The sequence below is a fragment of the Streptomyces sp. GD-15H genome (genome assembly GCF_045291515.1).
Classification (GTDB): Bacteria; Actinomycetota; Actinomycetes; order Streptomycetales; family Streptomycetaceae; genus Streptomyces.
The window spans coordinates 3,885,001-4,000,343 of sequence record NZ_CP149447.1; the positions used below are offsets into that span (position 1 = coordinate 3,885,001).

The 115,343-nt window shown below is 71.4% G+C and carries 90 protein-coding genes, 1 tRNA gene, 1 rRNA gene and 18 pseudogenes (2 of these 110 only partly in view); 39 read left to right on the top strand and 71 right to left on the bottom strand.

Going from position 1 to position 115,343, the window contains the following annotated elements; translation table 11 throughout:
• A 16S ribosomal RNA gene (locus WJ438_RS18115) occupies positions 1-144 on the bottom strand; it reaches 1,386 nt to the left of the window's first position.
• A gap of 773 nt (positions 145-917) precedes the next feature.
• Here WJ438_RS18115 and trpS point away from each other — a divergent pair.
• Positions 918-1,922, top strand: coding sequence for a tryptophan--tRNA ligase (gene trpS, locus WJ438_RS18120; protein ID WP_406726178.1), 1,005 nt, complete (start codon positions 918-920; stop codon positions 1,920-1,922).
• A gap of 89 nt (positions 1,923-2,011) precedes the next feature.
• Positions 2,012-2,598: pseudogene (locus tag WJ438_RS18125) on the top strand (cysteine hydrolase family protein).
• A 19-nt stretch (positions 2,599-2,617) separates the two neighbouring features.
• Here the strand turns inward: WJ438_RS18125 and proC are convergent.
• The 6 genes from proC to WJ438_RS18155 form a co-directional block, all read right to left on the bottom strand.
• Positions 2,618-3,430, bottom strand: coding sequence for a pyrroline-5-carboxylate reductase (gene proC / locus WJ438_RS18130; protein WP_406726179.1), 813 nt, complete (start codon positions 3,428-3,430; stop codon positions 2,618-2,620).
• Between the two features lie 176 nt (positions 3,431-3,606).
• Positions 3,607-4,392, bottom strand: a complete 786-nt coding sequence (locus WJ438_RS18135; protein ID WP_406726180.1) for an ABC transporter permease — start codon at positions 4,390-4,392, stop codon at positions 3,607-3,609.
• A complete protein-coding gene (locus tag WJ438_RS18140) occupies positions 4,389-5,192 on the bottom strand; it encodes an ABC transporter ATP-binding protein (RefSeq protein WP_406726181.1) in 804 nt (267 codons plus the stop codon). The genes WJ438_RS18135 and WJ438_RS18140 overlap by 4 nt, the downstream gene beginning before the upstream one ends.
• A gap of 180 nt (positions 5,193-5,372) precedes the next feature.
• On the bottom strand, positions 5,373-5,885 hold the full coding sequence (locus WJ438_RS18145; protein WP_406726182.1) for an EamA/RhaT family transporter: 513 nt from the start codon (positions 5,883-5,885) through the stop codon (positions 5,373-5,375).
• Between the two features lie 42 nt (positions 5,886-5,927).
• Positions 5,928-6,206: an SH3 domain-containing protein gene (locus WJ438_RS18150; protein WP_406726183.1), complete on the bottom strand. Its 279-nt coding sequence runs from the start codon at positions 6,204-6,206 to the stop codon at positions 5,928-5,930.
• 90 nt (positions 6,207-6,296) lie between these two features.
• A complete protein-coding gene (locus WJ438_RS18155; RefSeq protein WP_406726184.1) occupies positions 6,297-6,629 on the bottom strand; it encodes an SH3 domain-containing protein in 333 nt (110 codons plus the stop codon).
• Between the two features lie 177 nt (positions 6,630-6,806).
• Between WJ438_RS18155 and WJ438_RS18160 the strand changes: the two genes are divergently transcribed.
• A complete protein-coding gene (locus tag WJ438_RS18160) occupies positions 6,807-8,900 on the top strand; it encodes a protein kinase domain-containing protein (protein WP_406726185.1) in 2,094 nt (697 codons plus the stop codon).
• 55 nt (positions 8,901-8,955) lie between these two features.
• On the opposite strand, the gene ilvD is transcribed toward WJ438_RS18160, so the two are convergent.
• From ilvD to WJ438_RS18180, 4 genes are all read right to left on the bottom strand, one after another.
• Positions 8,956-10,809: a dihydroxy-acid dehydratase gene (gene ilvD, locus WJ438_RS18165; protein ID WP_406726186.1), complete on the bottom strand. Its 1,854-nt coding sequence runs from the start codon at positions 10,807-10,809 to the stop codon at positions 8,956-8,958.
• Between the two features lie 150 nt (positions 10,810-10,959).
• Entirely contained in the window at positions 10,960-11,607 is a 648-nt protein-coding gene (locus WJ438_RS18170; protein ID WP_406726187.1) for a TetR family transcriptional regulator, read from the bottom strand.
• Positions 11,604-12,464, bottom strand: a complete 861-nt coding sequence (locus tag WJ438_RS18175; protein ID WP_406726188.1) for a sugar phosphate isomerase/epimerase family protein — start codon at positions 12,462-12,464, stop codon at positions 11,604-11,606. Before WJ438_RS18175 ends, WJ438_RS18170 begins: the two co-directional genes overlap by 4 nt.
• Before the next feature lie 257 nt (positions 12,465-12,721).
• Positions 12,722-13,654, bottom strand: a complete 933-nt coding sequence (locus WJ438_RS18180) for a Ppx/GppA family phosphatase (protein ID WP_406726189.1) — start codon at positions 13,652-13,654, stop codon at positions 12,722-12,724.
• A 95-nt stretch (positions 13,655-13,749) separates the two neighbouring features.
• On the opposite strand from WJ438_RS18180, the gene WJ438_RS18185 reads away from it, so the two are divergent.
• Positions 13,750-14,598 carry a hypothetical protein gene (locus WJ438_RS18185; RefSeq protein WP_406726190.1) on the top strand — a complete coding sequence of 283 codons (849 nt, stop codon included), beginning with the start codon at positions 13,750-13,752 and terminating at the stop codon, positions 14,596-14,598.
• A 106-nt stretch (positions 14,599-14,704) separates the two neighbouring features.
• On the opposite strand, the pseudogene WJ438_RS18190 reads toward WJ438_RS18185, so the two are convergent.
• Positions 14,705-16,512 (bottom strand): annotated as a pseudogene (locus tag WJ438_RS18190) (BACON domain-containing protein).
• A 220-nt stretch (positions 16,513-16,732) separates the two neighbouring features.
• Between WJ438_RS18190 and radA the strand changes: the two are divergent.
• The 3 genes and pseudogenes from radA to WJ438_RS18205 all read left to right on the top strand — a co-directional run bounded on the left by radA (position 16,733) and on the right by WJ438_RS18205 (position 20,584).
• Positions 16,733-18,142: a DNA repair protein RadA gene (gene radA / locus WJ438_RS18195; RefSeq protein ID WP_406726191.1), complete on the top strand. Its 1,410-nt coding sequence runs from the start codon at positions 16,733-16,735 to the stop codon at positions 18,140-18,142.
• Positions 18,143-18,383: 241 nt separating this feature from the next.
• Positions 18,384-19,508 (top strand): DNA integrity scanning diadenylate cyclase DisA, encoded by a 1,125-nt coding sequence (disA, locus tag WJ438_RS18200; protein ID WP_406726192.1) that lies wholly within the window; start codon positions 18,384-18,386, stop codon positions 19,506-19,508.
• Between the two features lie 73 nt (positions 19,509-19,581).
• Positions 19,582-20,584: pseudogene (locus WJ438_RS18205) on the top strand (IS5 family transposase).
• A gap of 92 nt (positions 20,585-20,676) precedes the next feature.
• On the opposite strand, the gene WJ438_RS18210 reads toward WJ438_RS18205, so the two are convergent.
• Complete coding sequence (locus WJ438_RS18210; protein WP_406726193.1) at positions 20,677-21,522, bottom strand: hypothetical protein; 846 nt, start codon at positions 21,520-21,522, stop codon at positions 20,677-20,679.
• Positions 21,523-21,855: 333 nt separating this feature from the next.
• Between WJ438_RS18210 and WJ438_RS18215 the strand changes: the two are divergent.
• From WJ438_RS18215 to cseC, 5 genes and pseudogenes are all read left to right on the top strand, one after another.
• Positions 21,856-22,805: pseudogene (locus WJ438_RS18215) on the top strand (A/G-specific adenine glycosylase).
• Positions 22,806-23,102: 297 nt separating this feature from the next.
• Positions 23,103-23,642, top strand: a complete 540-nt coding sequence (locus tag WJ438_RS18220; protein WP_406726194.1) for a SigE family RNA polymerase sigma factor — start codon at positions 23,103-23,105, stop codon at positions 23,640-23,642.
• A complete protein-coding gene (locus WJ438_RS18225; protein WP_406726195.1) occupies positions 23,630-24,298 on the top strand; it encodes a hypothetical protein in 669 nt (222 codons plus the stop codon). Before WJ438_RS18220 ends, WJ438_RS18225 begins: the two co-directional genes overlap by 13 nt.
• A gap of 11 nt (positions 24,299-24,309) precedes the next feature.
• Positions 24,310-25,009: pseudogene (cseB, locus tag WJ438_RS18230) on the top strand (two-component system response regulator CseB).
• Positions 24,898-26,362 (top strand): annotated as a pseudogene (cseC, locus tag WJ438_RS18235) (two-component system sensor histidine kinase CseC). The pseudogenes cseB and cseC overlap by 112 nt, the downstream one beginning before the upstream one ends.
• On the opposite strand, the gene WJ438_RS18240 reads toward cseC, so the two are convergent.
• Complete coding sequence (locus tag WJ438_RS18240; RefSeq protein WP_406726196.1) at positions 26,341-26,712, bottom strand: hypothetical protein; 372 nt, start codon at positions 26,710-26,712, stop codon at positions 26,341-26,343. The pseudogene cseC and the gene WJ438_RS18240 overlap by 22 nt on opposite strands.
• 17 nt (positions 26,713-26,729) lie before the next feature.
• On the opposite strand from WJ438_RS18240, the pseudogene WJ438_RS18245 reads away from it, so the two are divergent.
• Both WJ438_RS18245 and WJ438_RS18250 read left to right on the top strand, forming a co-directional pair.
• Positions 26,730-27,008: pseudogene (locus WJ438_RS18245) on the top strand (zinc ribbon domain-containing protein); the annotation flags it as partial.
• Between the two features lie 33 nt (positions 27,009-27,041).
• Positions 27,042-27,302: pseudogene (locus WJ438_RS18250) on the top strand (TetR family transcriptional regulator); the annotation flags it as partial.
• 142 nt (positions 27,303-27,444) lie between these two features.
• Here the strand turns inward: WJ438_RS18250 and WJ438_RS18255 are convergent.
• A complete protein-coding gene (locus WJ438_RS18255) occupies positions 27,445-28,134 on the bottom strand; it encodes a M23 family metallopeptidase (RefSeq protein ID WP_406726197.1) in 690 nt (229 codons plus the stop codon).
• A 440-nt stretch (positions 28,135-28,574) separates the two neighbouring features.
• On the opposite strand from WJ438_RS18255, the pseudogene WJ438_RS18260 reads away from it, so the two are divergent.
• Positions 28,575-29,257: pseudogene (locus WJ438_RS18260) on the top strand (HAD family acid phosphatase).
• Positions 29,258-29,329: 72 nt separating this feature from the next.
• Here the strand turns inward: WJ438_RS18260 and WJ438_RS18265 are convergent.
• Positions 29,330-31,854 (bottom strand): annotated as a pseudogene (locus WJ438_RS18265) (ATP-dependent Clp protease ATP-binding subunit).
• A gap of 430 nt (positions 31,855-32,284) precedes the next feature.
• Here WJ438_RS18265 and WJ438_RS18270 point away from each other — a divergent pair.
• Positions 32,285-32,980, top strand: coding sequence for an SCO3374 family protein (locus WJ438_RS18270; protein ID WP_406726198.1), 696 nt, complete (start codon positions 32,285-32,287; stop codon positions 32,978-32,980).
• Here WJ438_RS18270 and WJ438_RS18275 read toward each other — a convergent pair.
• The 10 genes from WJ438_RS18275 to WJ438_RS18320 all read right to left on the bottom strand — a co-directional run bounded on the left by WJ438_RS18275 (position 32,959) and on the right by WJ438_RS18320 (position 41,237).
• Complete coding sequence (locus WJ438_RS18275) at positions 32,959-33,294, bottom strand: Lsr2 family protein (protein ID WP_202281346.1); 336 nt, start codon at positions 33,292-33,294, stop codon at positions 32,959-32,961. The two genes, WJ438_RS18270 and WJ438_RS18275, sit on opposite strands and share 22 nt — an antisense overlap.
• Positions 33,295-33,581: 287 nt before the next feature.
• Positions 33,582-34,115, bottom strand: a complete 534-nt coding sequence (locus WJ438_RS18280) for an amino-acid N-acetyltransferase (RefSeq protein ID WP_406726199.1) — start codon at positions 34,113-34,115, stop codon at positions 33,582-33,584.
• Positions 34,116-34,124: 9 nt separating this feature from the next.
• Positions 34,125-34,634 (bottom strand): BlaI/MecI/CopY family transcriptional regulator, encoded by a 510-nt coding sequence (locus WJ438_RS18285; RefSeq protein WP_406726200.1) that lies wholly within the window; start codon positions 34,632-34,634, stop codon positions 34,125-34,127.
• Between the two features lie 146 nt (positions 34,635-34,780).
• Positions 34,781-34,960 (bottom strand): hypothetical protein, encoded by a 180-nt coding sequence (locus WJ438_RS18290; RefSeq protein WP_406726201.1) that lies wholly within the window; start codon positions 34,958-34,960, stop codon positions 34,781-34,783.
• 64 nt (positions 34,961-35,024) lie between these two features.
• Positions 35,025-35,657: a hypothetical protein gene (locus WJ438_RS18295; RefSeq protein ID WP_406729725.1), complete on the bottom strand. Its 633-nt coding sequence runs from the start codon at positions 35,655-35,657 to the stop codon at positions 35,025-35,027.
• 111 nt (positions 35,658-35,768) lie between these two features.
• Positions 35,769-36,566, bottom strand: coding sequence for a type III pantothenate kinase (locus WJ438_RS18300; protein WP_406726202.1), 798 nt, complete (start codon positions 36,564-36,566; stop codon positions 35,769-35,771).
• Between the two features lie 9 nt (positions 36,567-36,575).
• Positions 36,576-37,562 (bottom strand): carboxylating nicotinate-nucleotide diphosphorylase, encoded by a 987-nt coding sequence (nadC, locus tag WJ438_RS18305; protein WP_406726203.1) that lies wholly within the window; start codon positions 37,560-37,562, stop codon positions 36,576-36,578.
• Between the two features lie 5 nt (positions 37,563-37,567).
• Positions 37,568-39,289 (bottom strand): L-aspartate oxidase, encoded by a 1,722-nt coding sequence (locus WJ438_RS18310; RefSeq protein ID WP_406726204.1) that lies wholly within the window; start codon positions 39,287-39,289, stop codon positions 37,568-37,570.
• Positions 39,286-40,281: a pantoate--beta-alanine ligase gene (panC, locus tag WJ438_RS18315; protein WP_406726205.1), complete on the bottom strand. Its 996-nt coding sequence runs from the start codon at positions 40,279-40,281 to the stop codon at positions 39,286-39,288. Before panC ends, WJ438_RS18310 begins: the two co-directional genes overlap by 4 nt.
• Complete coding sequence (locus WJ438_RS18320; RefSeq protein ID WP_406726206.1) at positions 40,278-41,237, bottom strand: Rossmann-like and DUF2520 domain-containing protein; 960 nt, start codon at positions 41,235-41,237, stop codon at positions 40,278-40,280. The genes panC and WJ438_RS18320 overlap by 4 nt, the downstream gene beginning before the upstream one ends.
• Before the next feature lie 167 nt (positions 41,238-41,404).
• Here WJ438_RS18320 and WJ438_RS18325 point away from each other — a divergent pair, with 167 nt between their 5' ends.
• Both WJ438_RS18325 and WJ438_RS18330 read left to right on the top strand, forming a co-directional pair.
• The gene (locus tag WJ438_RS18325; protein ID WP_406726207.1) at positions 41,405-42,676 is read left to right on the top strand and encodes a threonine aldolase family protein; all 1,272 of its coding nucleotides are present in this window, start codon (positions 41,405-41,407) and stop codon (positions 42,674-42,676) included.
• Between the two features lie 4 nt (positions 42,677-42,680).
• Positions 42,681-43,829 (top strand): DUF5937 family protein, encoded by a 1,149-nt coding sequence (locus WJ438_RS18330; protein ID WP_406726208.1) that lies wholly within the window; start codon positions 42,681-42,683, stop codon positions 43,827-43,829.
• A gap of 30 nt (positions 43,830-43,859) precedes the next feature.
• Here the strand turns inward: WJ438_RS18330 and WJ438_RS18335 are convergent, their stop codons facing one another.
• The 3 genes from WJ438_RS18335 to WJ438_RS18345 all read right to left on the bottom strand — a co-directional run bounded on the left by WJ438_RS18335 (position 43,860) and on the right by WJ438_RS18345 (position 46,461).
• Positions 43,860-44,492, bottom strand: coding sequence for an AAA family ATPase (locus WJ438_RS18335; RefSeq protein WP_406726209.1), 633 nt, complete (start codon positions 44,490-44,492; stop codon positions 43,860-43,862).
• Between the two features lie 31 nt (positions 44,493-44,523).
• Positions 44,524-45,195, bottom strand: coding sequence for a response regulator (locus WJ438_RS18340; protein ID WP_406729726.1), 672 nt, complete (start codon positions 45,193-45,195; stop codon positions 44,524-44,526).
• 63 nt (positions 45,196-45,258) lie between these two features.
• A complete protein-coding gene (locus WJ438_RS18345; RefSeq protein ID WP_406726210.1) occupies positions 45,259-46,461 on the bottom strand; it encodes a sensor histidine kinase in 1,203 nt (400 codons plus the stop codon).
• A gap of 150 nt (positions 46,462-46,611) precedes the next feature.
• On the opposite strand from WJ438_RS18345, the gene WJ438_RS18350 reads away from it, so the two are divergent.
• Positions 46,612-47,670 (top strand): SAM-dependent methyltransferase, encoded by a 1,059-nt coding sequence (locus tag WJ438_RS18350; protein ID WP_406726211.1) that lies wholly within the window; start codon positions 46,612-46,614, stop codon positions 47,668-47,670.
• Positions 47,671-47,710: 40 nt separating this feature from the next.
• Here WJ438_RS18350 and WJ438_RS18355 read toward each other — a convergent pair whose 3' ends face one another.
• On the bottom strand, positions 47,711-48,862 hold the full coding sequence (locus WJ438_RS18355; protein WP_406726212.1) for an NADH-quinone oxidoreductase subunit D: 1,152 nt from the start codon (positions 48,860-48,862) through the stop codon (positions 47,711-47,713).
• 47 nt (positions 48,863-48,909) lie between these two features.
• Between WJ438_RS18355 and WJ438_RS18360 the strand changes: the two genes are divergently transcribed.
• A complete protein-coding gene (locus tag WJ438_RS18360) occupies positions 48,910-49,482 on the top strand; it encodes a PH domain-containing protein (protein ID WP_406726213.1) in 573 nt (190 codons plus the stop codon).
• Entirely contained in the window at positions 49,479-50,813 is a 1,335-nt protein-coding gene (locus WJ438_RS18365; RefSeq protein ID WP_406726214.1) for a PH domain-containing protein, read from the top strand. The genes WJ438_RS18360 and WJ438_RS18365 overlap by 4 nt, the downstream gene beginning before the upstream one ends.
• A gap of 87 nt (positions 50,814-50,900) precedes the next feature.
• On the opposite strand, the gene WJ438_RS18370 is transcribed toward WJ438_RS18365, so the two are convergent.
• A complete protein-coding gene (locus WJ438_RS18370; protein WP_406726215.1) occupies positions 50,901-52,205 on the bottom strand; it encodes a hypothetical protein in 1,305 nt (434 codons plus the stop codon).
• Positions 52,206-52,632: 427 nt separating this feature from the next.
• Here WJ438_RS18370 and folP point away from each other — a divergent pair, with 427 nt between their 5' ends.
• Complete coding sequence (gene folP, locus WJ438_RS18375) at positions 52,633-53,547, top strand: dihydropteroate synthase (RefSeq protein WP_406726216.1); 915 nt, start codon at positions 52,633-52,635, stop codon at positions 53,545-53,547.
• Entirely contained in the window at positions 53,544-54,065 is a 522-nt protein-coding gene (locus tag WJ438_RS18380; protein ID WP_406726217.1) for a nuclear transport factor 2 family protein, read from the top strand. The genes folP and WJ438_RS18380 overlap by 4 nt, the downstream gene beginning before the upstream one ends.
• A gap of 320 nt (positions 54,066-54,385) precedes the next feature.
• Here the strand turns inward: WJ438_RS18380 and WJ438_RS18385 are convergent, their stop codons facing one another.
• Together WJ438_RS18385 and WJ438_RS18390 are read right to left on the bottom strand one after the other, a co-directional pair.
• Positions 54,386-55,255 carry an MOSC domain-containing protein gene (locus tag WJ438_RS18385; RefSeq protein ID WP_406726218.1) on the bottom strand — a complete coding sequence of 290 codons (870 nt, stop codon included), beginning with the start codon at positions 55,253-55,255 and terminating at the stop codon, positions 54,386-54,388.
• A gap of 96 nt (positions 55,256-55,351) precedes the next feature.
• Positions 55,352-55,771 carry a group 1 truncated hemoglobin gene (locus WJ438_RS18390; RefSeq protein ID WP_406726219.1) on the bottom strand — a complete coding sequence of 140 codons (420 nt, stop codon included), beginning with the start codon at positions 55,769-55,771 and terminating at the stop codon, positions 55,352-55,354.
• Positions 55,772-56,137: 366 nt separating this feature from the next.
• Here WJ438_RS18390 and WJ438_RS18395 point away from each other — a divergent pair, with 366 nt between their 5' ends.
• The 4 genes and pseudogenes from WJ438_RS18395 (at position 56,138) to WJ438_RS18410 (ending at position 58,834) form a co-directional block, all read left to right on the top strand.
• Entirely contained in the window at positions 56,138-57,031 is an 894-nt protein-coding gene (locus WJ438_RS18395) for an IS982 family transposase (RefSeq protein WP_406726220.1), read from the top strand.
• A gap of 286 nt (positions 57,032-57,317) precedes the next feature.
• The gene (gene folB / locus WJ438_RS18400) at positions 57,318-57,677 is read left to right on the top strand and encodes a dihydroneopterin aldolase (protein ID WP_406726221.1); all 360 of its coding nucleotides are present in this window, start codon (positions 57,318-57,320) and stop codon (positions 57,675-57,677) included.
• A pseudogene (gene folK / locus WJ438_RS18405) lies at positions 57,674-58,284 on the top strand (2-amino-4-hydroxy-6-hydroxymethyldihydropteridine diphosphokinase). Before folB ends, folK begins: the two are co-directional and overlap by 4 nt.
• A gap of 55 nt (positions 58,285-58,339) precedes the next feature.
• Entirely contained in the window at positions 58,340-58,834 is a 495-nt protein-coding gene (locus WJ438_RS18410; RefSeq protein ID WP_406726222.1) for a DUF3180 domain-containing protein, read from the top strand.
• A gap of 75 nt (positions 58,835-58,909) precedes the next feature.
• Here the strand turns inward: WJ438_RS18410 and folE are convergent, their stop codons facing one another.
• The 6 genes from folE to dacB form a co-directional block, all read right to left on the bottom strand.
• Entirely contained in the window at positions 58,910-59,515 is a 606-nt protein-coding gene (folE, locus tag WJ438_RS18415) for a GTP cyclohydrolase I FolE (protein WP_406726223.1), read from the bottom strand.
• A gap of 138 nt (positions 59,516-59,653) precedes the next feature.
• On the bottom strand, positions 59,654-61,693 hold the full coding sequence (ftsH, locus tag WJ438_RS18420) for an ATP-dependent zinc metalloprotease FtsH (protein ID WP_406726224.1): 2,040 nt from the start codon (positions 61,691-61,693) through the stop codon (positions 59,654-59,656).
• A gap of 187 nt (positions 61,694-61,880) precedes the next feature.
• Positions 61,881-62,441: a hypoxanthine phosphoribosyltransferase gene (gene hpt, locus WJ438_RS18425; protein ID WP_406726225.1), complete on the bottom strand. Its 561-nt coding sequence runs from the start codon at positions 62,439-62,441 to the stop codon at positions 61,881-61,883.
• A gap of 61 nt (positions 62,442-62,502) precedes the next feature.
• The gene (tilS, locus tag WJ438_RS18430; protein ID WP_406726226.1) at positions 62,503-63,597 is read right to left on the bottom strand and encodes a tRNA lysidine(34) synthetase TilS; all 1,095 of its coding nucleotides are present in this window, start codon (positions 63,595-63,597) and stop codon (positions 62,503-62,505) included.
• Positions 63,598-63,817: 220 nt separating this feature from the next.
• Positions 63,818-64,966: a zinc-dependent metalloprotease gene (locus WJ438_RS18435; RefSeq protein ID WP_406726227.1), complete on the bottom strand. Its 1,149-nt coding sequence runs from the start codon at positions 64,964-64,966 to the stop codon at positions 63,818-63,820.
• Positions 64,967-65,035: 69 nt separating this feature from the next.
• On the bottom strand, positions 65,036-66,598 hold the full coding sequence (dacB, locus tag WJ438_RS18440; RefSeq protein ID WP_406726228.1) for a D-alanyl-D-alanine carboxypeptidase/D-alanyl-D-alanine-endopeptidase: 1,563 nt from the start codon (positions 66,596-66,598) through the stop codon (positions 65,036-65,038).
• A gap of 127 nt (positions 66,599-66,725) precedes the next feature.
• On the opposite strand from dacB, the gene WJ438_RS18445 reads away from it, so the two are divergent.
• Both WJ438_RS18445 and WJ438_RS18450 read left to right on the top strand, forming a co-directional pair.
• Positions 66,726-67,217 (top strand): inorganic diphosphatase, encoded by a 492-nt coding sequence (locus tag WJ438_RS18445; protein ID WP_406726229.1) that lies wholly within the window; start codon positions 66,726-66,728, stop codon positions 67,215-67,217.
• Between the two features lie 204 nt (positions 67,218-67,421).
• The gene (locus WJ438_RS18450) at positions 67,422-69,125 is read left to right on the top strand and encodes a threonine/serine exporter ThrE family protein (RefSeq protein ID WP_406729727.1); all 1,704 of its coding nucleotides are present in this window, start codon (positions 67,422-67,424) and stop codon (positions 69,123-69,125) included.
• A gap of 86 nt (positions 69,126-69,211) precedes the next feature.
• On the opposite strand, the pseudogene WJ438_RS18455 reads toward WJ438_RS18450, so the two are convergent.
• Positions 69,212-70,155, bottom strand: a pseudogene (locus tag WJ438_RS18455) (DedA family protein).
• A gap of 136 nt (positions 70,156-70,291) precedes the next feature.
• Between WJ438_RS18455 and WJ438_RS18460 the strand changes: the two are divergent.
• Positions 70,292-70,657: a YbjQ family protein gene (locus WJ438_RS18460; protein ID WP_406726230.1), complete on the top strand. Its 366-nt coding sequence runs from the start codon at positions 70,292-70,294 to the stop codon at positions 70,655-70,657.
• Positions 70,658-70,726: 69 nt separating this feature from the next.
• On the opposite strand, the gene WJ438_RS18465 is transcribed toward WJ438_RS18460, so the two are convergent.
• Entirely contained in the window at positions 70,727-71,488 is a 762-nt protein-coding gene (locus WJ438_RS18465) for a MerR family transcriptional regulator (protein ID WP_406726231.1), read from the bottom strand.
• A 130-nt stretch (positions 71,489-71,618) separates the two neighbouring features.
• On the opposite strand from WJ438_RS18465, the pseudogene WJ438_RS18470 reads away from it, so the two are divergent.
• A pseudogene (locus tag WJ438_RS18470) lies at positions 71,619-72,902 on the top strand (ion channel protein).
• Between the two features lie 130 nt (positions 72,903-73,032).
• Here WJ438_RS18470 and WJ438_RS18475 read toward each other — a convergent pair.
• The 6 genes and pseudogenes from WJ438_RS18475 to WJ438_RS18500 all read right to left on the bottom strand — a co-directional run bounded on the left by WJ438_RS18475 (position 73,033) and on the right by WJ438_RS18500 (position 78,603).
• Positions 73,033-73,794 carry an ABC transporter permease gene (locus WJ438_RS18475; protein ID WP_406726232.1) on the bottom strand — a complete coding sequence of 254 codons (762 nt, stop codon included), beginning with the start codon at positions 73,792-73,794 and terminating at the stop codon, positions 73,033-73,035.
• Positions 73,791-74,765: an ATP-binding cassette domain-containing protein gene (locus WJ438_RS18480; protein ID WP_406726233.1), complete on the bottom strand. Its 975-nt coding sequence runs from the start codon at positions 74,763-74,765 to the stop codon at positions 73,791-73,793. Before WJ438_RS18480 ends, WJ438_RS18475 begins: the two co-directional genes overlap by 4 nt.
• 96 nt (positions 74,766-74,861) lie before the next feature.
• On the bottom strand, positions 74,862-75,503 hold the full coding sequence (locus WJ438_RS18485; protein WP_406726234.1) for a PadR family transcriptional regulator: 642 nt from the start codon (positions 75,501-75,503) through the stop codon (positions 74,862-74,864).
• A 25-nt stretch (positions 75,504-75,528) separates the two neighbouring features.
• A pseudogene (locus WJ438_RS18490) lies at positions 75,529-76,076 on the bottom strand (DinB family protein).
• 150 nt (positions 76,077-76,226) lie between these two features.
• Complete coding sequence (locus WJ438_RS18495) at positions 76,227-77,687, bottom strand: aldehyde dehydrogenase family protein (protein WP_406726235.1); 1,461 nt, start codon at positions 77,685-77,687, stop codon at positions 76,227-76,229.
• A 91-nt stretch (positions 77,688-77,778) separates the two neighbouring features.
• A complete protein-coding gene (locus tag WJ438_RS18500; RefSeq protein ID WP_406729728.1) occupies positions 77,779-78,603 on the bottom strand; it encodes a helix-turn-helix domain-containing protein in 825 nt (274 codons plus the stop codon).
• Positions 78,604-78,967: 364 nt separating this feature from the next.
• On the opposite strand from WJ438_RS18500, the gene WJ438_RS18505 reads away from it, so the two are divergent.
• Positions 78,968-79,447, top strand: a complete 480-nt coding sequence (locus WJ438_RS18505) for an ATP-binding protein (RefSeq protein WP_406726236.1) — start codon at positions 78,968-78,970, stop codon at positions 79,445-79,447.
• A gap of 78 nt (positions 79,448-79,525) precedes the next feature.
• Here WJ438_RS18505 and WJ438_RS18510 read toward each other — a convergent pair whose 3' ends face one another.
• Complete coding sequence (locus WJ438_RS18510) at positions 79,526-79,810, bottom strand: DUF397 domain-containing protein (RefSeq protein ID WP_406726237.1); 285 nt, start codon at positions 79,808-79,810, stop codon at positions 79,526-79,528.
• A 412-nt stretch (positions 79,811-80,222) separates the two neighbouring features.
• On the opposite strand from WJ438_RS18510, the gene WJ438_RS18515 reads away from it, so the two are divergent.
• Together WJ438_RS18515 and WJ438_RS18520 are read left to right on the top strand one after the other, a co-directional pair.
• Positions 80,223-80,717 carry a hypothetical protein gene (locus tag WJ438_RS18515; protein WP_406726238.1) on the top strand — a complete coding sequence of 165 codons (495 nt, stop codon included), beginning with the start codon at positions 80,223-80,225 and terminating at the stop codon, positions 80,715-80,717.
• Positions 80,718-80,813: 96 nt separating this feature from the next.
• Positions 80,814-81,353 (top strand): DUF4232 domain-containing protein, encoded by a 540-nt coding sequence (locus tag WJ438_RS18520; RefSeq protein ID WP_406726239.1) that lies wholly within the window; start codon positions 80,814-80,816, stop codon positions 81,351-81,353.
• Between the two features lie 12 nt (positions 81,354-81,365).
• Here the strand turns inward: WJ438_RS18520 and WJ438_RS18525 are convergent.
• Positions 81,366-82,531, bottom strand: a pseudogene (locus WJ438_RS18525) (DUF2786 domain-containing protein).
• Positions 82,532-82,637: 106 nt separating this feature from the next.
• Between WJ438_RS18525 and WJ438_RS18530 the strand changes: the two are divergent.
• Together WJ438_RS18530 and WJ438_RS18535 are read left to right on the top strand one after the other, a co-directional pair.
• Positions 82,638-83,411, top strand: coding sequence for a Clp protease N-terminal domain-containing protein (locus WJ438_RS18530; protein WP_406726240.1), 774 nt, complete (start codon positions 82,638-82,640; stop codon positions 83,409-83,411).
• Between the two features lie 123 nt (positions 83,412-83,534).
• Complete coding sequence (locus WJ438_RS18535; RefSeq protein ID WP_406726241.1) at positions 83,535-85,235, top strand: bifunctional 3'-5' exonuclease/DNA polymerase; 1,701 nt, start codon at positions 83,535-83,537, stop codon at positions 85,233-85,235.
• Positions 85,236-85,284: 49 nt separating this feature from the next.
• Here WJ438_RS18535 and WJ438_RS18540 read toward each other — a convergent pair.
• A pseudogene (locus tag WJ438_RS18540) lies at positions 85,285-85,407 on the bottom strand (glycosyltransferase family 2 protein); the annotation flags it as partial.
• Positions 85,408-85,517: 110 nt separating this feature from the next.
• Positions 85,518-86,660 carry a site-2 protease family protein gene (locus WJ438_RS18545; protein WP_406726242.1) on the bottom strand — a complete coding sequence of 381 codons (1,143 nt, stop codon included), beginning with the start codon at positions 86,658-86,660 and terminating at the stop codon, positions 85,518-85,520.
• Between the two features lie 1,032 nt (positions 86,661-87,692).
• On the opposite strand from WJ438_RS18545, the gene WJ438_RS18550 reads away from it, so the two are divergent.
• Positions 87,693-87,875, top strand: a complete 183-nt coding sequence (locus WJ438_RS18550; RefSeq protein ID WP_406726243.1) for a hypothetical protein — start codon at positions 87,693-87,695, stop codon at positions 87,873-87,875.
• 406 nt (positions 87,876-88,281) lie between these two features.
• Here WJ438_RS18550 and WJ438_RS18555 read toward each other — a convergent pair.
• From WJ438_RS18555 to bldG, 11 genes and pseudogenes are all read right to left on the bottom strand, one after another.
• A tRNA-Thr gene (locus WJ438_RS18555) sits at positions 88,282-88,355 on the bottom strand.
• 118 nt (positions 88,356-88,473) lie between these two features.
• Positions 88,474-90,065 (bottom strand): annotated as a pseudogene (locus WJ438_RS18560) (alpha/beta hydrolase).
• 112 nt (positions 90,066-90,177) lie between these two features.
• Positions 90,178-91,384, bottom strand: a pseudogene (locus tag WJ438_RS18565) (DNA polymerase III subunit delta').
• Between the two features lie 163 nt (positions 91,385-91,547).
• Positions 91,548-94,646, bottom strand: a complete 3,099-nt coding sequence (tmk, locus tag WJ438_RS18570) for a dTMP kinase (protein ID WP_406726244.1) — start codon at positions 94,644-94,646, stop codon at positions 91,548-91,550.
• A 154-nt stretch (positions 94,647-94,800) separates the two neighbouring features.
• Positions 94,801-97,779 (bottom strand): type I DNA topoisomerase, encoded by a 2,979-nt coding sequence (gene topA / locus WJ438_RS18575; RefSeq protein ID WP_406726245.1) that lies wholly within the window; start codon positions 97,777-97,779, stop codon positions 94,801-94,803.
• Between the two features lie 257 nt (positions 97,780-98,036).
• Entirely contained in the window at positions 98,037-98,234 is a 198-nt protein-coding gene (locus WJ438_RS18580) for a hypothetical protein (protein WP_406726246.1), read from the bottom strand.
• A 268-nt stretch (positions 98,235-98,502) separates the two neighbouring features.
• The gene (locus WJ438_RS18585) at positions 98,503-100,050 is read right to left on the bottom strand and encodes a methyltransferase (protein ID WP_406726247.1); all 1,548 of its coding nucleotides are present in this window, start codon (positions 100,048-100,050) and stop codon (positions 98,503-98,505) included.
• 72 nt (positions 100,051-100,122) lie between these two features.
• Positions 100,123-100,695, bottom strand: coding sequence for a small secreted protein (locus WJ438_RS18590; protein WP_406726248.1), 573 nt, complete (start codon positions 100,693-100,695; stop codon positions 100,123-100,125).
• A 215-nt stretch (positions 100,696-100,910) separates the two neighbouring features.
• The gene (locus WJ438_RS18595; protein ID WP_406726249.1) at positions 100,911-103,316 is read right to left on the bottom strand and encodes a sodium-translocating pyrophosphatase; all 2,406 of its coding nucleotides are present in this window, start codon (positions 103,314-103,316) and stop codon (positions 100,911-100,913) included.
• A gap of 323 nt (positions 103,317-103,639) precedes the next feature.
• Entirely contained in the window at positions 103,640-104,077 is a 438-nt protein-coding gene (locus tag WJ438_RS18600) for an ATP-binding protein (protein ID WP_406726250.1), read from the bottom strand.
• 111 nt (positions 104,078-104,188) lie between these two features.
• The gene (bldG, locus tag WJ438_RS18605) at positions 104,189-104,530 is read right to left on the bottom strand and encodes an anti-sigma factor antagonist BldG (protein WP_003991900.1); all 342 of its coding nucleotides are present in this window, start codon (positions 104,528-104,530) and stop codon (positions 104,189-104,191) included.
• Positions 104,531-104,609: 79 nt separating this feature from the next.
• Here bldG and WJ438_RS18610 point away from each other — a divergent pair, with 79 nt between their 5' ends.
• Positions 104,610-107,114, top strand: coding sequence for a DEAD/DEAH box helicase (locus WJ438_RS18610; RefSeq protein ID WP_406726251.1), 2,505 nt, complete (start codon positions 104,610-104,612; stop codon positions 107,112-107,114).
• Here the strand turns inward: WJ438_RS18610 and WJ438_RS18615 are convergent.
• From WJ438_RS18615 to ssd, 7 genes are all read right to left on the bottom strand, one after another.
• Entirely contained in the window at positions 107,029-107,475 is a 447-nt protein-coding gene (locus WJ438_RS18615) for an Rv3654c family TadE-like protein (protein WP_406726252.1), read from the bottom strand. The two genes, WJ438_RS18610 and WJ438_RS18615, sit on opposite strands and share 86 nt — an antisense overlap.
• On the bottom strand, positions 107,472-107,888 hold the full coding sequence (locus tag WJ438_RS18620) for a TadE family type IV pilus minor pilin (RefSeq protein ID WP_406726253.1): 417 nt from the start codon (positions 107,886-107,888) through the stop codon (positions 107,472-107,474). Before WJ438_RS18620 ends, WJ438_RS18615 begins: the two co-directional genes overlap by 4 nt.
• Positions 107,875-108,084 (bottom strand): DUF4244 domain-containing protein, encoded by a 210-nt coding sequence (locus tag WJ438_RS18625; RefSeq protein ID WP_406726254.1) that lies wholly within the window; start codon positions 108,082-108,084, stop codon positions 107,875-107,877. Before WJ438_RS18625 ends, WJ438_RS18620 begins: the two co-directional genes overlap by 14 nt.
• Positions 108,085-108,202: 118 nt before the next feature.
• On the bottom strand, positions 108,203-109,000 hold the full coding sequence (locus WJ438_RS18630) for a type II secretion system F family protein (protein ID WP_406726255.1): 798 nt from the start codon (positions 108,998-109,000) through the stop codon (positions 108,203-108,205).
• Positions 108,997-109,854 carry a type II secretion system F family protein gene (locus tag WJ438_RS18635; protein WP_406729729.1) on the bottom strand — a complete coding sequence of 286 codons (858 nt, stop codon included), beginning with the start codon at positions 109,852-109,854 and terminating at the stop codon, positions 108,997-108,999. The genes WJ438_RS18630 and WJ438_RS18635 overlap by 4 nt, the downstream gene beginning before the upstream one ends.
• 66 nt (positions 109,855-109,920) lie before the next feature.
• Positions 109,921-111,099 (bottom strand): TadA family conjugal transfer-associated ATPase, encoded by a 1,179-nt coding sequence (locus WJ438_RS18640; RefSeq protein ID WP_406729730.1) that lies wholly within the window; start codon positions 111,097-111,099, stop codon positions 109,921-109,923.
• Between the two features lie 218 nt (positions 111,100-111,317).
• Positions 111,318-112,421 (bottom strand): septum site-determining protein Ssd, encoded by a 1,104-nt coding sequence (gene ssd, locus WJ438_RS18645; protein WP_406726256.1) that lies wholly within the window; start codon positions 112,419-112,421, stop codon positions 111,318-111,320.
• Positions 112,422-112,983: 562 nt separating this feature from the next.
• On the opposite strand from ssd, the gene WJ438_RS18650 reads away from it, so the two are divergent.
• Entirely contained in the window at positions 112,984-113,829 is an 846-nt protein-coding gene (locus WJ438_RS18650; protein WP_406726258.1) for an HAD family hydrolase, read from the top strand.
• A gap of 378 nt (positions 113,830-114,207) precedes the next feature.
• Here WJ438_RS18650 and WJ438_RS18655 read toward each other — a convergent pair whose 3' ends face one another.
• Positions 114,208-115,071 (bottom strand): oxidoreductase, encoded by an 864-nt coding sequence (locus WJ438_RS18655; protein ID WP_406726259.1) that lies wholly within the window; start codon positions 115,069-115,071, stop codon positions 114,208-114,210.
• Positions 115,072-115,165: 94 nt separating this feature from the next.
• Positions 115,166-115,343, bottom strand: partial view of a hypothetical protein gene (locus WJ438_RS18660; protein ID WP_406726260.1) — the 3' end only. Its footprint extends 1,100 nt past the window's final position; 178 of the gene's 1,278 nt are visible here — the last part of the coding sequence; its start codon lies beyond the right edge, outside the window — the gene reads right to left on this strand; it ends in the stop codon at positions 115,166-115,168.

Here is a 115,343-nt window from a genome sequence, read left to right on the forward strand (position 1 = left end):
CTTGTCCCGAAGTGCAGGGCAGATTACCCACGTGTTACTCACCCGTTCGCCACTAATCCCCACCGAGGTGGTTCATCGTTCGACTTGCATGTGTTAAGCACGCCGCCAGCGTTCGTCCTGAGCCAGGATCAAACTCTCCGTGAATGTCTTCCCGCCGGGCGGGAGGAACACCCCGAGAGCGGGACGGGCGGGCGGAATGGGCCCGGCCGTCCACGGCGTCCTCGCTGTGTGTTTCAAAGGAACCGCGACAGCCGGAACGGGGTTCCGGTGTCGGGGTATCAACATATCTGGCGTTGACTTTTGGCACGCTGTTGAGTTCTCAAGGAACGGGCGCTTTCTTCGTACTCACCCTGGCGGGCTTTCCTCCGGGCGCTTCCCTTCGGTGTCTCCGACTCTATCAGATCTTTTTCTTCGATCTGACCCCCGGTCAGCGGGGTTTGTCTTTCCGGCCGTTGGGCCGTTCCGACGAGTGAGACTCTAGCGGATTCCTGGCTTCCGAGCTAATCGGGGGCCTGCGCCCTTTCGAACGCGGATTCCTCATTCCACGAATACACATACCAACGACATGACAGCAGACAGAAGACTGCCGTCGAGCAGTGGTGGTACTTGCGGAATGGCCGTCCGGGGACCGACCGGAGTCGGTGCTCACGTCGGACAACTCGGAGAACACTACGGATCACGCCAGGGCATGTCAACTCGCGCTCCGATCCGCGCCCCTCGGCCGCCTCCGGGGCGTAGCCTGGTCCGCATGACCACGCGTACGTACAGCCAGTTCTGGTGGGCCGCCTGACAGCGGCCGTCCTGCGTACGCACTCAACGGCCGCCGCTCAGGTGGCCGTTTTCGTCTCTCCATCCAGGACTCCGGAGGGCGGCCGGCCGAGGCGGCGGGCACGACCAGGAGACGGAGACAGGAAGAGATGACACGGGTCTTCAGCGGGATCAAACCGACCGGCCATCTGACGCTGGGGAACTACCTGGGGGCCATGCGGCGGTGGGCCGCGGTCGACCAGCACCGGGCGGACGCGGTGTTCTGCGTCGTCGATCTGCACGCACTGACCGTGGACCACGATCCGGCACGGGTACGCAGACTGAGTCGGCAGGCGGCGACGCTGCTGCTGGCCACCGGGCTGGACCCGGAGTCGTGCACCGTGTTCGTGCAGAGCCATGTCGACGAACACGCCCGTCTGTCGTACCTGCTGGAGTGCGTGGCGACCGACGGCGAGATGCGGCGGATGATCCAGTACAGGGAGAAGGCCGCGCGGGAGCAGCGGCGGGGCGGGAGCGTGCGGCTTTCGCTGCTGACGTATCCCGTGCTGATGGCGGCGGACATCCTGGCGTACGGGACGGACGAGGTGCCCGTGGGTGATGACCAGACGCCGCACGTGGAGCTGGCGCGGGACCTGGCCGTGCGGTTCAACCAGCGGTACGGGCACACCTTCGTCGTGCCCCGGGCCACGCATCCCTCGGTGGCGGCACGGGTGATGAATCTGCAGGACCCGAGGTCGAAGATGGGGAAGAGCGACGATGTCGGACCGGGGATCGTCTATCTGCTGGACGAGCCGGACGTGGTGCGGAAGAAGGTCATGCGGGCGGTGACCGACAGCGGGCGCGACGTCGTGTACGACAGGGAGGCACGGCCGGGGGTGGCGAATCTGCTGGAGATCCTCGCGGCGTGTTCTGGTGGGGCCCCGGAGGCGTTGGGCGGTGCATACGAGTCGTACGGGGCTTTGAAGAAGGACACCGCGGAGGCCGTGGTCGAGGTGCTGAGGCCGGTGCAGGAGAAGCACAAGGAGTTGTGCGCGGATCCCGGCTATGTGGAGGGAGTGTTGCGGGAGGGCGCGGAGCGGGCGCGGGGCATGGCTCGGCCGACCGTGGATGCCGCCCATCGGGCGATCGGCCTGCTCCCGGCGGCCGGGATGTAGCGCGGGCCGCCTCGCTTGGCAGTAAGTCGTCGGTCGATGACGTCCGCGCCTCTGGGAGGTGGGGTGCGGGAGGCGACACGATCGGGGCCATGGACATCGCGGAGAACGCGGCACTGGTGGTCGTGGACGTGCAGAAGGGCTTCGAGGAGCTGGGCTTCTGGGGGCCGCGGAACAATCCGGGGGCCGACGAGAACATACCGCGCTCATCGACGTATGGCGGGCGTCGGGGCGGCCGGTGGTGTTCGTGCGGCACGACTCGGGTGAGCCGGGATCGCCCCTGCGTCCGGGGCAGCCGGGCAACGGCTTCAAGGAGTACGTGGAACTGCGGCGCGGGAAGGGAGGCGAGGGCGCTGAGCTGCTGGTGACGAAGAACGTGAACTCGGCGTTCTACGGCACCCCGGATCTCGGCGCCTGGCTGCGGGCCGAGGGCATCTCGCAGGTGGTGCTGGTCGGGATCCAGACCAACATGTGCGTGGAGACGACGGCCAGGATGGGCGGGAACCTCGGGTACGACGTGGTGGTCGTGTTCGACGCGACGTACACCTTCGACGTGGCGGGGCCGTTCGGCTGGCGGCGCACCGCGGACGAGGTGGCGCAGGCGTCGGTGGTGACTCTGCACGGGGGCGGTTTCGCGCGCGTGGTGACGTCGAAGGAGGTACTGGACGCGGCGGGGTGACCACAGGGGTCCCGGGTCCTCAGTCCTTGTTGCCGGAGGCCAGTTCGCGGCTGCGGTCGCGGGCCGCTTCGAGGGCGGCGATGAGGGCGGCCCGTACGCCGTGGTTCTCGAGCTCGCGGATGGCGTTGATGGTGGTGCCGGCCGGGGAGGTGACGTTCTCGCGGAGCCTCACGGGGTGCTCGCCGCTGTCGCGGAGCATGGTCGCGGCGCCGATCGCGGACTGGACGATCAGGTCGTGGGCCTTGTCGCGGGGCAGGCCGAGCAGGATGCCGGCGTCGGTCATGGCTTCGACCAGGTAGTAGAAGTACGCCGGGCCGGAGCCGGAGAGGGCGGTGCAGGCGTCCTGCTGGGACTCCGGGACGCGGAGCGTCTTGCCGACGGAACCGAAGATCTCCTCGGCGTGGGCGAGGTGTTCGGGGGTGGCGTGGCTGCCGGCGGAGATGACCGACATGGCCTCGTCGACCAGGGCGGGGGTGTTGGTCATGACGCGGACCACCGGGGTGCCGGCGGCGAGTCGCTCCTCGTAGAAGGAGGTGGGGATACCCGCGGCGCCGCTGATGACGAGACGGTCGGCGGGGACGTGCGGGACGAGTTCGACGAGGAGGGCGGCCATGTCCTGCGGTTTGACCGTGAGGATCAGGGTGTCGGCGGTCTTGGCGGCTTCGAGGTTGGAGACCGGGGTGACTCCGTGGCGGGCGCGGAGTTCGTCGGCCCGTTCCTGGCGGCGGGCGGTGACCAGGAGGTCGGCGGGGTCCCAGCCGCCGCGGATCATTCCGCTGAGCAGGGCTTCGCCGATCTTGCCGGTGCCGAGGACTGCGACTTTCTGAGCCATGGCTGGGGATGTCCTCCGGGGTGTGCGCGTCGTCCTGGTTCATCCTCGCACTCGGGTGGCCCGGGGGCGGGATGGTGTCCGGTGGGCGGACGGCCGGGCGGACGACTCCGGGATGATGCCCGACTCAGGGGACGGTGACCGGCTCAGGGGGCGGCCCGGGTGGGCGGCCCGTGGTGTCAGGCCGTCCTGCGTCGCAGGGTTGCCGCGCCGAGGACGAGTACGAGCAGGCCGCAGCCGGCGACGATCAGGACGTCGCGTACGAAGGCGGCGGTCATGTCGGTGTGCATGAGGACCTCGTTCATGCCGTCGACGGCGTAGGACATGGGGAGGACGTCGGAAATGCCCTTGAGGACGGGGTGCATGTTGTCGCGTGCGGTGAAGAGTCCGCAGAGGAGGAGCTGGGGGAAGATCACTGCCGGCATGAACTGGACCGCCTGGAATTCCGAGGCCGCGAAGGCCGAGACGAAGAGACCGAGGGCTGTGCCGAGGAGGGCGTCGAGCAGGGCCACCAGGAGGAGCAGCCACGGGCTGCCGACGACGTCGAGTCCCAGGAACCAGAGCGCCAGTCCGGTGGCCAGGGCCGACTGGACGATCGCGATCGCGCCGAAGGCCAGGGCGTAGCCGGCGATCAGGTCGCCCTTGCCGAGGGGCATGGCGAAGAGGCGTTCGAGGGTGCCGGAGGCGCGCTCGCGCAGGGTGGTGATGGAGGTGACCAGGAACATCGTGATCAACGGGAAGATCCCGAGGAGCGAGGCGCCGATGTTGTCGAAGACGCGCGGGCTGCCGTCGAACACGTAGCGGAGCAGGAGCAGCATCAGGCAGGGGACGAGCAGCATCAGCGCGATCGTGCGCGGGTCGTGGCGGAGCTGGCGCAGGACCCGGGCCGCGGTGGCGAGGGTGCGGGAGGCGTTCAGGGTGCTCGTCGGGGCGGAGGGTCGTGTCGTCGTACGGGGGGTGCTCATCGTGAGGTCTCCTTCGTGCGGCTTGCCGCGACCGCCGCGTCCACCAGGTGCAGGAAGGCGGCCTCGACGGTTTCGGAGCCGGTGCGGGTGCGGAGGGCGTCCGGCGTGTCGTCGGCGAGGATCTCGCCCGCGCGCATGAGCAGGAGGCGGTGGCAGCGCTCGGCCTCGTCCATGACGTGGGAGGAGATCAGCAGGCTCGCGCCCCGTTCGGCGGCGATGTCGTGGAAGAGCTGCCAGAGGTCGCGGCGCAGGACGGGGTCGAGGCCGACCGTGGGTTCGTCGAGGACCAGCAGTTCGGGGGTGCCGAGGAGGGCGACGGCCAGGGAGACGCGGCTCCGCTGACCGCCGGAGAGGTTCCCGGCGAGGGCGTCGGCGTGACTGGTGAGGTCGACGTCGGCGATCGCGCGGGTGACGTTCTCTTGGCGGCGGTCGGCGGATGCGCGGCCGGGGTCGAGGATCGAGGCGAAGTAGTCGAGGTTCTGCCGGACCGACAGGTCGTCGTAGATCGAGGGGGCCTGGGTGACGTAGCCGATGCGGGTGCGCAGGGCGGCGTGGCCGGCGGGGAGGCCGAGGACGTCCAGCGCGCCGGTGACCTTGGCCTGGGTGCCGACGACGGCCCGCATCAGGGTCGACTTGCCGCAGCCGGAGGGGCCGAGAAGGCCGGTGATCTGACCGCGCGGGACGGTGAAGTCGAGGCCGTGCAGGACGGTGCGGGGGCCTCGGACGACGGTGAGGTCCTGGGCGCGGACGGCAGGGGTGTCGTCGTCCGGGCGTGGGGGGCCGGAGGAGTAATTCATCATGTGATGAATAATCCTCTCGGGGGCGGGACACGTCAAGCGGTGGCGGTCGGAGGAGAGAGGCGGGACGGGCGTGGTGGGGTGGGCACGCCGAAAAGAAGCGCCGGCGCCTGACATCTGGCATGTCGAGGTCGCCGAGCGCGTCGGAACGTCGGGGGCTGCTCCCGTACGGCGGTTACGGCCCTACGGGCGGCGGCGCTTCCCGGGGTTGCCGGACCGGCGGGAGATCCGCTTCTCGTACTGCTCGCGGGCCGTCCGGTACTCCTCGCGGTGGAGCTTCTCGCCGGGGGCCTCGATGAGGGAGCGGAAGAAGTAGGCGAGGAGGTAGCCGACGAAGCCGATGCTGAGCAGGCCGCGGAGGGACCGCTGCCGGTCGGGGTCGGGGCGGCGCTTGAACGCCTCCCAGGTGTGCCCGAACGCGAGGGCGCTGCAGATCGCGAACATCCCGACCATGAGGATCGCGACGAAGCCGCCGACGTCGGCGATCCGAAGACCCTGGTAGGCGATGCGCAGGACGAGGCAGGAGGCGGCCGCGGCGGCGAGTGAACCGACGGCGACGCCAACCCGGCGGGCCGCGTAGCCGTTGTCGTGGTCGACCCAGGTCGTACCGAAGAAACGGATGGGCTCGGGGCGGGGGCCCGCCTGGGCTCCCGGGGAGCCCGCGGTGCTGTCCGGGGTGCCGTTCTCTGCGCTCACGCGTCGATTATGGCTCCGGCGGCACCGCGGGCTTCGGGGGGATCAGAGGCAGCGGGATGCCACGTATCCGTCACTGCCGGTGTACACGTACGCGTCGGAGACGAACTCGCCGTTGTCGATGTTGTCCCAGATGTTCGACGTGCCGTACGGGCCCGTCACCGTGGTGCCCGGCGTCTGGCAGAAGATCGGGACCTTCGCCCCCTCGGCCAGGACACGGACGATGGTGTAGCCGGTGCCAGGGCCACTGCGCACGTTCAGGCGGACGCCCGGGGCGACCGAGTAGTAGCGGACGGCGGCCGCCTCGGCTGTCGTGCCGAGCACCGGAACGAGAGCGCCGGTGAGACCTGCGAGCAGGATGGATCTGCGTCGTGCGGATGTCAGGGAAGCTCCCGATGCAGTGGTCGAGACGGATCAGAAGGAGCAACGCGGACGGAAGTAGCCGTCGCTGCCGGTGTACACGTACGCGTCGGAGACGAACTCGCCGTTGTCGATGTTGTCCCAGATGTTCGACGTGCCGTACGGGCCCGTCACCGTGGTGCCCGGCGTCTGGCAGAAGATCGGGACCTTCGCCCCCTCGGCCAGGACACGGACGATGGTGTAGCCGGTGCCAGGGCCACTGCGCACGTTCAGGCGGACGCCCGGGGCGACCGAGTAGTAGCGCAGAGTGGCGGTTGCGACCGCTTCGGTGGTGCCGGCCTCCGACACGTCGCCGGCCTCGTTCTCTTCGACACGGTCAACAGCCATGTGTACCTCCCCCGTTGAATCCCATGCTCGTCATGGGCTCCGTTGATTTCCCTCGAACACGCCATGCACATCTGTGCGCTCGAGGAACACGCAGGCTAGCAAGCCGCCTCTGTCCCGTACGGGTCATCGACTAGGCTCCGTGCGTCGCGCGCGCGGACGAACAGCACGGGGGGTCCCATGGCGCCACAGTGGAAGGCCGGAGCGGGCGCGGAAGCGGAACTTCCGGAATACGCCGGTCACTATCGGCTGGAGTCCCTTCTGGGCTCCGGGGGCATGGGTGTGGTGCACCTGGCCCGCAGCACCTCCGGGCTGAGGCTCGCGGTGAAGGTCGTACATGCCGAGTTCGCCCGGGATCGCGAGTTCAGGGGACGGTTCCGGCAGGAGGTGGCGGCGGCCCGCAGGGTGAGCGGCGCGTTCACCGCGCCCGTGGTCGACGCCGATCCGGAGGCCGAGCGGCCCTGGATGGCGACCCTGTTCGTTCCCGGACCGACCCTCGCGGAGCAGGTGAAGCGGAACGGCCCGATGGCACCCGCTGAAGTGCGTCGGCTGATGGCGGGGCTGGCTGAGGCGCTGCGCGACATTCACCGGGTGGGGGTCGTGCACCGGGATCTGAAACCGAGCAACATACTGCTCGCCGATGACGGGCCCAAGGTCATCGACTTCGGCATTTCCCGGCCGAAGGACAGTGAACTACGGACCGAGACGGGCAAGTTGATCGGCACACCGCCATTCATGGCGCCCGAGCAGTTCCGCCGGCCGCGAGAGGTGGGGCCTGCTGCCGACATCTTCGCGCTGGGGTCCGTGCTGGTGCACGCGGCGACCGGACGCGGGCCGTTCGACTCGGACAGTCCCTATGTGGTCGCCTACCAAGTCGTTCATGAAGAGCCCGACTTGGCCGACGTGCCGGAGGAACTTGCGCCGCTCATCGTGCGATGCCTGGCCAAGGAGCCCGAGGACCGGCCCACGCCCGACGAGTTGATGCGGGAGCTGCGCTCGGTGGCGGCCTCGTACGACACCCAGGCGTTCATACCGACGCAGCGCATGGGAGGTCCGCCCAAGCCGGAACCTCAGGTCGAGGAGACGGAAAAGCCCGAGAAGGGCAGACGACGCGAGGGCAAACGGGCCGTTCTCGGCGCCGGTGCCCTCGGAATCGCGTTCATCGCCGCGCTGGTGGCCGTTCAGCCGACCGGCGGTGACAGCACGGTGCCGAAGGACGGTGGCGCGCCACAGACCACGCCGGCCGGGTTCAGCGCGTGGGCGACGACGGGGGCCGGGAACGGCACCCCCCGGTGTTCCTACGGGGCGGGGAAACTGCTCTGCGCGCGGACCGGGCAGGTCTTCGCTCTCGATCCGTCCGACGGCCGGCTGCTGTGGCGGCACACCGTCGCCCGCTCGAAGGGAAGCGAAGCACCGACCGTGGCGGGCGGTCTCATCCCGTCATTGCCCATGCAGGGCAGGCGCCTGGAGGCGCTCGATCCCGTCTCCGGCACGACGCGCTGGCAGCGGAGCGTTTCCGCGTACAGCGGACTCGAGTCCGCCGGGGACACGCTGCTGCTGACCGGGGCCGACGGCACGGTTACCGGCGTGGACGGCGCTTCGGGTGAGACGAGGTGGAGCCGCCGTGTCCCCGGCCACCAGGTGCCGCGCCTCGTCTTCTTCGCCGGAAGCCCCCTGGCATACGCGACGAGCCCGTCCGAGGACGGGTCCGGCACGCGCGTCACCGCAGTGGATCCAGGCACCGGTGACGTGCGGTGGGACGCTCGACTCGAAGGAGAGCTGGAACCTGTCGGTACGACCGGGGAAACGGTCTTCCTGGCCTCCGCCGACAGGATCTACGGCGACACGGAAACCGTGGTCGGCTACACCCCGGGCACGAAAACCACGCGCCGAGTCACGCTCCCCGCCACCCTCGAACAGGCTCACGGCACCGCCCACGGAAACGTGGTCCACCTCATGAGCGCGGGCGGATCCCTGGTCGCCGTCGACCTGGAGGCGCAAAAACAGCTGTGGAACCTTGAAACGGGCCTGACCCGCGGCTCCGCCCCCGTCTCCGACGGACGGCATGTGTACGTCACCGCCCCCGACGGGCGGCTGCTCGCCGTGGACGCGGCGACGGGGCGGCTGCTCGGGCAGACGGCGCCACGGCTCGGAAAGGCCGACGGAGTCGCCGCCGTGCTGCCGCAGCCGGTGATCGCGAACGGGCAGGTCTACGCGTCGGCGCCGGACGGGACCGTGTTCGCCGTGGACGGGCGGGATCCCGCCGCCTGGTGACGCCGCGGGGCCGCTCCCGCGGTGCGGAAGCGGCCCCGCGGCGATCCGGTGGGTCTCAACCCAGCTTCGAGATGTCCCGCACCGCGCCCTTGTCGGCGCTCGTGGCCATGGCCGCGTACGCCTTCAGAGCCGCCGAGACCTTGCGGTCGCGGTTCTTCGGCGCGTACGTGCCGTTCAGTTCCTGCTCGCGGCGGGCCAGCTCGGCGTCGTCGACCAGAAGCTCGATCGAGCGGTTCGGGATGTCGATGCGGATGCGGTCGCCGTCCTCGACCAGGGCGATGGTGCCGCCCGACGCCGCCTCCGGGGAGGCGTGACCGAGGGAGAGGCCGGACGTGCCGCCGGAGAACCGGCCGTCGGTGATCAGGGCGCAGGCCTTTCCGAGGCCGCGGCTCTTCAGGTACGACGTCGGGTAGAGCATCTCCTGCATGCCGGGGCCGCCCTTGGGACCCTCGTAGCGGATGACGACGACGTCGCCCTCCTTGACCTGCTTGGTGAGGATCTTCTCGACGGCCTCGTCCTGCGACTCGCAGACGACCGCCGGGCCCTCGAAGGTCCAGATGGACTCGTCGACGCCGGCCGTCTTGACCACGCAGCCGTCCACGGCGAGGTTGCCCCGCAGCACGGCCAGGCCGCCGTCCTTGGAGTAGGCGTGCTCGGCGGAGCGGATGCAGCCGCCCTCGGCGTCCTCGTCGAGGACGTCCCAGCGCTCGGACTGGGAGAACGCCTCGGCGGAGCGGACGCAGCCGGGGGCCGCGTGCCACATCTCCACCGCCTCCGGGGAAGGGGAGCCGCCGCGGACGTCCCAGGTCTTCAGCCAGTCGGCCAGGGACGGGCTGTGGACGGAGTGCACGTCCTCGTTCAGCATGCCCGCGCGGTGCAGTTCGCCGAGCAGGGCCGGGATGCCACCCGCGCGGTGCACGTCCTCCATGTAGTACGTGCGGCCGTCGGCGACGTTCGGGGCGACCTTCGCCAGGCAGGGCACGCGGCGCGAGAGGGCGTCGATCTCGGTCAGGCCGAACGGGACCTCCGCCTCCTGGGCGGCGGCCAGCAAGTGCAGGATCGTGTTGGTCGAACCGCCCATGGCGATGTCCAGCGCCATCGCATTCTCGAAGGCCGCGACGGTGGCGATGCCGCGCGGCAGGACCGTCTCGTCGTCCTGCTCGTAGTAGCGGCGGGTGATGTCCATGACCGTGCGGGCGGCGTTCTCGTAGAGCGCCTTGCGGGCCGTGTGGGTGGCGAGGACCGAGCCGTTGCCGGGGAGGGACAGGCCCATGGCCTCGGTGAGGCAGTTCATCGAGTTGGCGGTGAACATGCCGGAACAGGAGCCGCAGGTCGGGCAGGCGTTCTCCTCGATGCGCAGAACGTCGGCATCGGAGATCTTGTCGTTGGCGGCGTCCACCATCGCGTCGATCAGGTCCAGCGTGCGGACCGTGCCGTCGACCAGGGTGGCCCGGCCGGCCTCCATCGGGCCGCCGGAGACGAAGACCGTCGGGATGTTCAGCCGCAGGGCGGCGTTGAGCATGCCCGGGGTGATCTTGTCGCAGTTGGAGATGCAGATCAGGGCGTCCGCGCGGTGGGCCTCGACCATGTACTCCACGCTGTCCGCGATCAGGTCGCGGGAGGGCAGGGAGTACAGCATGCCGCCGTGGCCCATCGCGATGCCGTCGTCGACGGCGATCGTGTTGAACTCGCGCGGGATGCCGCCGGCCTCGACGACCGCCTCGCTGACGATCCTGCCCACCGGCGCGAGGTGGGTGTGGCCGGGGACGAACTCCGTGAAGCTGTTGGCGACGGCGATGATCGGCTTGCGGCCGATGTCCGCGCCCGGTACACCGGAGGCCCGCATAAGGGCGCGGGCGCCCGCCATGTTGCGGCCGTGGGTGACTGTGCGGGACCTCAGCTCGGGCATCGTCGCTCGCTCCTTCAGACCTTCTCGGGGTGCCGGGGTCAGAGAGTTCTGACTCGGGTCGAGCGTACGCCGGTCATCCAGAGGGCGGGACAGGGTGTCCGGAATGCGGGATACGTATCTCAGTGCGGGAGCGCTGCGCACGCCGGTCGGTCAGTGGCCGGTCAGGTGTCCCTGCACCACCGGGGCCACCCGTCTGATGATCTGCTCGGGGTCGGCCGAGGCCAGTGGCTCCACCTTGATCACGTACCGGATCATCGCGACCCCGACCAGCTGGGCGGCGGCGAGCTCGGCGCGCAGCTCCGCGTCCGGCAGGTCGAGCTGCCCCGCGATCCGGCGCAGCAGCTGGCTGGCGACCAGGCGGCGGAAGACGCCGGCCGCGGTCTCGTTGTTGACGGCGGACCGGACGATCGCGAGCAGCGGGGTCCGGGTCACCGGGTTCTCCCACAGACCGAGGATCATCCGGGTCATCCGCTCGCCGACCTCCTCGACGGGAGCGTCGAGGACGGCGTCCCGGCCCCTGAGCGCAGGGGCGAAGGCGACCTCGACGGCCGCCTCGAAGACCTGTTCCTTGGTACCGAAGTAGTGGTGGACCAGTGCGGAGTCGACGCCGGCCGACTTGGCGATGCCCCGTACGGAGGTCTTCTCGTACCCGCGTTCGGAAAACTCCTCGCGGGCGGCGTCCAGGATGCGGTCGCGGGTGCCGGCCGACTCCGTACGCGGGGGACGGCCGCGGCGCCGGACGGTGCCGCTGTCGCCGGGGGAGGCGCCCAGGCCGCCGGGCGCGCTGACGTCGGTCATCGCCGCGGCGCCTGGATCACCGAGGACCCCGAGGGCCCTGAGGCCCCTGGGGATCCGGACGCCAGGTGCAGGCGGGTGAACGCGAGCGCCTCCGCCAGGTCGGCCTCGCGCTCCGCGCCGGACATGGCGCGTCGGGTGTTGACCTCGATGACGACATGGCCGTCGTAGCCGTTGGCCGCGAGGCGCTCGAGCACCTCGGCGCACGGCTGGTCACCGCGGCCGGGCACGAGGTGCTCGTCCTTGGCCGAGCCCCGGCCGTCGGCGAGGTGGACGTGACCGAGGCGGTCGCCCATGCGGTTGAGCATCTGCAGGGCGTCGGTGCGGGCGGTCGAGGCGTGACTGAGGTCGATCGTGAAGTGGCGGTAGTCGTCCTTGGTGACGTCCCAGTCGGGGGCGTAGGCGAGCATCTCGCGGTCGCGGTAGCGCCAGGGGTACATGTTCTCCACAGCGAACCGCACATCCGTCTCGCCCGCCATCCGCCAGATTCCGTCGACGAAGTCCCGGGCGTAGTGGCGCTGCCAACGGAAGGGCGGGTGGACGACGACCGTGGCGGCGCCGAGCCGCTCGGCGGCGGCACGGGCCCGCTGGAGCTTGGTCCAGGGGTCGGTGGACCACACGCGCTGCGTGATGAGCAGGCAGGGGGCGTGCACGGCGAGGACGGGGATGTGGTGGTAGTCGCTGAGTCTGCGCAGCGCCTCGATGTCCTGGCTGACCGGATCGGTCCACACCATGACCTCGACGCCGTCGTACCCGAGGCGCGCGGCGATCTCGAAGGCCGTCGCCGTCGACTCCGGATAGACGGAGGCCGTCGACAGAGCGACCTTCGCATCCGGGATGCGCACCGCTGGTTCTGCCACGAGGGACAGCGTACGGGGTGTGTTCGGCGGGCGGGACGTGAGCGTTGTGCTTCGGCCAGAGCCGTTCGCCCTCGCCGGAACGGCATGTCCGCAGGGCACGGGGCGCTTGTCCGGTGTCCTCGGCCGCCGGTCCGGGCGCCCGCCGTGTGATCGACCTAACCGGACCCGGGCCGCCCCGACCCGGGTCCTCACCGGGCGTCCGGTATGCGGCTGGCCCGGATCCGTCGGCCCTCGACGCCCGGTCGCGCGGAACGTCGTCACGCCGGGCCCAGGTGGTCCAGGCGGCGCAGAATGACGCCCTCGCGCAGGGCCCAGGGACAGATCTCCAGGGACTCCACGCCGAACAGGTCCATCGCGGCCTCCGCCACCAGGGCCCCGGCCACCAGTTGGCCCGCGCGGCCCTCGGAGACGCCGGGAAGCCCGGCACGCTCGGCGGTGGTCATGCCGGCCAGCCGCGACACCCAGCCCTCCAGGGACTGGCGCTTGAGTTCACGCGGGACGTACAGGCCCTCGGTGGAGCGGGGGGCGCCCGCGAGGCGGGCGAGTTGCCTGAAGGTCTTGGAGGTGGCCACCACGTGGTCGGGCGGGCCGAGGCGGCTGAACTCGCCGACCGTACGGGCGATCTCCGCGCGGACGTGTCGGCGCAGCGCGCGGACGTCGTCCGGTACCGGTGGGTCGCCGGGCAGCCGGGCGGCGGTGAGACGGCCGGCGCCCAGCGGCAGCGACACCGTGGCGTCGGGCTCCTCGTCGATGCCGAAGGCGATCTCCAGAGAGCCGCCGCCGATGTCGAGGACCAGCAGCTTTCCCGCCGACCAGCCGAACCAGCGGCGGGCGGCGAGGAAGGTGAGCCGGGCCTCCTCCGTGCCGGTGAGGACCTGGAGCTTGACGCCGGTCTCGGCACGCACGCGCGTGAGGACGTCGTCGGCGTTGCGGGCGTCGCGCACCGCCGACGTCGCGAACGGCAGCAGTTCCTCGACGCCTTTGTCCTCGGCCGCCCGGAGCGCGCCGTGGACGACCGAGACCAGCCTGTCCGCCCCCTCGGAACCGATCGCTCCGTCGGCGTCCAGCAGCTGAGCGAGACGCAGGTCAGCCTTGTGCGAGTGGGCGGGCAGCGGGCACGCCCCGGGGTGCGCGTCCACCACCAGCAGATGCACCGTGTTCGAACCCACGTCGAGGACACCGAGTCTCATGTACGGCACGCTACTGCCCGCCACGCGGCGTGAACCCCGCTCCACGGAACGCGAGCCGGTGCCGGACAGCGAGAGGGGCGACTTACCCTGGACGGGTGCCAAAGACGAAAAAGGCGAAGAACGAGAAGACGGACAAGAAGACCAAGAGGGCCAAAACGGCCGCCGGTCCTCCGCGGGTGCCGTCGGATGTTCCGCCGAACGACGAGAAGGGCCTCGACTTCGCGCGGGCGTGGGTGGAGTTCCCCGATCCGGCGGACGACGAGCAGGTGTTCCGCTGTGATCTGACATGGCTGACCTCTCGCTGGAACTGCGTTTTCGGCAGCGGCTGCCAGGGCATCCAGGCGGGCCGCGCGGACGACGGATGCTGCACCCTGGGTGCGCATTTCTCGGACGAGGACGACGAGAAGCGGGTCGCAGGGCATGTGGCGAGGCTCACGCCGGACATCTGGCAGCACCACGACGAGGGCACCCGCAACGGCTGGGTCTCCGAGGACGAGGACGGCGACCGCCAGACCCGGCCGTTCCAGGGCTCGTGCATCTTCCAGAACCGGCCGGGCTTCGTCGGTGGCATGGGCTGCTCGCTGCACATCCTCGCCATGAAGGAGGGCCGCGAGCCGCTGGAGACCAAGCCGGACGTGTGCTGGCAGCTTCCGATCCGACGGACCTACGACTGGATCGACCGGCCCGACGAGACGCGCGTGCTGCAGGTGTCCATCGGCGAGTACGACCGCCGCGGCTGGGGTTCGGGCGGCCACGACCTGCACTGGTGGTGCACATCGGCGACCTCGGCGCACGGCGCGGGCGATCCGGTGTACGTCTCCTACCGGGCGGAGCTGACCGAGCTGATGGGCAAGGCCGGCTACGACCGGCTGGCCGAGCTGTGCGAGGAACGGCTGGCCTCACAGTTGCCGCTGCTGGCACCGCATCCGGCGGACCCCGCCTGATCCTCGCCACGTCTCACGGGGTGCCGGGCTCCGGTCACGCGTCACGGTGCACGCGTCACGGAGCACGCGTCACGGAGCACGCGTCAGGACGCGGACGGACTCGACGTCACCGGCCGTCGGCGGCCGGTGACGTCGAGTCCGCCGGGGCGGCGGGGGCCGGGTCCGTCGAGTCCGGGTCACTCGGTGCCGGGTCGGTGGGCTCCGGGTCGGGCGACGGGGGAGGCTCGCTCGCGTCGGGCTCCGACGGGGCCGGTGACGTGGGTGTCGGATCCGGGGTCCGGGACGACGACGGCGGCGGTCCCCCCGGCTCGCCGGAGCTCGGCGGAGGGGCGCTCGGGGAACCGGGGTGCGTGGTCCCCGGGCTTCCGGGAGGACCTGGACGACCGGGGTGCGAGCCGCCGGGCGCGGAGGGGCCGGGGGCCGTGCCGTGGCCGTCGATGGTCACCACGGCGCCGGCGGGCGAGACCGCCACCCGCGCGTTCCAGCGGCCGGACGGCTCGCGCAACTGGTCGACGTACACCTTGATCGTCAGCGACTGGCCCGGTCGGAGCGTCCCCGACGACTGGCTCAGATACAGCCAGAGCACACCCGTCGACGCGGACCAGCGGACCGGGGCGGAGCCCCTCGCGGTCAGCGTGATCAGGGTGGTGTCACCGCTGTGACCGGCCGTGACGCCCAGTGCGGCGGCGCCCGTGTGGCCGGCCCGGGGACACCGACGACCTCCACGGACACGTCCGCCTCGCCGTTCTCGCCGTCCTTGCCGAAACGGCGGTCCGGCCGGGTGCTGGCGTTTCCGGCGTTCTCGTAGCCGCCCACTCCTTCGCCGTCGAGGTCGACGGGCGTGTCGGCCTCACGCGCGGAGGCGGAGCGGCCGTCCCCGGCCTCGCCGACCGGGGTGCCCCGGTAGGCGGCCCACAGCGCGAGCACAGGGGCCGCGACGACGGTGGCGACGACGGTCGTCGTGACGGCACGCGCGCGCAGCCGGTCCCTTCGCGCGACCCGGTCCTTGGGATCCATCGGGAAGCCGCGCCGGTCGAAGCGGGGCGCGGCGCCACGCGCGCGTGCGTGACGCGCCATCGCCGCGCGCAGGGCGGCGTCGGGAACCGCCAGGACGGGCAGCGCGTCGGGGGTGACGCTGGTGCCGGGCCAGCGGCCGGGGACGGCGCGCTCGGCGGTACGGCGGCAGCGCGGGCAGTCGTCGACGTGCCGGACGAGTTCGCGGCGCAGCGTGCTGCTGAGCACGAGCCGGTTGTCGCCGGTGAGGTGCGCCACGCCCCGGCAGGCGCCGGCCTCGACGACGGCGAGCGCCGCGCGGGTGCGCTCGACCTCGCAGGCGGCGGAGGCGACCAGGTCGCGGGCGGCGGCGGATTCCATGCCGAGCACGGCGGCGACCTCGTGGGCACCGAGGTCGTGACGGACGGCGAGTTCGAGCGCCTCGCGCTGCTCCGGTGTGGTGCCCGCGGCCTCCGGCCAGGCCAGCAGTGCCAGTTCACCGCGCCGCTGCTCCTGGACCTCCTCGGAGACGGCAGGGGCGGTGGCGGTCCGTGCCGGCCGTCTCCGGTCGCCGCGATCCGCCGCATGGGTGACCTGACGTCTCTTCCGGGCCTCGGTCAGCTTGCGCAGACACGCCCAGCGGGCCAGCGCGTACAGCCAGGCCCTGCGGTCTCCGGCCGCGTCCGGGGCGTGCCGGCCGCGGCGCTCCGCGAGCGTGAGGACCTCGGCCAGGGCGGCGGTCGCCGCGTCGTGGTCGCACAGCACGGACAGGCAGTAGGTGAACAGGCCGTCCAGGTACGGTTCGTGGCACACGGGCGGTCGGTGCGCCAGCGTGCGGGCGGCCCCCCGGTCACGCACCTCCCGGTGCGCCCGGTGTACGCCGGTCATGCGGGTCGGGATCTCCGGGCCACTGCTCGTCATTCGGCGACCGTAGGCGGCCGGGGCCGGCCCCTTCCGGAGCCCTGCGCAGTTTTAATCCGTACGGGTGAAACGATCCCTCAATCGGGGACAGGAACCTTTCGCCTCACGGCCGGCGTGGACGAAGGCGCAGAGGAATCGGTCCGCCCCGGCCCGTCCCGCCCCGGGGCCGCACGGCGGACTCCGGTTCCCGTTGTCAGTGGCGGGGACTACGGTTTCGACCATGGCTGCCCGTACCAAGACCACCAAGGACCGCCCGTCCTACCGCTGCACCGAGTGCGGCTGGCAGACGGCCAAGTGGCTCGGCCGCTGCCCCGAGTGCCAGGCCTGGGGGACGGTCGAGGAGTACGGCGTGTCCGCGGTCCGTACGACGGCCCCGGGGCGGGTCACCGCGCCCGCCCTGCCCATCGGCCAGGTCGACGGTCGCCAGGCCACGGCCCGTTCCACCGGCGTGCCCGAGCTGGACCGGGTGCTCGGCGGCGGCCTGGTCCCGGGCGCCGTGGTGCTCGTCGCGGGCGAGCCGGGCGTCGGCAAGTCCACGCTCCTCCTGGACGTCGCGGCCAAGGCGGCGAGCGATCAGCACCGCACCCTCTACGTCACCGGCGAGGAGTCGGCGAGCCAGGTCCGGCTGCGGGCCGACCGGATCCACGCCATCGACGACCACCTCTACCTCGCCGCCGAGACGGACCTGTCCGCCGTGCTCGGCCACCTGGACACGGTGAAGCCGTCCCTGCTGATCCTCGACTCGGTGCAGACGGTCGCCTCCCCGGAGCTCGACGGGGCGCCGGGCGGCATGGCCCAGGTCCGCGAGGTGGCCGGCGCGCTGATCCGGGCCTCCAAGGAGCGCGGGATGTCGACGATCCTGGTGGGCCACGTCACCAAGGACGGCTCGATCGCCGGCCCGCGGCTGCTGGAGCACCTGGTGGACGTCGTCCTGCACTTCGAGGGCGACCGGCACGCCCGCCTGCGCCTGGTCCGCGGGGTGAAGAACCGCTACGGCACCACCGACGAGGTCGGCTGCTTCGAGCTGCACGACGAGGGCATCACCGGCCTGGCCGACCCCAGCGGGCTGTTCCTCACCCGCCGTGCGGAGCCGGTCCCGGGCACCTGCCTGACCGTGACCCTGGAGGGCCGCCGTCCCCTGGTCGCCGAGGTGCAGGCGCTCACCGTCGACTCGCAGATCCCCTCCCCCCGCCGCACCACCTCGGGCCTGGAGACCTCCCGCGTCTCGATGATGCTCGCCGTCCTCGAGCAGCGCGGCCGCATCAGTGCCCTGGGCAAGCGCGACATCTACTCCGCCACGGTCGGCGGCGTGAAGCTCTCCGAGCCGGCCGCGGACCTGGCCGTCGCGCTCGCCCTGGCGTCGGCGGCGAGCGATACCCCGCTGCCCAAGAACCTGGTGGCGATCGGCGAGGTCGGCCTCGCGGGCGAGGTGAGGCGGGTCACCGGCGTGCAGCGCAGACTCTCCGAGGCACACCGTCTGGGCTTCACGCACGCGCTCGTGCCGGGCGATCCGGGCAGGATTCCGGCGGGAATGAAGGTTCTGGAAGTCGCGGACATAGGGGACGCCCTGCGCGTCCTTCCGCGCTCCCGTCACCGAGAGGCCCCACGGGACGAGGAGGACCGCCGGTAGACTTTGCCCTGGTCTCGCCCGTCCGTACGAACCGAGTGCGTGAGGGTCCCCCGTTTGGATCAGGCCGGACAGGGAGCGGGGCGGGGTGCGTGCGACTGCAAGGCGGGGAGGAAGTCATGGCGGAGCCATGGCGACCGACGACAACGCCGCAGATGTGTGCGCCCCGCCCCGCGAGCCCGGCATGATCCAAACGGGAAACCCTGAACGGGGGCGCCCCAGACATCGCGACCGGAGGAGTGCAGTGGCAGCCAACGACCGGGCAGCAGCTCCCGGAAAGTCCGGCGGGAGCACCGGCGCTGATCGCCAGATGCGCGCCTCGTTGAGTGCCGTGGCACCCGGCACCGCTCTCCGTGACGGCCTGGAGCGCGTACTCCGGGGCAACACCGGTGGCCTCATCGTGCTCGGTTCCGACAAGACCGTCGAGACGCTGTGCAGTGGCGGTTTCGTACTGGATGTCGAGTTCACCGCGACCCGGCTGCGCGAGCTGTGCAAACTGGACGGCGGCATCGTCCTGTCGTCCGACCTGTCGAAGATCCTTCGGGCCGGCGTCCAGCTGGTGCCCGACCCGACGATCCCCACCGAGGAGACCGGCACCCGGCACCGCACCGCCGACCGTGTCTCCAAGCAGGTCGGCTTCCCGGTCGTCTCGGTCTCCCAGTCGATGCGCCTGATCGCGCTGTACGTCGACGGCCACCGCCGCGTCCTGGAGGACTCGGCGGCGATCCTGTCCCGCGCCAACCAGGCGCTCGCGACGTTGGAGCGCTACAAGCTCCGCCTCGACGAGGTCGCCGGCACCCTGTCCGCGCTGGAGATCGAGGACCTGGTGACCGTGCGGGACGTCTCGGCGGTCGCGCAGCGGCTGGAGATGGTACGCCGCATCGCCACCGAAATCGCCGAATACGTGGTCGAACTGGGCACCGACGGCCGTCTCCTCTCCCTCCAGCTCGACGAATTGATCGCGGGAGTGGAACCGGAGCGCGAGCTGGTCGTGCGGGACTACGTCCCCGAGCCCACCGCCAAGCGCTCCCGCACCGTCGACCAGGCCCTGCACGAGCTGAACGCGCTCCCCCAGGCCGAGCTTCTGGAACTGTCGACGGTGGCCCGCGCCCTGGGTTACACCGGCTCCCCCGAGACGCTGGACTCGGCGGTGTCCCCGCGCGGCTTCCGGCTGCTGGCCAAGGTGCCGAGGCTGCCCGGCGCGATCATCGACCGCCTGGTGGAGCACTTCGGCGGCCTGCAGAAGCTGCTCGCCGCCAGCGTGGACGACCTCCAGACGGTGGACGGCGTCGGCGAGGCCCGCGCCCGCAGCGTCCGGGAGGGCCTGTCGAGGCTGGCGGAGAGCTCGATCCTGGAGCGTTACGTCTAGGGCCTGTGTGATGTTGTGATCAGTCTTGCCGGTCCGGATCCGCCTGGAAGGCGGATCCGGTAGGAAGACAATCGTGACGCGCAGACAACTCACCGAAGAACAGTGGAAGTTGATCGAGCCGTTCCTGCCGATAGGCGAGTACGGCCCGTACCCCGAGCGGCTGCGGGATCAGTTCGAGGGGGTGATCTGGCGGTTCAGGACGGGCGCGCAGTGGCGGGAGATGCCGGGCGAGTTCGGCCCCTGGCCGACCGTCTACGGACGCTTCCGGCTCTGGCGGAACGCCGGTGTCTTCACCGCCCTGCTGGAGGGCCTGATCGCCGAGGCCGCCTGCCGGGGCAAAACGGACCTGTCCCTGGTCAGCGTGGACTCCACGACCGTCCGCGCCCACCACGACGCCGCCGGGATGCTCGTCGGCCAGGAGGTCATGGAGGCGCTCGAGGAGGCCGCCGCCGAGCAGGAACAGGCCCGGCAAAAGGGGGCGACAAGGCGGAACAGAACGGGCGGGACGGCGGAAACGGGCCCGAGCGGGAAGAACGCCGGCGCGTCCGCCGCCGACGCAGGCTCCGCCTGAAGGAAGCCCTGCTCGGCCGGTCCCGCGGCGGACTGACCAGCAAGATTCACCTCGCCGCCGACCAAAAGCGCCGGCCGCTGTCGTTCGTGCTGACCGCCGGGCAGGCCGCGGACAGCCCGCAGTTCATCCCCGTGCTGAACAAGGTCCGGGTCCGCGGGCCGGTCGGCCGGCCCGCACCCGGCCCGGCGCGGTCGCCGCGGACAAGGCCTACTCGTCCCGCGCCAACCGCGCCTACCTGCGCAAACGGCACATCAGGGCGGTCATCCCGGAGAAGAAGGACCAGGCCGCCAACCGCAAGAGGAAGGGCAGCAGGGGCGGCCGTCCCGTCACGTACGACGCCGATCGTTACCGTGACCGCAACACCGTCGAGCGACTGATCAACCGGCTGAAGGACTGGCGCGGCATCGCCACACGCTTCGACAAGACGCCCGAGAGCTACCTCGCCGGCCTCGAACTCCGCGCCTCGATGATCTGGATCGGAGATCTCCTGCAAGCGGCCGATTGATCACAACATCACACAGGCCCTAGCGGCTCGCACGGCCCGCTCCCGTCCGGCCCGCTCCCGTCCGGCCCGCTCCCGCCCGGTCCGGGTGAATCTCAGGCGCGCTCCAGCACGAAGGACGTCTGCACCTTCGCGAACCCCGGCGCCTTCGCCTCCACCAGATACGTGCCGCCCTTCGCCGACCCCGCCGGCGGCGTCGCGCACTGCGGGGCGCTCGGCTTGCGGTCCCACTTCACGACGTACGTGATGCTGTCGCCCGCGGGCACCCGGAAGACGAGGCTCTCCGGGCCCTTGGGGCAGTCGTCCGACGCCCAGTACGCGTCGTCGCCGTCCGCCTGAGCGATCGTCAACACGGTGCTCTCCGGACCGAGATCGACCTTGCAGTCGCTGCCGGAGATGTTCCGCGCGGTCAGCCGGAAGGTGGGCGTCGCGTCGGGCTCGTAGGCGTTGCGGACGCTGCGCAGGCTGAACTTCACCGCGCTCGTGGTGCAGTTGGGCAGTCCGGACCCGGCCGGCAGCGCGTCACCGGCGCCGACCCCCGTCGACGTACCGCCTTCGGAGCTCCCGGCATCGCCGTCCGACCCGCCGCCGGCATCGCCGTCCGAGCCGCCGCCGGAGTCACCGGGGTCGCCGTTCGCTCCGTCGTCCTCCGGACCGGCCCCGGACGAGGAGCCGCCCGAGCCCTCACCACCGGACTCGTCACGTCCGCCCGGCGCCTGACTGATCGCCGGTCCCGAACTCGACGGCCCCGGAGCGATGGTGGACGGCGCGGGATTCTTGCCGTTGGCCCCGTTGTCGTGTCCGCCGCCGCTCCCGTCGCCGGAGACGACGATCCAGGTGACGAGCAACGCCAACACGCCCAGTAGGGACAGCAGTACGGCCCTCCTACGCCAGTAGATGGAGGAGGGAAGCGGCCCGACCGGATTGCGCAGAGATCCCACGGCGCAAACTGTACGAGAGATCCGGGCCGCCACCGGCCCCACCCGCCGCTGAGAGCCACAACTTTTCCGGATCATCATCCCGGAAACCGTCCCCTGCCCCCGCCTTCGGTCGGGCGCGGCACGCGATGATCGCACAGTGTGACCGTTTTGGCACCTTGTACACGATCCGTGACCGTGGGCTTCATGACGACGAGTGGCACCGTCGTCCCGGCATTCCGGCGCCCCTCTGTTCGCGATCGTGGCCCTTGCACCTCTGGCCAAAGCTCTGTCGCCCGCTTGACGGGGTGGCGGAGTGCCCGTTCCCGTGGGTGGTCGTGGCAGGATCGAGGGGACATGACTGCTCCCACCAAACCCCCGCACAGCGGCACCGCCGAGACCGCCGCCGACGACACCACGCCCCAGCGCGCTCTCGGAGAGCCGCTGCACTCCCCCGTCATCGACTGGTTCGACGAGCACGCCCGGGATCTGCCGTGGCGGCGCCCGGAGGCCGGCGCGTGGGGGGTGATGGTCAGTGAGTTCATGCTCCAACAGACCCCAGTGAACCGGGTCCTGCCCGTCTACGAGCAGTGGCTGGCCCGCTGGCCGCGCCCCGCCGACCTCGCCGCCGAGGCGCCCGGTGAGGCCGTCCGCGCCTGGGCCGGCTCGGTTATCCGCGCCGCGCGCTGCGGCTGCACGGCGCCGCCGCCGCCATAACGGAACGGCACGGCGGCGACGTACCCGCCGACCACGCGCAACTCCTGGCGCTGCCCGGCATCGGCGAGTACACGGCGGCCGCCGTGGCGTCGTTCGCGTACGGGCAGCGGCACGCGGTGCTGGACACCAATGTCCGCCGGGTGTTCGCCCGCGCGGTCACCGGTGTGCAGTACCCGCCGAACGCCACCACCGCCGCCGAGCGCCGGCTCGCCCGCGCGCTGCTGCCCGAGGACGAGTCGACCGCCGCGCGGTGGGCCGCCGCCTCCATGGAGCTGGGGGCGCTGGTGTGCACGGCGAAGAACGAGTCGTGCCACCGCTGTCCGATCGCCGCTCAGTGTGCCTGGCGGCTCGCGGACAAGCCGGCGCACGAGGGACCGCCGCGCCGGGTCCAGACGTACGCGGGCACGGACCGTCAGGTCCGCGGGCGACTGCTGGCCGTGCTGCGGGAGGCGCACGGTCCTGTCCCGCAGGGGGTCCTGGACCGGGTGTGGCAGGAACCGGTGCAGCGCGCGCGTGCGCTGGACGGCCTCGTCGCCGACGGCCTGGTCGAGCCCCTGCCCGGCGGGCTGTACCGGCTGCCGCTGACCTGACGCACCGGAGGGCCACACGCGGTCACACGCGTACGGGTGTCCGCCGGCACATACCGGCACGGCCATATCACCCCACAGTCCCTCCAACCATCCCACCGCCTCACCCCGTCCCTCCTTCCGTTACACAACCGACGGACAGCCGACGGCCGACCGCAGGCTGCCCCGCACAGTGCCGTGACAACACCTCCGTAACTTCGTTCCCGTGCCCCGCGGTGGGGGACACGACGACCACGGATCACAGCGGTGGGGACCGGAACGCACGGGCGGGCCGGCACGGGGAGCGGAAGGCGGATCACCATGGCGCACGGCGAGGTGCTCGGGTTCGAGGAATACGTCCGCACCCGGCAGGACGCGCTGCTGCGCAGCGCCCGCCGTCTGGTGCCGGACCCCGTCGACGCGCAGGACCTGCTGCAGACCGCGCTGGCCCGGACCTACGGCCGCTGGGACGGCATCGCCGACAAGCGGCTGGCCGACGCCTACCTGCGCCGTGTCATGATCAACACTCGGACCGAGTGGTGGCGCGCCCGCAAGCTGGAGGAGGTGCCGACCGAGCAACTCCCGGACGCCCGCGTGGACGACGCCACGGAGCAGCACGCCGACCGCGCGCTCCTGATGGACGTGCTGAAGGTGCTCGCCCCGAAGCAGCGCAGCGTGGTGGTGCTGCGACACTGGGAGCAGATGTCCACGGAGGAGACGGCCGCCGCCCTCGGCATGTCGGCGGGAACGGTCAAGAGCACGCTGCACCGGGCGCTCGCCCGGCTCCGCGAGGAGTTGGAAGCCCGCGAGCTGGACGCACGCGCGCTGGAGCGTGAGGAGCGGGAGCGTTGCGCGGCCTGACCGGCGCGGGGCCCGACCGGGCCCGGAGCACCGCCCAGGCGGCGACCACGGTGACGTCCGTGCTCGCCGCTCTCGCCCTTGTCGCCACCGCCTGCGGTACGGGCGGCACCGGCGCACGGGACGAGGGGCCCGCGCACGCGGACTCGGTGACCGACCCCCGGCTGTCCGCCCCTTCCTCCTCGCCCTCGCGCATGCCGGTCTCGGCCGGTGCCCGTGTGGACGCGGTGCGGCTGGTCAAGGGCGACCCGACGGTCTCGGCGGTGGTCAAGCGGGAGCTGAAGCCGTGCGTGGCCGACGAGTACCCCGTCGACGTGAGCTACGGGAACCTCACCGGGGGAACCGCGGACGATGTCGTCGTCAACGTGCTGACCTGCGGCAACGCGGTGGGCGTCGGCTCGTACGTGTACCGCGACCAGGACGGCGCGTACAAGAACGTGTTCAAGACCGAGGAGCCGCCCGTGTACGCGGAGATCGACCGCGGGGACCTGGTGGTGACCATGCAGGTGTACGAGCGGGGCGACCCGGTGTCGAGTCCCTCCGGCGAGAACGTGATCACCTATCGCTGGGCCGCGGGCCGGTTCACCGAGGAGTTCCGTACCCACAACGACTACGGCAAGGTGGCGGGCACGGAGCCGACGCCGGTGCCCGACAGCTGAGGAGCACCGGGATGGCAGACCAGACCCACGTCCTGTTCGTCGAGGACGACGACGTCATCCGTGAGGCCACCCAACTCGCCCTGGAGCGGGACGGCTTCGCGGTCACCGCGAAGCCCGACGGGCTGTCCGGCCTGGAGGCGTTCCGGGCGGACCGGCCCGACATCGCGCTGCTGGACGTCATGGTCCCCGGCCTCGACGGCGTCAGCCTGTGCCGGAGCATCCGCGACGAGTCGATGGTGCCGGTGATCATGCTGTCGGCGCGCGCGGACTCCATCGACGTCGTCCTGGGCCTGGAGGCGGGCGCCGACGACTACGTGACCAAGCCGTTCGACGGTGCCGTCCTGGTCGCCCGCATCCGTGCGGTGCTGCGCCGCTTCGACCGGGCGAACGGCGGCCGGGAGGATCCGGCGTCAACGGGCGACGGGGGCGTACTCGCCTTCGGCGAGCTGGAGATCGAACACCGGGGGCATGGAGGTGCGGCGGGCCGGGGAGCCCGTGTCACTGACACCTACCGAGATGCGGCTGCTGCTGGAGTTCTCGTCGGCGCCGGGCACCGTGCTCTCCCGCGACAGACTGCTCGAACGCGTATGGGAGTACGGGTGGGGCGGCGACACCCGGGTCGTCGACGTCCATGTGCAGCGGCTGCGCGGGAAGATCGGCCAGGGCCGCCTCGAGACGGTCCGCGGCTTCGGCTACAAACTGAAGGCCTGAGTACGGGTATGCGGGGGTACTTCCGGCGCCTGGTGCGAGCGGTTCTCGACCGGGCGGGCATCCGGACCGGACTGAGAGGGAAGCTCAGTGCCGCCATCGCCCTGGTCGGCGCGCTGGTGGCGATCGCGCTGAGCCTGGTCGTGCACAACGCGGCCCGGGTGTCGATGCTGGACAACGCGCGCGATCTCGCCGACGAGCGCATCATGATCGCCCAGCGCAACTACGAGCTGTCCGGGCGGCTGAACTTCCCCAGCACCAGGATCGACGACCCCGAGCTGCCGGCCGAGCTGCGGGCGAAGGTCGAGGCGGGCCGACGCGCGACGTACGTGGCCAACCGGCCGGGCGGGACGCCGGACATCTGGGCGGCCGTACCGCTGAAGGACGGGCATGTCATGTCCCTGCACTCGGGCTTCACCGACCGCAGCTCGAACATCCTCAAGGACCTCGACCAGGCCCTGGTGATCGGCTCCATCGCGGTCGTCCTGGGCGGCAGCGCGCTCGGGGTGCTGATCGGCGGCCATCTGTCCCGTCGGCTGCGCAACGCGGCAAGCGCCGCCCACCGGGTCGCCAAGGGAGAGACGGACGTCCGGGTGCGCGAGGCCATCGGCGGGGTCGTCCTGGACGAGACCGACGACCTGGCCAGCGCGGTGGACGCCATGGCGGACGCGCTGCGGCAGCGGCTGGAGGCCGAACGCCGGGTCACCGCCGACATCGCGCACGAACTGCGCACCCCGGTGACCGGCCTGCTGACCGCCGCCGAACTGCTGCCGCCGGGCCGGCCGACCGAACTGGTGCTGGACCGGGCGAAGGCCATGCGCACCCTCGTCGAGGACGTCCTGGAGGTGGCCCGGCTGGACGGCGCCTCCGAGCGGGCCGAACTGCAGGACATACTGCTGGCCCAGTTCGTCACCCGGCGGATCGCGGCGAGGGATCCGGACGTCATGGTGCGCGTGGTGCACGAGTCGGAGGTCACCACCGACCCGCGGCGGCTGGAGCGGGTGCTGTTCAACCTCCTCGCCAACGCCGCCCGGCACGGCAGGCCGCCCATCGAGGTCTCCGTCGAGGGGCGGGTCGTCCGGGTCCGCGACCACGGGCCCGGCTTTCCCGCGGACCTGCTCGCCGAGGGACCGAGACGGTTCCGCACCGGCAGCGCGGACCGCGCCGGCCACGGCCACGGCCTGGGCCTGACCATCGCGGCCGGGCAGGCCCGGGTGCTGGGGGCACGGCTCACCTTCCGCAACGTACGGCCGGCCGCGCGTCCCCGGCGCGCCGGCCGAGGGCGCGGTCGCCGTGCTGTGGCTGCCGGAACACGCGCCGACGGACACGGGGAGCTACCCGATGCTGCCCCAGTGAGGAACCGGCGGGGCGGGCGCGCGGGCGCAGAAAGCCCTCCGGGCGGGAGAGCCGACGGCGGGCTTGGGGACGTACGGGCCGCTCAGGCCGGTTCGCTCATCGCGGTGCCGGGCCGGCTCGCCGTCCTTGGTCTCGGCGGTCTTGGCGGTCTCGGCGGTCTCGGCGGTCTCGGCGATCTCGGGGGCCTGCGTGGTCTCGGCGGTCTCCGCGGTCTCCGCGGTCTCCTCCGTGCCGTTGCAGCAGACGCTTCGGCACCTGCGGAACGCGTTCACCCACTTCTTCGGCAAGCGGTCCGAGTACCCCCGCTTCAAGAGCCGGAAGAAGTCCCGCACGTCCGCCGAGTACACCACCTCGGGTTTCCGTTTCCGCCCGGTACGGGCGGGAAGTGATCGCGGTCGACCGCTTCTTCCCCTCCTCCAGGCTGTGCTCCGCCTGCGGCACCCCGCAGATGAAGATGCCGCTGAGCGTTCGCACCTGGACCTGCGAGAACTGTGGCACGGTCCATGACCGGGACGTGAACGCGGCGGAGAACCTTCTGGCGGCCGGGCCGACCGTGTCGGTCTGTGGAGCCGTGGTAAGACCTCAACGGAGTTCTCCGGGCGGGCGGCCGGCGGTGAAGCGGGAACACCCACGGCGCGAGCCGTAGGAACCCCCTCGTTCAGGAGGGGAGGAGGTCAAGCAGGAGAACCGGACGACCGTGCGCGAGCTGCGCATGGGCCAGATGTTCAAGCACCGCATGCTCGGCCTGCGGGACATCCTCATCGATCCGGACGGGGAGCTGGTCGACCAGGTGCGCTGCGTCAGCGCGCTGTTCACCATGCACGCCGGGATGTTCCTCCTGCGGGACGTGGAAGGCGACCCCGAGGAGAAGCGGAAGGCCGTCCTGGAGGTCGCCGTCGATCTGGTCACGCAGGCTCATCGGGGCGCCGAAGGGTCCTGAGACCCGGGCGCCGGGCCGGCCACCCGGGGAGTTCGCCGTACTGGGTACACGACGCTGGGTACAGGGCCGGCTCTCGGAACGGGGTGGCGGGGCTGGACTCCCGGGAAGAGGTGCCAGGAACGCGGTTCTCAGAACGGCTTTCTCAGAGCTGGACGCCCTTGCCGCGCAGGAACTTGACCGGGTCGATGGCGGAGCCGTAGTTCGGGCTGGTCCGGATCTCGAAGTGCAGGTGGGGGCCGCTGGAGTTGCCCGTGTTGCCGGACAGGGCGATCTTCTGGCCGGTCTTGACGACCTGGCCGACCTGCACGTCGACCGTGGAGAGGTGGGCGTACTGGGAGTACGTCTGGTTGCCGTGCTTGATGACGACGGCGTTGCCGTACGCCGGACCGTCACCGGCGCCGTTGCCGCCCGCCTTCACGACCGTGCCGCCGTGCGCCGCCACGACCTCGGTGCCGTTCGGCACGGCGTAGTCCTGACCGCTGTGGGCGGACTGCCACATGCCGCCGGCCTGGGCGTAGCTCGCGGAGATCTTGTAGTTCTCCACCGGGTCGACCCAGGACGCCGCCTTCTTGGCCGGCTGAGCGGCCTTCTTCGCCTCGGCGGCCTTCTTGGCCTCGACGGCCTTGGTCTTCGCGGCCTTGGCCTGGGCGGCCGCCTGGGCCTCCACGGCACTGGCGGTGGCACTGGTGGTAGCGGTGGCGGCCGTGGTGTTGGCGGCGGCCGCGACCCCGGCTCCCGCGACGACCGAGACCCCGACGCCGACAGCCAGCACGGCAGCACGGGTGCGGAGGTGGGACGCGAGGAAGGAACGGGACGTGACGCGCGGGAACATCGAAACCTCATGGGGAAGGGGGCAGAGGAAAACCACCCGGCGAACAGGTCCGCGCCGCAGTGGCCATTCCTTGGTAACCCGTTCACCCACAAAGCCCCAAAAGGGTCATCTACGACGGAACTTCGTACTTCCGGCATGAGATGCACATCTCTTGACGCAGCCGACAGAGGGGATGAAAGCCCCATTTAAGGCTGATCGATCAGACTCTTAAGAGAAATGTCTGTTTTGCCCTCCAATTCTCACCACTATTGCGGCTAGTACCGGGCAAAACGCCTGTGCAGCATGTCACCGGGAACCGGGGCGGACATTCCATAAATGTGACGTGCGCCTCTAGCCGCCTACCGCGCGGTAACCCTACGGCTCACCTCGCGCCACCCTCGCAGACGAGCATGCGCACGACATGTTGGCAGCGATACGCGCGTGAGAGACCCCACCACCACATGAGAAGCCGACGTCCCTGGCCGCGCCGTGCAGCGGTGACCGCCGTATCCACCGCGGCCCTGGTGGCCCTGGCCGCCTCCGCCCAGGCCGTGACCGCCTCCGGCACTCCCGCGACCACCACCGCGGCACCCACCCACCGCGACGGCCTCGAAGGCCACCTCGACGGCCACGGCAGCCGCCGCAGACGTCGACCACGAGACCTGGGCAGCGGGACTGCCAGGCAGTCATGGACCAGGCCCTGCCCCGGCTGAAGCAGCGCATCGCCAACCCGCGGCCGGGCGAGAAGCAGGCGATCGCCCTCGACATCGACAACACCGCGCTGGAGACCGACTTGGGGTTCAGCTTCCCGCAGCCGGGGCCAACGAGCCGGTCCTGAAGGGCGCCGAGTACGCCCAGGAGCGCGGTGTCGCGGTGTTCTTCGTGACCGCCCGGCCGGGCATCATCCACGCCCTCACCGCCTTCAACCTCGACCACGTCGGTTACGAGTCCGCCGGGCTCCACGTCCGCGGCTTCTTCGACCTGTTCCGGAACGTGGCCGAGTACAAGACGGCACAGCGCGTCGATATCGAGTCGAAGGGCTACACGATCACCACCGACATCGGCAACAGCGCCACCGATCTGTCGGGCGGCCATGCCGAGAAAGACCTACAAGCTGCCGGACTACGACGGTCAGCCGTCGTAGGCGGGGCGTCCGGGCATGCGAAAGGGGCCGGTGCCCTGCTCGGGCACCGGCCCCTTTCAGCTGCCGTGACGCTTACGCTTCCTTGCTGAGGTTCGGGCAGGCTTCCCCGGCCGCCTGCTCGATCGGCGGGACGTCGGGCAGGGCCGACTTCTCCTCACCGCGGAAGGTGAAGATGGCGGTCTCGCCCTCGCCCTCGGTGTCCACGACCACGATGTGACCGGGACGCAGCTCGCCGAAGAGGATCTTCTCCGACAGCGAGTCCTCGATCTCCCGCTGGATGGTCCGGCGCAGCGGCCGGGCGCCCAGCACGGGGTCGTAGCCCCTCTTGGAGAGCAGCTCCTTGGCGGACTGGGAGAGCTCGATGCCCATGTCCCGGTCCTTCAGGCGCTCGTCCACCTTGTCGATCATCAGGTCGACGATCGCGAGGATGTCGTCCGGGGTGAGCTGCGGGAAGACGACCACGTCGTCGACACGGTTGAGGAACTCGGGACGGAAGTGCTGCTTGAGCTCGTCCGACACCTTGTTCTTCATGCGCTCGTAGTTGGTCTTCTTGTCTCCCGCGGCGGCGAAGCCCAGGTTGAAGCCCTTGGAGATGTCCCGGGTGCCGAGGTTGGTCGTCATGATGATGACCGTGTTCTTGAAGTCCACGACCCGGCCCTGGGAGTCGGTCAGGCGACCGTCCTCCAGGATCTGCAGCAGCGAGTTGAAGATGTCCGGGTGGGCCTTCTCGACCTCGTCGAAGAGGACGACCGAGAACGGCTTGCGGCGCACCTTCTCCGTCAGCTGACCGCCCTCCTCGTAGCCCACGTAGCCGGGGGCGAACCGAACAGGCGCGAGACGGTGTGCTTCTCGCTGAACTCCGACATGTCGAGGGAGATCAGCGCGTCCTCGTCACCGAACAGGAACTCGGCGAGGGCCTTGGACAGCTCGGTCTTACCGACACCGGACGGACCGGCGAAGATGAACGAGCCACCGGGACGCTTCGGGTCCTTGAGCCCCGCGCGGGTACGGCGGATCGCCTTGGACAGCGCCTTGACGGCGTCGATCTGGCCGATGACCCGCTTGTGGAGCTCGTCCTCCATGCGCAGCAGACGCGAGGACTCCTCCTCGGTCAGCTTGAAGACCGGGATGCCGGTGGCCGTGGCGAGGACCTCGGCGATCAGGTCGCCGTCGACCTCGGCGACGACGTCCATGTCGCCGGCCTTCCACTCCTTCTCCCGCTTCGCCTTGGCGGCGAGGAGCTGCTTCTCCTTGTCACGCAGCGACGCGGCCTTCTCGAAGTCCTGCGAGTCGATCGCGGACTCCTTGTCCCGGCGGACACCGGCGATCTTCTCGTCGAACTCGCGCAGGTCCGGCGGCGCGGTCATCCGGCGGATACGCATCCGGGAACCGGCCTCGTCGATCAGGTCGATCGCCTTGTCCGGGAGGAAGCGGTCCGAGATGTACCGGTCGGCCAGCGTGGCCGCCTGGACCAGCGCCTCGTCGGTGATGGAGACGCGGTGGTGCGCCTCGTACCGGTCGCGCAGACCCTTGAGGATCTCGATGGTGTGCGGCAGGGACGGCTCGGCGACCTGGATCGGCTGGAAGCGGCGCTCCAGAGCCGCGTCCTTCTCCAGGTGCTTGCGGTACTCGTCCAGCGTGGTGGCGCCGATGGTCTGCAGCTCACCGCGGGCCAGCATCGGCTTCAGGATGGAGGCCGCGTCGATGGCGCCCTCGGCGGCACCCGCACCGACCAGCGTGTGCAGCTCGTCGATGAACAGGATGATGTCGCCGCGGGTGCGGATCTCCTTGAGCACCTTCTTCAGGCGCTCCTCGAAGTCACCGCGGTAGCGGGAGCCGGCGACCAGGGCACCGAGGTCCAGGGTGTAGAGGTGCTTGTCCTTGAGGGTCTCGGGCACCTCACCCTTGACGATGGCCTGGGCGAGGCCTTCGACGACGGCGGTCTTGCCGACGCCGGGCTCACCGATCAGCACCGGGTTGTTCTTGGTACGGCGGGACAGCACCTGCATGACCCGCTCGATCTCCTTCTCGCGCCCGATGACCGGGTCGAGCTTGGACTCACGAGCGGCCTGGGTGAGGTTCCGGCCGAACTGGTCGAGGACCAGGGACGTGGAGGGGGTGCCCTCGGCAGGACCGCCGGCGGTGGCGGTCTCCTTGCCCTGGTAACCGGAGAGCAGCTGGATGACCTGCTGCCGCACCCGGTTCAGATCTGCGCCCAGCTTGACCAGGACCTGAGCGGCGACACCCTCGCCCTCACGGATCAGGCCGAGCAGGATGTGCTCCGTACCGATGTAGTTGTGACCCAGCTGCAGCGCCTCGCGGAGCGACAGCTCGAGCACCTTCTTGGCACGGGGGGTGAAGGGAATGTGACCCGACGGGGCCTGCTGGCCCTGCCCGATGATCTCCTCCACCTGCTGACGGACCGCCTCGAGCGAAATCCCGAGGCTCTCAAGGGCCTTGGCGGCGACACCCTCACCCTCGTGGATCAGGCCCAGGAGGATGTGCTCGGTGCCGATGTAGTTGTGGTTGAGCATCCGGGCTTCTTCCTGAGCCAGGACGACAACCCGCCGCGCGCGGTCGGTGAACCTCTCGAACATCGTTAATCGCTCCTCAGAGCGGTCAGGCAGTGGGGGGAACTTCCCCTCCCTGTCCTTCCGCAGCTTAGTCCCGCAAGCGGGGACCGCTCATTCCAACTGCCGACACCCTCGATGGCCTCCTGACCCCGAACGCCGACATCTGCTCCAACCCGATGGTGCGAGACGATGTTCCCGCAGGCCAGGCAGTTACCCCCATCGCCAGTACGCCCATGGCGAACGGAATACGTCTCCGTCCTGCGTGTCGCCCCTTCCCACTAGGGATGTCTTACCCGCTGCTACCGACAGTCCATGCCGAGTGGCCGGGTTCCCTCCGCTACGGGCGAACAACTTTGCGCCTCCCCGCACCCCCTCGCGCCCCCTGTTCGACACTCCGTGCATACGCGTACGCACCCAGCGTAACCCGAACGGCCTTCCGGCGGTTGCACTTGGCATGGTCGGCCCGAGCGAGCCAGACGGTCCGGTCGATCCCCTCGACCCTCGTGATCCGGACGAGCCGATCGATCCGGTCCGGCACTGGTACGAGAACGAACAGGGCTGGCCGACGGTGCCCGGGGATCCGGTGCGTCTGCCGGTGGGAGTGCGCTTCGACGTCCTGGACGTACCCGCCGAGGCGGGACACGCGGCACTGGAGCGCCTGGGGAGTGACGGGCGGACCGGGCGGCGGTCAGGACCCGCGGCCGCGGGGTTCCCGGTGGCCCTGCGGCGCGGCCGGATGCTGCTGCTGGTGGCCGCGGGCAGCGCGGAGGAACTGCCGGGACTGCTCGACTGGCTGGAGTGGGGCACGCTGGCCCTCGATCTCGCCGCGATCGGCGCGGGCGGTCTCATCGACGCTCCACCGCCCCCCGTGGCCGGCCGCGGCGCTGTCCGGCCGCCTGCGGGCCGCGTCGGTTCACAGGGGGCCGCCGTCTGGCTGCGACCCCCCGAGCCGGGGCGCGAGGTCGAGGCCTCGCTGCCGACGCTGTCGGCGACGGGGGGCCGTGGGGGCGGCGTCCCCGATCTCGTACGACTGGTGAGCACGGTGGCCACTCAGTGCCACCGTGTCCGACTGCTGCGCGCCTACGACCGGCCGCCGGCCGGCATGCGCGAGGCCGGTCGAACCGACGCTCAGCCGTTCGCCCGCTCGTAGGCCTCGCGAATGGCCGCGGGAACACGGCCGCGGTCGTTGACCTCGTGGCCGTTCGCCTTCGCCCAGGCGCGGATCGCCGCGGTGTCCTGGTTGCCGCCGGAAGAAGCGCGGGCCTTTCCGCGCCCACCCGAAGCACGGCCTCCCGTGCGACGACCGCCCTTCACGTAAGGCTCGAGAAGGCCGCGGAGCTTGTCCGCATTGGCGGTGGTGAGATCGATCTCGTATGTCTTGCCGTCCAACGCGAACGTCACGGTCTCGTCCGCCTCGCCGCCGTCGAGGTCGTCGACAAGAAGGACCTGAACCTTCTGTGCCACCGGATTTCCTTTCATCGATAACTTGAGGGCCGGGGTGTGCCGGCATCCGCCGTATCGCCGTCCCCTGTTATATGCACTACTGCAGTACCTCGGAAAGCAAACCGCTTTTGACGAAAAAACACAAACCCCCGGGAGAGGACCGCTGCCCGCCCACAGCCCGGAAACGTGCGCGTTTCGGACATAGGGAACGAGGGCAAGGGCGCGGTGCCGAATATTCCTTGGCGTTGCCCGCGGAGCCCTCCGCCGCATGGCATCGGGTACGGAACACGGGTATGGAACGGCGACGATCACAGATGCAGAAGCATCCGGCTGTTGCCCAGAGTGTTCGGTTTCACTCGTTCGAGACCCAGGAACTCCGCGACTCCCTCGTCATAGGAACGCAGCAGCTCCGCGTACACATCGGTGTCGACCGGCGTCTCACCGATCTCCACGAAGCCGTGCCTGTTGAAGAACTCGACTTCGAAGGTCAGACAGAAAACTCGGCGAACACCGAGCCAGCGGGCGGTCTGCAGCAACTTCTCCAGCAAGCGGTGTCCCACACCGGCGCCCTTCAGGCCGGGCTTCACGGCGAGAGTACGGACTTCCGCGAGGTCTTCCCACATCACATGCAGCGCGCCGCAGCCGACCACCTCGGCGTTGTCGTCCCGTTCCGCGATCCAGAACTCCTGGATCGCCTCGTAAAGCGTCACCGTTGCTTTGTCGAGCAGGATGCCCTTGCGGACGTAGGCGTCAAGGAGGCGGCGCACGGCCGGAACATCGCTGGTGCGGGCCCGGCGGACGGTGATGGCTTTCGCGGTGACATCGGGGCTGTCTGCTGACATGAGCGGACGCTATCGCTCGTCTCGGCCCTCTGCGGAGGCGGGGTTCTCGGCGGGAGGTTCCGTGGGGCCGGGTCGGTGCGCGGATCCGGGTTGTTCACCGGGGCGAGGCTGTCCACCGGATCCGGGATGTTCGGCCCGCCGGGGTCGTTCCGGGGTTTCCGGCAGCCCTGCGACGCGTATCGCGTCCCTGAGGGACTGACGCTGTTCCTCGCTCATCATGCCGAAGAAGGCGACGAGTGCGGCGGCGGCGTTGTCGCTCTGCGACCATGCCTCGTTCATCAGCGCGGCGGCGTAGGCGGCGCGGGTGGAGACCGCCTCATATCGATAGGCCCGGCCTTCCGCCTCGCGGCGCACCCAGCCCTTCTGATGGAGATTGTCCAGAACGGTCATCACCGTGGTGTACGCGATGGACCGTTCCTGCTGTAGATCTTCCAGGACTTCCCGAACGGTCACCGGGCGGTTCCACTTCCACACCCGCGTCATGACCGCGTCTTCGAGTTCTCCCAATGGGCGGGGCACAACTCAGCACAATAGTGGGAAAGACCGCCCGCCGCTTACTGGACGTTCTCGAACATCGGCAAACATGAACAAAAAGGGCGTACGGCCCGTACTCGACCACGCTCGAGCCGTACGCCCGGGCCGGCTCCCGTACTTCCGTGCCCCGGTCAGCCGTCGGCCCGGGCGGAGGGCTGCTGGGCACCCTCCGCGCGCGCGAGGGCCGCGTCCACGGCGGCGTCTTCCTTGGCCTTGTTGGCGCCGCCCTGGGTCTTCACGATCACCCGGATCACAGCGATGAAGAGGGCGGCCATGACGGCCGAGGGCAGCAGCGCGGCGACGTATTCCATGGGTCCAGGGTAGCCAGGGCGCGACGGACGACCGGGCGGGGGTGGGCGCGGTGCGGCGGGTGCTTCAGCCCGCGGCCAGCCGCCGGCCCGACGGGGGCGGGGCGGGCTTGCGGCGGGGGAAGACCTCGCCCGGGGTGGGAACGGGGCGGCCGGGCTTCGGCGCGCCGGGGGCCGGGTCCGGCGCGGGCTCGGGCCGCGGGGCGGACGGCTCGCGCTCCGGCTCCTTCTCGGACTCCTCGCCCTGCCGGGCCTGGCCGCCCGGCAGGGCGAGGAGGCGGGTGCGGAAGGCGGGGACGACGGGCAGGGAGGGAGCGGCAGGGACCGTACGGCCGGCGAGGCGGGCGCGTACGTCCTGCTCGGCGAGGAGCCGACAGCGATCCAGCAGGGCGGCCGCGGCGGGGTTGCCGCGCAGCGCCCGGAGCGCGGCGAGATCGTCGGGGTCGGGGCGGTATCCGGCGCCCAGCGCCTCCTCCAACAGCACGAGATAGCCGGCGACGGTGCCGGGGAGAGCGGCGCGGTAGCGACCGAGGTCGGCCACCAGGAAGGCGCGCAGCCTGGCGCTCTCCCGCGTCGCCTCGTCGAGGGAGCCGGCGAGGCGGAGGCAGTCCTGGACGTCTTCGGCCGAGGCGGACGTGGGGTGCAGGGCGAGGGCGAGGGCACGGCGGAGCACACGCAGTTCCTCCGCGCCGAACACCATGCCGCCGCGCGATCCGTAGGGCGTGGGCATGCCGTGACGATACGCGCTAATCGGACAAAATCCGCATAGCGGATGGGTGTGGCGTGGGGGTCCACCCGGGTGGAAGGCGTTCTACATCCGCGACACGTTCCGTTCGTAGACCAGGCGCAGGCCGATGAGGGTCAGCCAGGGCTCGTGCTCGTCGATGACCGCGCTCTCGCCCAGGACCATCGGCGCCAGTCCGCCCGTCGCGATGACGGTCACCTCGTCGGGGTCGTCGGAGAGCTCGCGGGCCATCCGGCGGGCCACGCCGTCCACCTGGCCGGCGAAGCCGTAGACGATGCCGGACTGCATCGCCTCGACCGTGTTCTTGCCGATCACGCTCCGGGGCCGCACCACCTCGATCTTGCGCAGCTGCGCGGCCTTGACCCCAAGGGCCTCCACCGAGATCTCGATGCCGGGGGCGATGACCCCGCCGACATACTCCCCGCGCGTCGAGATCGCGTCGAAGGTGGTGGCGGTGCCGAAATCGACGACGATCGCCGGGCCACCGTACAGCTCGTTCGCCGCGACCGCGTTGATGATGCGGTCGGCGCCGACCTCCTTGGGGTTGTCGAACTGGATCGGCACGCCCGTCTTCACGCCCGGCTCGACCAGGATCGCGGGAACGTCGCCGTAGTAGCGGCGGGTCACCTCACGGAGTTCGTGCAGGACGGAGGGGACCGTCGCGCAGATGGCGATGCCGTCGATGCCGTCACCCAGTTCGTCGCCGAGCAGGGGGTGCGTGCCCATCAGGCCCTGGAGCAGGACCGCGAGCTCGTCGGCCGTGCGGCGCGGGTCGGTGGAGATCCGCCAGTGTTCGACGATGTCCTCGCCGTCGAACAGACCCAGGACGGTGTGCGTGTTGCCCACGTCGATCGTCAGCAGCATGGCCGGCCCCTATTCCGCTGCCCGCAGGTCCAGGCCGATGTCCAGGATCGGCGAGGAGTGGGTGAGGGCTCCCACGGCGAGGTAGTCGACTCCCGTGTCGGCGTACGCCTTGGCGTTGCCGAGGGTGAGCCGGCCGGACGCCTCCAGCGCGGCCCGGCCGGCGACGACGGCCACGGCCTCCTCGCACTCGCCGGGCGTGAAGTTGTCCAGCAGGATCAGGTCGGCGCCGGCGTCCACGACCTCACGGAGCTGGTGCAGGGTGTCGACCTCGACCTCGATCGGTACGTCGGGGAAGCGTTCCCGGACCGCCTGGAAGGCCTGGGCGACGCCGCCCGCGGCGATGACGTGGTTGTCCTTGACCAGGGCCGCGTCGGAGAGCGACATGCGGTGGTTGACACCGCCGCCGCAGCGCACGGCGAACTTCTCCAGGGAGCGCAGGCCCGGGGTGGTCTTGCGGGTGTCGCGGACCTCGGCCCGGGTGCCTTCCAGGACGTCCGCCCACGCGCGCGTGGCCGTCGCGACGCCCGACAGACGGCACAGGAGGTTCAGGGCGCTGCGTTCCGCCGTGAGGAGGTCCCGGGTGCGGGCGGTGACGGAGAGCAGCTTGTCGCCGGCGTCCACCCGGTCGCCGTCCTCCACGTGCCGTTCGACCTCGAACTCCGCCGTGCAGACCACCGACATGACGGCCTCGGCGATCCTCAGGCCCGCCACGACGCCCGCTTCCCGCGCGGTGAAGTCGGCGGTGGCGACGGCGTCCTCCGGGATGGTCGCGACCGTCGTCACGTCCACGCCGTTGGCCAGGTCCTCCTGGATGGCGACATGGGCGATGTCCTCGACCTCCACCGGGTCCAGACCGGCGTCGGCCAGGAGCTGGGCGAGTGCGGGGTCGAGGCCGCACTCCATGTAGTCGTCGAAGGACTCGTCGGAGTCCGCGCCGCAGGCGCAGCCGTCGCCGCAGCCACCGGACGGGGCGAGGGGGAGATCTGGGGTGGTCACTGCAGTCACTGCTCCTGGGGGGCCTGAAGGGGGAGGGTCGGGGGGAAGTCCGTGGCGTCGGTGGTGTGCGCCGCCAGCGTGCGGTCCGGATTCAGCCGTACGACGATGTGCCGGCGCCAGGCGGCGTCGTCGCGCTCGGGCCGGTCCTCGCGCCAGTGGCAACCGCGGGTCTCCTCGCGCTGCCGCGCGGCGGCGACCAGGACGCGGGCCACGCACAGGAGGTTGGTGGCCTCCCAGGTGTCGACGCCGGGCTCGGCGGTCTTGCCGTTCTCGTCGAGGGCGTCGCGGGCGTCGGCGTGCAGCCGCTGGAGCCCGTCGGCGGCCTGGGCGAGCGAGCCGGCGGAGCGCAGCACACCGGCTCCCCGGGTCATGAGCCGCTGGATGGTGAAGCGGGCCTCCGGGGGGAGCAGGGGGTGCCCGGGGCGGTCGGCCTGCGGGAGGGCTTGGGGCACGCGCGTGTGGAGGGTGTTCCCGGTCCGGCTCGCGGCGATGTCCGCGGCGATGCGCTCGGCGTAGACCAGGCCCTCCAGGAGGGAGTTGGAGGCGAGCCGGTTGGCGCCGTGCACGCCGGTGCAGGCGACCTCCCCGCACGCGTACAAACCGGGGACGGTGGTGCGGCCCCGGGAGTCGGTGCGGACGCCGCCGGAGGCGTAGTGGGCGGCCGGGGCCACCGGAACGGGCTCGGTGACCGGGTCGATTCCGTGGGCGCGGCAGGCGGCGAGGATCGTCGGGAAGCGGTGCTCCCACATCTCGGCGCCGAAGTGGCGGGCGTCGAGGTACATGTGCTCGGCGTCCCGCTCCCGCATCCGGCGCATGATGCCCTTGGCGACGATGTCGCGCGGGGCGAGTTCGGCGAGCTCGTGCTGCCCGGCCATGAAGCGCACGCCGTCGGCGTCGACCAGGTGGGCGCCCTCGCCGCGTACCGCCTCGGAGACCAGGGGCTGCTGGCCCTCCGCGTCGGGGCCGAGGAACAGGACGGTCGGGTGGAACTGGACGAACTCGAGGTCGCTGACCTCGGCACCCGCGCGGAGGGCCAGCGCCACACCGTCGCCGGTGGAGACGGAGGGGTTCGTGGTCGCGCTGAACACCTGGCCCATGCCGCCGGTCGCGAGCACCACCGCGGGGGCGTGCACGGCCCCCACGCCGTCGTGCTGGCCCTCCCCCATGACGTGCAGGGTCACACCCGCGGTGCGGCCCTCGGCGTCCGTCAGCAGGTCCAGGACGAGCGCGTTCTCGATCGTGCGCACACCACGCGCGCGTACGGCCTCGACGAGCGCGCGGGAGATCTCCGCTCCGGTGGCGTCCCCACCCGCGTGCGCGATGCGCCGGCGGTGGTGGCCGCCCTCGCGGGTGAGCGCCAGGCTGCCCTCGGAGGACTCGTCGAAGTGTGCGCCGGTGGCGATGAGACGGCGTACGGCGTCGGGTCCCTCAGTGACGAGGATGCGGACCGCTTCCTCGTCGCACAGGCCCGCGCCGGCCACCAGGGTGTCGTCCCGGTGCTGCTCGGGGGTGTCGCCGTCGCCGAGGGCCGCGGCGATGCCGCCCTGTGCCCAGCGGGTGGAGCCGTCGTCGAGACGGGCCTTGGTGACGACGACGGTGGCCAGCCCGGCGGCCTCGCAGCGCAGCGCCGCGGTCAGTCCGGCGACACCGGAGCCGACGACCACGACGTCCGCGTCGATGGACCACCCGGGCGCGGGCGCGTGCAGTCGTATGCCTGTGCTGGTCACGAGGCGGCTCCGAGAGTGCCGAAGGTCAGGGGGATGTTGTCGATCAGGCGGGTCGTCCCGACCCGGGCGGCCACGGCGAGGACGGCCTCGCCGGTGAAGCGGTCTCCGATCTCGGTGAAGTCCGAGGGGTCGACCAGGGCCAGGTAGTCCAGTGTGAGCGGCGGGGTGAGGCGGGCGGCCGCGTCGAGGACCTGGCGGGCGGCGGCACGGACGGCCGCCGGGCCGGCCGCCGTGGCGACGGCGTGCGCGTCGGCCGCCGCGCGGGATTCGCCCAGCGCGCCGAGCGCCTCGGCACGCGCGCGCGTGGAGGGCACTTCGCGGGCCCGCGCGCGCAGCGCCTCCTGCGCGGCGTGCCGGTCCCGGCCGGCGAACAGCGCGCCGGACAGTGCGAGGGCGGTGCGCCGCTCCGCGGCGGAGAGGTAGCGGTTGCGGCTGGACAGGGCCAGCCCGTCGTCCTCGCGGACGGTGGGGACACCGACGATGTCGACGCCGAAGTTCAGGTCGCGCACCATGCGGCGGATCAGGGCGAGCTGCTGGGCGTCCTTCTGGCCGTACAGGGCGACGTCGGGGCGGGTGAGGTGCAGCAGTTTGGCGACGACGGTGAGCATGCCGTCGAAGTGACCGGGGCGGGCGGCACCCTCCAGGCGTTCGCCCATGGGGCCGGCGCTGATGCGGACCTGGGGTTCGCCGCCCGGGTAGACCTCGTCGGCCGACGGGGCGAAGACAACGTCGGCGCCCGCCTGTCCGGCGATGCCGAGGTCGGCGTCCAGGGTGCGCGGGTACCGGTCGAGGTCCTCGCCCTCGCCGAACTGCAGCGGGTTGACGAAGACGGTGACCACCACCTCACCGTCGGCGCCCGCGCTCTCGCGTGCGGCGCGGATCAGGGTGGCGTGGCCCTCGTGCAGGGCGCCCATGGTCATCACCACGGCACGGCGGCCCGTACGCGCGCGTGCGTGCAGTTCACCGGCGGTGCGCAGCAGGGTGGTGGTCATCGGGACTCCCCTTCGCCTTCGCCGGTGGTGCCCGTTTCGCCGGTGGTGCCCGTCGTCCCGTCGGCGAGTACCCCCAGCAGGTCCTCGGCGAGTTCCGGCTTCAGCAGGCCGTGGGCGAGGGCGCGGTCGGCGGTCGCGCGGGCCATCGCCAGATCGCCGGCGACGGCCTGCGGGGCGTGCCGGCGCAACTCGGCGACGTGCGTGGAGACGGTGCCGGCGTCGCCGCGCGCGACGGGGCCGGTGAGAGCCGCGTCGCCGGAGCGCAGGGCGTTGTCCAGGGCCGCGCCGAGCAGCGGGCCGAGCATCCGGTCGGGTGCCTCGACCCCGGCGGTGCGCAACAGTTCCAGGGACTGCGCGACCAGGGTGACCAGGTGGTTGGCGCCCAGGGCGAGGGCCGCGTGGTAGAGCGGGCGGTTCTCCTCGGCGATCCACTCCGGCTCGCCGCCCATCTCGATCACGAGCGCCTCGGCGGCCAGCCGCAGCTCCTCGGGTGCCGTCACGCCGAAGGAGCACCCGGCGAGCCGCTGTACGTCCAGGGGGGTACCGGTGAACGTCATCGCCGGGTGCAGGGCCAGCGGCAGCGCCCCGGCCCGCAGGGCGGGGTCCAGCACCTTCGCCCCGTACCGCCCGGAGGTGTGCGCGAGGAGTTGCCCCGGTCGGACCGCCCCCGTGCCGGCGAGGCCGGAGACCAGCTCGGGCAGCGCGTCGTCCGGGACGGTCAGCAGCACCAGCTCGGCCCGCTCCAGCACCTCGGCGGGCGCGACCACCGGTACGCCGGGGAGCAGTTGCCCGGCGCGCCTCCTGGACGCGGCGGAGACGGCGGAGACGGCCACCGGGCGGTGTCCGGCGAGTTGGAGGGACGCGGCCAGGGCCGGGCCCACGCGCCCGGCGCCGACGACGCCGACGGTGAGCCGCGCGGGGCGGTCCCTGGGATCCGGCTGTGGGGCTGTGTTCACGCGACGGCGGCCTTCCCGTTCCAGTCCGCTCGGGGTACCGGACGATTTCTCGTCATGTTAACGCGATCGGTTGCCGGGGTGTTCGGTTTGCCGTTGCCGTTGCGCCGTTGCGCGCGGAACGGAAACGCGGGTGCCCTCCCGCAGCCGCGCGGGGGATGATCCCGGCCATGGGCGATACGGCGGGGAACGGCACGGCGGGACAGGGCGAGCGGCGCACCGGAGGGGAGTGGGGAGAGAGGCCGGGAGGGGAGCCCGGCGGGGAGCGGCACCGCGAGCTCCGCGAACGGCGGGTCGCCGCCTACCGTGGTGCTCCACGCGTCCTCGCCCGCCCCGGGTTCCTGGGCACGCTCCGGGAACGGCTGGCACTGCTGGCGGAAGCGGACGGCCGGTACGACCTGGACGAGGCGTCCGACCTGTACGGCGACGGCGTCGTCGAGGCGCTGGAGGAACGCGTCGCCGGGCTCCTCGGCACCGAGGCCGCCGCGTTCTTCCCGACCGGCACGATGGCCCAGCAGGTGGGTCTGCGCTGCTGGGCGGGCCGTACCGGCAGCCCCGTCGTCGCCCTGCACGGACTCAGCCACCCCGAGGTCCATGAGCGGAACGCGTTCAGCCAGGTCGCCGGGTTGCGTCCGGTGCGGGTGACGAGCGAGCCCAGGTTGCCGACCGCCGCAGAGGTGCGGGACTTCGAGGAGCCCTTCGGCGCGCTGATGCTGGAACTTCCCCTCCGGGACGCCGGTTTCCTGCTGCCCACCTGGGAGGAGCTCACCGAGGTGGTGGACGCCGCGCGGGAACGCGAGGCCGTGGTGCACTTCGACGGGGCCCGGCTGTGGGAGTGCGCCGTCCACTTCGGCCGGCCGCTGGACGAGATCGCCGGCCTGGCGGACAGCGTCTACGTGTCGTTCTACAAGTCGCTCGACGGCTTCGGCGGCGCGGCGCTCGCCGGTCCCGCGACGCTGGTGGCGGAGGCGAAGGCCTGGCGGCACCGGTACGGCGGCACCGCCTTCCAGCAGTTCCCGACCGCGTTGTCGGCCCTGATCGGCCTGGAGCGGGAGCTGCCCCGGCTGCCGGGGTACGTCACCCACGCGCGCGTGGTGGCCGCCGCGCTGCGCGAGGGACTGGCTGCGGCCGGGGTGCCGTGGTCCCGCGTCCATCCCGGGGTGCCGCACACCCACGACTTCCAGGTATGGCTGCCGTACGACGCGGAGGCCCTCGCGGAGGCGGCGATCCGCACGGCCGGGGAGACGGGAACCATGCTGTTCGCCAACGGCTGGGAGCGGCAGGGTCCCGGCCTGGCGCTCACCGAGGTGTACGTGCGGGCGGCCGGCCTGGAGTGGACCCCCGACGACGTGCGGACCGCCGCCGCGGACTTCGTGGCCCGGCTGGCGATTGACGGCGGGCGTCAATCGGGGGCGGCGTTGTCAGTGCCGGGGGCACCATGACGGCATGAGCGTGCGGATCGACATCGCGGGGCTGCAGCCGATGGGGGCGCCCCCTGCCCGAGGGAAGCCGAGAGCTTGGGGGAAGGTCGCTTTCGTCCCTTCTCCGCTGGCCGAGCTCGGCATGGCGCTGCACGCGCTGTCCGAGCCGGCCCACCATCCCGGGCTCCAGGGCTGGGTGACGGGCGTGACCGCGCGCCTGGACCCGCATCTGGCGGACCGGATGTGCGAGGCCGACTTCCTGTGGCGTACCACGTTCTCGGACCTGTTCCTGCCGTGCGCGGGCCTCCCCGGCGGCAGCGCGCTCCCCGGCGCCGGCCTCGCCGAGGAGCTGGACCTGCTGGACAAGCTGTCGGACGAACAGTTCGTGGACGCCGCCCTGGAGTTCACCTGCGCGGTCCCCTACGACACCCCGGGGGCCAACGGCCCGCTCACGGACGAGGGCCTGCGCCACCGTTCGCTGGAGCGGGCCGCCGCGCGGGGGCCCCGGCAACTGCGGTTCACGGAGCAGTTGCTGGCCGATCCGCCCCGGATCCGGGCCTGGCTGCGGCAGTTCCTCCACGACTGCGACGAGGCGTTCTTCGCGGAGACTTGGTCCCGGCTGCGGCACCAGCTCGCCGCCGACGCCCGTCACAAGACCGACCTGCTGCGGCACAAGGGGCTGCCCGAGGCACTGGCCGCGGTGTCCCCGGCGGTCACCGTCGACGAGGCGGCCGGCCTGATCATGGTCGACAAGCTCGGCGACGGCCGTACGACGACGGCCGACGGCGGTCTGCTGCTGATTCCGACGAGTCTGGGCCGGCCGCACCTGATCGTCCTGCACCGGTACGGCTGGCAGCCGGTGCTGCAGTACCCGGTCGGCTCGTCCGGGTTCGTCGTCCCGCCGACGGTCGAGCAGCTGGCCCTGCGGATGACCGCGCTGTCCCACCCCGTCCGCATGCGCATCTGCCGCCATCTCGCCCGCAGCGCGTACACCACGAGCGAGCTGGCCCTGGCGCACGGGATGACGGCCCCGGAGATATCCCGGCACCTGGGCGTGCTGAAGAAGGCGGGCCTGCTCACCACGCGCCGCCGTGGCCGGTACGTGCTGCACCAGCTGGACGTGACGGTCGTGGCCCGACTCGGCAGCGATTTCCTGGAGGGCATCCTGCGCTGAGGGCTCTCGGGCAGGCCTTGAGGCCGGTTCTCAGTCGAAGCGGATGTGCCGGAGCCCGACGCGCGCCTGCCGCAGCCGGGTGCGCAGTGACCCCTCATGGTGGGGGCGCAGCTCCAGCCCCGCCAGTACGGCGATGCGGTCCGCCGTCTTCGGCACGGTGGTGCGGTCCGTCCACAGATGCTCGGCGAACTCCGGCTCGGCGAGCCGCTCCAGACAGTGGTCGAGCTGCTGCACGGCCCAACTCTCCCGGTGGGGGACCGGGTTCTTCCCGGCGGTGGAGCGCAGGAGGCGTCCGAGGCCGCGCTCGCGCAGCCGCCTCAGCACCGTCTCCCGTTCGGCGAGGAGGGCGAAGTGGTGTACGTCGTGGCCGAGTTCGCGCAGCCGGCCAACCGTCTCGGCGAAGTAGCCGGAGTCCGTGACCGTCATCGGCGCGATCACGACGCCGTCGTGCCGGGTCAGGGCGAGGTCGAGGACCTCGACGACACCCTGCCGCCAGGAGGTCAGATCCTGGAAGTCCCCCCGCAGTTCGGGCGGGAGCATGCGGCGCAGGCCGAACCCGGCGTGTTCCGGGTCGCAGATCACGCTGCCCGGGAGACGGCGGTGTATCTCGTACGCGGTTTGTGTCTTACCGCCCCCGAAAGGGCCGTTGATCCACAGCAGCATGCGCCGACCTTACCGACGCCGGGGTGACCGGTCAGCCGTGTCCGCCGGCCCGTACCAGTCCCGTCTCGTAGGCGAGGACCACCACCTGCACCCGGTCCCGCAGCCCCAGCTTGGTCAGGATGCGGCCCACATGCGTCTTCACCGTCGCCTCCGACAGCACCAGCCGGGCCGCGATCTCGCCGTTGGACAGGCCCTGCGCGACCAGCACCATGACCTCCCGCTCCCGCTCGGTGAGCCGCTCCAGCGCCTTGTGCCGGGGCTGCTCGGCGGTGGTCGGCAGCATGGGTGCGAAGCGGTCCAGGAGCCGGCGGGTGGTGGACGGCGCGACCACGGCGTCACCGCTGTGCACCGCGCGGATCGCGGCGAGCAGTTCGCCGGGGGGCACGTCCTTGAGCATGAAGCCGGAGGCGCCCGCCTTCAGCCCGGAGAAGGCGTACTCGTCGAGGTCGAAGGTGGTCAGTATCAGCACCCTCGGCGGGTCGGCGTCCGCGCAGATCCGGCGGGTCGTCTCCACCCCGTCCAGCTTCGGCATCCGGACGTCCATGAGCACCACGTCGACGGCGGTGGCACGCAGCACCTGGAGGGCCTCCACGCCGTCGCCCGCCTCCGCCACGACCTCCATGTCCGGCTGGGCGTCGAGCACCATCCGGAACCCGGTGCGCAGCAGCACCTGGTCGTCGACGAGCATCACGCGGATCGCCATCGGGTCCTCTTCCAGTTCCGGTGTTACAGGCATCAACAAAGGGCGTGCGCAAGCGTCCGGGTGTCAGGGGCCGGGTTTGAGCGGCAGCAGGGCACTGATGCGGAATCCTCCGCCCGGCCGCGGACCCGCGTCCAGGGTGCCGCCGACCATACCGACCCGCTCGCGCATGCCGATCAGACCGTGGCCCTGGCCGTCGAGGCCGCCCTCCTCGTACAGCTCGTGCGGGGCGCCCTTGCCGTCGTCCTCGACGAGCAGGCCGAGACCGTCGTCGAAGTACACCAGGCGCACGCTGGCGCCCGTGTTGGGCCCGCCGTGCTTGCGGGTGTTGGTGAGCGCCTCCTGCACGATGCGGTACGCGGTGAGTTCGAGGCCGCTGGGCAGCGGACGCGCGGTGCCCTCGACCTTGAAGTCCACCGGCAGCCCGGACGCCCGGCACTGCTCGACGAGGTCCTCGATCTGCTGCACGTCCGGCTGCGGCACGTACTCCCCGGCCTCCTGGTGCTCGCCGGTGCGCAGCACGCCGAGCAGGCGGCGCATCTCGGCGAGGGCCTGGCGGCCGGTGGAGGAGATGGTCTCCAGGGCCTTCTTCGCCTGGTCGGGCGCGGCGTCGAGGACGTAGGCGGCGCCGTCGGCCTGGACCACCATCACCGACACGTTGTGGGCGACGACATCGTGCAGTTCACGCGCGATGCGGGCGCGTTCGGCGGCGACCGCGACCTTGGCCTGCGCCTCGCGCTCCCTCTCCAGCCGGGCGGCGCGCTCCTCCAGCTGCGCGAAGTAGGCACGCCGGGTGCGCATGGAGTCGCCGAGCACCCAGGCGAGGGCGAAGGGCACGGCCTGGAATATCACCATGGCGATGTTGCCCGCCGTGCTCACGTCTTCGAACGGCCAGCGTGCCTGGGCCACGGGAGCCGCGCACAGGCCGGCGGCCAGTGCCAGGCGGGAGGCCCAGCGGGCGCCCACGGTCGCGACCGTGTAGACGATCACCAGCAGGGCGAAGTCGGCGGGCATCGTCGCCACGTCCAGGACCACCTGGAGCACGCTCACCACGACGGCCAGGATCAGCATCCGCTCCGGCATTCGCCGGCGCAGCGCCACGACCAGCGACAGCAGCAGCATGACCGGCACGGTGAGGGCCGGCAGCTGTGTCCCCTCGGTCTTCTCCGCGTCCGCTCCGCTCAGCACCGAAGTCCCGAACAGCACCACGGCCCAGAAGCCGTCGACCCATGCCGGGTGTCTGCGGAGAAAATCATAGAGGCGCTGCACGTGATCCAGCGTAGGGAAGCGAAATGCGTGCAGGGGTCAACCGGAGGGTCGATCCCCGGTCGGCACGTGTACTCCGCAAGGTGGAGGCCCGGCATACCCGCGCGCTTAACCTGGCCCCGTGACAGCGGCGGCGACGAGCGGGTGGCACCGGTGACGGCGGAGGCGGAAGGCGACCGGCATGGCTGGCGCGGCTGGCGGGCGGCGGCCCGGACCGCCCTGTACGGGCCGGACGGCTTCTACCGCCGGCCGGAGGGTCCTGCCGGGCACTTCCGTACGTCGGTGCACGCCTCACCGCTGTTCGCGGAGGCCGTGGCCCGGCTGTTGTGCCGGGTCGACGAGGCGCTGGGGCGGCCCGCGGTGCTCGACTTCGTGGACATGGGGGCGGGCCGGGGCGAACTGGTCACGGGCGTCCTCGCCGCACTGCCCGCCGATGTGGCGGCACGCGCGCGTGCCCACGCCGTCGAACTCGCCGGCCGTCCCGGCGGACTCGACCGCCGGATCGAGTGGCGGACCGAGCCCCCGGAACGGATCACCGGGCTGCTGTTCGCCAACGAGTGGCTGGACAACGTACCCCTGGAGGTCGCCGAGGTGGACTCGGCGGGCGTCCCGCGCCTGGTCCTGGTGCGGGAGGACGGCACGGAACGGCTCGGGGCGCCGGTCACGGGCCCGGAGGCGGAGTGGCTGGCCCGGTGGTGGCCGTTGCCGGCCGGGCGTCCCACGGCGGACGGGGCGGCAGCGGAGGCCGGAGCGGCCGGGGAGGGGCTGCGGGCGGAGATCGGGTTGTCCCGGGACGTGGCGTGGACGTCGGCGGTCGGGGCGCTCGAGCGGGGGCTCGCCGTCGCCGCGGACTACGCGCACTCGGCGGACGCGCGACCGCCGTTCGGGACCCTCACGGGTTTCCGGGAAGGGCGGGAGACGACACCCGTACCGGACGGGTCGTGCGACCTCACCGCGCACGTCGCCCTCGACTCCTGCGCGGCGGCCTGCGCTCTCCCCGGCGCCCGCCTGCTCCCTCAGCGGGCGGCCCTGCGCTCCCTGGGCCTCACGGGCGCGCGCCCCCCGCTCACGCTGGCGTCCGTCGACCCCTCCGGCTACGTACGCGCCCTCGCGGGCGCCTCCCAGGCCGCCGAACTCCTCGCGACGGGCGGGCTCGGCGACTTCGGGTGGCTGCTGCAGCCCGTGGGAATCCCGGACGTCCTCGCGGACTGACCCCCGCGGACCGGCATCCGCCGGACCACCGGACCCGGACCTACTTGTCGATGTCCCCCACCACGAAGAACATCGACCCCAGGATCGCCACCATGTCCGAGACCAGCGTCCCCGGCAGCAGTTCGGTGAGCGCCTGGATGTTGTTGTACGACGCCGAGCGCAGCTTCAGCCGGTACGGCGTCTTCTCACCCTTGCTGACCAGGTAGTACCCGTTGATGCCGAGCGGGTTCTCGGTCCACGCGTACGTGTGTCCCTCGGGCGCCTTGAGGACCTTCGGGAGCCGCTGGTTGACCGGTCCCGGCGGCAGGTCGGCGAGCCGGTCGAGACAGGCCTCGGCGAGGTCGAGGGCGTTGTACGTCTGCTCCAGGAGGCACTCGAAGCGGGCGAGGCAGTCGCCCTCCTCACGGGTCACGACCTTCAGGACGTCACCCAGTTCGCCGTAGGCGAGGTACGGCTCGTCGCGGCGCAGGTCGAAGTCGACGCCCGAGGCACGGGCGATCGGCCCGCTCACGCCGTACGCGTGCACGGCCGCCGCGGAGAGGACGCCCACCCCGCGCGTGCGGCCCCGGAAGATCTCGTTGCCGAGCACCAGGTCGTCGAAGCGGTCCATGCGGGAGCGCACGTCGGCGACGGCGGCACGCGCACGTGTGGTCCACCCCGCCGGAAGGTCCTCCTTGAGACCGCCCACGCGGTTGAACATGTAGTGCATGCGACCGCCGGAGACCTCCTCCATGACGTGCTGAAGCTCCTCGCGCTCCCGGAAGGCGTAGAAGATCGGCGTGATGCCGCCGAGCTCCAGCGGATAGGAACCGAGGAACATCAGGTGGTTGAGCACCCGGTTCAGCTCCGCGAGCAGCGTGCGCAGCCACACCGCGCGCTCGGGGACCTCCATGCCGAGCATCCGCTCCACCCCGAGGACCACGCCCAGCTCGTTGGAGAACGCCGACAGCCAGTCGTGGCGGTTGGCCAGCATGATGATCTGGCGGTAGTCGCGCGCCTCGAACAGCTTCTCCGCGCCCCGGTGCATATAGCCGATCACGGGCTCCGCGCGGTTGATGAGCTCGCCGTCCAGGACGAGCTTCAGCCGCAGCACGCCGTGTGTGGACGGATGCTGGGGTCCGATGTTGAGCACCATGTCGGTGCTCTCCGCGGCGCCGCCGATGCCGACCGTGGTCTCCGTCGTAGGAGTCATGTCCACAGTCTCCCCTACGCACGCCGGGGCCTACGTACGCTGGGGCCATGGAGACGGGGAACCCGCACGACACGGGGACAGCGGAGGCGCGGCGGCCCGCCGACGCGGCGGCGGGCGCGTCGGCGGCGGGAGCGGTGGAGCCGGTGAGCCCTGACGACGGGCCGGAGTGGATCGCGCTGCCACCGGGGCTGTTGAAGCTGCGCCGGCTGATGCTCGTGGTGTGGCTGGGATTGCTCGCCCTGGCCGCCGGGCTGGTACCGGGACTGCTGGCCGGGCCCGGCTGGGCCGGCTTCGCCGCGCTGCCGCTGGCCGTGCTGGCCTGGGGCTGGGTGATGCTGGAACGCAACTGGCGCTCCTGGGGGTACGCCGAGCGCGCCGACGACCTGCTGATCAGCCGGGGCGTCCTGTGGCGCCGGGAGACGATCGTGCCGTACGGGCGGATGCAGCTGGTGGAGGTCACCTCCGGTCCCGTCGAACGGCACTTCGGGCTGGCCAGCGTGCAACTGCACACGGCGGCCGCGGCGACCGACGCCACCATCCCCGGTCTCGTCCCGGCCGAGGCGGAACGGCTGCGCGACCGGCTCACAGAGCTGGGCGAGGCCCGATCGGCGGGGCTGTGACAACCCCGGAGGTCCACCAGGACGTACGCGAGCGGCGCCCGGTGCTCGAGCGCAGGCTGCACCCCGTCACGCCACTCAGGCGGGCGTGGGCGCCTGTCGCGGTCGTCATCGGGTGGGCGCTGCACGACCCGGACCAGGCGCAGCGCCAGCTGACCCGGCTGACCACGACCACCCTGCTGATCGGTCTCGGCGTCCTCCTCCCGGCCGCCGCCCTCTACGGCTTCCTGACTTGGTGGTTCACCCACTTCGCGGTGACCGACAGCGAACTGCGCATCCGCACCGGGCTGTTGTTCCGCCGCACCGCGCACATCCGGCTGGAGCGGATCCAGGCCATCGACGTCACCCAGCCGCTGCTCGCGCGGGTCGCGGGCGTGTCAAAACTCAAACTCGACGTCGTCGGCACCGACAAGAAGGACGAACTGGCCTTCCTGGGTGCCGACGACGCCCGCGCGCTGCGCGCCGAACTGCTCGCGCGGGCAGCGGGTTTCGCACCCGAGACGGCGCACGAGGTCGGCGAGGCGCCGTCCCGGCAGCTGTTGCGCGTGCCGCCCGGCGTCCTCGCCCTCTCCCTCGTGCTGACCGGCGCGACCTGGGTCTGGCTGATCGGCGCCGTCGTCGTGGTGCCGCTGCTGTGGATGGCCACCCACAGTCTGTGGACGGTCCTCGTCGCCGCCGTACCGCTGTTCGGCGCGGCGGGCGCGAGCAGCGTCGGCCGGTTCGTCACCGAGTACGACTGGACCCTGGGCGAGTCGCCCGACGGACTGCGGATCGACCACGGGCTGCTGGACCAGGCGCACGAGACGGTGCCGCCGGGACGGGTGCAGACCGTGCGGATCGTGGAGCCGCTGCTGTGGCGGCGACGGGGCTGGGTGCGGGTCGAACTCGACGTGGCCGGCTCCTCCAACTCCCTGCTGCTGCCGGTCGCTCCGCGCGAGATCGCCGAGTCCGTCGTCGCGCGCGTGCTTCCCGGCGTCGGCGTGCCGTCGCACGCGGAACTGTCCCGGCCGTCACGGCGCGCCCGCTGGTGCGTGCCGGTGTGGTGGCGCGGCTACGGACTCGCCGTCACCGACACCGTGTTCGCCGCGCGGCACGGCCGACTGAGCCGGACCGTCGCCCTGGTGCCGCACGCGAAGGTGCAGAGCGTACGGCTGGTCCAGGGGCCCTGGCAGCGCGCCCGGGGCGTCGCGGACGTCCATGTGGACACCGGGGCCAACAAGTCCGTGGTGGCCCGGCTCCGGGACGCCGACGAGGCGGCGGAGCTGCTGGGGGCCCAGGCGGAACGTTCCCGGACCGGTCGCCGGGACGCCCGCCCGGACCGCTGGATGGCCTGACTCCGCACCCCGGAACCCCGGAAAGCACGGACGGGGTCCCGCACGTCCACGTCGTCCGTGCGGGACCCCGTCCGCCTGACCGGTGCTTCAGGAGACCGCGCTGCGCAGTCCCTCGGTGCCGGCCACGTCGGCCGTGCCGCCCGCGCCGCCCTCTTCCGGCTCGTCGTGCGCCGTCAGATCGATGACCTGGCCGACGGCCCGTGCGTCCTCGCCGGTCGGCTCGAACTCGGCATCGCCCTCGGCCTTGTGCGGGGCCGGCGCCTCCTGGCCGACGCCATCGGCCAGGTCCTCGTTCTGGACGCTCTCGGGGCCGGTGCCTTCCTCGGCCTTCTGCGTACCGAAGAAGTCGAACCCGCCGTCGGTCACCGGGCGTCGGGCGGGCTCCGTCGGCGGTACGACCGCGACCGCGGTCGGCACGGTGAAGTGCCCGGGGGGTTGCACGGAGCGGCCGGGCGGGGCCAACTGCTCGGGCTGGGACGGCGCCTCGGGCGCGATGTCGGTGTCCGGGCCGGAGGAGGCCGCGCGCTCGTGCTCGCCGACCGCCCCCGGCTGCTCCTCCGCCCCGTCCTTCTGCGACTGCTCCGGCTTCCGCTTCTTCGTGGGCTCGGGGCCGTCGTCCTCGGGGAAGTCGCCCTCGGGGGTGCCGTGGTGCTTCCCCTGCGCGTCGTCGGCCTCCGTGTCAGTGGCATCGGCATCGGGGACGTCCTGCGCGGGCCGGTCGTCGCCCTCACCCTCGTCGCCCTCGCCCTCACTGTCGGCGGCGAGCCGCGCCAGCGCCGCGCCGGCCCGCAGGAACAGCTTGGATCCCTCGGGCGAGAAGACCGCGGCAGCCGTCGGCTCCGCCTCGACCGCTGCCGCCCCGATCCTTTCCTCCACCGCGGTTCCGTCCGCGCTCCTGGCCGCCGGCACGGACGCCGTCCCGGCGGTCTCGTCACCGGACCGCGCCGAAGGCCCCACAGGCAAGGCACGGGCCGGGACCGCCGCCTCGATCTCGAGCACCCGGCGCTCCTCCAGAACGTTCGCCCGCTCGGTCTGCGCGGCGGCGTACCGCCGAAGCAGTGCCGCGTGCTCGCTGCGCAGCCCGGCCAGTTCCGCGCGCTTGACGCGCAGCCGCTGCTCCAGCTTGGCGCGCAGCTCACGCGACTCGTCGAGGTCGGCCTCCAGTTCGGCGACCCGCTCCTCGAACCGCCACTCGTCACTGGCCCGCGCGCGCGTGAGGTCGGCGACCTGCTTGCCGGCCAGGGTGTCCCAGTGCCGCATGACGACCGCACCGACGATCGCCGTGGCCGCCGCGGCGGCGGCCAGGAGGCGAAGCGTCATCGGTTGTGTGAACACCCAGGGCCCCAGGGCGCAGACGAGAGAGACGCCTGCGATCGCCGACGGGGGCAGCATCCTGTGCAGGGGCGGGGAATGGCGGTGACGTCCACGTGGCATGGCCAGAAACTTACCGCGCGTAGGCGAATGAGGGAGCCCCGCCCCGTAAAAACAAAGCCGCGCCAGGGCTTTCACAAGGCGTCAGACAACTCCGCCGAACCGTGAATAGACCCGACGCGCGAATATGCAAGATCACTTTCACGGCAAGGGGCGGGTTACCGCTTTCCGGGACGGTCGACGAGATCCGCTCACCTTCCTTCCTTCTCCCACTCGACGGCCTTTCGGCCCGTCGGGGATCTCTCACGGAACCACGGGACGCGATGCCCGTCCGCACCGATGACGTCCGCACCGATGAGGAAATATCGGAGGGGGCACGGGCCCCGCTTCCCTCCGGGGCCCCGGGTCCAGGTGCTCCCGGGCCGCGCCCGGGGCATACGCTGAACATATGAGCAGCAGCAGCGGACATCTCCACGTCGCGGGCCTCCCCCACTGGGACCGCTGCGCGGTCATGGGCGTGGTGAACGTCACCCCCGACTCCTTCTCCGACGGTGGCCGCTGGTTCGACACGACGACCGCCGTCAAGCACGGCCTCGACCTGGTTGCCCAGGGCGCTGACCTGATAGACGTCGGCGGCGAGTCCACCCGCCCCGGCGCCACCCGCGTCGACGAGGCCGAGGAACTCAAGCGCGTCATCCCCGTGGTCCGCGGCCTCGCCGCGGAGGGCGTCACGATCTCCGTCGACACCATGCGCGCCTCGGTCGCCGAGCAGTCCCTCGTGGCCGGCGCCGCGCTCGTCAACGACGTGAGCGGCGGTCTCGCCGACCCCGACATGATCCGCGTCGTCGCCGCCGCCGACGCCCCCTTCGTCGTCATGCACTGGCGCGGCCTGCTGGAGGGCGGCAACGTCAAGGGCGTGTACGACGACATCGTCACCGAGGTCGTCGACGAGCTCCACGCGCGCGTGGAGGCGGTGCTGGAGGGCGGCATCGCGGCCGACCGCGTGATCGTCGACCCGGGACTCGGCTTCTCCAAGAACACCGACCACGACCTCGCCCTCCTCGCCCACCTCGACCGCCTCCGGGCGCTCGGCCACCCGCTGCTCGTGGCCGCGTCCCGCAAGCGGTTCCTCGGTCAGGTCCTGGCCGGGCCCGACGGCGCGCCCCCGCCCGCCCGGGAACGCGACGCGGCCACCGCCGCCGTCTCCGCCCTCGCCGCACAGGGCGGCGCCTGGGCGGTCCGCGTGCACGAGGTGCGCGCCACCGCGGACGCCGTACGGGTCGCACGCGCCGTCGAACAGGCGCGCACCCCGGACGGCACGCGCTCCGAACCCGGCCCGCACGGCGCAGAAGGAGCCCGGTGAGCGCGCCTCACACCGACGTCGAGCAGGTCGAGGCCACCAACGCCGCCTTCTACGAGGCACTCGAGCAGGGTGACTTCGAAGAGGTGGTGTCACTCTGGCTCACCCCGGCCGACCTGGGCGTCGACGAGGGCTACCACGACCCGGCGGACGTCGGTGTGGTCTCCTGCGTGCACCCCGGCTGGCCAGTGCTCACCGGCCGCGGCGAGGTACTCCGGTCGTACGCCCTGATCATGGCGAACACCGACTACATCCAGTTCTTCCTCACCGACGTGCATGTCTCCGTCACCGGCGACACCGCCCTGGTGACCTGCACCGAGAACATACTCAGCGGCGGTCCCGCCCCGAGGGCGGGCGAGGAGCTCAGCCCCCTGGTCGGCCAGCTGGTCGTCGCCACCAACGTCTACCGGCGTACCCCCGCGGGCTGGAAGATCTGGTCCCACCACGCCTCCCCCGTCCTCGCCGAGAACGGCGAGGACGAGACCCCCGACGCCCCCGACGACACCGGCTCCCCCGCCTAGACGAGTCATTCCCAATGAAGCTTCATTGGGGATCAGATCCGTCCAGCTCAGCCCTTCGGTTGCTGTCCGGCCTGCTGACCGCGTGCTGCCGCGAGCAAGGCACACGCTGGTGCCGGCCCGTGGGAGCATGGCCGGACACCCACCTGTCGGTCGATCTCATGGTGAACGTCGGAACCATCCGACGGTCCCCTCGCTGGGCATCCGGTCCGGTGGCGAGCAGGCGGCCGTGGGATGAGGCGAAGGCTAAATCCTCTGGTCGTTGGCTACCGTCGGCCCACGGACAGGCGACACCGGTGGGTGGTTGAGCTCACTATCTGAGGTCACTCCAGCTTGACGGTGTCACTGCGGCGGATCTCGCCGCCTTGGAGTACGGAGGCGTACACGCCTACATTGACGTTGTTGTGTCGGGCTGCGGTGCGCAGGATGCCCCGATCCTTGGGCAGGTCCGCCTGTGGCAGTGTGGTCATCACGCACCGCGGACAGGGGCCCGTGATGGCCAGGCGTACCCCGTCGCCTCCGATCCGCACGGTGCGCCCGATCCAGGCATCCTCCGTGAAGTCCTTGACACCGGCGAGGGTCTCCACGACGACGTTGGGCCGGAAACGCCGGACTTCGAAGCGACCATCTGGATAAAGTTCGCGCAAGCGGTCGAGGGTTGCCGTGGTCAACACGTGCACCACGGCGCAGTCGAAGAACGTTCCCTCAGGCAGGTCGAAGTCGGTGACGGTGTCCCGGTAGTCCAGGCCCTCCATGTCGGGCCAATACTCCTCGGCCCGGGGGGCCCACGGGTTCGGGAAGGTGGATTCCACGGCTTCTCGTCGGCCCGGTTCCGCGGCCTCGAGCGTCACCTCACGGCCGAGTACGCGCGAGAGGTACTCGTCCACATCTTTCTGCTCACTGGTGAGCAGCGTGCCGTCCGGCAGGGTGATGCGGACCGGCGGCGTCCGGTGGCCGCGGTGCACCGGGTCGGCGAATCCGGCGCGGAACTCGAACAAACGCGGCCACTTCCGCGGATTCTTCGCGCTGACCACCTTCCCGTCCGTGCGGTCCAGCAGGGCGTAAGCGCGATCGCCGAGCACCCCGCGCTGACCGACCTCGGCGGCGTTGAGTTCCTCTCCCAGCATCGACTTGACCGGATACCGCCACAGGGAGACCACCGACCCGAGGATCTCTTCGGTTGGCCGAGCCATGTCCTACCCCCTGCCTTCAGCAACTGCCCAACAAGTCCTCTATGGTCCACGCGGGCGCCGGGCCGCACCGGTCTCGTTCTCGCCGGGGGGAAGTGGCTACGGGCTCGGTGGACCGGTCTGCAACGGGGCGGTGACGACGATGGCCTCCCGCGTGCTCTCCACGATGTCCACGAGAGCCTGTTCCTCCGGGCCGGGCACCTTGAATTTCGCCAGTGCCTGGTGCAGGTCGTCCATGAAGGCGGCCCACTCGTCCTCGGTGATGGCGAGGTGCCGGTGCGAGTCGCCCATCGACCGCCCGGAGTACTGCTGTGGGCCGCCAGCGGCCCAGCAAACCATCTCTGTGACGAGGAACTTGAAGCCCGCAGGCGTGACCCGGTGGTGTGCCTCGTTCACGGCTGGGTTCTTGTTCAGCCGGGCGTCGGTCATGACCCGGTCGATGAGGTCGTCCACTACCGTGGCGATGTTGTAGACGCCGCCGAGGCGGTCGTACAGCGTCGGAGGTTGGTCGGACTGCATTACGCCCTCCATGACATGCGGTGGCGCTCGGTCACCCAACCGTGACCTACCTGTACGAGCTGCTACAAACTACCCTCGCCTTTGAGTCTTGGCGGCCATCATGCTTGAGTCAAGTCGGGCGGCCTGGTCCACCTGCAAGGCGCGCCGACCGCAGAAAGCGCGTCCGCTCGAGTCGTACCGTTCCGGAATGGCTGCATGGTCCCTGACCTGGGACGATGCTTCTCAGGGTCGGTACGGCGCCATCGGCCCTTGTGCTCGTGCGCATGCTCTGCCTGATCGCCACAGGGATCTTCGCGTCGCTCGTCCTGCTGAAGTCAATGCTGACGGTGCGTCCGGGAACGCAGACAGGGCGTCCAAGATCGATCTGTGACGAATGACCTGGACACCCTGCTCACCGCACTGTACGTGAAGATCGACGACGAGATTGGGGACACTCGATGGCTGGGCCGCCCGCCCCGGCTGACGGACTCCGAGCTCGTCTGCCTCGCCGTGGCCCAGGCGATGCTGGGTTTCGCCTCGGAGTCCAGGTGGCTGCGGTTCGTCCGCTCCCGCCTGGGCGCGATGTTCCCGTACGTGCCGAAGCAGCCGGGCTGGAACAAGCGGCTGCGGGCCGCGCTGCCGCTGGTCAAGCGGGCGATACGGCTCCTCGCGACGGACAGCGACTTCTGGTTCGACAACCACTGGGTCATCGACTCCACCCCGGTCGAGTGCGGCCGCTCGCGGCCCACGGTGAAACGGTCGGACCTGGCCGGCTGGGCCGGATACGGGTACTGCGCCAGCCACTCCCGGTTCTTCTGGGGCCTGCGGCTGTACCTGGTGTGCACCCCGGCCGGGATGCCGATCCTGTGGGCCCTGGCGAACCCGAAGCTCGACGAGCGCGAGGTGCTCACGGCCATGCTGGACCGCGAGCCGGAAGCGGTCACCGGCCGGCCCGGCCTGCTGCTGATCGCGGACAAGGGCTTTGCCTCCAAGGAGTTCGAGGCCGATCTGGCCCTGCGCGGGGCCGAGCTGCTGCGGCCGTCGTTCAAGCGGGAGAAACGCCGCACGGGCGAGTCCCTGCTGAAGTCGGTGTGGCAGTTGATCGAGTCGGTGAACGACACCCTCAAGGGCCAGCTCGACCTGGAACAGCACGGCGGCCGGACCTTCGAGGGCGTCGCCGTCCGCGTCGCCCAGCGCGTCCTCGCGCTGGCCGCGGCGGTCTGGCACAACCACAAGACCGGGCAGCCGGTCATGCGATCCCTGATCGCCTACGACCACTGATCACATAGGAATGACTCGTCTAGGTCCTGTCCGACAGCCGATCGCCACGCCCGACCGGGACCGCCCGGAAGTGGTTGGAATCACGGCCGTGCGGGTAGGGGCCGCTACCAACCCGTGAGCCCCGGGCCCTTCCGGGGAAACGCAGGGTGAATCTCCTCGGTACCGGCCGGGCTGGCGTCCTTCGGGGCCGGTCCTGTCGGTGCCCGCGGGTAGATTCGACCGAGGCAGGTGTGCCGCCCGCGCGGCACCGACCGGCCGGACCGACGACTAACAGGAGTGGATTCATGTGGATCGTGTCGCGCTGCACGGCCTGAAGGCCCGTGGGCACCACGGTGTGTTCCCCAAGGAACGCGAGGAGGGCCAGACCTTCATCGTCGACCTCGCCCTCGGCCTGGACATCCGGCCGGCCGCGACCGACGACGACCTGACGAAGACCGTGCACTACGGAATCGTGGCGGAGGAGGTCGTGGCGGTCGTCGAGGGCGAGCCGGTGAACCTCATCGAGACGCTCGCCGAGCGCATCGCCCAGGTCTGCCTCAAGCACGACGTGGTCCAGGAGGTCGAGGTCCGCGTCCACAAGCCGGACGCGCCGATCACCGTGCCCTTCGACGACGTGACCGTCACCCTCACCCGGAGCCGCGTATGACCAGGCCTGCCACCCAGGGCCACACCGACCCGACCGTTCAGCCGGTCCCCGCCTCCGTGAGGGAGCGGGTCGACGCCGCGGACAGCACCCTGCACAATCCGAAGCGGGCCGTGGTCGCCCTCGGCGCCAACCTCGGCAACCGGCTGGAGACCCTCCAGGGGGCCGTCGACGCCCTGGAGGACACCCCGGGCGTCCGCGTCGAAGCGGTGTCCCCCGTGTACGAGACGGAGCCGTGGGGCGTCGAGCCCGGCAGCCAGCCCTCCTACTTCAACGCGGTCGTGGTCCTGAATACCACCCTCCCCCGTCCTCCCTGCTGGAGCGGGCGCACGCGGTCGAGGAGGCCTTCCACCGGGTCCGCGACGAGCGCTGGGGTCCGCGCACCCTGGACGTGGACATCGTCGCCTACGCGGACCTCCTGTCCGACGACCCGTGGCTGACCCTTCCCCACCCCCGCGCCCACGAGCGCGCCTTCGTACTGGCCCCCTGGCACGACGTCGCCCCCGAGGCCGTTCTCCCCGGACGCGGCTCCGTCGCCGCCCTGCTGGGCGCGGTCGGCCGAGAAGGCGTCATGCCCCGGGCCGACCTGGAACTTCGGCTGCCCGAATAGCCGTTAAGGTCGACACGACCGCATTCCGGGGCACCGGGGGAACCGAAGGGACACCGTGAGAGAGCTGCGTATCAGGGTGCTGGCCGGCGTCTTCGTCGTGGCCGGGATCCTGTCCTGGGCCATTGCCCGCCTCTGGAACTCCTTCGGCACGCTGCCGAGCGTTCCGGTGGCCGCGCCCATCGTCCTCGCCCTGATCGCCGTGGTCCTCACGGCCACGGCGCTCTCGCTCCGCACCCGTCTCAAGGCCCAGCGCGAGCGCCGTCCCGAGGCGAAGGGCGTCGACCCCATGATGGCGGCCCGCGCGGTCGTCTTCGGCCAGGCCAGCGCCCTGGTCGCCGCCCTGGTCGCCGGGATGTACGGCGGCACCGGCGTCTTCCTCCTGGAGTCCCTGGACATCCCGGCCCGCCGCGACCAGGCCCTCTACGCCGGTGCCTCGGTCCTGGCGGGGATCGCCGTCATAGCGGCCGCCATCTTCCTGGAGCGGGTCTGCAAGCTCCCGGAGGACGACGAGGACCAGCACAACGGCAGGGGCACGGCCCCGGCGGCCTGACAGGGGCCGAGACGTCCCTGAGCAGGTCCCGGCCTGAGGCGATCGGGTCCCACTCCCGCGCGCGTCCCGCCCCGGTCAGCGCGCCATGATCAGGCTCATCGCCTCGTTGCGCGTCGCCGCGTCCCGCAGTTGCCCGCGCACGGCCGACGTGAGGGTCTTCGCGCCGGGCTTGCGGATGCCCCGCATCGACATGCACATGTGCTCGCACTCCACGACCACGATCACTCCCCGCGGCTCCAGTATCTCCATCAGGGAGTCCGCGATCTGGGTGGTGAGTCGTTCCTGCACCTGCGGCCGCCGGGCGTAGACGTCCACGAGCCGGGCCAGCTTCGACAGCCCCGTGATCTTGCCGCTGGTGGCCGGGATGTACCCGACGTGGGCCACGCCGCGGAACGGCACCAGATGGTGCTCACACGTCGAGTACACCTCGATGTCCTTCACGAGCACCATCTCGTCGTGCCCGAGGTCGAACGTCGTCGTCAGCACGTCCTCGGGCTTCTGCCACAGGCCGGCGAATATCTCCTTGTACGCCCGTGCCACCCGGGCGGGCGTCTCCTGCAGCCCCTCCCGGTCGGGGTCCTCACCGACCGCGATCAGCAGCTCGCGTACGGCGTTCTCGGCTCGCTTCTCGTCGAACTCGCCGAAGGTGAACTCGCCGTCCAGCGTCACGGGGTCGGTCATGTGGTGCCTCGTTCCTGTGCCTGCGCGTGTCAGGGGTACGCGTCTCGACTGCGGATACACAAAAGCCGCGCCCCCAGGCTAGAACCTTGGGGGGCGCGGCGTTCATTCCGGGCCCGGCGGGGCCACCGGGAGAGCCGGTCAGCTCTCGGGGCGGTCCTCCGGGGTCCGCTCGGGCGCCGGCGCGGGTTCCGCGACGGTGCTCTTCACGGTGGAGATGGCCGGCGTCGCGCCGTTCACCCCGTTCGTCAGTGCCAGCTCCTTGGGGGAGAGCACCGGCGGGCGGGTGGACGGCGTACGGCGGGAGGAACCGGTCCAGGCGGGCCTGGGCGGGCGCTTGACGATCGACGCGAAGATCTCGGCGATCTCCTCCTTGCCCAGCGTCTCCCGCTCCAGGAGAGCGAGAACCAGGTTGTCGAGCACGTCGCGGTTCTCGACCAGGATCTCCCACGCCTCGTTGTGCGCGGTCTCGATGAGCTTCTTGACCTCTTCGTCGACCAGCGCGGCGATCTCTTCCGAGTAGTCGCGCTGGTGAGCCATCTCACGTCCGAGGAACGGCTCGGAGTTGTCACCGCCGAACTTGATCGCGCCGAGACGCTCGGTCATGCCGTACTGCGTGACCATCGCGCGGGCCAGGCCGGTGGCCTTCTCGATGTCGTTGGCCGCACCGGTCGTCGGGTCGTGGAAGACGAGCTCCTCGGCCGCCCGGCCACCCAGCATGTAGGCCAGCTGGTCCAGCATCTCGTTGCGCGTGGTCGAGTACTTGTCCTCGTCCGGCAGCACCATCGTGTAGCCGAGGGCACGGCCTCTGGACAGGATCGTGATCTTGTGGACGGGGTCGGAGTTCGGTGAGGCCGCCGCGACCAGGGCGTGTCCGCCCTCGTGGTACGCGGTGATCTTCTTCTCCTTGTCCGACATGATCCGGCTCCGCTTCTGCGGGCCCGCGACCACACGGTCGATCGCCTCGTCCAGCATGTGGTTGTCGACCAGCTTCTGATCGCTGCGCGCGGTCAGCAGCGCGGCCTCGTTCAGCACGTTGGCCAGGTCGGCACCGGTCATGCCGGGGGTGCGGCGGGCAACGGCCGCCAGGTCGACGTCCGGGGCGACCGGCTTGCCCTTCTGGTGGACCTTGAGGATCTCCAGCCGGCCCTGCATGTCCGGGCGGTCGACCGCGATCTGACGGTCGAACCGGCCGGGGCGCAGCAGGGCGGGGTCGAGGATGTCGGGCCGGTTCGTGGCGGCGATGAGGATCACGCCGCCCTTGACGTTGAAGCCGTCCATCTCGACGAGGAGCTGGTTCAGGGTCTGTTCGCGCTCGTCGTGGCCACCGCCGAGGCCGGCGCCGCGGTGGCGGCCGACGGCGTCGATCTCGTCGACGAAGACGATCGCCGGGGCGTTGGCCTTGGCCTGCTCGAACAGGTCACGAACCCGGGAGGCACCGACACCGACGAACATCTCGACGAAGTCGGAACCGGAGATCGAGTAGAAGGGGACGCCGGCCTCGCCCGCGACGGCACGCGCGAGCAGGGTCTTGCCGGTTCCGGGCGGGCCGTACAGCAGCACGCCCTTGGGGATCTTCGCCCCGACGGCCTGGAACTTCGCCGGCTCCTGCAGGAACTCCTTGATCTCGTGGAGCTCCTCGACCGCCTCGTCCGATCCCGCGACGTCGGCGAACGTCGTCTTCGGGGTGTCCTTGGTGATGAGCTTCGCCTTGGACTTGCCGAAGTTCATGACGCGGGAGCCGCCGCCCTGCATCTGATTCATCAGGAACAGGAAGACGACCACGATGAGGACGAAGGGCAGCAGGGACAGCAGAATGCTCACGAACGGGTTCTGCTTGGACGGCGAAACCGTGTAGCCGTCCGGGATCTGCTTGTTCTGGAACTTGTCCTGCAGTGTGTTGGCGATGGTGACGCCCTGGTCACCGATATAGCTCGCCTGGATCTTCGAGCTGTCCTTGATCTTTTCGCCGTCCTTGAGCTGGACCTTGATGATCTGCTCATCGCCGGTGGTCAGCTTGGCCGACTCGACTTTGTTCTGGTTGATCGCCTGGACGACCTGGCCGGTGTCCACCGTCTTGTAGCCGCCGGACGAGCCGACGACCTGCATCAACACGACCACGGCAAGGACGGCCAGCACGATCCACATGACCGGCCCACGGAAGTATCGCTTCACGTCCATCCATACGGAGCGGTGCCGCCCCGTCCCTCCTGCCATAGTGAGTTTGATAAAGACTGTTCTTCGGACGGTACCCCAGCATCGCCCGCCGAAGCTGCGTGGGACTGCTGGCAATAGCGTCCACGCATGCTCCAACGGAGCGGGACCCGCCGGGGTTCCCGATCACATACGGCGCCCTGGGCCGGGTGACTCAGCCGCCGTAGACGTGGGGCGCGAGCGTACCGACGAACGGGAGGTTGCGGTACTTCTCGGCGTAGTCGAGGCCATATCCGACGACGAACTCGTTGGGAATGTCGAAGCCGACCCACTCCACATCGATGTTGACCTTGGCGGCCTCGGGCTTGCGCAGCAGCGTGCACACCTTGAGGGAGGCGGGCTCGCGCGAGCCGAGGTTCGAGATCAGCCACGACAGGGTCAGACCGGAGTCGATGATGTCCTCGACGACCAGGACGTGCTTGCCCTTGATGTTGGTGTCGAGATCCTTGAGGATCCGCACCACACCGGAGGACTGGGTGCCCGCCCCGTACGAGGATACGGCCATCCAGTCCATCGTGACGGGGGTGGAGAGCGCTCGGGCGAGGTCGGCCATGACCATCACGGCCCCCTTGAGGACTCCGACGATCAGCAGTTCCTTGTCCGCGTACTCCGCGTCGATCTTCGCGGCCAGCTCAGCCAGCTTGGCGTCGATCTCTTCCTTGTTGATGAGCACCTTCTCGAGGTCGGCACCCATGTCTTTCGCGTCCACCCGCATCACTTTCGGTCGTCCCAGCGGCTGTCCCGTACCGTCCGCGGCGTTGCCGAGGGTACGTTTTTCAGCCTTGCCGAATCACCAGTCTGCCACCCTGCCGACGGGCGACGACCCGGCCGGGCAGATTGATGGCCCCCTGGCCGCGCCAGCCGGTGATCAACCGGTCGACCTCTTCGATGTGCCGGGCGAACAGCGAACCGGCCGGAGCTCCCGCGTCGATGACGGCGCGGCGCAGCACACGGCGGCGCACGGCGGGCGGGAGGGCGTAGAGCCCGGCGCATTCCAGGCGGCCGTCCGCGTCGCGGACGCCGGCCTCGGCCCGGCCGGCCCAGGCGTCGAGGGCGTCGGCGTCGTCGCGGGAGAGCTGGGCCGTCCGGGCGAGCGCCTCGACGACGCCCTTGCCGAGCGCCTTCTCCAGGGCGGGCAGGCCCTCGTGACGCAGCCGGGAACGGGTGTAGGCGGGGTCGGTGTTGTGCGGGTCGTCCCAGACGGGGAGGGACTGGGCCATGCAGGCCTTGCGAGCCGTCTGCCGGTCGAGCCGGAGGAACGGCCTGCGGTAACGGCCGGCGGCCCCCGAGACCGCGGCCATCCCGGACAGGGAGCGGATGCCGGAGCCGCGGGCGAGGCCCAGCAGGACGGTTTCCGCCTGGTCGTCGCGGGTGTGTCCGAGCAGGACGGCGGCAGCCCCGTGCCGTTCGGCCGCGGCGTCGAGGGCGGCGTAGCGGGCGTCGCGGGCGGCGGCCTCGGGTCCCACCCGTCGCCCGCCACCCGCATAAGAGGCGCCATGCGCCGCCCTGTCCGATTCGCGGCCGACGCTGACGGCGACGGACTCGACGGGGGCGAGGCCCAGTTCGCGCAGGCGCAGGGTCACTTCGGCGGCGCGCAGGTCGGAGCCGGCCTGGAGGCCGTGGTCGACGGTGACACCACCGGCCCGCAGGCCCAGTCGCGGGGCCTCGAAGGCCAGAGCGGAGGCGAGTGCCATGGAGTCGGCGCCGCCGGAGCAGGCCACGAGCACGAGAGGGGTCTGCGCACGGTCGTGCGGGGCCGGGCCGGGGGTGCGGCCGGTTTCGTCGGGGGTTCGGCTGTGTTCGTCGAGGATGTCGTGGAGTACGCGGCGGACCGCCAGGCGTATCGCCGCGACCGCAGGATGGGGACCCATGTCCGGTTCCCTTCATGAAGTTGTCGGGGTGTGAGCTCGAGTCGGTCACTCAGAGTGTGTAGATGGTGACAGAGTTGGGCCGCTCCCCGAGCATTGCACGCCTACTCTTCGCTCACGGTCCCTCGGACGGGTGATTGCAGGGCCATCCGCCTGCCGTCGGCCGGATTCGCTTCACGCGGTCTCACGGCGTGCCCTTCTCATCCGCTACCGCGCGCAAGGTTCACGCCTCGGGTTTGCGGTGCACGCGCGTGATCCATTCCGCCGGTTTGGCGATCTCCGCCTTGGTGGGGAGGGTGTTGGGTGAGGTCCACGCCCGGTTGAAGCCGTCCATGCCGACCTCGTCGACCACGGCGCGGACGAAGCGTTCGCCGTCGCGGTACTGGCGGAGTTTGGCGTCCAGGCCGAGCAGTTTGCGCAGGGCGAGGTCCAGGCGGGAGGCGCCCTTCGCGCGGCGCTGCTGGAACTTCTCGCGGATCTCGGCGACGCTCGGCACGACCTCGGGGCCGACGCCGTCCATCACGAAGTCGGCGTGCCCCTCCAGCAGGGACATCACCGCCGTGAGGCGGCCGAGGATCTCCCGCTGGGCGGGGGTCTGCACGAGTTCGACGAGGGAGTGTCCGTCCTCGTCCTCCTCGCCCTCGGGCCTGCTGCTGACGAAGGACTGGACGGCCTGGCGGACGCGCTCCAGGACGGTCATCGGGTCGACGTCGGTCTCCGCCAGGAACGACTGGATTTCGCCCTCCAGGTGGTCGCGCAGCCAGGGCACGGCGGAGAACTGGGTGCGGTGCGTCTCCTCGTGCAGGCACACCCACAGCCGGAAGTCGTGCGGGTCCACGTCGAGTTCGCGTTCGACATGGACGATGTTGGGGGCGACGAGCAGCAACCGGCCGCCGCCGTTCGGGGCGTCGGCGGGGCCGCCGGCCGGCAGGTCGCGGGTGGCGGGGGCGAAGGTCTCGTACTGGCCGAGGACGCGCGAGGCCAGGAAGGACAGCAAGATGCCCAGTTCGATGCCGGTGACCTTGCCGCCGACGGAGCCGAGGAGTGCCCCTCCGGGGGAATTGCCGCGCCGCTCCTGCATCTTGTCGAGCAGCGGTTTGAGGAGTTCGCGGAAGCCGGCGACGTTGGCCCGCACCCAGCCGGGACGATCGACGACGAGGACCGGGGTGTCGTGGATCCCCCCGGTGCCCAGCCGGGTGAAGCCCCGGACGTGTTCCTCGGACGCTTTCGCGTGCCGGCGCAGTTCCGAGACGACGGCCCTGGCGTCGTCACGGCTCACATCGGGGCCCGGCCGCATGAGCCGGGTCGCGGTCGCGACCGCGAGATCCCAGTCGACCATCCCGGAAGAGGCAGCACCACCGAAGCTCGTCATGCTGCAACGGTACGTGAGTACGGCGGTGCGGGGCAGGGCGGCGAGGCGGCCGTCCCGGCGGCCCGGCGGTCACCGGCAGCCGCACGCCGCCAGGGCCGTGGCCGCCTTGTCCAGGGCCGACTGGGCCGCCGTGGGGCCGCTGGTGCCGGTCGCCAGGAAGGCGAAGGCGAGCAGCCGGCCCTCCTTGTCGACGACGGTGCCCGCCAGGGCGTTGACGCCGGTGAGGGTGCCCGTCTTCGCGCGGACGAAGCCGGCCGCGCCGTCGGCGTAGCGGCCGGTGAGGGTGCCGGTGAAGCCGGCGACGGGCAGGCCGGTGAGGATGGGGCGCAGCTCGGGGTGGGCGTGGTCGCCGGACTTCACGAGCAGCGCGGTGAGGAGGTCGACGGTGAGCCGGTTGTCGCGGCTGAGTCCGCTGCCGTCCTTGAGAACGGCCCCTTTCAGGGGGACCCGGAGCTTCGCGAGCTGGGTGCGGAGGGCGGCGGCGGCGCCCGCGAAGTTGGCGCGTTCGCCGGTCGCGATCGCGGTCTGGCGGGCGAGGGCCTCGGCGAGATCGTTGTCGCTGTGGGTGAGCATCCGTTCGACCAGGGTGGCGAGCGGGGGCGAGGACACCGTGGCGAGGGTGCCGGCGCGGGTCGTGGACTTCGACGGGCCGGGCGGCGTGGCCTTGATGCCGCGGTCCTTCAGGAACGCGCCGAACTTCCGCGCGGCGTCGGCCGCGGGGTCGGCGACGCGGTCCGCGGGGCCGCTGACGGAGTCGCCGACCCGGGCCTCGTCGGCCATCAGGGGGGTGATGGCGGCGAGGTTGGGGTTGATCCCGATCGGGTGCCTGTCGCCGCCCGCGTAGAGGGTGGTGTCGTAGGACAGGGTCACCGCGCGTACGCCGCGTTCGGCCAGGGCGGCGGCGGTCCGCTCGGCGAGCTCGCGCAGGCTCGCCGAGCCCGCGTCGTTCTTCTTCCGGGCGGTGAGGGTGGGGTCACCGCCACCGACGAGGATGACCTCTTTCGTGTCGGGTTCGAAGGTGGTGCGGGTGGTCAGGCGGTGGTCGGGGCCCAGCGCGGTGAGTACGGCGGCGGCGGTGGCGATCTTCGTGGTGGAGGCGGGGGTGAGCGCGTCGCCGGAGCCGTCGGCGTACAGCTTCCTGCCGGTGGACACGTCGACCACGGCGGCGGAGTGGCGGCCGAGCTCCGGGGTCCTCAGCAGCGGGGTGAGGGTGCCGGCGAGGGCCTTGCCGCCGGGCGACGACCCCCCGGCGGTGGCGCCGCCGCCGAGGCCGGTGAGCACGGAGGGGGCGCTGGGGGCCGCCCGGGGGGCGCGAGGCGGCGTACCGGCGTTTCCGCGGGCACCGCCGTGATCTGTGCCACGCGCGGCCTCCAGGGCCACGGCCCGGTCCCGCTCGGCCGTACGCTGGCCGGTGGAGTCCCAGGGACCCGCGGCGGTCACCGCACCGGCGGCCAGTGCCGCCCCGGTGGTGGCCGCGACCACGGTGAACCGCCAGGTCTTCGACCAGGTGCCCGGCCGGGTCACCGGCCGCGCGATCCGTGGCCCGGCGGCCGTGACGACACGGGCCAGAAGCGGCCGTACGGTCACCGCGGCCCGTGCGAGACGCGGTCGTACGGCGTCCGCGACCCGCACGACATGCGGTCTCGCGGCCCGCCAAGGCCTCAGCTCCGGCACGACGACCAGCCCCTTTCGCGATCACACACCTGCGTGAGGGACACTTAACCACCAGAACTATGTGTTGATCATGGAGGAGCCACCGGTGGAGTTCGACGTCACGATCGAGATCCCGAAGGGTTCGCGGAACAAGTACGAGGTGGACCACGAGACGGGTCGGATCCGCTTGGACCGTCGACTCTTCACCTCGACCGCCTACCCGACCGACTACGGCTTCGTCGAGAACACCCTCGGCGAGGACGGCGACCCGCTGGACGCGCTGGTCATTCTCGACGAACCGACGTTCCCGGGCTGCCTGATCCGCTGCCGCGCGATCGGTATGTTCCGGATGACGGACGAGGCCGGCGGCGACGACAAGTTGCTGTGCGTCCCCTCGACGGACCCGCGTGTGGAGCACCTGCGCGACATCCACCACGTGTCGGAGTTCGACCGTCTGGAGATCCAGCACTTCTTCGAGGTCTACAAGGACCTGGAGCCGGGCAAGTCGGTGGAGGGCGCCAATTGGGTCGGCCGGACCGACGCCGAGATCGAGATCGAGCGGTCCTACAAGCGTTTCAAGGACCAGGGCGGCCATTGAGCCTTCTGGGCGTGAAACGCGGAACGGGCCGCACGCATATGCGTGCGGCCCGTTCCGCTGTCCGTGCGCGTCCTGGGCCCCGGGGTCGGCCGGCCGAGCCCCGACGGGGGCGCGGGTACGGACAGAGGCAGGGTACAGACGGGGCACGGGTACAGACGGGGGCGTAGGCACCACGGACATGGCATGACAGGGAGCGCAGAGCAGGTGACGGACACGGAGGACCGCAAGCCCCAGTCGGACGAGGCGAGGAGCGCCTTCAGCGCTCCGGTCGGACTGACGGCCACGGTTGATGCGGAGTCAACGACGTCGGAGTTCGCCGTTCCGGAAGGGCTGGCGCGCGCGAAGGCGCAGAGAGCCCCCACGGAGTCGGAGACGACGTCCGAGTTCGCCCTGCCCCAGGGCCTGGAGGCGGCTCCGCAGCAGCCCGCCGAGACGGAGGGCTCGGCGTTCAATCCGCCGAGCACGTACAACGCCAAGCAGGCTCCGCCGGCGTTCACCCCGCCGCGCGGGATCCCGGCCGTCTCGCTGCACCGGGACGTGCCCTGGCAGGACCGGATGCGCACGATGCTGCGCATGCCGGCGACCGAGCGGCCGGCGCCGGAGCAGGTGCAGCGGCACGACGACGCCGGGCCCGCCGTGCCGCGCGTACTCGACCTGACGCTGCGTATCGGGGAGTTGCTGCTGGCGGGCGGCGAGGGCGCGGAGGACGTGGAGGGGGCGATGTTCGCCGTCTGCCGCTCCTACGGCCTGGACCGGTGCGAGCCGACCGCCACCTTCACCCTGCTGTCGATCTCCCATCAGCCGTCGCTGGTGGAGGACCCGGTGACCGCGTCGCGCACGGTGCGCCGCCGGGGCACCGACTACACCCGTCTCGCGGCCGTGTACCAGTTGGTGGACGACCTCAGCGACGACGAGACGCACATCTCCCTGGAGGAGGCCTACGGGCGGCTCGCGGAGATCCGCCGCAACCGGCACCCCTACCCCACCTGGGTGTTGAACGCGGCCAGCGGACTGCTGGCCGGCTCGGCGTCGGTGCTGGTCGGCGGTGGTGTTCTGGTGTTCGTCGCCGCGGCACTGGGCGCGATGCTCGGCGACCGGCTGGCGTGGAAGTGCGCCGACCGAGGGCTGCCGGAGTTCTACCAGTTCACGGTGGCCGCGATGCCGCCGGCCGCGATCGGTGTCGCGCTGACGCTGGCCCACGCGGACGTGAAGGCGTCCGCGGTGATCACGGGTGGGCTGTTCGCCCTGCTGCCCGGACGGGCCCTCGTGGCGGGTGTGCAGGACGGCCTGACCGGCTTTTACATCACCGCCTCCGCGCGGCTCCTGGAGGTCCTGTACTTCTTCACGGCCATCGTGATCGGGGTGCTGGTGGTGCTCTATTTCGGCGTGCAGTTGGGCGCCGAGCTGAATCCGGACGCGGCGCTCGTCCTGTCCGAGCGGCCGCTGCGGCAGATCGCCGCGTCGCTCGGGCTGTCGCTGGCCTTCGCGGTGCTGCTCCAGCAGGAGCGGTCCACGGTGCTGCTGGTCACCCTCAACGGCGGCGTCGCCTGGGTGGTGTACGGCGCGATGGCTTACGCGGGCGGCATCTCTCCGGTGGCCTCCACGGCCGTCGCGGCCGGACTGGTGGGGCTGTTCGGGCAGTTGCTGGCCCGGTACCAGTTCGCTTCGGCGCTGCCGTACACCACGGCGGCGATCGGGCCCCTGCTGCCCGGTTCCGCCACGTACTTCGGTCTGCTGGCGATCGCCCAGAACGAGATGGACGCGGGTCTGGTGTCCCTCTCGAAGGCCGTGGCACTCGCCATGGCCATCGCGATCGGGGTGAACCTCGGTTCGGAGATCTCCCGGCTGTTCCTGCGGATCGGCTCCGCGGAGAAGCGCAGGGCGGCGAAGCGGACACGCGGTTTCTGAGGCGGGACCGTCCGGTCCCCGGATACACGGATCCCCGGGGTGCGCGGATGCCGCGCGCACCCCGGGGACGGGTTCCGTACGGCGGTTCAGTAGCCCTGGTTGTAGGGCTGCTGCCGGCGGGGTCCGGGGCCTGCCCCGGACCGCCCGGCCCCTGCGGGTACTGGCCGCCGTAGTACTGGCCGTATCCGCCCTGGTCGTTGCCGTACGGCTGCTGGGGCTGCGGGTAGCCCTGGTTGCCGTAGGGCTGCTGGGGCTGCGGGGCCTGCTGCTGGGGCGGGGGTCCGTCCGGGGTGATGCGGCGGAGCTGGGTCGTGGCGTCGTCCATGACCGGCTGGGCGTGCGGGGGTGCCTGCTGCCCGTACGCGTCGTGCTCTCCCTGCCTCGCGGCGTCCGCGTTCCCGTCGCCGCCGCGCTTCGTCTTCGCCCGCTCCCGCAGGAACTCGATGATGATCGGGATCACCGAGAGGAAGACGATCAGGATGAGGATCGCCCCGAGGTTCTCCTTGATGAAGCTGATCTGGCCGAGCCAGTAACCGGCGGTCGTGATGCCCGCGCCCCAGGCCACACCGCCGATGACGTTGTACGTGAGGAACGTGCGGTACTTCATCCGGCCGGCACCGGCCGTGATGGGGGCGAAGGTGCGCACGATCGGCACGAAGCGGGCCAGGACGATCGCCTTCGGGCCGTACTTCTCCATGAAGTCGTGGGCCTTCTCCAGGTTCTCCTGTTTGAAGAGTTTGGAGTTGGGGCGGCTGAAGATCTTCGGGCCGAAGAACTTGCCGATCATGTAGCCGACCTGGTCGCCCAGGACGGCGGCGATCACGATCAGTGCGCACACCAGCCACAGCGGCTGGCTGATGTAACTGCCCTCCGCCACGAAGAGGCCCGCCGTGAACAGCAGGGAGTCACCGGGCAGGAACGCGAAGAATCCGGACTCGGCGAAGACGATCAGCAGGATGCCGGGAAGGCTGAAGGTCTCGATCAGATAGTCCGGGCTCAGCCACTCGGGGCCGAGCGCAAGGGTGGTCACGGGGCTGTGGCTCCTGCTGGTTGAGGGGGACGGGCGAGACTGGCTGCCAAAACTTATCAACGCAGCCGTCCCGGCCCGGGTTCCACGGGGCGTACCCAGGATTGCACCGTGCCCCCGGCCCGGCGAAGCTGGGGCCATGGGCATCGAAGAGTACGGCGGTGGGCAAGGCCCCGGGCCCGACGTCCTGGTGGTCACGACGAACGACGTCCCAGGACACAGGGTGCAGGAGGTCATCGGTGAGGTCTTCGGCCTGACCGTGAGGTCCCGGCACCTCGGCAGCCAGATCGGCGCGGGTCTGAAGTCGATGGTCGGCGGCGAGCTCAAAGGGCTGACCAAGACGCTCGTGCAGACCCGTAACCAGGCCATGGAGCGCCTGATCGAGCAGGCACGCGCGCGGGGCGCCAACGGCGTGCTGGCGTTCCGCTTCGACGTCACGGACGCGGCGGACGTGGGCACCGAGGTGTGCGCGTACGGCACCGCGGTGGTGCTGGTACGCGAGTGACCGCAGTGACCGCGCGGAGCACCGCCCGGTCCCCGGCAGGGATCGGGCGGCACTCCGCGCCGTACGGGCTCAGCCGCTGTGCCGGGCCGCGTTCGCGACGATCGCGTCGCGCAGGTAGGCCGCCAGACCGGGCCGGATGTTCTCGTACGTCTGCGTGAAGCGCGGGTCGGCGACGTACATCTCGCCCAAACAGGTGTGCATCTCGTGCCCGCAGTCGTAGTACGCGCGTGTGAGGAAAAGTCGGTGCTCCTCCGCCGTGTCCATCGCCTCCTCGGCGTCGGCCGGGGTGCCGGCCGACATCAGGTCGGCCATGCGCAGGTGAAGGGCGTCGAACTCCTCGGTGACGCGTTTCCAGTCGTCCTTGGTGTAGGACGCGGTCCGCTGCCGGGACTGCCGGTAGGCGTCGGTGTCGCCCCAGCGCTCCCGCACCTCGTCCTCGTACTGGTCCGGGTCGAAGTCCCCGAACACCTCGAACTTCTCCTCGGGCGTGAGATCGATGCCCATGTCGCGTGCCTCCATGGCGTGCTCCACGGCCGCCGCCATCTTCCGCAGCCTTTCGATCCGTGCGGTCAGCAGGTCGTGCTGCCGGCGCAGGTGCGCGCGCGGGTCCGCATCCGGATCGTCGAGCAGGGCGGCGACCTCGTCGAGCGGGAAGCCGAGCTCCCGGTAGAACAGGATCTGCTGCAGCCGGTCGAGGTCGGCGTCGCTGTAGCGCCGGTGCCCCGCTCGGTTGCGCTCGCTCGGGGTGAGCAGGCCGATGCCGTCGTAGTGATGCAGGGCACGCACCGTGACCCCGGCGAAACCGGCGACCTGTCCCACGGAGTAGCTCACTTCCGCTCCCTTCTCGGTACGCACTCCACCCTGGGACCTCACGCCACGTGAGGTGCAAGCCGGTTTCCCACTCTTGACGCCACAACACTTTTATCCTCATTCGCCCGCTTGGCCCGTCTATCGTGTGCGCGTGGCCCAGGACAGCGCGCAGCGGGAGCCCTCCGCCGCTCCGGCGGCCCGGGCACGCGATCTGCTGCCGTCCGTCGTCCCCGCGCTGGTCGTGGGGGTGGCGGCGAGCCTGCTGCTGGTGGGCGCGAGCCTGGCGGCCGAGGAGCTCCAGGACGTGCTGTGGCAGGACCTGCCGGACGTCCTCGGAGTCGGCGGGTACTCCGTGCCGTGGATGTTCGCCGTGCTCGTCGCCACCGGGATCGCGGTCGGCCTGGTGGTGTGGAAGGTGCCGGGCCATGCCGGCCCCGATCCCGCGACCACCGGCCTCGACGCCCCCGTGCCGCCGCCCGTGGTGCTGCCGGGACTGCCGCCGGCCACCGCCCTGGTGCCGGCCGGCGGCCGAGCCTCGGGCCCGAGAACCCGATCATCGCCGTGAATGTCTCCCTGGCGGTCCTGCTGGGGACCAGGGCTTTCCCCGGGCCCCGGAGCACGGCTGGGTGGCGTTGGCGGAGGCGGCGACGATCGGCGCGCTCTTCGGTACGCCGATGGCTGCCGCGCTCGTCATCTCCGAGGTGCTGGCGGAGCAGCGGATCAAGGGACAGCTCTGGGACAGCCTCCTCGCACCGCTGACCGCCGCGGGGGCCGGTGCGCTCACCACCACGCTGGTGGCGCGTCCGAGCTTCGACCTGCGGCTGCCGCCGTTCGGCCGTCCCGGCTGGGCCGACCTGCTGTCGGCGCTCACGGTCGCCTCGGCGGGCGCGCCGCTCGGCATGTGCGCCGTCCACGCCTTCCCGTACGTCCACGGGGCCTTCCGGCGACTGCGGCACCCGACGCTGATGCTTCCCGCCGGTGGGGCCGCGCTGGGTGCGCTGGCGGCTCTGGGCGGGCATCTGACGCTGTTCAAGGGACTCGACGAGGTTGCGGAGCTGGCGGCCGATCCCGAGGGCTGGTCGGCGGGTGAGTTCGCCGTCATGACGGTGGTGAAGCTGGCCGCCCTGCTCGTCGCCGCGTCCTGCGGGTTCCGGGGCGGGCGGATCTTCCCGCCGTGTTCGTCGGCACCGCGCTCGGGCTGTGCGCACACGCCCTGGTGCCCGGTGTGCAGCCGGCGGTGGGGGTGTCGGCGGGGGTGCTGGGCGTTCTGCCGGCCCTCACCCGGCAGGGCCGGGTGAGCCTGTTCGTCGCCGCGGTCCTCGTCGCCTCGCCGGGAATCCTCGCGCTGCTGTGCGTCGCGTCGCTTCCGGCCTGGCTGCTGGTGACGGGACGCCCCCACATGCAGTTGCGGACGGACGGGACCCCGGTCCGATGACCGCCCTCCCCGCGTTCCCTCGCATCCCCCACCCGCACAAACCCCGGAGGCATCCATGCCGCCGCACGATGATCCTCGGCGCGACAAGCACCCCTTGTCCGTCAACCCCTGCCCAGGACCAGGTCCTGCCCTAACGGCTGAGCCGCGCGAACCTGCGTACCGCCAGCGGGAAGAACACGGCGAGCAGTGCCAGGGGCCATACGACGGCCGCCCACACGTGCCCCGGCTCGCCGCCGGGGCTGCCGAACAGATCGCGTACGGCCGTGGCCGTCTGGGACATCGGGTTCCACTGGACGACCGTGCCGAGCCAGCCGGGCATGGACTCGGGCGCGGCGAAGGCGTTGGACAGGAAACCGACCGGCCAGACCAGGATCTGCACCGCCTGCACCAGTTCGGGCCTCCCCGCCACCAGCGCCAGGTGGATGCCGATCCACAGCATCGCGAAACGGAACAGCAGGAGCAGCCCCACGGCGCCCAGGAACCCGGCCGGGCCACCGTCGGTACGCCAGCCGAGCGCGGCGGCGACGGCCAGAAGCACCGCCAGGCCGATCGCCGACTGCAGCATGTCGGCGGCGGAACGACCCACCAGGACCGCGCCGCCCGCCATGGGCATCGAGCGGAAGCGGTCGACGACGCCCTTGTTCAGGTCCTGGGTGACGGCGACCATCGTGCCCTCCAGACCGAAGGCCATGGTGAGCGCGAGCATGCCGGGGACCAGGTAGTCGAGGTAGTCGCCGCTCACGCCCCGGCCGCCGCCGACCAGGTAGCCGAACATCAGCAGCAGCATCACGGGGAAGACCAGGTTCACCACCACCGCCACCGGCTGCCGCCCCCAGCGGGCGAGTTCGCGGCGGGTCATGGTCCAGGAGTCGGTCAGTGCGTGGGTGGTCACGCGGTCTCCTTCACTCGGTCGTCGTGTCCGGTGAGCCGCAGGAACACCTCGTCGAGCGTCGGGCGCCTGAGCGCGATGTCCTCTGCCTGGATGCCCGCCTCCTCCAGTACGCGGACGATCCCGGCCAGGGCCGCCATGCGGTCGGTGACCGGGGCGCTCAGCAGTCGGCGATCGGTGTCCACGGTGATCCGGTCCTCCGGTACGGGCAGCAGGGCGACGGCCGCGCCCAACTGCCCGGCGTCCCGCAGGACGACGTCGACGCGGTCGCCGCCGATGGCCGCCTTGAGCTCGTCCGCCGTGCCGTCGGCGATGACCCGGCCGGCGTCCACGACCGAGATGCGGTCGGCGAGTTGGTCGGCCTCCTCCAGGTACTGGGTGGTGAGCAGGACGGTCGTACCGCCGTCGACCAGGGAGCGGACCGAGTCCCACACCTCCGCGCGGCCGCGCGGGTCCAGGCCGGTGGTCGGTTCGTCCAGGAAGAGCACCTCCGGTTCGGTGATCAGGGAGGCGGCGAGGTCCAGGCGGCGCCGCATGCCTCCGCTGTACTGCCGTACCGCCTTGCGGCCGGTTCCGGCGAGGTCGAAGCGCGCCAGGAGTTCGTCGGCGCGCGCGCGTGCGCGTCGCGCGCCCAGGTGGTGCAGGCGGCCGAACAGTTCGAGGTTCTGCCGGCCGCCGAGTTCCTCGTCGAGCGCCGCGTGCTGCCCGAGCAGGCCGATGCGCAGGCGTACCGCGTACGCCTCGCGCACCACGTCGTGGCCCGCCACCTCGATCCGGCCCGCGTCGGGCCGCAGCAGGGTGGCCAGGATCCGGACCAGGGTGGTCTTGCCCGCGCCGTTCGGGCCGAGCACTCCGTGCACCGTGCCGCGCGCGACCGTGAGGTCGAGCCCGTCCAGCGCGGACCTGCCGTTCTTCGTGTTCTTCCCGCCGTACGTCTTGCGTGCTTCCTCGACGGTGATCGCCGTGTCGGCCACCGGGACTCCCTTGCTAGTCAAACTTGACTACATGCTTCCGAAGGTAAACACCGCCAAGCTCGTCAGTCAAACTTGATCAATGAGTGGGTGGGCGCCTCAGCGCTCGTCCCCCGGGTGCCGCTCCCCCGTCGCGTACGGGTTCTCCTGGTCCTCGGCCAGGACGCCGACGAACGGCTCGCCCTCCCCGGCGAAGGTGTAGGCCCCCGCCTCGATCCGCCCGATCAGCCCCCTGGTCCACTCGGCCTCGGCGTCGGCCGTGTGGATCCACAGGTTCATGACCTCGCCGATGTGCCCCAGCGGCTCGGGACCGCCCTCGGGCACGTAGTGCTCGGTGACCGCGGCCCGCCACTCCTCGATGCGTCGGGTCCGCTCCTTGAGCAGCGCCGTCGCCTCCTGCCGCGGCAGATCCACGACGAAGCCGATGGCCGCCGACTTCACGTCCATCTTCTGGTCGTAGGCGACGAGGGCCTCCCGCAGCAGCGTGAAGTACTCCTCGTCGCCCGCCGCGGTGATCTCGTACTCGGTGCGCGGGGGGCCGCCGGCCGTCGAGGGCGCGATCTCGTGCGCGTACAGCAGTCCTTGCTTCGCCATCTGCTTCAGGGCGTGGTAGATCGAGCCGGGCTTGGCGTTGGACCACTCGTGCGCGCCCCAGTACTCCAGGTCGTTGCGCACCTGGTAGCCGTGGGCCCGCCCGTGCTGGCGCACCGCGCCGAGCACGAGGAGACGGATCGCTGACATGCGGTCCAGCGTAGGACGCCACAGCTCACTCCCCGGAGCTGCCCTGCTCCTTGGCGACCAGTTCGAAGGCCGTGGCCCCGTCCAGGGATTCGCGGATGATGTCGGCGTGGCCGGCGTGCCGGGCGGTCTCGCGGATCAGGTGCAGACACAGCCAGCGCCTCGAGAGCCACTCGTCCTTCGGGTTCCAGGACGTCTTCGCCAGCAGGAAGGTGTCGTCGAGGCTGGGCACCGCCCGGATGAACGACTCCGTCTCGGCGGCCACCTTCTCGTAGTGCGCGAGACAGGACTCCACGGTCTCGTCGCCGACCGTCCGGAAGCACTCGTGCCAGTTCGACTCGTCCCGGTGGACGGCCGGCGGCTCACCCTTGGCCCGGGCGATCCAGCCCTGCTCGACCTCGGCGACGTGTTTGAGCAACCCGGCCAGGGACAGTTCGCCGGCGCTGGGGCGGGAGGAGGCCTGCTCGTCCGTGAGGCGAGCAGCGCCCGTCGGATGCCGCCGCGCTGCTCGGCGATGAAGGCCAGGAGCGCTCCCCCGCTCGTCGCCTCGCTCCTCGGACCCACGTGAGTGACCACGACCGGTCCGCCTTTCGCCGAATGGCGCCGGGACTTCCTGTCCCGACACAGACGACGCTGTGGGCCATTGAGGACAGATTCCTTCCTCAATGGCCCGGCACCGGAGGATTTTCCGCGGGTCGCCCCGGCCCGGACGGGCCCACGGCCGAGCTAGAACGGGAACCCGCTGCGGCCGTGCTGCACCGAGATCCACTTCATCGTGGTGAACGCGTCCAGCATCGTGTCGCCGTTCAGCCGACCGATGCCCGAATGCTTCTCGCCTCCGAAGGGGACGATCGGCTCGTCGTGCACGGTGCCGTCGTTCACATGGAACATGCCGGTGTCGATCTGCTTGGCGAAGTTCACCCCGCGCTCGATGTCACCGGTGTGCACGGCCCCGCTCAGCCCGTACGGGGTGTCGTTGACGAGGCGGACGGCCTCCTCCTCCCCGTCGAACGGGACGAGGAAGACGACCGGGCCGAACACCTCCTGCTGGAGCAGGGCCGAGTCGGCGGGGACGCCGGTGAGCACGGACGGCTCGACCAGGTTGTCGGTCCGCGTGCCGTGCACCAGCGCGGTCGCGCCCTCGGCGAGCGCCTGCTCGACGACACCGGCCAGGGCGTCCGCCTGCTGCGAGTTGATCACCGGGCCGATGACGGTCGCGGGGTCGCGCGGGTCGCCGGCCTTGAGGGACTTGACCTTGGTGACGAACTTCTCGGTGAACTCGTCGGCCACCGAGCGGTCCACCAGCACGCGGTTGGCGGCCATGCAGACCTGTCCCTGGTGGACGTACCGGCTGAAGACGGCCGCGTCGACGGCGTAGTCGACGTCCGCGTCGTCGAGGACCACCAGCGCGCTGTTGCCGCCGAGTTCGAGGACCGAGCGCTTGAACAGGGAGGCGCAGACGGTGGCGACATGGCGGCCGACCTTGTCGGAGCCGGTGAAGGAGATGACCTTCGGGACCGGGTGCTCCAGGAAGGCGTCGCCGATCTCCGCGATGTCCGTGATCACGACGTTCAGCAGGCCGCCCGGCAGGCCGGCGTCCTCGAAGATCCTGGCGATCAGCGAGCCGCCGACGATCGGGGTGTTCTGGTGCGGCTTGAGCACCACGCCGTTGCCGAGCGCCAGCGCCGGAGCGACCGACTTCAGCGACAGCAGGAACGGGAAGTTGAAGGGGCTGATCACGCCCACGACGCCGACGGGCACCCGATAGACGCGGTTCTCCTTGCCGTCCACCGGCGAGGGGATGATCCGGCCCGCCGGGCTCAGCGCCAGGTGCACCGCCTCGCGCAGGAACTCCTTGGCGAGGTGGAGCTCGAAGGCGGCCTTCAGGCGCGTACCGCCGAGTTCGGCGACGATCGCGTCGGAGATCTCCTCCTCGCGCTCCTCGACCAGCCTGAGCGCCTTCTCGAACACCGCGCGGCGGGCGTACGGGTTGGTCGCCGCCCACTTCTTCTGCGCACGGGCCGCCGCCCGGTACGCCTCGTCGACCTCGTCGACGGTGGCTATCGTGATCGACGCCAGCTTCTCGTCGTCGTACGGATCGAAGTCGATGATGTCCCAGGAACCGGTCCCCGGGCGCCACTCACCGTCGATGTACTGCTGAGCCAGGTCGGTGAAGTACGACGACATGCGATCCCTCAACCCCTTGATCCCTCGCTGCCGAAGCGGGCCCGCCCCGGTCGGCCCCACGCTCCTGATAGGGCGCCATCGTACTTGTGTTTCAGGAGAGTTGAAGGAGTCCTCGGAGAAGGTCCCGGCTCTCCGACGGACCCGGACTGTCCTGCTGGAGTTCCTTGAGCGTCTTCTCGTACTGGGCGACGTCCTCGGCCTTGTCGAGGTACAGCGCGCTCGTCAGCTGTTCCATGTACACGACGTCCGACAGATCGGACTCGGGGAAGCTGAGGATGGTGAACGCGCCGGACTCACCGGAGTGGCCGCCGAGACCGAACGGCATGACCTGCAGCCGGACATTGGCCCGTTCGGAGACCTCTATCAGATGCTGGAGCTGACCCCGCATCACCTGGCGGTCCCCGTACGGGCGGCGCAGCGCGGCCTCGTCGAGGACGACGTGGAACTCGGGGGCGTTCTCGGAGACCAGGTACTTCTGCCGCTCCAGGCGCAGCGCCACCCGCCGTTCGACGTCGGCCTCGCCCGCACCCTGCATGCCGCGCCGGACCACCGCGCGCGCGTATTCCTCGGTCTGCAACAGGCCGTGCACGAACTGCACTTCGTACGCCCTGATCAGCGCGGCGGCACCCTCGAGACCCACATAGGTGGGGAACCAGCTGGGCAACACGTCCGAGTAACTGTGCCACCAGCCCGCGACATTGGCCTCCCGGGCCAGGGAGAGGAGCGAGGAGCGCTCCTGCTCGTCCGCGATGCCGTACAGCGTCAGCAGGTCCTCCACGTCCCTGGTCTTGAAGCTCACCCGGCCCAATTCCATCCGGCTGATCTTCGATTCGGAGGCGCGGATCGAATAACCCGCGGCCTCTCGCGTGATCCCCCGAGCCTCACGCAGTCGCCTGAGTTGTGATCCGAGCAGCATGCGCCGCACCACTGATCCCGGCTCTCCCGCGCTCACGTTCGCCAGCCTCCCCAACGTCTGCCAGGGCCCGAAGTCTGCCACTAAAACACTCCGAGCAGTACTCGCCCGGTTACGGAAACGGAATCGCGCCAGGGGTTTCGTTCAGGAAGGAGCACGGTTCAGGCAACAAGTGAGGCCGAGGAGGCGAAAAGATGGCGGAAAAATTGACCAACAAGCGGTACGGGAGGGCCCATTTCGGTCAGCTGCACGTGCATCTGCCCTTGCATCCGCCGTACGCATCGGAAACCATGGCCTTCGCACCACCGCCGTATCGCTACGACCGCGAATTCCGGGAGTGCCTCGCATGGGGACGAATGGATCGACCATGCTCGAGCCGTTACGGCAGGGCCTTCCGCCGCTGGACCCCGCGACCGTGTCCGACGCCGCCTCCTGCTCCCTCCCGGCCCGCTACGAAGCGGTGCGCGAGGCACGCCGGTTCACCCGGAAAACCTGCGAGCAGTGGGACATGGGCGACCGTTTCGGCGACGTGTGCCTGGTCGTCTCCGAGCTGGTGACCAACGCCCTGCGGCACGGCCTGCCGGCCGAAGCGCCGCGGCTGACGGAGCAGGAACCGCCGGTGCGGCTGCATCTGATGCGGTGGACCGGGCGGTTGGTGTGCGCGGTGCGCGATCCCAGCCACGACAGTCCCGTCACCGGTGAGGCGAACGACTTCTCCGCCGAGTCGGGCCGCGGGCTGCTGCTGGTCGAATCGTTCAGCGACAGCTGGGGCTGGCAGCCGATGACGGGGGCATTCGGCGGCAAGGTGGTCTGGGCCCTGTTCCGGCTCCGCGGTCCCGCCGTGTGACGTGACGCGGCACACGTGGACGCCACGTCCTCGCTCCACGCGTCACCGCCCCGGAACGGGGCGTGGAAGGCGACCGGGTCAGCCGACGACGAGGTGGTCGAACTCGCCGTCCTTGACGCCGAGCAGCATCGCCTCGATCTCCGCACGGGTGTAGACGAGCGCGGGCCCCTCGGGAAAGCGGGAGTTGCGCACGGCCACCTCACCCCCGGGCAGCCGGGCGAACTCCACGCAGGACCCCTGCGAGTTGCTGTGCCGGCTCTTCTGCCAGGCCACGCCGTCCAGCCTGGTGGCCGCCATGCCGTTGTACACGCGGAACGCGTCGGCGCCGTCGTACACGTCGCCGTCGCACACGTCGTGGTCCACAGATCGCTCCCCGGTGTGCACTGTCTGGTGTGGCCATTGATGCAGTGGTCAACTGATCCGGATCATAGCTTTGTTCATGTGCAAATGCATGGACAGATGCACGTGCACGCGGGGTACTCCTGCGGTTACGGCGTTGCCGCCGGGTCCGCCGAACCCCCGCTTGGAAGAGAGACGCATCCGAGGGCCCTCATGTTCCCTCGCGTGTTTTCGTGTGTCCTTCCGTGGCCTGCATAGTCCTGCAAGCGGTCTCTTTTCGGTGCGGGGTGTGTCACCGGGGCTGGTGGGGCGCCGGGTACGTCCTGTTAGCTGTCTGCGGTCGTTCCGGCCGACGGAGCCGGCGACAGCTAGGGGGCTTGCGGTGACATCGGTGGATCAGGGTATTGCAGGGGCGTGCACCGTGTCGGGCCGGCGCATGCGGATCGCGTGCGCGGCCATGGGACTGGCCGGCGCGCTCGTGCTCACCGGGTGCGGCGGGGACGGCGGCTCCGGCGACGACTCCGTGCCCAGCGCCACGCCGTCCACCACGACCGCCCCCGAGTCCGGTGGCGGCACCGGGTCCGGCGGTTCGGACGCGAGCAGCGCCCCCGCGGGCGAGCTGGAGGGCAGCTGGCTCACCACGGCCGAGGGCAAGGCCGTGGCCCTGGTGTTCACCGGCGACCAGGCGGCCCTCTTCGCCACGGGCGGCACCGTGTGCAGTGGCACCGCGAGGGAGGACGCCGGGGCCGCCTCGACGATCAGACTGAAGTGCGCGGACGGCAAGGCGGATCGGGCGAACGGCACGGTCGACTCCCTGAGTGGCTCCACCCTGAAGGTCACCTGGGAGAGTTCCCTCGGCACCGAGACGTTCACCAAGGCCGAGGGCGGCCAACTGCCGACGGGGCTGCCGACCGCGGGGCTGAGGTCGTAGGGCCTGCCGTGAGGGCCCCTGCCCTCCGGGTGCGCCGAGAGGGCTCCCCGGGGTGTGATGATCTGTGGGCTGCTCCACGACCCCAGGGGAATTCTCATGCGCGCCATGCCGATCATCGTCACCGCCCTCCTCCTGCTGACCGCCTGCGGCGGCGAGGGCGGTGGTGACGGGGCGAAGAACGACGCGAAGCAGGCGAGCGACGCCTGTTCGCTCGCGACGGTGAACATGGAAGCCGGCCCCGCCAGCGTCGCCCCGGCAGCCGGCGACACCGGTGAAGTCCCCGTCAGCCTCACCAACCAGAGCGCCGCCTGCACCCTGGACGGCTTCCCCGAGGTGAGCCTGGTGGCCGGAGGCGAGCCCATCACGCTGGCGCCGGCCGAGGGCGCCACGGCACAGAAGCTGACCCTGGCCGAGGGCGAGTCCGCCTCCTTCACGATCAGCTACGTGCGCGGACCGGAGGGCGCGGGCCGGAGCCTGGACGCGAAGACCCTGGAGATCGGCCTCCCCGGCGACTCCGCCACCCGCGAATTCCGCTGGTCGTACGGCCCGGTGGCGAACCTGGGCGAGGGCGGGAACGAGAGCGGAGGCACGGCGGCCGACGCGACCGTCGGCGCCTTCCAGCGGTCGGGGGACTGAGCGGGCCCCGGTTCAGGGAAGCCGTCCGCGCGCTTCGACCTGAGCGTCGTCCGCCGCCCGCGCGCCCTCCTCCCATCCCGCCACGTCGCTCACCCCACGCAGCCGGGTGGTCGTCGTCTCCGGGAACAGGCGGTCCAGCCGCTCGGTGACCGCGACGTCGCGGGAGGCGAGCACCGGGAGCGCGTCGTCCGTCACCCGGCCCTCGGCGGCAGCCGCGAGACGTGCGCCCACGCGGTGGACGTAGGCCGCGAGGAAGGACTGCCGGAAGGTCTTGGTCCGCTTGCGTCCCCCGGCCTGCTGAGCCGCTTCCGCCTTCGTCATGGCCGTACCGGCCTGCACGAGCAGTGAGGCGTGGAGGAGTTCGACCGCCTCCAGGTCGGAGGCGAAGCCGACCACGGTGGAGAAGCCGAGGGCCTCGTGCCACACGGCCCGGCAGTGGTTCGCGGTGGCGATCGTGTCCAGCAGCACGGCCTTGGTCTGTTCGTACGGCGGCTCCACCCCGATCCGGCACGCGCCCGGAGCCGTCGCCGAGGGGGCCCGCGCCGCGAGCAGCGCCTCGTCGACACTGTGCCGTGCCCTCAGCTCCTGCGCCTTGGCGGTGAGTGCCTCCGCCTCTTCCGGGAACCCGGTCGCCTCCGCCTTGGCCAGCAGCGCGCGGATGCGGCCCAGCATGCGGGACTCCGGGCGCCGTTCCCGCGCGGGTGAGCCCGTCCCCCGGCTCCCTCGCTCCCCGCCGCGCCCCCGTCGGGCTCATCGAGGGGTTCGAGGGCGGGCAGGCGCAGCAGCAACCGGTACAGCTCCAGTGCGGCAGTGGCGTGTGAGAAGCGGTCGGTGCGCCGCGCGGGAGCGGTCTCGCGGTCCTCGCGGTCGCCGAGATCGGCGAGCTGGGCGTGCCAACGGGGGCCGCGGGGCCGGTCGCGCGGTGCCTGTGCGCGGATCAGCGCCGAGACCAGCCGTACGTGTACGTCGTCCAGTTCGCGCCGGACGATCCGTACGACGTCGGCGGGCTGCCAGCCGCGCCGCCAGGCTGTCGCCACGAACTCCTCGCCCCGCCGGGCGAGTTCGGCGTCCGCCGCCGGATCGGAGGCGAGCAGGGACGCGCCGGTGTCGAGGGCGTCGTCGGTGGTGGCGTACAGGGCGGTCCGGAAGGCGCGGTCGACGGTGCTGGACGTACTCACGGGCCGATCGTGCCATGCCCCCCTCTCCCGCCGAACCCTCGGCCCGACCGCACCCGCGTGTCAACTCGCGGTTGACGCCCTTCCACTGTCAACTTACGGTTGACACATGACGACGAACCCCGGCATCAAGTCATCCGTACGCCTCGACGACCTCATCGCGGCCATCAAGAAGGTCCACGAGGAGCCTCTCCAGCAGCTTCAGGACGCGGTGCTCGCGGGAGAACACCTCGGCGACGTGGCAGACCACCTGATCGGCCACTTCGTGGACCAGGCCCGGCGCTCGGGCGCCTCCTGGACGGACATCGGCAAGAGCATGGGCGTCACCCGGCAGGCAGCCCAGAAGCGTTTCGTGACGAAGGAATCGGCCGTCCTCGACCCGAACGAGGGCTTCAACCGCTACACGCCCCGCGCCCGCAACGTGGTGATGGCCGCGCACAACGAGTCCAAGGCCGCGCGCAACGCCGAGGGCCTGCCCGAGCACCTGGTCCTCGGCCTGCTGGCCGAGCCGGGCGGCCTGGCCGCGAAGGCGATCACCGAGCAGGGCGTCACCCTGGAAGCGGTCCGCGAGGCCGCGGCCGCGCTGCTCCCGCCGGCCGTCGAAGAGGCCCCCGAACTGGTGCCGTACGGCTCGGCGGCCAAGAAGGTCCTGGAACTCACCTTCCGCGAGGCCCTCCGCCTCGGCCACCACTACGTCGGCACCGAACACCTCCTGCTCGCCCTGCTGGAGCACGAGAACGGCGAGGGCGTCCTCAGCGGCCTCGGCATCGACAAGACCACCACCGAGCGGTACGTCACCGAGCTGCTGGCGCAGTTCCTGGAGACCCAGGAACCGGAGGCGGCGGACGGACAGCCCACGAAGCCCGAGCCCGAACAGGGCTGACCCGGGCATCCAGAGACAGGGGCACAGGGGCGCCCAGGCACAGGGGACAGGGTGCCCCGGACACAGGGGACAGGGATACCCGGACACGGGGGCATTGTCAGACCTCCCTGCCACACTCGCGGCATGACCGACCGGTGGGCGCTCGCTCCGGCCGAGGACGGTGGCGTGGACGTCGCCCCCCTCGGTCCGGACGGGCTGCCCGCCGCTCCGGTGCGGCGGGAGGCGGATCCCGCCGAGGCCGTGCGGAGCCGTCCCGGCGTCACGCGGTGGGTGTGGCGGTCCACCGCCGAGGTCCATCCGCGCCTGCTCGCCACGGGGGTGCGAGTGGAGCGGTGCTACGACATCGAGGCCGCCGAGACACTCCTGCTCGGTCACGAGGGGCGGTACGGGGAGCCCCGTTCGGCCGCGGCCGCCCTGGCCCGGCTGCGCGGCGGCCCCGTACCGCCCGATCCGCCGCAGCGCTCGGCCGGGCCGAGTGCGCAGTCGTCCCTCTTCGAACCTCAGGAGGCGCACGTCCCGCTGGAGGACCTCCTGGCGGTCTACGCCGAGCAGCAGCGCCGGATCGAGGCGACCGCACACCCGGACAGGATGCGGCTGCTCGTGGCCGCCGAGTCGGCGGGGACGCTCGTCGCCGCCGAGATGAACCGCGCGGGGCTGCCCTGGCGGGCGGACGTGCACCGCGCGGTCCTGCATGACCTCCTCGGCGAGCGGTACGCGGGCGGCGGCGAACCGCGCAGGCTCGCCGAGCTCGCCGACGAGGTGTCCGCCGCCTTCGGCCGCCGGGTGCGGCCCGACCTGCCCGCCGACGTCGTCAAGGCGTTCGCGCAGGCCGGGATCAAGGTCTCCTCGACCCGCCGATGGGAGCTCGAGTCCCTCGACCATCCGGCGGTCAAGCCGCTGATCGAGTACAAGAAGCTGTACCGCATCCGGGTCGCCCACGGCTGGTCCTGGCTCCAGGACTGGGTGTGCGACGGTCGCTTCCGGCCCGAGTTCCTGGCAGGTGGGACGGTGACGGGCCGTTGGGTGACCAACGGCGGGGGCGCGCTGCAGATCCCCAAGGTGATCCGCCGCGCGGTGGTCGCCGACCCGGGCTGGCGGCTGGTCGTCGCCGACGCCGACCAGCTGGAGCCGCGCGTCCTGGCGGCGATCTCCCGCGACCCCGGGCTGATGGAGGTGGCCGGCCGGGAGACCGACCTCTACCAGTCGGTGTCGGACCGCGCCTTCTCCGGCGACCGCGCGCAGGCGAAGCTCGCCGTCCTCGGCGCGGTCTACGGCCAGACCTCCGGCGACGGCCTGAAGAACCTCGCCGCCCTCAGACGCCGCTTCCCCAAGGCGGTGGCGTACGTCGACGAGGCCGCCCGTGCGGGCGAGGAGGGCAGGCTCGTACGGACCTGGCTCGGCCGCACCTGCCCGCCCGCGGCCCGTGCGACGGACGACGCGGTGGAGGAGGCGGGCATCCCGGGCGTGGAGGCCGAGGCGGAGCAGGAACCCGACACCCCCCGGCAGTGGATGCCGGGCTACGCCTCGACGAACGCCCGCGCGAGGGGCCGCTTCACCCGCAACTTCGTCGTTCAGGGCAGCGCCGCCGACTGGACCCTGCTCCTGCTCGCCGCACTGCGGCAGACCTTGACGGGCATGGCCGCCGAACTGGTCTTCTTCCAGCACGACGAGGTGATCGTGCACTGCCCCGAGAAGGAGGCGCAGACGGTGGTGGAGGCGATCCGGGACGCCGCGGTCCTGGCGGGCCGGCTGACGTTCGGACAGACGCCGGTGCGGTTCCCGTTCACGACGGCGGTGGTGGAGTGCTACGCGGACGCCAAGTGAGACCTCGGGGGTGAGCGCCTGCCGTGCGGCGGTCTTCCCCGGCAGGTCGGATCACCGGCGGCCGTCCCAGTCGCGTCAGCCGCCACACCGTCCGCCGGCGCATGGCGCGCCGCTCACCGGCCGGTTTCCGCAGGCCTTCGGCGAACCCGCCGCACCAGGCCCGCGGCCCGCCGGCCCGGACCACACTCGTCCGGAAACGGGTGAACGAACCCAGGCGGGCACCCACCCGCCGTGACCGTGGCCCGACACCGTCGGGCCACGGTCACGGACCACCTCCCACGGTCACGGACCACCTCGCTGCCCGGGAGCGGTGTTCATCAGCCAGGTCACCGTACGGCTGACGTCCGAGAGCGAGACGATTCCGACCAGCCTGCCGTCCTCCACGACCAGGACCCGGTGCTCGGCGCCCGGCTCCATGCGCGGCAGCAGATCCGCCAGCGGGCCGTCCGGCCCGACCACCGTGGTCTGCGACAGCGGCACCATCACCTCCCTCACCGCCACGGCATGGGCCTCGGCCTGCGGCACCTTTCGGGCGCTGTCGAGGGTCACCAGCCCGACCGGGGCCCCGTCCTCGGTCACCGGGAACGCCGAATGCCGGTAGCGGTAGCGCGCATCGGTGAGGAAGCCCGCGACCGTGGTGTCCGCGGAAACCGCGAGAGGTTCGGGTGTCATGACGTTCCGGACGGGGACATCGGCGAGCGCCTCGCGCAGGTGGGCCTGCCGTCCCTCAGCGGTGGCGGTCGTGATGAGGAACCAGCCGATCAGCGCCAGCCACAGACCGCCGAACATGCCGGTCCGCATGAACGCGATCAGCCCGAGGACCACCAGCAGCCACCCGAAGACCCGCCCCGCCGCGGTAGCACCGGTTGTCGCCCGCAGCCGGTCTCCCGTGCGCCACCACAGGAACGCACGCAGCAGCCTGCCGCCGTCGAGCGGGGCGGCGGGCAGCGCGTTGAAGACGGCGAGGAGGACGTTGATGCCCGCCAGCCACGCCACCATCTCCACCACGACCCCGGGCCCGGACGCCAGTTCGAGCAGCCAGGCATCGAATGCGAAGAGCCCGCCCAGCAGGAGACTGATGAGGGGGCCGACGCCGGCGATCCTCAGCTCCGCGCCGGGGCTGGACGCCTCGCTCCTGAGCCGGGCCGCCCCGCCCAGCAGCCACAGCACGATGTCGTCCACCTCGACCCCGTTGCGCCGGGCCACGACGGCGTGCCCCAGCTCATGTGCGAGCAGGGAGGCGAAGAAGACCACGGCGGTACAGAGGCCGGCCGCCCAGTACACCGTCCAGGCACGCCCCGGATATGTCTCCGGGAGGCGGCCCTGCGACAGGCCGAACGCGATGATGCCGAAAATGAACAGCACGCTCCAGTGCACGCCGACCCTGACTCCTGCGATCCGTCCCAGAACGAACGTCGCCCTCACAGCGCTCTCCCCTGCTCAAGCCGTCACCCGAACACTCGAGCCGTCACCCGAAGGACGGCTTTCCCGCTCCGACCACCGCTCCGTCCCAGCGCCGCCCGCCTCGTACCGTCGGACGACGCGAGCACACAGGTCCCGACCCCCCTCGCAGTGCCCCAGCCTCGGCGCGGGCCGGACCGGTTCCCGCCCTTCGCGGCATCGCCGGACACGGACGACCTCCGGGTCAAGGGCCTCGAACACGGGCAGGACTCATCGGGAGTGACGCTCGGTGTGCCCACCATGTCGTCGATCACACGCTCGCCCGGGCTCTCTCGCTGCACGGATCCTGCTGACTTCCAGTACACCCTCGGGCCCCCTGCATCGCGCGCCGGACGGGCCTGGAGACATGGAGAACGCCTCGGGGTCGGGATCCGGCGCCGTCCGGTCGCACTGCACGCCTGACGCCGGGCACATGCCCTCGTCCGGCACACCGACCGGGCGGTTCCCGGGCGCCGGCGAGCGGGAGGAGTCATCCGCGTGGGAGGACGGCCACAGGGCACCTCGCCTGTCCGGCCACGGTCAACCCGACCGAGCCCAGCAGCGTGGAGAAACCACCCAGCCCCTCCCCCGCGAGCCCACGACGTTGTGCGTGTCGCGGCGTCCGGCACTCGAGGTTGTACTGGTGGCAGGAGCGCTGCCGAGCGGGGGAGCAGCCGTGTTGCCGTCCGACGTATCCCACCCCGCGAAGCCGGAGGCGATTTCCGACCGCGACGCCGAGTGGGGCGCGCTCGTCGCGGTCGCCTGTGCCGCCCGCCCCGGTGCCGGTCTCGGTGTGGTGTCGGGACGGCTGCGGCAGGGCAGGACGCGCCTTCTGGAGGCACTCACCGCAGCCCTGGGCGGCTTCTGCTTCGGGGCGCAGCAGGCTGCTCGTGCCGAGTCCCTGCGCCGTCTGGGCGACGAGCTCGCCCAGTACACGGGCACACCGTCTACCAGCAGCCGCCGGCCTGGCTGGGAGGCGCCGTCGACGCGCTGCTCGCACTGGGTGACCGGCGGCCTGTGCCAGTCGTCCTCGACGAGTTCCCCGACCTCGTACGGCAGAGTCCCGAGCTGCCCTCCGTCATCCACAGCGCCTATCGGCGGCTGCGCGACACGGGGCGGGACAACCGTACGCGTCTGCTGTTGAGCGGCAGTTCCCTGCCGGTCATGCACCGGCTGTCCGGCCCTGCCTCCTCCGCCTGAAGGCCAAGACGGATCAGACCGTCCGCAAGGCGGCACCGGCAAGGCGGCCAAGAACGCCAAGCGGGAGAAGCCCGCTGAAAACCCCAGGTCAGCGACTATTCGACCGGAGGTTCCAGCAGAGCCGCCACACCGCCGGCACGCTCCTGAACGAACTCGGAGCCGACGTGCCGACGATCGCGGAGATCCTGCGGCACACACAGAGCAGCCGGACCCGGCGCTACGTGAAGGGCGGACCCCCACCTCTCGGAGGATGCGATGCGTCGCAGGGGAGACACTTCACGCCCCGTCCGGAACCCGCCATTGAGACCAGTACTGAGACCGGCGACAGCCGCGGCGCCCGCGCCCGCCGCCGCGTCCGCTGAACAAAAAACCCCAAGTCAATCATGCTGACCTGGGGTTTCATCAGAGCCGCCTTCGGGATTCGAACCCGAGACCTACGCATTACGAGTGCGTTGCTCTGGCCATCTGAGCTAAGGCGGCGCGCTGCCGGCACCATGGTGCGATCAGCGACGTCGGTAAGTCTACACAGTTTCCGATGGTGCTTCGTACCTGCCCCGGAGGCGGGCCGGGGCGCCTGCCTCCGGGAGGGGCGCACCGGTTATGAGCAGCGCTTTCCGTCCGTGGGCGGGGTGCCGTCGACGAGGTAGGTGTTGATCGCGGAGTCGATGCAGGCGCTGCCCCGGCCGTAGGCGGTGTGGCCGTCGCCCTCGTAGGTGAGGAGGCGGGCCGAGGAGAGCTGGCCGGCCAGGGACTCCGCCCAGCGGTAGGGGGTCGCGGGATCGCGCGTGGTGCCGACGACCACGATCGGGGCCGCTCCCTTCGCCTCGATGCGCTGGGGCTCGCCCGTGGCGCCCACCGGCCAGTAGCCGCAGTTCAGGGCGGCCCAGGCGAAGCCCTCGCCGAAGACCGGGGACGCCTTCTCGAAGTCGGGGAGCGCGTCCCGTACCTGGTCCGGGGAGTCGAAGGCGGGCGGGAGGTCCAGGCAGTTCACGGCGGCGTTGGCGAACATCAGGTTGGTGTACTCGCCCTCGGCGTCGCGTTCGTAGTAGCTGTCGGAGAGGGCGAGGAGTCCGGTGCCGTCGTTCTCCCTCATCGCCGCCGTCAGCGCCTCGCGCAGCTGCTGCCAGGCGCCCTCGTCGTACATCGCCGCGATCACACCGGTGGTCGCCAGCGACTCGGTGAGCCTGCGGCCGTCGGGGTCCCCGGTGGGAACCGGCTGAGCGTCGAGTTTGTCGAAGAACTCCTTCAGGTTCTCCCCGACCTGTTCGGGGCTGGTGTCCCGGCCACCGAGGGGGCAGTCCTTCTGCCGCACGCAGTCCTTCGCGAAGGCGGTGAACGCCGTGTCGAAGCCCGCCGTCTGCTCGATGTTGAGCTGCCTCGCCGACAGCGAGGGGTCCAGCGCGCCGTCCAGCACCAGTCGGCCCGTCCGGTCCGGGAACAGCCCCGCGTACGTCGCCCCGAGGAAGGTGCCGTAGGAGGCGCCCACGTAGTTCAGCTTCTCGTCGCCCAGCGCCGCCCGCACGATGTCCATGTCCCGGGCCGCCTCGACGGTCGACACGTGGCGCAGCAGCTTCGGTGCGTCCGCCCCGCAGCCCTCGGCGAACTTCCGGTACGCGGCGACCAGCGTGTCGGCCTCCTCCTCGTCGTCCGGGGTGACGTCCGTCTGCGTGTACGTGTCCATCTCGGGCCCGTCCAGGCACTCGACGGGTTCGCTGCGGGCCACGCCCCGCGGGTCGACGGCCACCATGTCGTAGCGGGCGCGCACCTCGGCCGGGTAGCCGACACCGGCGTACGCCTGGAGGTAGCCGATCGCCGAGCCGCCCGGCCCACCGGGGTTGACCAGCAGCGAGCCCAGCCGCTCCCCGGGCCCGTGGCCTTCTTCCGGGCCACGGCGAGGCGGACGTCGTCGGCGGACGGGTCGGCGTAGTCGAGCGGCGCCTTCAGCGTGGCGCACTGGAAGCCGGGCACGCCGCAGTCGCGCCACTTCGGCTTCTGCTCGTAGTACGGCGTGAGTGCCGCGGGCGTGGAACGGGGCAGTGCGGCCAGCACCGCCGTCTCCTTCGCCGCCGAGTTCGCGGAACCCGTGGTGCTCGTCGTGCTCCCGGCGGAGCAGCCGGAGGCCAGGAGCGCGGCGGCGGCGAGCAGCGTGGCTCCGGTACGGGTTCTGCGGGGGGTGCGCCTTGTGTGCATGATCCGAGCGTAACTCTGCGCGACGGTTCGAGTGCCCTGTGTGCGGGTCGTGCCTCGTACGAGTTACGGAAGTCGCATCCCGTACGAGTGCTGAGTTGCGGGGTACGAGGTTTCAACCCGCTCTGAGTGCCATAGTCATCGCCTCCACGGCCAGGAGCGGGGTCACGTTGCGGTCGAGGGCGTCGCGGCAGGCGGCGATCGACTCGATGCGGCGGAGTGTGGACTCGGGGGAGCTGCCGCGCGCCAGGCGCTCCAGGGTGTCCTCGGCGTCCGTGTTGGCGAGGGCGACGCGGGAGCCGAGCTGGAGGGCGAGGACGTCGCGGTAGAAGCTGGTGAGGTCGGTCAGGGCCACGTCGAGGCTGTCCCGCTGCGTGCGCGTTCTGCGGCGCTTCTGCATGTCCTCCAGTTCCTTGACCACGCCCGCCGTGCCGCGCGGCAGCCGGCCGCCCTGGGTCGCGCCGAGTGCCGCCTTCAGCTCGTCGGTCTCCTTGGTGTCCATCTGCTCGGCCAGTTGCCTGGCGTCCTCGGCGGCGGCGTCGACGAGTTCCTGGGCCGCCTTGAGCGCGCTCCCGACGTCGTCGACCCGCAGCGGCAGCTTCAGCACGGCGGCGCGGCGCTCGCGGGCCTCCGGGTCGGTGGCCAGGCGGCGGGCCCGGTCGACGTGGCCCTGGGTGGCGCGAGCGACGGCCGCTGCCACGTCCGGCTCGATGCCCTCGCGTCGTACGAGCAGGTCGGCGACGGCGTCCACGGAGGGCGTGGTCAGGTTGAGGTGGCGGCAGCGGGAGCGGATCGTCGGCAGGACGTCCTCGAACGGACGGGGCGCAGAGCAGCCAGACCGTGCGGGGCGCGGGCTCCTCCACTGCCTTGAGGACGGCGTTGGCGGAGCTCTCGTTCAGCCGCTCGGCGTCCTCGACGAGGATCACCTGCCAGCGGCCGTTCGCCGGTGCGGTGAACGACTTGCGGACGGTGTCGCGCATGTCCCCCACCCGGATCACCGCGCCGACGGCGGCGATCGTGCTCACGTCGGCGTGGGTGCCGATCAGGGCGGTGTGGCAGCCGTCGCAGAACCCACAGCCCGGGGATCCGCCGAGGGCGCGGTCGGGGCTGACGCACTGCAACGCGGCGGCGAAGGCACGCGCCGCCTGGTTGCGTCCGGCGCCGGGCGGGCCCGTGAACAGCCATGCGTGGGTCATCTTCGACGCCGTCGGCGCGGGGGCGTCGGCCGCCGCGGCGGTGACGAGGGCGTCGGCGTCCCGGGCGGCGGCGGCGAGCTGTTCACTCACCCGCTGCTGCCCGACGAGGTCGTCCCACACGGTCATGGGTCACGCCGCCCTTCCATCCGCCGCCCTTCCCTCACGTTCACCGCGTACCTCGTGCTCGTCGTGCGCGCCCTCATATGCGTCACGCGCGTCGCGTCCGCTCGCGAATCCATTGTGGGGGCGACCACTGACAGTGGCGGGCCCGCAGGCACCGCCACTCGTGTCAGCGGCGGCGGCCCCGACCCCGGCCGCCCTCGTCACCGTGCTCGTCGTCGCGCGGGCCCAGCAGTTCGTCCGCCAGTGTCGGCAGGTCGTCCAGTGGGGTCTCCTCGGCCCAGTCCGGGCGCTGCCTGTTTCGGCCCGGCATGTTCTCGAGGTCGACCTGGGGCAACTCGCGTGTGCTCGCCTCGTTGTCGTCCGGTGTGACCGCGGGCAGCACCGCCGTCTCCTCCGTGTCACCCGGCGGCGGTACAGCGGGCAGCACCTCGGTCTCGTCGGCCGCCCGGGGCGGAACCGACATCTGCGGCAGCTCGGTCGTCACCTCAGCCTCGGAAGGCCCGGACGACGCTGACGGCCCGAAAGCCTCGGCAGGCCCCGAGTCACGCCGGCCCTTGCCCGGCACCCTCGGCAGCACCGCCGTCTCGTCCGTGGCGCCCGGCGCCGCCCCGAAGGAGCCGGCTCCGCCCGCCGTCTTGGGTCCCGCCTCCGCCGCGGCCGCGGCCTGTTCCGCGAGGCGGCGGGCCTCCTCGGCCCGCCGCAGCGCGTCCTCGGCCTTGCGCTGCTTCTCCAGGCGCAGTGCCTCGGCCTCGGCGCGCAGCCGCTCCTCCTCCTCGACCTGCTTGCGGCGGCGTTCCTCCTCCGCCCTGCGCCGGGCTTCTTCCTCCGCCCGCGCCTTCTCCTCGGCGAGGAGCCGCCGGCGCTCCTCCTCGGCTCGGCGGGCGGCCTCCTCGGCGCGCTGCCGGGCCTCCTCCGCCTGCCGTTCGGCCTCGCGCCGCTGCGCCTCCTCCAGCTCGCGCCGCTTGCGCTCCTCCTCCTCGGCACGCAGCCGCGCCAACTGCTCCTGGCGCTCGCGCTCCAGGCGCTCCTCCTCGGCCTTGCGCGCCGCTTCCTCCTCCGCCTTGCGACGGGCCTCCTCCTCGGCCTTGCGCCGGGCCTCCTCGCGGGCCCGGATCTCGGCCTCGGAGAGCGGCAGCACCTGGTCGAGCCGGTGTCGGATCACCGTGCCGACCGCGTCCGGCTCCTGACCCGCGTCGACCACCAGGTACCGGCCGGGGTCGGCCGCGGCCAGGGTGAGGAAACCGGCCCGCACGCGCGCGTGGAACTCGGCGGGCTCCGACTCCAGCCGGTCCGGCGCCTCGGTGAACCGCTCGCGCGCGGTCTCCGGCGCCACGTCCAGCAGCACGGTGACGTTCGGCACGAGGCCGTTGGTCGCCCAGCGGTTGATACGGGCGATCTCGGTCGGCGACAGGTCGCGCCCGGCGCCCTGGTAGGCCACCGAGGAGTCGATGTAGCGGTCGGAGACGACGACGGCGCCGCGCTCCAGGGCGGGCCGTACGACCGTGTCGATGTGCTCGGCCCGGTCCGCCGCGTACAGCAGTGCCTCCGCGCGGTGGGACAGTCCGGCGCTGGAGACGTCCAGCAGGATCGACCGCAGCCGCTTGCCGACGGGGGTCGCCCCCGGCTCGCGCGTGAGGACGACCTCGTGGCCCTTGGCCCGGATCCACTCGGCGAGCGCCTCGGCCTGCGTGGACTTCCCGGCCCCGTCGCCGCCCTCCAGGGCGATGAAGAAGCCGGTGCCCGCCGGGGCCGGCGCCGGGTCGTCGCCGCCGAGCAGCGCGTCCCGCAGGTCCTGTCGCAGCGGCACCCCGGAACGGTCGTCGACCTTGGCCAGGACGAGCGCGGCCACCGGCAGCAGCAGCGCACCCACCAGCATCAGCGTGAACGCGGCACCGCCGTGCGCGAAGACGAACCGGCCGCTCTCCAGCCGGTGCGGCCCGATGGCCGCGGCCACCAGCGGGGCGATCACCGCGCCGAGCGCCACGAAGACACGGACGACCGCGTGCAGGTGCTCCGTCGTACGGGCCCGCCGCTGGTCCTCGGTCTCCTGGTCGAGCAGCGTGTGCCCGGTGTTGGCCGCGATGCCCGCGCCCACGCCCGCCAGCGCGACGAGCAGCAGCACGCTGGTGACGTCCGGCACCAGACCGGCGGCCAGCAGCGCGACGCCGGTGAGGGCGAGCGCCAGTGCGAGCAGGCGGCGCCGCGACAGCGACGGCAGCAGGGCGGGCGCCGTCCGTATGCCGACGACGACACCACCGGTCAGCGCGCCCACCAGCAGGCCGTACAGCACGGGCCCGCCGCCCAGGTCCTTGGCGTGCAGCACGAACACGGCGACGGCGGCCGACACCGCGGCGGCCACCAGGGCGGACGCCAGCACCAGCAGCGGCATCGCACCGGTGCGGCCCTTGTCGGGGCCGGTGCCGGCGGTGCTCTTCGGGCGACGCAGCCCCTCCAGCGGCGAGCGCGGGCGCGGAGTGCGCACGGCGGGCAGCTCGAGGAACGTCAGTATCGACAGCGACGCGGCGAACAGTCCGGCCGCGACATACGAGGCGAGGGCCGCCTGGTGCTGCCCGAACCAGTCGATGCCCGTGCCCAGCAGGTTGTTGAACAGCCCGGCGACGACGAGCACGACGGCCGCGGCCGGCACCACCACGAAAGCCGTACGCAGCGACAGGCGGCGCAGCGCGTCCATGTGGTCCGGCAACGGCCGCACCGCCGCGCCCTCCGGGGGCGGAGCGGGCAGCAGTGCGGGCGCCGCGCTCTCGCGGCACACCGTCCAGAACCGCTCGGCGACCGATGTCACGAAGGTGGTGACGAGAAGGATGGCCAGGGCGTCGTCGGGCGTCCAGTCGATCCACAGGGGGGCGACGATGAGCAGGGCCGCCCGCAGCCCGTCCACGCCGACCATGGTCCAGCGGCGGTCCAGCGGGCCGTCCGGCGAGGTGAGCGACGTGAGCGGGCCGAGGAGAACGGCGCCGAACAGCAGCGTCGCGAGAATCCGCACCCCGAAAACGGTCGCCACTGCGAACGCGACGCCCCGGTAGCCGCCGCCGAACGAACCTTCGGCGACCGCCGCCTGGAGGGCGAGGAGGACCAGCACGAGGAGGGCAAGGATGTCACCGACCCCACCCACGAACTGTGCGCTCCACAGCCGTTTCAGCTGCGGACGGCGCAGCAGGGCGCGGATGGCGCGCTCGCGGGAGTCCGCGACCAGTGCGTCGTCGGGGGCCGGTTGAGGGGCCGCTGGCGGTTCGGCTCGCATCATGCGTTCAGCCTATCGGCCCGCGCCGACACCCCGGTGCTCCGCCCTGACATGCGCACGCCCCGACACCGAAGTGTTGCCGGGGCGTTCGCATTCCGAACCATTGGCGAAGATCCACACCTGGGAGCGGACAACGGCACAGGGTCCTGAGGGTCTCTCAGTCCTCGGCGCCGTTCGAAGCCGTCGCCTTCTTGGCGGCGGTTTTCGTCGCCGCGGTCCTGGCCGCAGTCGCCGCCGTCTTGCGGGCCGCCGCCGTCTTCTGCGCGGTCGTGGTCTTCGCCGCGGTCGTCCTGGCCGCCGCCGTCTTCTTCGCCGGAGCCTTCTTGGCGGCCGTCTTCTTCGCCGGAGCCTTCTTCGCCGTCTTCTTGGCGGGCACCTTGGCGCGCTTCTCGGCGAGCAGCTCGAACCCGCGCTCCTGGGTGATCGCCTCGACGCTGTCACCGGAGCGCAGGGTCGCGTTGGTCTCGCCGTCGGTGACGTACGGGCCGAAGCGGCCGTCCTTCACCACGACCGGCTTCCCGCTGACCGGGTCCTCGCCCAGCTCCTTCAGCGGCGGCTTGGCCGCGGCCCGGCCACGCTGCTTGGGCTGGGCGTAGATCGCCAGCGCCTCCTCCAGCGTGATCGTGAAGAGCTGCTCCTCGGACTGCAGCGACCGCGAATCGGTGCCCTTCTTCAGATACGGCCCGTAGCGGCCGTTCTGCGCGGTGATCTCCATACCCTCGGCGTCGGTGCCGACCACGCGCGGCAGCGACATCAGCTTCAGCGCGTCGTCGAGCGTCACCGTGTCCAGGGACATCGACTTGAAGAGGGAGGCCGTGCGCGGCTTGACCGCGTTCTTGCCGGTCTTCGGGGTGCCCTCGGGGAGAATCTCCGTGACGTACGGCCCGTAGCGGCCGTCCTTGGCGACGATCGGGCGGCCGGTCGCCGGGTCGGTGCCCAGCTCGAAGTCGCCGCTCGGCTTGGCGAGCAGTTCCTCGGCGAACTCCACCGTCAGCTCGTCGGGCGCCAGGTCCTCGGGGACGTCGGCACGCTGGTGGTGCTCGGAGTCCTTCTCACCGCGCTCGACGTACGGGCCGTAGCGCCCGACCCGCAGCACGATGCCGTCGCCCACCGGGAACGACGACACCTCGCGCGCGTCGATCGCGCCCAGATCGGTCACCAGCTCCTTGAGGCCGCCGAGGTGGTCCCCGTCACCGTTGCCCGCCTCAGCGGCGCCGCCGGTCCCGCCCGCCGGGAGGTCGTCGCCGTGTCCCGTCTCACCGAAGTAGAACCGCTTCAGCCACGGCACGGACCGCGCCTCGCCACGCGCGATGCGGTCGAGGTCGTCCTCCATCCTGGCGGTGAAGTCGTAGTCGACGAGCCTGCCGAAGTGCTTCTCCAGCAGGTTGACCACGGCGAAGGAGAGGAAGGACGGCACGAGGGCCGTGCCCTTCTTGAACACATAGCCGCGGTCGAGGATCGTGCCGATGATCGACGCGTACGTCGACGGGCGGCCGATTTCCCGCTCTTCCAGCTCCTTGACCAGCGACGCCTCGGTGTAGCGGGCCGGCGGCTTGGTGGCGTGGCCGTCGACCGAGATCTCCTCGGCGATGAGCGCGTCGCCCTCACCGACCTGCGGCAGCCGGCGCTCCCGGTCGTCGAGTTCGGCGTTCGGGTCGTCCGCGCCCTCGACGTACGCCTTCAGGAAGCCGTGGAAGGTGATGGTCTTGCCGGACGCGGTGAACTCGACGTCCCGGCCGTCGGCCGCGGTGCCACCGATCTTCACGGTGACGGAGTTGCCGGTGGCGTCCTTCATCTGGGAGGCGACGGTCCGCTTCCAGATCAGCTCGTAGAGCCGGAACTGGTCGCCGGTCAGACCGGTCTCGGCAGGGGTGCGGAAACGGTCGCCGGAGGGCCGGATCGCCTCGTGCGCCTCCTGGGCGTTCTTCACCTTCCCGGCGTAGGTGCGCGGCTGCGGCGGCAGGTAGTCGGCGCCGTACAGCTGCGTGACCTGGGCGCGGGCGGCGGCGATCGCCGTGTCGCTCAGCGTCGTCGAGTCCGTACGCATGTAGGTGATGTAGCCGTTCTCGTACAGCTTCTGCGCGATCTGCATGGTGGCCTTCGCGCCGTAACCGAGCTTGCGGCTCGCCTCCTGCTGCAGCGTCGTCGTACGGAACGGGGCGTACGGCGAGCGGCGGTACGGCTTGGACTCGACGGACCGCACGGAGAACCGCGTGTTCTCCAGGGCGGCGGCCAGGGCGCGGGCGTTCGCCTCGTCGAGGTGGAGGGTGTTCGCGCTCTTGAGCTGCCCGAGGGAGTCGAAGTCGCGGCCCTGCGCGACCCGTCGGCCGTCGACGGTCTGGAGGCGGGCGACCAGCGACGACGGGTCGGAGGCGCCCGCCCGTCGCCCACCGCCACCCTCGAACGAAGTCGCTCCGCTCCCCTCGAATTCCGCACGGCCCGATGCGGGTCCCCCCGCCGGAGCGAAGCCGGAGGTGGGGGAGAAGGTGCCCGTCAGGTCCCAGTACTCGGCGGAACGGAACGCGATGCGCTCGCGCTCCCGCTCCACCACGAGCCGGGTCGCGACGGACTGGACACGGCCGGCGGACAGCCGGGGCATGACCTTCTTCCACAGGACCGGCGAGACCTCGTAACCGTAGAGACGGTCAAGGATGCGGCGGGTCTCCTGGGCGTCGACCAGCTTCTGGTTGAGCTGGCGCGGGTTGGCCACGGCCGCGCGGATCGCTTCCTTGGTGATCTCGTGGAAGACCATCCGCTTGACCGGGATCTTCGGCTTGAGCACTTCCTGGAGGTGCCAGGCGATGGCCTCGCCCTCGCGGTCCTCATCGGTGGCGAGGAAGAGTTCGTCGGACTCCTTCAGCAGGTCCTTGAGCTTCTTGACCTGGGCCTTTTTGTCGGCGTTGACCACATAGATCGGCTGGAAGTCGTGTTCGACGTCCACACCGAGACGGCGGACCTCACCGGTGTACTTCTCGGGCACCTCCGCGGCGCCATTGGGAAGGTCGCGAATATGCCCGACGCTCGCCTCGACGATGTAGCCAGGGCCGAGATAGCCCTTGATCGTCTTCGCCTTGGCAGGCGACTCGACGATGACGAGTCGGCGGCCGCCCTTCGCGGTCTCGCTGGTCGGGGACAACTTCGCTCTTCTCTCCGGTCGACACTGGGGGCCTCCCCGGGCTGTCGTCCCGGGGTCGGGTCTGCATTCACGGCTCGTGACGCTGCGGAGTGTGACGGTACCTCCCGCCCCCGTGTCAAACGGGAAAAGCCCGCAACGGCCACTCGAACGGTAACCCGACTTGCACCGTTCCTGCCGACCGGACTGTCCAGACCCTGCCCGCCCCCATGCGGAGCGCAGCCTCTCGATTACTCGAATCCGCAGTTCGCCCGCGGTCCTCAGAGGCGGGTGAGACACCACGCACCGAGGACGAGGGAGACCAACGAGACGAGGCTCGCGACGCTGGCCGATGCGACGGGGCTCACACCCTGGGCCACGGGGCGGCGCCGGCGGACGCGCGTCACCGTCCAGGTCAGCAGCCCGCCCCCGAACAGGCAGAACACCAATCCCGCGAAGATCGCCGGTCCGCTCTCCATGGTCCCCTGAGCCCCTTCTCCCGGCCGCCGAGGCCGGCCCGAGGATGAGGCTGGCACGCGCGAGCGGCGCGCAGGCGAACCGAGGGTGAACGCAGGAGCGGACGGGAGCGGGGGTGGCGGCGGTCGGGTGCGGCCCGGCTCCCGGTGAGGGTGTCCGGAACGACTCGAAAGTTGGCGAACCGAACACTCTCCCGAGCACCCACCGGGCACATTCCCAGCACCGTGCGCGCCGCGCCGCCGGGCACCCGCCGCCCTCGCGGCCGCCCGCTCACCCCACCGGTTCCAGGAACCCCTGTTCCACCAGCAGCCGGATCTGGGCGGGCGTGCGGTCGCGCAGCAGCACCGGGTCCTCGCCCAGGAGCTGGGCGATGGCGTCGAGGATGCGGCCCGCACTCATCGTGCCGTCGCACACGCCCGCGAAGCCCGCGCCGATCGTGTCCACCCTGATGGCCCGGCGCATCCCGCGGTTCTGGCGCAGCACCACGTGCTCCGGGTCCTCCGCGCCGGGCAGCCCGACCTGCTCCTGCACGACCTCGTCGGTCAGCCGGAAGCTCGCCTCGAGCAGCGCCGCGTCATCGTGCGTACGAAGGTAGTCGAGCCGCTCGAAGTGGGTCCGCACCGTGTCCCCGAGCGGCTGCTCGACCGGATGCGGCCACTCCTCCACCGTGACCGACGGCAGGTCGGTGCCCGACTTGCGCAGGGTGATCCAGCCGAAGCCGACGGCCTTCACGTCGCGCGCCTCGAACTCGTCCAGCCAGGCGTCGTAGCGCGCCTGGTAGTCGGCCGTGTCGCCGCGGTGGTCGCCGGCGTCCCGCAGCCACAGCTCGGCGTACTGAGTGACGTCCTGCACCTCGCGCTGCACGATCCAGGCGTCGCACCCGCGAGGCACCCATGACCTGAGCCTGTCCTGCCAGTCCTCCCCTTCGACGTGCTGCCAGTTGGCGAGGAACTGCGCGAACCCGCCTTCGCCGAGTCGTCCCCCTGCCTCCTGAACGAGCGTGCGGCACAGATCGTCCCCGCCCATTCCGCCGTCGCGGTAGGTGAGCCGTGCGCCCGGCGAGATCACGAAGGGCGGGTTGGACACGATCAGGTCGTACGTCTCGTCCTCCCGGATCGGTGCGAACAGCGACCCTTCGCGCAGATCGGCGGCCGGGGCCCCGGAGAGGGCCAGGGTGAGCGCGGTGATGTGCAGCGCGCGCGGGTTGACGTCCGTCGCCGTCACGCGCGTGGCGTGCCGGGTGGCGTGCAGCGCCTGAATGCCGGAGCCGGTGCCGAGGTCGAGCGCGGAGACGGCGGGCGTGCGGACGGTGATCCCGGCCAGGGTCGTGGACGCCCCGCCGACGCCGAGGACGACACCCTCCTCCCGGCTGCCGACGCCGCCGGCGCCGCCGACCGCGCACCCCAGGTCGGACACGATGAACCAGTCCTCGCCCGCGGGCCCGCCGTACGGCCGTACGTCCACGGTCGCGGTGAGCTCGTCCGCGCCGACGCGCGCCAGCCACCCGTCCTCCAGGCAGGCGTCGACCGGCAGAACGTCCGCCACACGCGCGTGGGGCACGGGTTGCTGCAACAGGAACAGCCGTACGAGCGTCTCCGGCGGCGTGTCCCCGCGAGTCGCCCGGAACGCGGGCACGGTCTCGCCGCGGGCCAGCGCCGCGTACGCGGGGGCGCCGAGCAGTTCGAGCAGTCCGTCGGCGGTGAAGGAGGTTCCGAGGAGTGCGTCGCGGAGACGGGCGGCGGTGTCGGGATGACCAGACGAAGGAGCCGAGGGGGACGAGGGCAGGGGCGGCAGGCCGGTGTTACTCACACCCTCCATTGTGGCCGCCGCCCTCACCCCGCGCGTGCCGTGACCGTCACGAGTTCCGTGCCGGACTCGGCTGCCGCGCCGTCAGCTCTGCGTGGCCTGCCCCGGAGCGGTGGCCGTCTTGCAGCTGGGCTGGCGGGCCATCGCCTCGCCGACCTCGCCCTCCTCCAGTGTCTTGAGGGCGTCGTTGCCGCTCTTGCTGAGCTTGTCCAGCTCGGTGGCGATGTCCTTCAGGCCGTCGGCGAACTTCGCCTGGTCGTCCGTGTCGAGCCCGTCGACCTGCTTCCTCAGGGAGGCGTACGACGCGGAGATGCTGTTGAGCTCCTTGACCGCGTCCGTCTGCTTCTTCTCGCCGTTCTCGACGTCCGGCGCCCCTGCCTTGTTCACGGCCGCGCCGATCGCCTTGTAGGCGTCGGACATGTCCTGGAAGGCCTTCGAGTCGGTCTTCTGGACTTCCTCCGGCGTGCTGTTGTCCGAGGTCTCCTTCTGGATCGCGTCGTTGGCGGCCGCGATCTTCTTCGCCTGCGGCTGCACCGCGTCACAGACCTGGTTCGCCCAGGAATCCAGCTTCTCGTTGCTGTCGTCGCCGCCGCATCCCGTCAGCGCCAGCACCAGTACCGCACCGCCGGACAGTGCGGCCGCGAGCTTCTTGTTCACCGGATTGGCCCCTTCCTTGGCTCCCGGCCCCGGAACATACACGCCAGATGGGCGACATCCCCCCGCCGAACGTCCGTTAAGACAATTTTTGAAGCCATTTGCACCAAGCGAGAGAAGCCTCACGGCAAGGGGGAAGCACACCACGCAACGCGGGCGGGCGACGCGTCAACTCGCGTCGCCCGCCCGCACCTTGAGCAGGGCCTCGGTGGCTGAGCCTACGAAACCACCGCCGGGTCGACCGCCTTGGGATCCGGTTCGGAGTTGCCTTCGTCACCCACGGCGATACCGCGCCGTTTGGACGCGTACACCGAGCCGGCGATCACGGCCAGCGCCAGGACCGCGATCAGTACCCGTACGGCGACGCTCTTGTCCCCGCCGTAGGAGAACTGGATGACCGCGGGCGCGATGAGCAGCGCCACCAGGTTCATCACCTTCAGCAGCGGGTTGATGGCCGGCCCCGCGGTGTCCTTGAAGGGGTCGCCGACGGTGTCACCGATGATGGTGGCCTCGTGGGCCTCGCTGCCCTTGCCGCCGTGATGGCCGTCCTCGACGAGCTTCTTCGCGTTGTCCCACGCGCCACCGGAGTTGGCGAGGAACACCGCCATCAGCGTGCCCGCGCCGATCGCGCCCGCGAGGAACGCGCCAAGCGCCCCGACGCCGAGCGTGAACCCGATGAAGATGGGCGCCATCACGGCCAGCAGACCGGGTGTGGCGAGTTCGCGCAGGGCGTCCCTGGTACAGATGTCGACGACCTTGCCGTACTCCGGTTTCTCGCTGTAGTCCATGATCCCGGGCTTCTCGCGGAACTGCCGCCGCACCTCGAAGACCACCGACCCCGCCGACCGCGACACCGCGTTGATCGCCAGCCCCGAGAAGAGGAAGACGACCGCCGCGCCCGCGATGAGCCCGACGAGGTTGTTGGGCTGCGAGATGTCCATCATCAGACTCATCGGCGCGCCCTCGCCGCTGAGCCGTTCGCCCACGTCTCTCGCGCCGGTGGTGATGGCGTCGCGGTACGAGCCGAACAGCGCCGCCGCCGCGAGCACGGCCGTGGCGATGGCGATGCCCTTGGTGATGGCCTTGGTGGTGTTGCCGACGGCGTCCAGGTCGGTGAGCACCTGGGCGCCCGCGCCCTCGACGTCGCCGGACATCTCGGCGATGCCCTGCGCGTTGTCGGAGACCGGTCCGAAGGTGTCCATCGCGACGATCACACCGACCGTGGTGAGCAGGCCGGTGCCGGCCAGCGCCACCGCGAACAGCGCCAGCATGATCGACGTGCCGCCGAGCAGGAAGGCCCCGTATACGCCGAGGCCGATCAGCAGGGCGGTGTAGACGGCCGATTCGAGACCGAGGGAGATACCGGCGAGGACGACGGTGGCCGGGCCGGTGAGCGAGGTCTTCCCGATGTCCTTGACGGGACGCCGGGTGGTCTCGGTGAAGTAACCGGTGAGTTGCTGGATCAGTGCGGCGAGCACGATGCCGATGGCCACCGCGACGAGTGCGAGGATCCGCGGGTCGCCGTCCATGCCCTGGATCGCCTCGTCGGTGACGCCGTCGAGGTCGGCGTACGACGACGGCAGATAGGTGAACACGGCGATCGCGACCAGGACGAGTGAGATCACCGCGGAGATGAAGAACCCGCGGTTGATCGCGCTCATGCCGCTGCGGTCGGCGCGTCTCGGAGCCACCGCGAAGATGCCGACCATCGCGGTGAGGACGCCGATCGCGGGCACCAGCAACGGGAAGGCCAGTCCGGCGTCGCCGAAGGCGGCCGAGCCCAGGATCAGCGCGGCCACCAGCGTCACGGCGTACGACTCGAACAGGTCGGCCGCCATGCCCGCGCAGTCGCCGACGTTGTCGCCCACGTTGTCGGCGATGGTCGCGGCATTGCGCGGATCGTCCTCCGGAATGCCCTTCTCGACCTTGCCGACCAGGTCGGCGCCGACGTCGGCGGCCTTGGTGAAGATGCCGCCGCCGACGCGCATGAACATCGCGATCAGCGCGGCCCCGAGCCCGAATCCCTCGAGCACCTTCGGCGCGTCGGCCGCGTACACGAGCACCACGCAGGTGGCGCCCAGCAGGCCGAGTCCGACGGTGAACATGCCGACCACGCCGCCCGTACGAAAAGCGATCTTCATCGCTTTGTGCGAGACGGCGGTGAGATCCTTTTCCGGCTCGCCCGGAGCCGGTGTGGCCTCGCGGGCCGCCGCGGCAACTCGCACATTGGCGCGTACGGCGAGCCACATACCGATGTATCCGGTGGCCGCCGAGAACGCCGCTCCGATCAAGAAGAACACCGACCGTCCGGCACGCTGATTCCAGTCGTCCGCGGGCAGCAGCATGAGCAGGAAGAACACGGCGACGGCGAATACGCCGAGTGTGCGCAGCTGGCGGGCCAGGTAGGCGTTCGCGCCCTCTTGGACCGCTGCGGCGATCTCCTTCATGCTGTCGGTGCCCTCGCCGGCCGCGAGTACCTGGCGTACCAGGACGCCCGCGACCACCAGTGCCGCCAGTGCCACGACCCCGATGACCGCCACGAGCACACGGTTGTCGTCGGTCAGCACGGCTGCTGCGAGAGAGATGGGTTGACCCGACTGATGTGGGATGGAAAGCCCCGCCATTCGTCCTCCTTGACGCTTGGGCTGAGCTCAAGATGTGGACGGGATTCTAGGTACCCGGAACCTGATCAAAACAGAGCGCGTTAAATGTAAATCGCCGCACATGCCCTTCGCGCCATGATCACCTGTAATGCCACTGGAGCATTCACCCGGCCGCTCGATGGATCGTGAATTAATTCACGCGATGAACCGCACGGGAACGGCCTGCACGGAAACCACAGTAAGCATGAGTGGTGACCACCCGCACATGCCGAAGGGCCCCACGGGTGGGGCCCTTCGGAAAAGCAGTCGCTGTTCGGGTGAATCGGGTCAGCCGGTCAGGCGGATCAGCCGGGGAAGGTGGCCGGCGGCGTGGTGGACCACCTCATGCGGATCAATCCGCCGTGCTCCCCTGAACTGACCTCTACGTCGTCGACGAGTCCGCTGATGACCGCGAGGCCCATCTCGTCCTCCTCGATCTCGGCCTCGGCGCCTCCCGGCCCGTCGCCGGGCGTCCGCCCACCGGGAGCCAGATGGGGCGCCTCGTCACCGACCTCGATGGAGAACTGCTTCTCCTCCTCGATCAGCAGCACCTTCACGGGGGCCGAGATTCCACCGTGCTGGTGGAGTCCGACGGCCCGGGTGCACGCCTCACCGACGGCGAGCCGGACCTCGTCGAGGACCGCCTCGTCCACTCCGGCCCTGCGCGCCACCGCCGCCGCCACCAGTCGGGCGGTCCTGACATGCTCGGGCAGCGCGCTGAAGCGGAGCTCAACGGTGGCCATGCATCCCCCTCGCAGACTTCGGGCGTGCTGTGGAGAGGCCGGGCTCCCGAAGAGCCCGGTCCTCCTCGTACTTCACTGCTCCGCCCGGACGCGGACGCCCGGACCCGATGATCAGTCGGTGGCCGCCACCGCTTCCTCGACCGAGGTGTGAATCGGGAACACCTTGGTGAGGCCGGTGATACGGAAGATCTTGAGAATGCGCTCCTGGTTGCAGACCAGGCGCAGCGAGCCCTCATGAGCACGCACACGCTTCAGGCCGCCGACCAGCACGCCGAGTCCGGTTGAATCGAGGAAGTCCACACCCTCCATGTCGACGACAAGGTGGAAACTGCCGTCATTCACCAGCTCGACCAGCTGCTCGCGCAGCTTGGGCGCGGTATATACGTCGATTTCGCCACCGACCCTGACGATCGTGCGATCGCCCATGGTCTCGGTCGACAGGGACAGGTCCACGGATCCTCCAGCACCTAGCTATCGAGCGGTCGCCCTTGGGGCATCTCGGCTCAGCCCCCGGGACGGTTCGCCAGCCGCGATGGCATTCAATCACTTACCGGCAGGCGTGCACGACGCCTTGGCCCCATTGTCCGTCATGCCAGTGACACACTCGGTCTCGATGGCCAAGAATCTTCGACCCGATCGGCCCCCGGCGGACAGCGCTTCCCAGCCCGTGCCGGGGGTGCTCCTGGAGCGGCTCGCCGCCGGACCGAGCCGGGCTTCGCGCATTACACATACGGAGCACATGCCCCCGCGGGCGGGTCGCCATGCCGCCTGGCCGGGCCGGATCCGCCCGGAGGTGCTCGCCGCCGTGCGGGCGGCGGGCATCGGCCATCCCTGGGCCCACCAGGCACGCGCCGCCGAGCACGCCCTGGACGGCGAGTCGGTCGTGGTCGCCACCGGTACCGCCTCCGGCAAGTCCCTCGCGTATCTCACGCCGGTCCTGTCGGCGCTCCTGGACGGCTCCGAGGCCCCGAACGGCCGGGGTGCGACTGCCCTCTACCTGGCCCCCACGAAGGCCCTGGCGGCCGACCAGTGCCGTGCTGTGAAGGAACTTTCACAACCTCTGGGCCATTCGGTGCGCGCGGCGGTCCACGACGGCGACACGCCGTTCGAGGAACGCGAGTGGATCCGCCGGTACGCCAACTACGTCCTGACCAACCCGGACATGCTGCACCGGGCCATGCTCCCGTCCCACCCGCGCTGGTCCTCCTTCCTGAAATCGCTGAAGTACGTCGTCATCGACGAGTGCCACACCTACCGGGGCGTCTTCGGCTCGCACGTGGCCCAGGTACTGCGCCGGCTGCGCCGCCTCTGCGCGCGCTACGGTTCCTCCCCCGTGTTCCTGCTGGCCTCCGCGACCGCCGCCGAGCCCGCGGTCGCCGCCCGCCGGCTCACCGGCCTGCCGGTGGTCGAGGTCACCGACGACGCCTCACCGCGCGGCGAACTGGTGTTCGCCCTCTGGGAGCCTCCGCTGACCGAGCTGCACGGCGAGAAGGGCGCCCCCGTCCGCCGTACGGCCACCGCCGAGGCCGCCGACCTGCTGACCGACCTCACCGTGCAGGGCGTCCGCTCGGTCACCTTCGTACGCTCCCGGCGCGGCGCCGAGCTGATCGCGCTGATCGCGCAGGAACGCCTCGCCGAAGTCGACCGCTCACTGGCCCGGCGCGTGGCGGCCTACCGAGGCGGCTATCTCCCCGAGGAGCGCCGTGCCCTCGAACGTGCCCTGCACTCCGGCGAACTCCTCGGGCTCGCCGCGACGAACGCCCTGGAACTCGGCGTGGACATCTCCGGCCTGGACGCCGTCGTGATCGCCGGCTACCCGGGCACCCGGGCGTCCCTGTGGCAGCAAGCGGGCCGCGCGGGGCGGTCCGGGCAGGGTGCCCTCGCCGTCCTGGTCGCCCGCGACGACCCCCTGGACACCTTCCTCGTCCACCACCCCGAAGCCCTGTTCGACCAGCCCGTGGAATGCACCGTCCTCGACCCCGACAACCCCTACGTACTCGCCCCGCACCTGTGCGCGGCGGCCGAGGAACTGCCCCTGACGGACGAGGACCTGGAACTTTTCGGACCGGCCACGGAGGGTCTCCTGCCGCAGCTGGAGGCCGCGAAGCTGCTCCGCCGCCGGACGAAGGCCTGGCACTGGACCCGCCGGGAGCGGGCCGCCGACCTGACCGACATCCGCGGGGAGGGCGGCCGACCGGTCCAGGTCGTCGAGTCCGGCACCGGACGGCTGCTCGGCACGGTGGACGCGAGCGCCGCGCACACGGCCGTCCACGAGGGCGCGGTCCATCTCCACCAGGGCCGCACGTATCTCGTCCGCTCCCTCGACCTGGACGATTCCGTCGCCCTGGTCGAGCAGGCCGCCCCGTCCTACACGACGGTCGCCCGCGACACGACGTCCATCTCCGTGCTGGAGACGGACACCGAGATCCCGTGGGGCGACGGCCGACTGTGCTTCGGCTCCGTCGAGGTCACCAACCAAGTGGTCTCCTTCCTGCGTCGACGGGTCATCACCGGCGAGGTGCTGGGCGAGACGAAACTCGACCTGCCTCCTCGTACGCTGCGCACCCGCGCGGTGTGGTGGACGGTCACCGAGGACCAGCTGGACCGGGCCCGGGTCGGCCCGGAGATCCTCGGCGGTGCCCTGCACGCCGCCGAGCACGCGTCGATCGGCATGCTGCCCCTCTTCGCGACCTGCGACCGCTGGGACATCGGCGGCGTCTCCGTCCCCCTGCACCCCGACACCTTGCTGCCCACCGTCTTCGTCCACGACGGGCATCCGGGCGGGGCGGGTTTCGCGGAGCGTGCCTTCCACACCGCCGGCGACTGGCTCACCGCCACCCGGCAGGCCATCGCGTCCTGCGAGTGCGACGCCGGGTGCCCCTCCTGCATCCAGTCCCCCAAGTGCGGCAACGGCAACGACCCTCTGCACAAGCGGGGTGCGGTACGGCTGCTCACCGTGCTGCTGGAGGGGGCCCCGGCGCCGGCGGAGGATTCGCCGGCGAAGGAGGCGGACCGGCAGGCCCCGCCCGTGCCCTGACCTCCGCCGCGAACGGTCCTCGTCCCGAGGCCACCGACACGTCCGAGACCTCACCGTCGACCGCGCACCGTACGAGGCGGGTGCCCTGCGCCCGCGCCACCCGGCCGGCCCGCGCGCAGGCCGGCGCCTCGCCGTCCATCCACCGGTCCGCCGCCGCCAGCGCGGCGAGGTCCGCGCCCCCGGCCGCCCGGTGCCGGACCACGGCGGCCTGGCCGAGGGCGAGGACCACACCGAAGACGACACACAACACGGCGATCACCCCGACACTCCAGACGGTCGCAGACCCGCGGTCACGTCCCCGGCCGCGGCCGGGGAACCGGCCGTTCGGCCGCCGGCGCCGGTTGCCGAACCCGCTCTTCATGTGCCCGCCCCCACCGTCTCCTCCACGGCGGCCACCGCCTCCTCCCGTACGTCGAAGGGCAGGCCGCGCAGCACCGGGGGCCTGGCCACGACGACCACACGGACCCCCGCCGCCTCCCGGCGCACGGTGACCTCCGCCCCGGACGGCGCCGCCCGGCGGGCCACCTCGACGACCGCGTCCGGGGGGTCCTGCCGGGCCGCCGCGCGGGCACCCGTGCGGGCCGCGTCCACGCACTGGATCTGCGCCGCCACCACCAGTAGCCCCCACACCAGCGCCATCGCGAACATCACCAGCACAGGCAGTACCATCGCCGCCTCCGCGGTCACGAACCCCCGGTCCGCACGACGCTCACGGACCCCACGGTCCGCGCGCTCACAGGGCCCACGGCCCGCACGACGCTCACATCCGGCCATCGAGCGCCTGCTCCACGATCTTCGTCAGCGCCGCGTCGACCGGGCCGCTCGTCACCACCTTGTAGAGCACCACGGCGAACGCCACCGCCGCCACGATGCCCATCGCGTACTCGGAGGTGACCATTCCGGTATCCCTCCGCGCCGCGCGCATCCTGCACACCAGGGCACGCAGCCGTGCCCGTACCACCTGATACATCTCAACCCCCGTATGGAAAGGTCCTGTTGAAACCACTCGACTGTTCGCCCTGCTCACCGGCCCAGCGACTCACCGAGTCACCGGCTCACCTGCCGCCGTACCGTTGCCGTCCCTCCCGTCATCGACCACCCCCTCCCAGCACCCCGTCCGCGAGTCCGATCACTACGGGCAGCACGCCGACCGCGATGAACGCGGGCAGAAAGCACAGACCCACGGGTGCGGTGACCATGACGGCCGCCCGCCGTGCCCGTGTCGTCGCCGCACGGGCCCACTGCGCACGGGACTCCACGGCGAGCCGCGCGACGGGCGCGGCCATGGGAAGCCCGGACACGTCGGCCCGTTCCAGCAGCCGGGCCAGTGCAGCGGCTCCCGGCACGGAGGCCAGCCGCCGCCAGGCCACGCCCGGTTCACCGCCGAGCCGTACCTCTGCCGCGCCCTGTGCCAGCGCGTCCCCGACCGGCCCGCCCAGGGCCTCGCCGACGGCCTGCGCGGCCGGTACCGGACCGGCGCCCGCCGCGATGCAGGCGGCCAGCAGATCGGCGGCGAGGGGCAGTTGCCGCGCCGCACCGGCCGCCTCGCGCTCCCGCACGTGCGCTCCGGCAGCCGTCTGGCGCAGCCGCCATCGCCACCACCGCCACAGTCCGGCGGCACAGGCCAGCCCCACCAGTACTCCGGTGAGGCCGCCCACCAGTAGCCAGCCCGCGCACACCACGCCCACCGGGGGCAGCCAACTCCGCGGGGTTCCCGGCACGGCAAGGCGCGGCCGGGAGGCCGGCGGTTCCACGGCCGACATCCCGGCCAGCCGTCGTCGTACCCGGCGCTCGCACCGCGTCCGGCGCAGCCACCAGGTCGGCCAGCCGATCGCCAGCGCCATCCCCACGAACACCCCCAGCCTGTGGACAACCTCGCCGCTCATGGCGATGCCTCCTCGGCTCCCCGCATGATCCGCAGCACCCACCACAGCCCCAGGCCCTCCAGAACCCCGCCGGCCACAAGGCAGCCGAACCCCGACGCGGTGTGCAGCAGGATGTGCAGCGGGTCGGCCCCGAGGGCCGCGCCGAGTCCGAGCCCCAGGGCCGGGAGTCCGGCGAGCATCACCGCGGTGGCCCGGGCACCGGCCAGCTGGGCGCGCAGGTCACCGCGCTGGTCCCGTTCGGCACGCAGCGCCGCTTCCAGCCGGTCGAGTCCGGCCGCGAGCCCCGCCCCCTGGTCGACGGCGACCCGCCAGCACGCGGCGAGCCCCCGAAGCCCCTCGGCACCCGGCTGCCGTGCCGCCGCCGCGAGCCCGTCCGGGACATCCCCGCCGAACCGTGCTGCCGCCAAGACCGCCGCCTGCGCTTCGCCGAGACCGCCGGAGTCACGCGCGGCCGGCGACAGTGCCTCACCCGGCTGCCGCCCGGCACGCACCTCCCCGGCGAGTGCCCCGCACAGCGCGATCACCGCGTCGGTCCGGCGCTCGCGGACCCGGCGCTCCCGAGCGGCCAGCCGCACCCGCCGCAGCAACGGCACCCCGGCCGCCCCCGCGACGACCGGCAACACCGACGAACCCAGCAGCGCCAGCACCACTCCGGCGGCCAGGGCCCACCATTCGGCCCGCAGCCGTCCCCGGAAGCGCCTCCACTCGCGGACCACCCGGGGCCATCCCGGCGGCCCGCTCCCGACGGCTCCTCCGCCGGCCAGCAGCAGCCGCGCCCGCCTGACTCCGGCCCGCCCGCCGCCCAGCAGCCACGCGGCGCCCCCGAGGCACGCCATGGCCGCCCCGGTCGACATCCCGGCCGTCCCGCTCACCCTCGCTCCCCTCTCACCCTCGACCGCCCCCGCCCCACTCCCACTCCCTCACCGTCCGCCGCCCCCACTCCCGTTCCGGAGCAGCTCCCGCAGCCGCTCCCACCCCGGCTCGCGAGCGAAGGCGTCCGGGCCCCACCGCAGCGCGGGCACCGTCCGCACCAGCCCCGACGGGTCCCGTTCCAGCACGTGCACCTCCGCGATCCGCCTCCGGCCACCCCGGTCACGTACGAGGTGCAGCACCACGGACAGGGCGGCCGCCAGTTGACTGTGCAGCGCGAACCGGTCGAGCCCGGCCGCCGTGCCGAGCGCCTCCAGCCGGGCGGGTACGTCCGCGGCGGCGTTGGCGTGGACGGTCCCCGAGCCTTCGTGTCCCGTGTTGAGGGCGGCCAGGAGGTGGACCACCTCGGGGCCACGGACCTCCCCCACGACCAGCCGGTCCGGCCGCATCCGCAGTGCCTGGCGCACCAGGTCCTCGAGCGTGACGAGTCCGGCGCCCTCCTGGTTCGCGGGCCTGCTTTCCAGGCGGACGACATGCGGATGGTCGGGCCGCAGTTCGGCCGAGTCCTCGGCCAGGACGATCCGCTCGTCCGGCCCGACCAGCCCCAGCAGAGCGCTGAGCAGGGTCGTCTTGCCGGTCCCGGTGCCGCCACTGACCAGGAAGGAGAGCCGCGCGTCGAGCAGCGCGCGCAGGATCCGGTCGCCGCCCGGTGGCACCGTCCCCGCCGCCGTCAGTTCGTCCAGGGTGAAGGCGCGGGGCCGTACGACCCGCAGCGACAGGCAGGTGCAGCCGATGGCCACCGGGGGCAGTACCGCGTGGAGCCGTGTCCCGTCGGGCAGCCGCGCGTCCACCCAGGGACGGGCGTCGTCCAGGCGCCTGGCCACGGCGGCGAGCCTCTGGGCGAGCCGCCGTACGGCGACCGCGTCCGGGAAGCAGACTTGGGTGAGCTCCAGCCCGCCGCCCCGGTCCACCCAGACCCGGTCCGGTGCCGACACGAGCACATCGGTCACCGACCGGTCGACGAGGAGCGGATCCAGCGGGCCGCTGCCGATCAGCTCGGACCGCAGGTGTTCGGCGGCCCCCAGCACTTCGGCGTCGCCGAGGACTCGCCCCTGCTCCCGCAGCGCCTGCGCCACCCGCGCGGGCGTCGGCTCGGACCCGCTCTCCGCGAGCCACCGCCGTACTCCGTCGAGCAGGCCGAAAGGCGCCCCCGGCCCGCTCCCCGGCATGCCGGACGTCTCTCCCGTCAACGGTGCCCCGGCCCCGTTCCCCGCCACCACGGCACTCCGGGCCACGGCACTCCGGGAACCCGCCGCGGGCACGCTACGGAAACCGACCGCGGTCGCGCCTCGCGAGCGCGTCGGCGGCACACCGTGCGTCCCGTCGAGCGCCGCGCCCTCCGGGCCGCCCACCAGCGCATGACGTGGCCTCTCCGCCCTCCTGATACTCATGCCGCCCTCACCTCCACCAGCGCCCGCTCCCAGAACTCCTTGCAGAAGCGGGCCAGCGGACCCCGGCCGGACGCCGCGGGCGGTTGTCCCGACCCGGACGGATGCTGGAGGGCGGGCTCGACGGGCACGTCTCCTGCGAGGGGCAGTCCGAGCAGCCGGGCCACCTCACGGTCGTCGAGGCCGGGCGCGTACGGGCCGCGCACCGCCACCCGCAGGTCGCGCAGGACCATGCCGACGGCGGAGGCGACCCGTCCGGCCGCCGCGACGGCGCGCAGCTCGGCGGGGACCACCAGAAGCCCGAGGTCGAGTTGCGCAAGGGCCTCGGCCACCCCGCTGTCGACGCGGCGGGGCAGGTCGACCACGACCGTGCCGCCCCCGCGCCGGGCCGCGGCGAGCACCGCCCGTACGGCCTGGGGCGGTACGGCGACGCAGTCGCCCCGGTCCCAGCTGAGCACCCGCAGCGAGTGCAGTTCGGGCAACGACTCCTCCAGGGCGCCACCGCCGACCCGCCCCCGGGAGGCGGCGAACGCGGGCCAGCGCAGCCCTTCCGCCGTTTCGCCCCCGAGGACCACGTCGAGTCCACCGCCCAGCGGATCCGCGTCCACCAGGAGGGTGCGCAGTCCCTCCCGCGCCGAGGTGACGGCGAGCGCGCATGCGAGGGTGGAGGCTCCGGCCCCGCCCCGGCCGCCGAGGACGCCGACGGTCAGGGCCTGGCCGACGCCCTCGGCCACGTCGGCGATGCGGTCGACCAGCCACTGCTCGCCGTCGGGGAGCATCAGCACATGGTCGGCGCCGATCTCCACGGCCCTGCGCCAGACCCCGGAGTCGTCCTGGTCGCGGCCGACCAGGACGACTCCTCGCCTGCGCACGGCACCGCGTACTCGCCGAGCGGCGTCGTCGCCGACGAGGACGAGCGGCGCCGCCTCCCAGCTGCCCCTCGGCTCCGGAACCCCGTGGTGGACCTCCGGGGTGGCGCCGGCCGCGGCGCACAGACGCAGCAGATCGTCGAGAAGTCCGGGATCCTCGGTGACGATCAGCGGTCCACCCTGCCTGCCTCCTCCGGTGGCGGGCGGCGGATCGTGTGTGACGGTTCCTGCCATTTTCGTCCCCCTTCGCTGCATCTCGCGGCGCCCCTGCGGCCCGCGATTCCCAAACGTGTGAAGAACCGGCAAGCGGTCTCCATATGAACGGCCGACCGAAACCGGCCATGCGCGACTCGACAAACACAGAACCGGCGATGAACTCGCCGCGAGCGGGACGCGCTGGAATCACGGTGCAGCGATCCGGAAAATCGTGTGGATCTTGGTCAAAAACTGTGGACGGGCCAACGGTTGTGAATACCGCCGCCACCCGTACCGGTGAGCCCGGCACACTTCCTGTGCGACTTCCGCAGAGCAGTCCCGCGGCTACACAGGGTTATTTACCATGTACATGTCAGAAGCTGACCGATCCTGGTTGACAGACCACGCCTCGGCCATGAGAAGAAGAAGAAAACCCACCCAGACATGCGACGACCCCCGCCGGGGAGAGCGGGGGTCGTCCCCACGGCCGACTCGGGGGGAGGAGCCGGACCGGGTTAGCACGGTCGCGAACGATCCGTGACTTCCATGGTGTACCCGAGAGCCCTCTCAGGCAAACCCACCACGCCACACCTTACGCCGAATGGGCTGCACCTATGCTCAAGGCGTGGAAAACCACTCACTGCCCCGCGCAGCTGCCTTCTTCGATCTGGACAAGACGGTCATCGCGAAGTCGAGCACGCTCACGTTCAGCAAGTCCTTCTACCAAGGCGGTCTGATCAACCGCAGGGCAGTCCTGCGCACCGCATACGCCCAGTTCGTCTTCCTGGCCGGCGGCGCCGACCACGACCAGATGGAACGGATGCGCAAGTACCTGTCCGCACTGTGCCGCGGCTGGAACGTCCAACAGGTCAAGGAGATCGTCGCCGAGACCCTGCACGACCTGATCGACCCGATCATCTACGACGAGGCCGCCACCCTCATCGAGCAGCACCACACCGCCGGCCGCGACGTGGTGATCGTGTCCACCTCGGGCGCCGAGGTGGTCGAGCCGATCGGCGAGCTGCTCGGCGCGGACCGGGTCGTGGCCACACGCATGGTCGTGGGCGACGACGGATGCTTCACCGGGGAGGTGGAGTACTACGCGTACGGCCCGACCAAGGCCGAGGCGATCAGGGAGCTGGCCGGTTCCGAGGGCTACGACCTCGCCCGCTGCTACGCCTACAGCGACTCGGCGACCGATCTGCCGATGCTGGAGTCCGTGGGCCACCCGCACGCCGTGAACCCGGACCGGGCACTGCGCCGCGAAGCGGTCGCGCGCGAGTGGCCGATCCTGGACTTCCACCGGCCCGTCCGGCTCAAGCAGCGCCTTCCCGCGCTCTCCGCACCTCCCCGCCCGGCCCTTGTGGCGGCTGCCGCCATAGGCGCCGCCGCGGCCACCGCGGGCCTGGTCTGGTACACGAGCCGACGCCGCGCGACGGTGGCCTGACCGGCCACCCCGCACGACGCGCCGATGGGCCGGCACCCCTTCGCCGGACGGGCGCCCGATTAACACGCCTTTGAACCTAAAAGTAAAGAAGCGGGTCCAGCACTTCCGCTTACTTCGAACCTGGAGTACAAAGGACTTGACGGCCCGCGAGACCAAGGACATCCGAGAGGATTCCCTTCGCAACGCATTTGGCCTTACGGACCGAGCATGGCCACCGGGCACCCACGCGACGTCGACCCGTCGATTACGGGCCAGCCGCACCAGGGACGGGCCAATGTTCCCGACCTGATGGGCATATATCGAGGACGCTTGGTAACCAGGTGGACATGCCAGCGGCGGTACGAGTTCTCGTACCGCCGCATCTGCGCGCGACCGCCGCTACGCCGCCCCGCGCTGCAGCGCCTCGCACACCGCCGTGGACTCGCGTGCCCCCAGCTCGACGGCACGTCCGCAGTGGGCGATCCAGGAGGCCACGCCCTCGGGAGTGCCCGAGACATAACCCTCCAGAGCGGTCAGATAGGCCCCATGACCCAGTTCGGCATGGCCCACCTCGGCCGGGCAGACCGACTTCGGGTCCAGCCCGCTGCCGACCAGCACGATGCGTTCGGCCGTACGTGCGAGAAGGCCGTTGTGAGAGGCGAAGGGGCGCAGCGCGAGCAGTTCACCGTGCACGACGGCTGCCGTCACCAGCGCCGGGGCGGAGCTGCCCGCGATGATCAGCTCCGACAGGCCCTCCAGCCGGCCGTGCGCCTCCGCGGCAGTGGGCAGCGGAAGCCCGATCAAGGGCTCGTCGACCGGCTCGCCCTCCTTCCGCGGCCGTCCGACCTGGTCGGCCTGGTCGGCCGCCGCCACCAGATGCAGCCGGGCAAGCACCCTCAGCGGCGACTGGCGCCAGATGGACAGCAACTGCCCCGCCTCGGCGGACAGCCGCAGGGCCGCGCCCACCGTGCGCGCCTCGTCGCCGCTGCCGAAGTCGCTGCGCCGGCGCACCTCCTCCAGAGCCCAGTCCGCGCCGGACAGCGCCGCCGAGCCGCGGGCGCCGCGCAGCGCCGCCTCGGAGGTGATCTCGTTGCTGCGCCGCCGCATGACCCGGTGCTTGTAGACCCGGTCCACGGCCTTGCGGACGGATTCCACGGAGTCGGACACACCGGGCAGCGAGCCCAGGGCCGCAAGGGGGTCCCCCCTGCTCGAGCTCTTCCGAGAGCTTGGAGGAGGATCGGCAGTCGCGCCTGTCGTACTCATGAGTACGACATTACGCACCCTGGGCGCCCGCCCCGCGAAGGAGTGGTCTTCTTCACTCCGGCCTGCCCGCCGAAGCCGTGGCGAAGGGCATTGCTCACCCCCTCGCCGCGGGCGCCCCGGGCACACCCTTGGGAGCCGGCGCAGGGGTGCCGGACAGGAAGGACTTCCAGCCCTGCTTCGGGGCCTCGCCCACGGTCAGGGTGCGCAGCTTCGCCAGGGTCTTCGGGTCCTGGGCGTCCAGCCAGTCCGCGAGCTGCCGGAAGGAGACACAG

Bases quoted from the DNA above. Each gene is read 5' to 3' on its own strand.
- trpS (WP_406726178.1), top strand. From the start codon at position 918: ATGACACGGGTCTTCAGCGGGATCAAACCGACCGGCCATCTGACGCTG.
- proC (WP_406726179.1), bottom strand. From the start codon at position 3,430: ATGGCTCAGAAAGTCGCAGTCCTCGGCACCGGCAAGATCGGCGAAGCC.
- WJ438_RS18135 (WP_406726180.1), bottom strand. From the start codon at position 4,392: ATGAGCACCCCCCGTACGACGACACGACCCTCCGCCCCGACGAGCACC.
- WJ438_RS18140 (WP_406726181.1), bottom strand. From the start codon at position 5,192: ATGATGAATTACTCCTCCGGCCCCCCACGCCCGGACGACGACACCCCT.
- WJ438_RS18155 (WP_406726184.1), bottom strand. From the start codon at position 6,629: ATGGCTGTTGACCGTGTCGAAGAGAACGAGGCCGGCGACGTGTCGGAG.
- WJ438_RS18160 (WP_406726185.1), top strand. From the start codon at position 6,807: ATGGCGCCACAGTGGAAGGCCGGAGCGGGCGCGGAAGCGGAACTTCCG.
- ilvD (WP_406726186.1), bottom strand. From the start codon at position 10,809: ATGCCCGAGCTGAGGTCCCGCACAGTCACCCACGGCCGCAACATGGCG.
- WJ438_RS18170 (WP_406726187.1), bottom strand. From the start codon at position 11,607: ATGACCGACGTCAGCGCGCCCGGCGGCCTGGGCGCCTCCCCCGGCGAC.
- WJ438_RS18180 (WP_406726189.1), bottom strand. From the start codon at position 13,654: ATGAGACTCGGTGTCCTCGACGTGGGTTCGAACACGGTGCATCTGCTG.
- radA (WP_406726191.1), top strand. From the start codon at position 16,733: ATGGCTGCCCGTACCAAGACCACCAAGGACCGCCCGTCCTACCGCTGC.
- WJ438_RS18220 (WP_406726194.1), top strand. From the start codon at position 23,103: ATGGCGCACGGCGAGGTGCTCGGGTTCGAGGAATACGTCCGCACCCGG.
- WJ438_RS18255 (WP_406726197.1), bottom strand. From the start codon at position 28,134: ATGTTCCCGCGCGTCACGTCCCGTTCCTTCCTCGCGTCCCACCTCCGC.
- WJ438_RS18270 (WP_406726198.1), top strand. From the start codon at position 32,285: ATGGTCGGCCCGAGCGAGCCAGACGGTCCGGTCGATCCCCTCGACCCT.
- WJ438_RS18280 (WP_406726199.1), bottom strand. From the start codon at position 34,115: ATGTCAGCAGACAGCCCCGATGTCACCGCGAAAGCCATCACCGTCCGC.
- WJ438_RS18290 (WP_406726201.1), bottom strand. From the start codon at position 34,960: ATGGAATACGTCGCCGCGCTGCTGCCCTCGGCCGTCATGGCCGCCCTC.
- WJ438_RS18295 (WP_406729725.1), bottom strand. From the start codon at position 35,657: ATGGTGTTCGGCGCGGAGGAACTGCGTGTGCTCCGCCGTGCCCTCGCC.
- WJ438_RS18300 (WP_406726202.1), bottom strand. From the start codon at position 36,566: ATGCTGCTGACGATCGACGTGGGCAACACGCACACCGTCCTGGGTCTG.
- panC (WP_406726205.1), bottom strand. From the start codon at position 40,281: ATGACCACCACCCTGCTGCGCACCGCCGGTGAACTGCACGCACGCGCG.
- WJ438_RS18325 (WP_406726207.1), top strand. From the start codon at position 41,405: ATGGGCGATACGGCGGGGAACGGCACGGCGGGACAGGGCGAGCGGCGC.
- WJ438_RS18330 (WP_406726208.1), top strand. From the start codon at position 42,681: ATGAGCGTGCGGATCGACATCGCGGGGCTGCAGCCGATGGGGGCGCCC.
- WJ438_RS18335 (WP_406726209.1), bottom strand. From the start codon at position 44,492: ATGCTGCTGTGGATCAACGGCCCTTTCGGGGGCGGTAAGACACAAACC.
- WJ438_RS18340 (WP_406729726.1), bottom strand. From the start codon at position 45,195: ATGGCGATCCGCGTGATGCTCGTCGACGACCAGGTGCTGCTGCGCACC.
- WJ438_RS18355 (WP_406726212.1), bottom strand. From the start codon at position 48,862: ATGACTCCTACGACGGAGACCACGGTCGGCATCGGCGGCGCCGCGGAG.
- WJ438_RS18360 (WP_406726213.1), top strand. From the start codon at position 48,910: ATGGAGACGGGGAACCCGCACGACACGGGGACAGCGGAGGCGCGGCGG.
- WJ438_RS18370 (WP_406726215.1), bottom strand. From the start codon at position 52,205: ATGCTGCCCCCGTCGGCGATCGCAGGCGTCTCTCTCGTCTGCGCCCTG.
- folP (WP_406726216.1), top strand. From the start codon at position 52,633: ATGAGCAGCAGCAGCGGACATCTCCACGTCGCGGGCCTCCCCCACTGG.
- WJ438_RS18385 (WP_406726218.1), bottom strand. From the start codon at position 55,255: ATGGCTCGGCCAACCGAAGAGATCCTCGGGTCGGTGGTCTCCCTGTGG.
- WJ438_RS18390 (WP_406726219.1), bottom strand. From the start codon at position 55,771: ATGCAGTCCGACCAACCTCCGACGCTGTACGACCGCCTCGGCGGCGTC.
- folE (WP_406726223.1), bottom strand. From the start codon at position 59,515: ATGACCGACCCCGTGACGCTGGACGGCGAGTTCACCTTCGGCGAGTTC.
- ftsH (WP_406726224.1), bottom strand. From the start codon at position 61,693: ATGGACGTGAAGCGATACTTCCGTGGGCCGGTCATGTGGATCGTGCTG.
- hpt (WP_406726225.1), bottom strand. From the start codon at position 62,441: ATGCGGGTGGACGCGAAAGACATGGGTGCCGACCTCGAGAAGGTGCTC.
- tilS (WP_406726226.1), bottom strand. From the start codon at position 63,597: ATGGGTCCCCATCCTGCGGTCGCGGCGATACGCCTGGCGGTCCGCCGC.
- WJ438_RS18435 (WP_406726227.1), bottom strand. From the start codon at position 64,966: ATGACGAGCTTCGGTGGTGCTGCCTCTTCCGGGATGGTCGACTGGGAT.
- WJ438_RS18460 (WP_406726230.1), top strand. From the start codon at position 70,292: ATGGGCATCGAAGAGTACGGCGGTGGGCAAGGCCCCGGGCCCGACGTC.
- WJ438_RS18485 (WP_406726234.1), bottom strand. From the start codon at position 75,503: ATGTCAGCGATCCGTCTCCTCGTGCTCGGCGCGGTGCGCCAGCACGGG.
- WJ438_RS18495 (WP_406726235.1), bottom strand. From the start codon at position 77,687: ATGTCGTCGTACTTCACCGACCTGGCTCAGCAGTACATCGACGGTGAG.
- WJ438_RS18500 (WP_406729728.1), bottom strand. From the start codon at position 78,603: ATGCTGCTCGGATCACAACTCAGGCGACTGCGTGAGGCTCGGGGGATC.
- WJ438_RS18505 (WP_406726236.1), top strand. From the start codon at position 78,968: ATGCTCGAGCCGTTACGGCAGGGCCTTCCGCCGCTGGACCCCGCGACC.
- WJ438_RS18515 (WP_406726238.1), top strand. From the start codon at position 80,223: ATGCGGATCGCGTGCGCGGCCATGGGACTGGCCGGCGCGCTCGTGCTC.
- WJ438_RS18520 (WP_406726239.1), top strand. From the start codon at position 80,814: ATGCGCGCCATGCCGATCATCGTCACCGCCCTCCTCCTGCTGACCGCC.
- WJ438_RS18530 (WP_406726240.1), top strand. From the start codon at position 82,638: ATGACGACGAACCCCGGCATCAAGTCATCCGTACGCCTCGACGACCTC.
- WJ438_RS18535 (WP_406726241.1), top strand. From the start codon at position 83,535: ATGACCGACCGGTGGGCGCTCGCTCCGGCCGAGGACGGTGGCGTGGAC.
- tmk (WP_406726244.1), bottom strand. From the start codon at position 94,646: ATGATGCGAGCCGAACCGCCAGCGGCCCCTCAACCGGCCCCCGACGAC.
- WJ438_RS18580 (WP_406726246.1), bottom strand. From the start codon at position 98,234: ATGGAGAGCGGACCGGCGATCTTCGCGGGATTGGTGTTCTGCCTGTTC.
- WJ438_RS18585 (WP_406726247.1), bottom strand. From the start codon at position 100,050: ATGGAGGGTGTGAGTAACACCGGCCTGCCGCCCCTGCCCTCGTCCCCC.
- WJ438_RS18595 (WP_406726249.1), bottom strand. From the start codon at position 103,316: ATGGCGGGGCTTTCCATCCCACATCAGTCGGGTCAACCCATCTCTCTC.
- WJ438_RS18600 (WP_406726250.1), bottom strand. From the start codon at position 104,077: ATGGCCACCGTTGAGCTCCGCTTCAGCGCGCTGCCCGAGCATGTCAGG.
- WJ438_RS18610 (WP_406726251.1), top strand. From the start codon at position 104,610: ATGGCATTCAATCACTTACCGGCAGGCGTGCACGACGCCTTGGCCCCA.
- WJ438_RS18615 (WP_406726252.1), bottom strand. From the start codon at position 107,475: ATGAAGAGCGGGTTCGGCAACCGGCGCCGGCGGCCGAACGGCCGGTTC.
- WJ438_RS18620 (WP_406726253.1), bottom strand. From the start codon at position 107,888: ATGGCCGGATGTGAGCGTCGTGCGGGCCGTGGGCCCTGTGAGCGCGCG.
- WJ438_RS18625 (WP_406726254.1), bottom strand. From the start codon at position 108,084: ATGTATCAGGTGGTACGGGCACGGCTGCGTGCCCTGGTGTGCAGGATG.
- WJ438_RS18630 (WP_406726255.1), bottom strand. From the start codon at position 109,000: ATGAGCGGCGAGGTTGTCCACAGGCTGGGGGTGTTCGTGGGGATGGCG.
- WJ438_RS18635 (WP_406729729.1), bottom strand. From the start codon at position 109,854: ATGTCGACCGGGGCGGCCATGGCGTGCCTCGGGGGCGCCGCGTGGCTG.
- WJ438_RS18640 (WP_406729730.1), bottom strand. From the start codon at position 111,099: ATGCCGGGGAGCGGGCCGGGGGCGCCTTTCGGCCTGCTCGACGGAGTA.
- ssd (WP_406726256.1), bottom strand. From the start codon at position 112,421: ATGGCAGGAACCGTCACACACGATCCGCCGCCCGCCACCGGAGGAGGC.
- WJ438_RS18650 (WP_406726258.1), top strand. From the start codon at position 112,984: ATGGGCTGCACCTATGCTCAAGGCGTGGAAAACCACTCACTGCCCCGC.
- WJ438_RS18655 (WP_406726259.1), bottom strand. From the start codon at position 115,071: ATGAGTACGACAGGCGCGACTGCCGATCCTCCTCCAAGCTCTCGGAAG.